At 71.3% G+C, this 115,343-nt stretch carries 99 protein-coding genes and 1 pseudogene (1 of these 100 running past the window's edge); 45 read left to right on the top strand and 55 right to left on the bottom strand.

Features of this window, described 5'->3' with window-relative positions:
• On the bottom strand, positions 1-188 hold the beginning of the coding sequence (locus AB0B85_RS17400) for an ATP-grasp domain-containing protein (RefSeq protein ID WP_357408338.1). 673 nt of this gene lie to the left of the window's left edge; the window shows 188 of its 861 coding nt (coding positions 1-188); it begins with the start codon at positions 186-188; its stop codon lies beyond the left edge, outside the window.
• 123 nt (positions 189-311) lie between these two features.
• A complete protein-coding gene (locus AB0B85_RS17395; protein ID WP_357408336.1) occupies positions 312-956 on the bottom strand; it encodes a methyltransferase domain-containing protein in 645 nt (214 codons plus the stop codon).
• A 150-nt stretch (positions 957-1,106) separates the two neighbouring features.
• On the opposite strand from AB0B85_RS17395, the gene AB0B85_RS17390 reads away from it, so the two are divergent.
• Positions 1,107-1,703 (top strand): XRE family transcriptional regulator, encoded by a 597-nt coding sequence (locus tag AB0B85_RS17390; RefSeq protein ID WP_357408335.1) that lies wholly within the window; start codon positions 1,107-1,109, stop codon positions 1,701-1,703.
• Here the strand turns inward: AB0B85_RS17390 and AB0B85_RS17385 are convergent.
• The 7 genes from AB0B85_RS17385 to AB0B85_RS17355 form a co-directional block, all read right to left on the bottom strand.
• On the bottom strand, positions 1,700-4,384 hold the full coding sequence (locus AB0B85_RS17385; RefSeq protein WP_357408333.1) for a bpX6 domain-containing protein: 2,685 nt from the start codon (positions 4,382-4,384) through the stop codon (positions 1,700-1,702). The two genes, AB0B85_RS17390 and AB0B85_RS17385, sit on opposite strands and share 4 nt — an antisense overlap.
• Positions 4,381-6,036: a hypothetical protein gene (locus AB0B85_RS17380; protein WP_357408331.1), complete on the bottom strand. Its 1,656-nt coding sequence runs from the start codon at positions 6,034-6,036 to the stop codon at positions 4,381-4,383. Before AB0B85_RS17380 ends, AB0B85_RS17385 begins: the two co-directional genes overlap by 4 nt.
• Entirely contained in the window at positions 6,033-6,443 is a 411-nt protein-coding gene (locus AB0B85_RS17375; RefSeq protein ID WP_357408329.1) for a hypothetical protein, read from the bottom strand. Before AB0B85_RS17375 ends, AB0B85_RS17380 begins: the two co-directional genes overlap by 4 nt.
• Complete coding sequence (locus tag AB0B85_RS17370) at positions 6,440-7,591, bottom strand: AAA family ATPase (RefSeq protein WP_357408327.1); 1,152 nt, start codon at positions 7,589-7,591, stop codon at positions 6,440-6,442. The genes AB0B85_RS17375 and AB0B85_RS17370 overlap by 4 nt, the downstream gene beginning before the upstream one ends.
• Positions 7,592-7,657: 66 nt before the next feature.
• Positions 7,658-8,299, bottom strand: coding sequence for a hypothetical protein (locus AB0B85_RS17365; protein WP_357408325.1), 642 nt, complete (start codon positions 8,297-8,299; stop codon positions 7,658-7,660).
• Positions 8,296-9,045 (bottom strand): hypothetical protein, encoded by a 750-nt coding sequence (locus AB0B85_RS17360; RefSeq protein WP_357408323.1) that lies wholly within the window; start codon positions 9,043-9,045, stop codon positions 8,296-8,298. The genes AB0B85_RS17365 and AB0B85_RS17360 overlap by 4 nt, the downstream gene beginning before the upstream one ends.
• A complete protein-coding gene (locus tag AB0B85_RS17355; RefSeq protein WP_357408321.1) occupies positions 9,042-9,755 on the bottom strand; it encodes an ATP-binding cassette domain-containing protein in 714 nt (237 codons plus the stop codon). Before AB0B85_RS17355 ends, AB0B85_RS17360 begins: the two co-directional genes overlap by 4 nt.
• 112 nt (positions 9,756-9,867) lie before the next feature.
• On the opposite strand from AB0B85_RS17355, the gene AB0B85_RS17350 reads away from it, so the two are divergent.
• The gene (locus AB0B85_RS17350) at positions 9,868-10,716 is read left to right on the top strand and encodes a histidine kinase (protein WP_357408319.1); all 849 of its coding nucleotides are present in this window, start codon (positions 9,868-9,870) and stop codon (positions 10,714-10,716) included.
• Complete coding sequence (locus tag AB0B85_RS17345; RefSeq protein ID WP_357408318.1) at positions 10,713-11,378, top strand: response regulator transcription factor; 666 nt, start codon at positions 10,713-10,715, stop codon at positions 11,376-11,378. Before AB0B85_RS17350 ends, AB0B85_RS17345 begins: the two co-directional genes overlap by 4 nt.
• 8 nt (positions 11,379-11,386) lie before the next feature.
• Here the strand turns inward: AB0B85_RS17345 and AB0B85_RS17340 are convergent, their stop codons facing one another.
• A complete protein-coding gene (locus AB0B85_RS17340; protein ID WP_357408316.1) occupies positions 11,387-13,567 on the bottom strand; it encodes a UvrD-helicase domain-containing protein in 2,181 nt (726 codons plus the stop codon).
• A 191-nt stretch (positions 13,568-13,758) separates the two neighbouring features.
• Between AB0B85_RS17340 and AB0B85_RS17335 the strand changes: the two are divergent.
• Positions 13,759-14,226, top strand: a pseudogene (locus AB0B85_RS17335) (NADAR family protein); the annotation flags it as partial.
• Here the strand turns inward: AB0B85_RS17335 and AB0B85_RS17330 are convergent.
• The 5 genes from AB0B85_RS17330 to AB0B85_RS17310 all read right to left on the bottom strand — a co-directional run bounded on the left by AB0B85_RS17330 (position 14,210) and on the right by AB0B85_RS17310 (position 18,899).
• Complete coding sequence (locus AB0B85_RS17330; protein WP_357408314.1) at positions 14,210-15,802, bottom strand: serine hydrolase domain-containing protein; 1,593 nt, start codon at positions 15,800-15,802, stop codon at positions 14,210-14,212. The pseudogene AB0B85_RS17335 and the gene AB0B85_RS17330 sit on opposite strands and share 17 nt — an antisense overlap.
• An 18-nt stretch (positions 15,803-15,820) precedes the next feature.
• Entirely contained in the window at positions 15,821-16,096 is a 276-nt protein-coding gene (locus AB0B85_RS17325; RefSeq protein ID WP_357408312.1) for a hypothetical protein, read from the bottom strand.
• A 3-nt stretch (positions 16,097-16,099) separates the two neighbouring features.
• Positions 16,100-16,438: a winged helix-turn-helix domain-containing protein gene (locus AB0B85_RS17320; RefSeq protein ID WP_357408310.1), complete on the bottom strand. Its 339-nt coding sequence runs from the start codon at positions 16,436-16,438 to the stop codon at positions 16,100-16,102.
• A gap of 664 nt (positions 16,439-17,102) precedes the next feature.
• Positions 17,103-17,249 (bottom strand): hypothetical protein, encoded by a 147-nt coding sequence (locus tag AB0B85_RS17315; protein WP_357408308.1) that lies wholly within the window; start codon positions 17,247-17,249, stop codon positions 17,103-17,105.
• Between the two features lie 585 nt (positions 17,250-17,834).
• Positions 17,835-18,899, bottom strand: a complete 1,065-nt coding sequence (locus tag AB0B85_RS17310; protein ID WP_357408306.1) for an SMP-30/gluconolactonase/LRE family protein — start codon at positions 18,897-18,899, stop codon at positions 17,835-17,837.
• 345 nt (positions 18,900-19,244) lie between these two features.
• On the opposite strand from AB0B85_RS17310, the gene AB0B85_RS17305 reads away from it, so the two are divergent.
• A complete protein-coding gene (locus AB0B85_RS17305; protein WP_357408365.1) occupies positions 19,245-19,628 on the top strand; it encodes a hypothetical protein in 384 nt (127 codons plus the stop codon).
• A gap of 66 nt (positions 19,629-19,694) precedes the next feature.
• Here AB0B85_RS17305 and AB0B85_RS17300 read toward each other — a convergent pair whose 3' ends face one another.
• The 4 genes from AB0B85_RS17300 to AB0B85_RS17285 form a co-directional block, all read right to left on the bottom strand.
• A complete protein-coding gene (locus AB0B85_RS17300; RefSeq protein WP_357408304.1) occupies positions 19,695-20,780 on the bottom strand; it encodes a glycosyltransferase family 2 protein in 1,086 nt (361 codons plus the stop codon).
• 54 nt (positions 20,781-20,834) lie between these two features.
• A complete protein-coding gene (locus AB0B85_RS17295; protein ID WP_357408302.1) occupies positions 20,835-22,631 on the bottom strand; it encodes a hypothetical protein in 1,797 nt (598 codons plus the stop codon).
• 172 nt (positions 22,632-22,803) lie between these two features.
• Positions 22,804-23,559, bottom strand: coding sequence for an enoyl-CoA hydratase/isomerase family protein (locus tag AB0B85_RS17290; RefSeq protein WP_357408300.1), 756 nt, complete (start codon positions 23,557-23,559; stop codon positions 22,804-22,806).
• Positions 23,560-23,611: 52 nt separating this feature from the next.
• On the bottom strand, positions 23,612-24,067 hold the full coding sequence (locus AB0B85_RS17285; RefSeq protein WP_357408298.1) for a MaoC family dehydratase: 456 nt from the start codon (positions 24,065-24,067) through the stop codon (positions 23,612-23,614).
• Positions 24,068-24,249: 182 nt separating this feature from the next.
• Between AB0B85_RS17285 and fabG the strand changes: the two genes are divergently transcribed.
• From fabG to AB0B85_RS17230, 11 genes are all read left to right on the top strand, one after another.
• On the top strand, positions 24,250-25,179 hold the full coding sequence (gene fabG, locus AB0B85_RS17280; RefSeq protein ID WP_357408363.1) for a 3-oxoacyl-ACP reductase FabG: 930 nt from the start codon (positions 24,250-24,252) through the stop codon (positions 25,177-25,179).
• Positions 25,180-25,232: 53 nt separating this feature from the next.
• A complete protein-coding gene (locus AB0B85_RS17275) occupies positions 25,233-25,493 on the top strand; it encodes an acyl carrier protein (RefSeq protein ID WP_357408296.1) in 261 nt (86 codons plus the stop codon).
• Positions 25,490-26,692 carry a beta-ketoacyl-[acyl-carrier-protein] synthase family protein gene (locus AB0B85_RS17270; RefSeq protein ID WP_357408294.1) on the top strand — a complete coding sequence of 401 codons (1,203 nt, stop codon included), beginning with the start codon at positions 25,490-25,492 and terminating at the stop codon, positions 26,690-26,692. The genes AB0B85_RS17275 and AB0B85_RS17270 overlap by 4 nt, the downstream gene beginning before the upstream one ends.
• Complete coding sequence (locus tag AB0B85_RS17265; RefSeq protein ID WP_357408292.1) at positions 26,693-27,718, top strand: AfsA-related hotdog domain-containing protein; 1,026 nt, start codon at positions 26,693-26,695, stop codon at positions 27,716-27,718.
• A complete protein-coding gene (locus AB0B85_RS17260; RefSeq protein WP_357408290.1) occupies positions 27,715-28,695 on the top strand; it encodes a beta-ketoacyl-ACP synthase 3 in 981 nt (326 codons plus the stop codon). Before AB0B85_RS17265 ends, AB0B85_RS17260 begins: the two co-directional genes overlap by 4 nt.
• A gap of 65 nt (positions 28,696-28,760) precedes the next feature.
• Complete coding sequence (locus tag AB0B85_RS17255; protein ID WP_357408288.1) at positions 28,761-30,254, top strand: radical SAM protein; 1,494 nt, start codon at positions 28,761-28,763, stop codon at positions 30,252-30,254.
• Positions 30,255-30,384: 130 nt separating this feature from the next.
• Positions 30,385-31,755 carry an FAD-dependent oxidoreductase gene (locus tag AB0B85_RS17250; protein WP_357408286.1) on the top strand — a complete coding sequence of 457 codons (1,371 nt, stop codon included), beginning with the start codon at positions 30,385-30,387 and terminating at the stop codon, positions 31,753-31,755.
• A gap of 75 nt (positions 31,756-31,830) precedes the next feature.
• Positions 31,831-32,940: a thiamine pyrophosphate-dependent dehydrogenase E1 component subunit alpha gene (locus AB0B85_RS17245; RefSeq protein ID WP_357408284.1), complete on the top strand. Its 1,110-nt coding sequence runs from the start codon at positions 31,831-31,833 to the stop codon at positions 32,938-32,940.
• A gap of 53 nt (positions 32,941-32,993) precedes the next feature.
• The gene (locus tag AB0B85_RS17240; RefSeq protein ID WP_357408361.1) at positions 32,994-33,962 is read left to right on the top strand and encodes an alpha-ketoacid dehydrogenase subunit beta; all 969 of its coding nucleotides are present in this window, start codon (positions 32,994-32,996) and stop codon (positions 33,960-33,962) included.
• Positions 33,959-34,585: a biotin/lipoyl-containing protein gene (locus AB0B85_RS17235; protein ID WP_357408282.1), complete on the top strand. Its 627-nt coding sequence runs from the start codon at positions 33,959-33,961 to the stop codon at positions 34,583-34,585. The genes AB0B85_RS17240 and AB0B85_RS17235 overlap by 4 nt, the downstream gene beginning before the upstream one ends.
• Complete coding sequence (locus AB0B85_RS17230; protein WP_357408280.1) at positions 34,578-36,149, top strand: succinic semialdehyde dehydrogenase; 1,572 nt, start codon at positions 34,578-34,580, stop codon at positions 36,147-36,149. The genes AB0B85_RS17235 and AB0B85_RS17230 overlap by 8 nt, the downstream gene beginning before the upstream one ends.
• A 66-nt stretch (positions 36,150-36,215) precedes the next feature.
• On the opposite strand, the gene AB0B85_RS17225 is transcribed toward AB0B85_RS17230, so the two are convergent.
• Genes AB0B85_RS17225 through AB0B85_RS17200 form a run of 6 tightly spaced genes read right to left on the bottom strand, consistent with a single transcriptional unit; the run spans position 36,216 to position 43,441 of the window.
• On the bottom strand, positions 36,216-38,534 hold the full coding sequence (locus tag AB0B85_RS17225) for an acyl-CoA dehydrogenase family protein (protein ID WP_357408278.1): 2,319 nt from the start codon (positions 38,532-38,534) through the stop codon (positions 36,216-36,218).
• Positions 38,531-38,839 (bottom strand): acyl carrier protein, encoded by a 309-nt coding sequence (locus AB0B85_RS17220; RefSeq protein ID WP_357408276.1) that lies wholly within the window; start codon positions 38,837-38,839, stop codon positions 38,531-38,533. Before AB0B85_RS17220 ends, AB0B85_RS17225 begins: the two co-directional genes overlap by 4 nt.
• Positions 38,840-38,849: 10 nt before the next feature.
• Positions 38,850-40,550, bottom strand: a complete 1,701-nt coding sequence (locus AB0B85_RS17215) for an acyl-CoA dehydrogenase (protein WP_357408274.1) — start codon at positions 40,548-40,550, stop codon at positions 38,850-38,852.
• The gene (locus tag AB0B85_RS17210) at positions 40,547-41,371 is read right to left on the bottom strand and encodes a hypothetical protein (RefSeq protein ID WP_357408272.1); all 825 of its coding nucleotides are present in this window, start codon (positions 41,369-41,371) and stop codon (positions 40,547-40,549) included. Before AB0B85_RS17210 ends, AB0B85_RS17215 begins: the two co-directional genes overlap by 4 nt.
• Before the next feature lie 5 nt (positions 41,372-41,376).
• Positions 41,377-41,643, bottom strand: coding sequence for a MoaD/ThiS family protein (locus tag AB0B85_RS17205; protein WP_357408270.1), 267 nt, complete (start codon positions 41,641-41,643; stop codon positions 41,377-41,379).
• 43 nt (positions 41,644-41,686) lie between these two features.
• Complete coding sequence (locus AB0B85_RS17200; protein WP_357408268.1) at positions 41,687-43,441, bottom strand: fatty acyl-AMP ligase; 1,755 nt, start codon at positions 43,439-43,441, stop codon at positions 41,687-41,689.
• A 235-nt stretch (positions 43,442-43,676) separates the two neighbouring features.
• Between AB0B85_RS17200 and moeZ the strand changes: the two genes are divergently transcribed.
• Positions 43,677-44,852: an adenylyltransferase/sulfurtransferase MoeZ gene (gene moeZ, locus AB0B85_RS17195; protein WP_357408266.1), complete on the top strand. Its 1,176-nt coding sequence runs from the start codon at positions 43,677-43,679 to the stop codon at positions 44,850-44,852.
• A gap of 63 nt (positions 44,853-44,915) precedes the next feature.
• Here the strand turns inward: moeZ and AB0B85_RS17190 are convergent, their stop codons facing one another.
• The 5 genes from AB0B85_RS17190 to AB0B85_RS17170 form a co-directional block, all read right to left on the bottom strand.
• Entirely contained in the window at positions 44,916-45,323 is a 408-nt protein-coding gene (locus AB0B85_RS17190) for a nuclear transport factor 2 family protein (RefSeq protein ID WP_357408264.1), read from the bottom strand.
• A gap of 40 nt (positions 45,324-45,363) precedes the next feature.
• Complete coding sequence (locus AB0B85_RS17185; RefSeq protein WP_357408262.1) at positions 45,364-46,140, bottom strand: AfsR/SARP family transcriptional regulator; 777 nt, start codon at positions 46,138-46,140, stop codon at positions 45,364-45,366.
• A gap of 400 nt (positions 46,141-46,540) precedes the next feature.
• Entirely contained in the window at positions 46,541-47,722 is a 1,182-nt protein-coding gene (locus AB0B85_RS17180) for an aminotransferase class V-fold PLP-dependent enzyme (RefSeq protein WP_357408260.1), read from the bottom strand.
• Positions 47,719-48,324, bottom strand: a complete 606-nt coding sequence (locus AB0B85_RS17175) for an SGNH/GDSL hydrolase family protein (RefSeq protein ID WP_357408258.1) — start codon at positions 48,322-48,324, stop codon at positions 47,719-47,721. Before AB0B85_RS17175 ends, AB0B85_RS17180 begins: the two co-directional genes overlap by 4 nt.
• A gap of 5 nt (positions 48,325-48,329) precedes the next feature.
• A complete protein-coding gene (locus AB0B85_RS17170) occupies positions 48,330-48,629 on the bottom strand; it encodes an acyl carrier protein (protein ID WP_357408256.1) in 300 nt (99 codons plus the stop codon).
• A gap of 415 nt (positions 48,630-49,044) precedes the next feature.
• Between AB0B85_RS17170 and AB0B85_RS17165 the strand changes: the two genes are divergently transcribed.
• Positions 49,045-50,781 (top strand): acyl-CoA dehydrogenase family protein, encoded by a 1,737-nt coding sequence (locus tag AB0B85_RS17165; RefSeq protein WP_357408254.1) that lies wholly within the window; start codon positions 49,045-49,047, stop codon positions 50,779-50,781.
• Positions 50,782-50,800: 19 nt separating this feature from the next.
• Entirely contained in the window at positions 50,801-51,460 is a 660-nt protein-coding gene (locus AB0B85_RS17160) for a lysophospholipid acyltransferase family protein (protein ID WP_357408252.1), read from the top strand.
• 45 nt (positions 51,461-51,505) lie between these two features.
• Here the strand turns inward: AB0B85_RS17160 and AB0B85_RS17155 are convergent, their stop codons facing one another.
• The 3 genes from AB0B85_RS17155 to AB0B85_RS17145 form a co-directional block, all read right to left on the bottom strand.
• Positions 51,506-52,900, bottom strand: coding sequence for an acyltransferase (locus AB0B85_RS17155; protein ID WP_357408250.1), 1,395 nt, complete (start codon positions 52,898-52,900; stop codon positions 51,506-51,508).
• A complete protein-coding gene (locus AB0B85_RS17150; RefSeq protein WP_357408248.1) occupies positions 52,897-54,057 on the bottom strand; it encodes an amidohydrolase family protein in 1,161 nt (386 codons plus the stop codon). Before AB0B85_RS17150 ends, AB0B85_RS17155 begins: the two co-directional genes overlap by 4 nt.
• 92 nt (positions 54,058-54,149) lie before the next feature.
• Positions 54,150-55,097: a diacylglycerol kinase family protein gene (locus AB0B85_RS17145; protein ID WP_357408246.1), complete on the bottom strand. Its 948-nt coding sequence runs from the start codon at positions 55,095-55,097 to the stop codon at positions 54,150-54,152.
• A 274-nt stretch (positions 55,098-55,371) separates the two neighbouring features.
• Between AB0B85_RS17145 and AB0B85_RS17140 the strand changes: the two genes are divergently transcribed.
• The 5 genes from AB0B85_RS17140 to AB0B85_RS17120 are packed head-to-tail and all read left to right on the top strand — an operon-like array spanning position 55,372 to position 60,452.
• Entirely contained in the window at positions 55,372-56,349 is a 978-nt protein-coding gene (locus tag AB0B85_RS17140; protein ID WP_357408244.1) for a ketoacyl-ACP synthase III, read from the top strand.
• 25 nt (positions 56,350-56,374) lie between these two features.
• The gene (locus tag AB0B85_RS17135; RefSeq protein ID WP_357408242.1) at positions 56,375-57,115 is read left to right on the top strand and encodes an SDR family oxidoreductase; all 741 of its coding nucleotides are present in this window, start codon (positions 56,375-56,377) and stop codon (positions 57,113-57,115) included.
• Positions 57,106-57,996: a TIGR03621 family F420-dependent LLM class oxidoreductase gene (locus tag AB0B85_RS17130; RefSeq protein ID WP_357408240.1), complete on the top strand. Its 891-nt coding sequence runs from the start codon at positions 57,106-57,108 to the stop codon at positions 57,994-57,996. The genes AB0B85_RS17135 and AB0B85_RS17130 overlap by 10 nt, the downstream gene beginning before the upstream one ends.
• A 38-nt stretch (positions 57,997-58,034) precedes the next feature.
• The gene (locus tag AB0B85_RS17125; RefSeq protein ID WP_357408238.1) at positions 58,035-59,645 is read left to right on the top strand and encodes a DHA2 family efflux MFS transporter permease subunit; all 1,611 of its coding nucleotides are present in this window, start codon (positions 58,035-58,037) and stop codon (positions 59,643-59,645) included.
• Positions 59,646-59,693: 48 nt separating this feature from the next.
• Positions 59,694-60,452, top strand: a complete 759-nt coding sequence (locus tag AB0B85_RS17120) for a lysophospholipid acyltransferase family protein (protein ID WP_357408236.1) — start codon at positions 59,694-59,696, stop codon at positions 60,450-60,452.
• Here AB0B85_RS17120 and AB0B85_RS17115 read toward each other — a convergent pair.
• From AB0B85_RS17115 to AB0B85_RS17090, 6 genes are all read right to left on the bottom strand, one after another.
• Entirely contained in the window at positions 60,445-61,143 is a 699-nt protein-coding gene (locus AB0B85_RS17115) for a haloacid dehalogenase-like hydrolase (RefSeq protein WP_357408234.1), read from the bottom strand. The genes AB0B85_RS17120 and AB0B85_RS17115 overlap by 8 nt on opposite strands.
• Positions 61,144-61,374: 231 nt before the next feature.
• Positions 61,375-61,923 carry a TetR family transcriptional regulator gene (locus AB0B85_RS17110; protein ID WP_357408232.1) on the bottom strand — a complete coding sequence of 183 codons (549 nt, stop codon included), beginning with the start codon at positions 61,921-61,923 and terminating at the stop codon, positions 61,375-61,377.
• 133 nt (positions 61,924-62,056) lie between these two features.
• The gene (locus AB0B85_RS17105) at positions 62,057-63,607 is read right to left on the bottom strand and encodes an MFS transporter (RefSeq protein ID WP_357408230.1); all 1,551 of its coding nucleotides are present in this window, start codon (positions 63,605-63,607) and stop codon (positions 62,057-62,059) included.
• Positions 63,608-63,793: 186 nt separating this feature from the next.
• Positions 63,794-64,942 (bottom strand): hypothetical protein, encoded by a 1,149-nt coding sequence (locus AB0B85_RS17100; RefSeq protein ID WP_357408228.1) that lies wholly within the window; start codon positions 64,940-64,942, stop codon positions 63,794-63,796.
• Positions 64,939-66,582, bottom strand: a complete 1,644-nt coding sequence (locus AB0B85_RS17095; protein ID WP_357408226.1) for a CHAT domain-containing protein — start codon at positions 66,580-66,582, stop codon at positions 64,939-64,941. The genes AB0B85_RS17100 and AB0B85_RS17095 overlap by 4 nt, the downstream gene beginning before the upstream one ends.
• A 23-nt stretch (positions 66,583-66,605) precedes the next feature.
• Positions 66,606-67,943, bottom strand: coding sequence for a CHAT domain-containing protein (locus tag AB0B85_RS17090; protein WP_357408224.1), 1,338 nt, complete (start codon positions 67,941-67,943; stop codon positions 66,606-66,608).
• Between AB0B85_RS17090 and AB0B85_RS17085 the strand changes: the two genes are divergently transcribed.
• A complete protein-coding gene (locus tag AB0B85_RS17085) occupies positions 67,914-70,028 on the top strand; it encodes an NACHT domain-containing protein (protein WP_357408222.1) in 2,115 nt (704 codons plus the stop codon). The two genes, AB0B85_RS17090 and AB0B85_RS17085, sit on opposite strands and share 30 nt — an antisense overlap.
• On the opposite strand, the gene AB0B85_RS17080 is transcribed toward AB0B85_RS17085, so the two are convergent.
• The 8 genes from AB0B85_RS17080 to AB0B85_RS17045 are packed head-to-tail and all read right to left on the bottom strand — an operon-like array spanning position 69,991 to position 81,495.
• Entirely contained in the window at positions 69,991-71,886 is a 1,896-nt protein-coding gene (locus AB0B85_RS17080) for a hypothetical protein (RefSeq protein WP_357408220.1), read from the bottom strand. The genes AB0B85_RS17085 and AB0B85_RS17080 overlap by 38 nt on opposite strands.
• 5 nt (positions 71,887-71,891) lie before the next feature.
• Positions 71,892-72,677, bottom strand: coding sequence for a PP2C family serine/threonine-protein phosphatase (locus AB0B85_RS17075; RefSeq protein ID WP_357408218.1), 786 nt, complete (start codon positions 72,675-72,677; stop codon positions 71,892-71,894).
• Positions 72,674-73,255, bottom strand: coding sequence for an FHA domain-containing protein (locus tag AB0B85_RS17070; RefSeq protein ID WP_357408216.1), 582 nt, complete (start codon positions 73,253-73,255; stop codon positions 72,674-72,676). The genes AB0B85_RS17075 and AB0B85_RS17070 overlap by 4 nt, the downstream gene beginning before the upstream one ends.
• Positions 73,243-73,887: a 4Fe-4S single cluster domain-containing protein gene (locus tag AB0B85_RS17065; protein ID WP_357408214.1), complete on the bottom strand. Its 645-nt coding sequence runs from the start codon at positions 73,885-73,887 to the stop codon at positions 73,243-73,245. The genes AB0B85_RS17070 and AB0B85_RS17065 overlap by 13 nt, the downstream gene beginning before the upstream one ends.
• Positions 73,884-75,746, bottom strand: coding sequence for an AAA family ATPase (locus AB0B85_RS17060; protein ID WP_357408212.1), 1,863 nt, complete (start codon positions 75,744-75,746; stop codon positions 73,884-73,886). The genes AB0B85_RS17065 and AB0B85_RS17060 overlap by 4 nt, the downstream gene beginning before the upstream one ends.
• Positions 75,743-76,996 (bottom strand): hypothetical protein, encoded by a 1,254-nt coding sequence (locus AB0B85_RS17055; RefSeq protein ID WP_357408210.1) that lies wholly within the window; start codon positions 76,994-76,996, stop codon positions 75,743-75,745. Before AB0B85_RS17055 ends, AB0B85_RS17060 begins: the two co-directional genes overlap by 4 nt.
• Positions 76,997-77,026: 30 nt before the next feature.
• Positions 77,027-79,606, bottom strand: coding sequence for a protein kinase (locus AB0B85_RS17050; RefSeq protein WP_357408208.1), 2,580 nt, complete (start codon positions 79,604-79,606; stop codon positions 77,027-77,029).
• Positions 79,603-81,495, bottom strand: a complete 1,893-nt coding sequence (locus AB0B85_RS17045) for a hypothetical protein (protein ID WP_357408206.1) — start codon at positions 81,493-81,495, stop codon at positions 79,603-79,605. The genes AB0B85_RS17050 and AB0B85_RS17045 overlap by 4 nt, the downstream gene beginning before the upstream one ends.
• Positions 81,496-81,739: 244 nt before the next feature.
• Between AB0B85_RS17045 and AB0B85_RS17040 the strand changes: the two genes are divergently transcribed.
• The 5 genes from AB0B85_RS17040 (at position 81,740) to trpA (ending at position 86,888) form a co-directional block, all read left to right on the top strand.
• Positions 81,740-82,915 carry an ATP-binding protein gene (locus tag AB0B85_RS17040; RefSeq protein WP_357408204.1) on the top strand — a complete coding sequence of 392 codons (1,176 nt, stop codon included), beginning with the start codon at positions 81,740-81,742 and terminating at the stop codon, positions 82,913-82,915.
• Positions 82,906-83,553, top strand: coding sequence for a response regulator transcription factor (locus AB0B85_RS17035; RefSeq protein ID WP_357408202.1), 648 nt, complete (start codon positions 82,906-82,908; stop codon positions 83,551-83,553). Before AB0B85_RS17040 ends, AB0B85_RS17035 begins: the two co-directional genes overlap by 10 nt.
• Positions 83,554-83,981: 428 nt before the next feature.
• A complete protein-coding gene (locus AB0B85_RS17030; RefSeq protein WP_357408200.1) occupies positions 83,982-84,755 on the top strand; it encodes a GntR family transcriptional regulator in 774 nt (257 codons plus the stop codon).
• A 133-nt stretch (positions 84,756-84,888) separates the two neighbouring features.
• A complete protein-coding gene (trpB, locus tag AB0B85_RS17025) occupies positions 84,889-86,091 on the top strand; it encodes a tryptophan synthase subunit beta (RefSeq protein ID WP_357408198.1) in 1,203 nt (400 codons plus the stop codon).
• Entirely contained in the window at positions 86,088-86,888 is an 801-nt protein-coding gene (gene trpA / locus AB0B85_RS17020; protein WP_357408196.1) for a tryptophan synthase subunit alpha, read from the top strand. Before trpB ends, trpA begins: the two co-directional genes overlap by 4 nt.
• 5 nt (positions 86,889-86,893) lie before the next feature.
• Here the strand turns inward: trpA and AB0B85_RS17015 are convergent, their stop codons facing one another.
• Positions 86,894-87,178, bottom strand: coding sequence for a hypothetical protein (locus AB0B85_RS17015; RefSeq protein ID WP_357408194.1), 285 nt, complete (start codon positions 87,176-87,178; stop codon positions 86,894-86,896).
• Positions 87,179-87,723: 545 nt separating this feature from the next.
• On the opposite strand from AB0B85_RS17015, the gene AB0B85_RS17010 reads away from it, so the two are divergent.
• Positions 87,724-90,723, top strand: coding sequence for a glycoside hydrolase family 95 protein (locus AB0B85_RS17010; protein ID WP_357408192.1), 3,000 nt, complete (start codon positions 87,724-87,726; stop codon positions 90,721-90,723).
• Positions 90,724-90,796: 73 nt separating this feature from the next.
• Here the strand turns inward: AB0B85_RS17010 and AB0B85_RS17005 are convergent, their stop codons facing one another.
• Both AB0B85_RS17005 and AB0B85_RS17000 read right to left on the bottom strand, forming a co-directional pair.
• On the bottom strand, positions 90,797-94,252 hold the full coding sequence (locus AB0B85_RS17005) for an alpha-glucuronidase family glycosyl hydrolase (RefSeq protein ID WP_357408190.1): 3,456 nt from the start codon (positions 94,250-94,252) through the stop codon (positions 90,797-90,799).
• Positions 94,253-94,400: 148 nt separating this feature from the next.
• Positions 94,401-95,483 carry a LacI family DNA-binding transcriptional regulator gene (locus AB0B85_RS17000; protein WP_357408188.1) on the bottom strand — a complete coding sequence of 361 codons (1,083 nt, stop codon included), beginning with the start codon at positions 95,481-95,483 and terminating at the stop codon, positions 94,401-94,403.
• A gap of 238 nt (positions 95,484-95,721) precedes the next feature.
• Between AB0B85_RS17000 and AB0B85_RS16995 the strand changes: the two genes are divergently transcribed.
• The 4 genes from AB0B85_RS16995 to AB0B85_RS16980 are packed head-to-tail and all read left to right on the top strand — an operon-like array spanning position 95,722 to position 99,834.
• Positions 95,722-96,942, top strand: a complete 1,221-nt coding sequence (locus AB0B85_RS16995; RefSeq protein ID WP_357408186.1) for an extracellular solute-binding protein — start codon at positions 95,722-95,724, stop codon at positions 96,940-96,942.
• Complete coding sequence (locus AB0B85_RS16990) at positions 96,939-98,051, top strand: ABC transporter ATP-binding protein (protein ID WP_357408184.1); 1,113 nt, start codon at positions 96,939-96,941, stop codon at positions 98,049-98,051. Before AB0B85_RS16995 ends, AB0B85_RS16990 begins: the two co-directional genes overlap by 4 nt.
• Positions 98,048-98,947, top strand: coding sequence for an ABC transporter permease (locus tag AB0B85_RS16985; protein ID WP_357408182.1), 900 nt, complete (start codon positions 98,048-98,050; stop codon positions 98,945-98,947). The genes AB0B85_RS16990 and AB0B85_RS16985 overlap by 4 nt, the downstream gene beginning before the upstream one ends.
• A complete protein-coding gene (locus AB0B85_RS16980) occupies positions 98,947-99,834 on the top strand; it encodes an ABC transporter permease (RefSeq protein ID WP_357408180.1) in 888 nt (295 codons plus the stop codon). The genes AB0B85_RS16985 and AB0B85_RS16980 overlap by 1 nt, the downstream gene beginning before the upstream one ends.
• Positions 99,835-99,867: 33 nt before the next feature.
• Here the strand turns inward: AB0B85_RS16980 and AB0B85_RS16975 are convergent, their stop codons facing one another.
• Positions 99,868-101,442: a gluconokinase gene (locus AB0B85_RS16975; protein ID WP_357408178.1), complete on the bottom strand. Its 1,575-nt coding sequence runs from the start codon at positions 101,440-101,442 to the stop codon at positions 99,868-99,870.
• Positions 101,443-101,562: 120 nt separating this feature from the next.
• On the opposite strand from AB0B85_RS16975, the gene AB0B85_RS16970 reads away from it, so the two are divergent.
• Both AB0B85_RS16970 and AB0B85_RS16965 read left to right on the top strand, forming a co-directional pair.
• Complete coding sequence (locus AB0B85_RS16970) at positions 101,563-102,294, top strand: hypothetical protein (RefSeq protein WP_357408176.1); 732 nt, start codon at positions 101,563-101,565, stop codon at positions 102,292-102,294.
• The gene (locus AB0B85_RS16965; protein ID WP_357408174.1) at positions 102,294-102,626 is read left to right on the top strand and encodes a transcriptional regulator; all 333 of its coding nucleotides are present in this window, start codon (positions 102,294-102,296) and stop codon (positions 102,624-102,626) included. Before AB0B85_RS16970 ends, AB0B85_RS16965 begins: the two co-directional genes overlap by 1 nt.
• 60 nt (positions 102,627-102,686) lie before the next feature.
• Here the strand turns inward: AB0B85_RS16965 and AB0B85_RS16960 are convergent, their stop codons facing one another.
• From AB0B85_RS16960 to AB0B85_RS16950, 3 genes are all read right to left on the bottom strand, one after another.
• A complete protein-coding gene (locus tag AB0B85_RS16960) occupies positions 102,687-103,400 on the bottom strand; it encodes a hypothetical protein (RefSeq protein WP_357408172.1) in 714 nt (237 codons plus the stop codon).
• Positions 103,401-103,501: 101 nt separating this feature from the next.
• Positions 103,502-104,164, bottom strand: coding sequence for a response regulator transcription factor (locus tag AB0B85_RS16955; RefSeq protein ID WP_357408170.1), 663 nt, complete (start codon positions 104,162-104,164; stop codon positions 103,502-103,504).
• Positions 104,161-105,369: a sensor histidine kinase gene (locus tag AB0B85_RS16950; RefSeq protein ID WP_357408168.1), complete on the bottom strand. Its 1,209-nt coding sequence runs from the start codon at positions 105,367-105,369 to the stop codon at positions 104,161-104,163. Before AB0B85_RS16950 ends, AB0B85_RS16955 begins: the two co-directional genes overlap by 4 nt.
• Before the next feature lie 142 nt (positions 105,370-105,511).
• Here AB0B85_RS16950 and AB0B85_RS16945 point away from each other — a divergent pair, with 142 nt between their 5' ends.
• The 6 genes from AB0B85_RS16945 (at position 105,512) to AB0B85_RS16920 (ending at position 112,274) form a co-directional block, all read left to right on the top strand.
• On the top strand, positions 105,512-106,501 hold the full coding sequence (locus AB0B85_RS16945; RefSeq protein ID WP_357408166.1) for a carboxymuconolactone decarboxylase family protein: 990 nt from the start codon (positions 105,512-105,514) through the stop codon (positions 106,499-106,501).
• Between the two features lie 9 nt (positions 106,502-106,510).
• Positions 106,511-106,957: a DUF6220 domain-containing protein gene (locus AB0B85_RS16940; RefSeq protein WP_357408164.1), complete on the top strand. Its 447-nt coding sequence runs from the start codon at positions 106,511-106,513 to the stop codon at positions 106,955-106,957.
• Positions 106,954-108,693 carry a multicopper oxidase family protein gene (locus tag AB0B85_RS16935; protein WP_357408162.1) on the top strand — a complete coding sequence of 580 codons (1,740 nt, stop codon included), beginning with the start codon at positions 106,954-106,956 and terminating at the stop codon, positions 108,691-108,693. Before AB0B85_RS16940 ends, AB0B85_RS16935 begins: the two co-directional genes overlap by 4 nt.
• 159 nt (positions 108,694-108,852) lie before the next feature.
• Positions 108,853-110,295, top strand: a complete 1,443-nt coding sequence (locus AB0B85_RS16930; RefSeq protein ID WP_357408160.1) for a non-reducing end alpha-L-arabinofuranosidase family hydrolase — start codon at positions 108,853-108,855, stop codon at positions 110,293-110,295.
• A gap of 251 nt (positions 110,296-110,546) precedes the next feature.
• Positions 110,547-111,161, top strand: a complete 615-nt coding sequence (locus tag AB0B85_RS16925) for a dihydrofolate reductase family protein (protein WP_357408158.1) — start codon at positions 110,547-110,549, stop codon at positions 111,159-111,161.
• A gap of 210 nt (positions 111,162-111,371) precedes the next feature.
• Positions 111,372-112,274 (top strand): SGNH/GDSL hydrolase family protein, encoded by a 903-nt coding sequence (locus tag AB0B85_RS16920; protein WP_357408156.1) that lies wholly within the window; start codon positions 111,372-111,374, stop codon positions 112,272-112,274.
• Between the two features lie 58 nt (positions 112,275-112,332).
• Here the strand turns inward: AB0B85_RS16920 and AB0B85_RS16915 are convergent, their stop codons facing one another.
• Positions 112,333-113,049, bottom strand: coding sequence for a TetR/AcrR family transcriptional regulator C-terminal domain-containing protein (locus AB0B85_RS16915; RefSeq protein WP_357408154.1), 717 nt, complete (start codon positions 113,047-113,049; stop codon positions 112,333-112,335).
• 115 nt (positions 113,050-113,164) lie between these two features.
• Between AB0B85_RS16915 and AB0B85_RS16910 the strand changes: the two genes are divergently transcribed.
• Positions 113,165-114,145, top strand: coding sequence for an NAD(P)-dependent alcohol dehydrogenase (locus AB0B85_RS16910; protein ID WP_357408152.1), 981 nt, complete (start codon positions 113,165-113,167; stop codon positions 114,143-114,145).
• 90 nt (positions 114,146-114,235) lie between these two features.
• A partial coding sequence (locus AB0B85_RS16905) for a serine/threonine-protein kinase (RefSeq protein WP_357408150.1) occupies positions 114,236-115,343 on the top strand: 1,108 nt, incomplete at its 3' end.

Here is a 115,343-nt window from a genome sequence, read left to right as displayed (position 1 = left end):
CCGCGGTAGACCGCGACGCCGCCGGCGGGCACGGCCCTGACCGCGGCCTGCGGATCGCCGCTGGCCAACGCATCGTGGTCGACCACCGCGACGTCGAGCCCGGCGGCGCGGGCCGCGTGCGCTTCGGGCGCGAAGTGGTCGTCGGGCCGGCGCGGCCGTAGCGGATTCGCGGGGACCAGCAGCATCATCCGAGCATCCTGCCGCAGCGACGTCAAAGATTTCCGCCCCGATAGTCGGATCTGCGGGGCGCAGTTCGTGTTCTTCCGTGCGGGTGAGTCCGTCGCCCAGGTACTGGGCGTCAGGTGGTCGGGTCAGCAACGGCGGCTGGCCCTGACGACCACGTCGTGCATCGAGACGGCTCGGCCACCGTGACCGGTCAGCGCCCGGTGTGACTCCCGAGCGGTAGTGACGTCCCAGCGGAGCGGGTCGAGGCGTGCGGTGATGTCGGCGGCCGTCACCGAGGCTGCGGCGGGCGGCACGGACTCGTCGTGCCCATGCCCGGTGGCGCGGGCGTGGTCCTGGTGGTGGAGGTGCCCGACGATGAGCAGGGTGCCGGCGGGGGCGACCCAGGTCGCGATGCGGTCGTAGAAGTCCAGCTGTGCCATCGCGGGGTGCGCGTAGTGGGTGGTGACCAGGTCGTACTGTGCGTCCGGCTGCCATGTTGACAGGTCCGCCTGGACCCAGCGCACCCGATCCGCGACGCCGCTGGCGGCGGCGCGTTCGGCCGCGTGGGCGAGCGCCGCGCTGGCGATGTCCGCCGCGGTGACCTGCCAGCCAGCGGTGGCGAGCCAGATGGCCTCGGCCCCGGCGCCGCAGCCCGCGTCGAGGGCCGTTCCGGGCGCCAGGTCGCTGACCTCCCGCACCAGGTGCGGGTTGGGCTGGCTGGTGGCCATGGCGGTGGCCCGATCGCCGTCCCAGATCTGGTCCCAGTAGTCCCTGTCGAACGAGTGCGTCATCGAGCGCCTCCCTTGTCGGCAGGGGCACGGCCACAGCCGCCCCCGGCCCGCCACTGCCGATCATGGCTACCCGGAGGGCAGCCGGCTGTTCAACAGTGACCAGCGGTGGACGCGACCGCAAAGTTCTTTGCCAAATGGCAAACTGGCACCATGGACGAGGCAACGGACCGCACCCTCGACGCCGTCGGGCCGCGGCTCAAGCAGTTGCGGCAGCGGCGCGACATCACCCTGACCGACCTCGCCGGGGAGACCGGCATCTCCACGAGCACCCTGTCCCGGCTTGAGTCCGGGCTCCGGCGTCCCACCCTCGAACAGCTGCTGCCGCTGGCCCGCGCGTACGGCGTCACCCTCGACGAACTCGTCGACGCGCCACCGACCGGCGACCCACGGATCAACCTGCGTCCGCTGCCCACCAGCGACGGTTCCACGATCCTGCCGTTGACCCGCCGGCCCGGCGGCATCCAGGCCTACAAGTTCGTCCTCCCCGCCGGCCGCGACGACGCCGAGCCCGACCTGCGCACCCACGAGGGCTACGACTGGGCCTTCGTCCTCAACGGCCGACTCCGCCTGGTGCTCGGCGAGCACGACCTCATCCTCGAACCGGGCGAGGTTGCCGAGTTCGACACCCGCACCCCGCACTGGTTCGGTGCCACCGGTTCGGGTCCTGTGGAGTTCCTCAGCCTCGTCGGCAAGCAGGGCGAACGCGCGCACGTCCGGGCCGCACCCCGGCGGCCCGAAGCCCGTTAGAGACGGGTCCGCAGCCGGGCGACGGCTTGACGGCGGGTGAGGTCGACCACGACCAGCCGGCCGTTCTCCTCCCACACGGTGAGGGTGTCGGCGTGATGGCGCATGCCGATCGCCCCGGCGGCGGCCGGAAACACGACGCGCAGGTGGCTGCCGCCGATCTCCACAGTGGTGTCGGTGGGCCGGTCGATACGCACCGCGGACATGGTCCCGCCGGTCAGCAGGGTCGGCTCCGCCGCCACCGTTCGGGCCGCCGCGTAGTTTTCTTTCACCCGGTACGTGTCGGTGGCCTCGTCTCGGCTGGTGGTGATCAGCGCCGAGGAGGCGAGCAGCACGACGCTGGCGAGGCCGTCGAGTTCGGCAGGTCGGCGCGTCCGCAGCATGAGTCCGGGCAGGTCCCAGCGCCACACCTCGGTGTGGTCCGCGTCGGAGCCCGGTTGACCGGTGATCCGGAGCAGTGCGGCGAGGCTGGTCGGGCTCCGGGCGATGTCGAGCACCGCGACGTCGGAGTCCAGTTCGCGCCACGCGACGCGGGGTACGTCGGCGCTCAGGTCGACGAACGCGATGCCGTCGTCGTCGACCACGGTGAGCAACGCGCCGTCGTAGCTGGGCAGCACACGGTGCGCCCTGATCGCGACGGTCGGCCGCAGCCGGCGGGTGCTCAGGTCCAGGCCGCGGACCGTGCAGGCGGAGCCGCGCCGCGCGACGAGCAGCACGTTCGCGCCGTGATCGGCGACGACAAGCTGGTGTGCGGGCACGTCCCAGCTGGCCCGGGTCTGGCCGTCCAGGCCGATCAGGCGTACCCCGAAATCGCCGTGCGCGGTCAGGATGGCGCGGCCCGAGAGCAGCACTGCGTCGTGGATCGGCAGTTGTCCGGGCTCGCCGGCCGCCGAGATGTCGACAGGGGTGTCCGGGCCGGCGATACCGCTCGCGGGCAGTGGTGGCAGGTCGGCGGCGGCCAGCCGGTCGGCCCGGTCCCGCAGCCGGCCGGCGAACCGCCAGCGCTCGCCGGCGTCCGGGCCGGGACCACCCGCCGGGTCGCGGACCAGGAGCCGCAGCGCGGCGGTGCACAGCCGCCGGTCCGTTGCCCGGTCGGTGCAGCGCAACCCGGCGAGCGCCGCCACGAAGCCGCGCTGGGCCGACGCCAACTCCTTGTCGCGACCGTCGAGCAGGGCTATCGCGGTGCTCACGCTCGTGCTGCTCGGGCGCCAGGTGACCAGGTGTGCGAGAAGGTGACCCGCGGTGGGGCCGCCGAGCGCCATACCGGCCTGGATGTTCGTCACCACAAGCGGACGCAGCGTGTCGTCGGGCCAGGCCGCCTCGACGGCACCGAGATGATCGTCGGCGGCCTGCCGGGCGCGTACCCACTCGGCACGCAACTGCCGGGCCGCCGCAGCGTCGACGCGGGCAAGGCGCTCGACGGCGGCGGCGAATGCCCCCCGGGTCCGCGCCACGAGCAGCGCGCGGTCCCGGTCGCCGGCCCGCCACCACAGCCGCACCGCCATGCCCGGATCGAGTTCCCGTCCCTCGGCGAGCGTCGCGGCGAGCTGGTACCTGCGGTGTCGCTCCAGCAGCGCGACCGCCTCGGCCGGCAGGTCCAGCAGATCCGCGAGGACGAACGCGGATTCCGCGACCCGGCCGGCCCGGTCGAGCTCGGTGGCCGCCCGCCGGTAGAGCGTCCGTAGGTGTTGCTGGGCCCCGACGTCGAACGGGACCCCGGCTGCCCCCGGCAGCTGCGGGTGCGGCACCAGATCACCGGTGCGCGGCCGGGGGAGCCGAAGGGTGGGACGCCCACCCGGTCCACCCACCGCGATCGCCGCCCGCAGGGCACGGTCCCAGTCCCGACGCTCGAACGCGGCGGTGAGTCGCCGGACGTAGCGGTGCTGCGCGTTGCGGGCCAGCCGGACGGCGCTGCTCGCCCGCACGAGCCGGGCGAGCAGCGCGTCCCACCAGCCCCCCGACGACCTCCCGCGACCGGACTGCCCGCCACCACCCGCCGCGCCTGCGGTGCTCCGGGCGAGCATCGAGTTGATGACCCAGAACAGGCCCGTACCGAGGGCGAGCACAAGCGTCGGGTGCGGTGCCGCGACGAGCGCGGCGAGGCCGTACCCGACGATGGCCGCGACGATCTTCGCGACGAGGGTGTCGGGGAGCCGGCGCCGCCGGCGCGATCGGGTGGCGGCGGACCGCAACCGACGGGTCCGCCGCGGCGGTGGCCCGACAGCGGCCACCGCCCGCAGGTCAGGTGCCGGTGGGGGTGGCTGCCAGGGTGCCGGCGTCGCCGCGGCGACGACCGCGCGGTCAAGTGCCGCGAGCGGCTCGATCCGCAGGTCGGTCAGGTCGAGCCACGAACTCCGGTCGACGCGGGGCAGCGCCGCCCGGCTGAGCCGGGTCGTCGTGCCCGCTGTGGGAACCAGCACGTCCCCGGGCTGGGCACCCTCCACCGAGGTGCCGTGCGGGTGCAGGACGCCACCGGTCTCGACGAGAACGAGACCGGCAGCCAGCTCCGCGCGTACCGCGACGGCCTGGTCGAACTCCAACAACCACGCCCCGGTGGGCAGGTCGAACAGCGCCGCACCCGACTGCCAGGTCTCGACCACCCGCCGGCGTGCCTCGACCTCCCCGACCAGGGGTACGTCGACAAGCAGGGCGCGGGCCGGTAACTGGCCGCGGAATGCGCTCATCCGCTGCTCCGAACCGTGCCCAGAACCTGGTTCGCGGCCAGGTCGGCGATCTCGATCAGCCCGCCCGGCCGTGGCACGGCCAGCCACGGCTGGTTCGGGTGCAGCGCCGCCGCGCCCACGCCGCCCGACCAACGGGTCAGTGTCTGGGTCCCGGCCGGCGAGACCAGGCGGACGATCAGCCCGCCGCCGGACAGGGTCACCAGGTGCGGGCCGTCGAGGTCGACCAGACCGATGACCGTCGTACCCCTGTCGATCGTCACATCGCCCACCAGCCCGGACGCCCCGTGGATGCGCCAGGTGGTGTCCCCGAGCGACCAGGCCGTCCTCGCCCCGACGCCGAGGACCACACGGGCGGTGGCGGGGATCCGCACCGCGTCGGGCAGACCGGTGCCCCAGATACGGGTATCTCCCCGCCGGGCCAGCCGCGGCTGGCCCGGTTGCCGGCCGGGGGCAACCGTCACGACGTCGGGCAGCGGGCAACCGGCGGACAGGTTCCACCAGCCGCCACCGAACTCGCACAGCAGGTTGCCGCCCTGAAAGTAGAGTGGCGACAGCGGTCCCGTCGTCGCCGCGTCGACAGCGGAGACCGACAGTCCGAGGGTGGCCAGCGGCACCGCGAAATGCTGCGTCTGGCCCAGCGGTTTACCGATCACGACCGACCGCAACGTCTCGTCGACACAGGTCACCATCACGAGTCGGCGACCGAACCGGGCGGCGGCCACGGCCGGGCCGGGCAGGTGATGTCGTCGCGGCCGGCCGGTCGGCACCCGCACCGAGACGACCTCGGCCGGTCCGTCGCCGCGGGCGATCAGGTACGGCGCACCGCTCGGGAACACCGGTGCCCGCAACGGCCCCGCGCCGGTGCTGGCCGGGGCCGCCCGCAACGCGGTGCCGCGCAGGATCCGCAGCGCGATGTCACCAGGCGGCAACGGGAGATCAAGGTGTCGGTCGCCGACGCGGGCCCGTACGACGCTGGCGCCGTCGACACCCCACTCCTGCTCGTGACTCACCAGCACCCGGTGCCGGTCGGGCAGTTCGCTCGCGAGGTGTGGGCCGGTCAGCACCCAGGCCTGATCGGCGGCGTCCAGCTGCTCGGTCCACTCCCGTACGGTCGACGGGTCCGGTTCGGTGGTCCGGCGGGCGACCAGCCAGCCGGCGAGCTGTCCACTCAGGTCGCCGTCGCGCCAGCTGCCCGGTCGTTCACCAAGCACGCCCATCACCAACGACCGCCCCTGGCCCGCGGCCCGGCGATGCAGCACGACGAGCGCGGCGAGCTGCACCAGCCGGGCGGCGCCCAACTGCCCCGGGCCGGTGTCCACGAGGACGACCACCCGGCCGCGGGCCGCCGGGGACCGGGTCGCCGGCGCCAGGTACAGCAGCTCCCCGTCGGCGGCGCGGCGGACGAACTCGTCAGGTAGCTCCTGCCACAGCTGCAACTGCGAGGGAAGTAGCCGCTCGATGGTGCCGCGCGGGGCCAGTCCGTCGTAGCCGTCGGGTTGGCCGTCGGCCGTGCCGCTGTCCTCCGCCCCGGCGAACAGTTCGTCGATCCGTCGTACCAGCGGACCGATGGCGAGCGCGACGTCACCCGTCAGCGCCGACAGTGCCGACGCCCACGGCACCAGCGACGTCGGGAGGGTCCGGTGGTCGCTCATGCGGGCGCCAACCATCGGGCATCGACCGGCTCCCGCGGCAGCGGGCCGGCCAGGACCAGCCCGGGCAACAGGGCGATCAGTCCGGCCCGCTCGTCGGTGAGGTGGCGCAGCGGCTCGCGCAACAGATCGGCGCACGGCCAGGGCTGGGCGAGGGTCGGAACGAGCACGCCGCCGTCCCAGCCGAGGTAGACAGCGCCATCGGCCCACGGCAGATCCGCCCGGTCACCGAGCACGATCAACCAGCGCTGCAGCCGGCCCGCGCAGGCGCGCAGGCGGGCCCCGGTGGCCACCCGCAGTAGCGTGTCCGCGCGTAACTCGGGCACCACCGCGTCGGCCGCGACGACGGCGGCGGCGGGCAGCGGGACGTCGCGCTGCCGCCACCGCAGGGACATCCGCGGTGCGCTCACCGCTTGATCGCGGCGACCAGGAGGCCGCGGATGTCCCGCACCGCTGGCGGGGCCTCGGCCAGCACGAACCCCGCGTCGATCTCTCGTAGCGTCGCCTCCAGGCGCAGCCGGTCCTCCTGCGCCAGCGGCGCGCTGCCCACCTCGTCGAGCAGTCGACGGCCGGCGTCGACAAGCCGCGCCGCCTGGGCCTGCCGGCCCCTGGCGAACTCCTCCGCCGCGTACACCAGACTGCCGTTCCGTCCCTGTGCCAGCAGGTCGGAGAGCACCTCCCGGGCCGACGCCTGGGCGTCCAGGGTCGGCGCGATCAGCGGAAGCACCCAGAGGTCATCGGCGCTCGCCGTGGTGCGTCCGTCCAGGGCCGCCGCGGCGGCCACCAGCCGCTGCGAGCGCACCACCCGGCGGTCACTGAGTGGTACGCCCGCCTGGCGCAGTTGGCGGATCGCGGTGGCCAGCGGGCCGCGTACTCCCTGGAGGTCACAGCCACCGGCCGCCCGGGACAGCCGGTCCACCGCCGCCAGCAACGATCCGGGCGGGTCGGCCGGCCGGGCACCCGTCTGCCAGCCCACCTCCAGCAGCTCGTCCAGTCGCGCGTCCGGGACCGGAGTGACGAAGACGCGGGCCAGGAACCGGTCCGCGAACGCGGCAAGCGCCGGATCATCGGGCAGACTGTTGGCGGCGCCCACGCAGACCCGCAGCGGGCACGGCAGGAGGGTCGAGCCCCGCCGGAACACCCGCTCGTTGAGGATTCCCAGCAGGGTGTTGAGCACCGCCGTCGAGCCGAGGAAGACCTCGTCGAGGAAGGCCACCTCCGCTTCGGGCAGCATGCCCGCCGTCTCGAACTCCACAGTCCCCTCGCGCAGCCGGCGCAGGTCGACCGGGCCGAAGATCTCGCTCGGCTCGGTGAACCGTCCGAGCAGGTACTCGAAGTACCGGCCGCCGAGTTGGTCGGCGGTGCGCCGTACCGCTTCCGACTTGGCCGTACCGGGTGCGCCGATGACGAGCACGTGCTCGCCGGCGACGGCGCTCAGCGCCACCACCTCGGCGACCACCTCCCGGTCGACAAGACCGGTTCGGGCCCGCGCGACGGCCTCCCGCACGACGGCCGCGTCCGTCGACAGGGGAGCCAGCTGCCTGGAGATCGTGTGCACCGGCGAAGTCTACGAAAACAGCACGTCCACCGCCCTCCCCATGTGATGCCGTTCGGGCCGCGGGACTCACGCGTCGCGGTAGCGGAACGTCAGTGCGGCAAGCGTCAGGGCGGCGAGCGTCCACGCGATCGTGGCGACGGCGCCGTGCGACGGGTCGAGGGCGGCGGTGTCCGGCAGGTACGCGGCGCTCGCGGTGGACCCGGCCCGCAGCAGCGGGCCGGCGACGAAGTACAGACCGAGCAGCAGGATCGCGGCGGGCACGGCGCTGCGGACGACGGTGGCGACCGCCGCCGCCAGCACTGTGGTCAGCGTCAGGTACGCGGTCGCGGCGGGCGTCCAGGTCGCCCCGTCGGCCGGCAGGGTGCTGGTCGCCGCCGTCGCGGCGGCCACCGGCAGCGTCAGGGCGGCCAGCGCGAGGGCCTTCGCCACCTGTAGGGGCAACCGACGGGGCATCGCGAGCACTGTGGTCCGGATCTGGTCGCCCTCCTGGTACTCGGACGTGGCCGCCAGCACGCCGAGCACCAGGAAACCGGCCTGGGTGTAGCCGAGCGGGGCCAGGGCGGCGTCGTCGCCGAGCGGCTCACCGTGGGACTCGGCGGACGCGTACGCGTACGTCAGCAGGACGGTGGCGGCCCAGGTCAGCAGCGCGGTCCGGCGCAACGACGGCAGGGTCAGCAGTTTGCGCAGTTCGGCGCGGGCGGTGTTCACGCGTCGCGCCGCTGGAACAGGACGGCGCCGACCGCGAGCAGCGCGACGATCCAGGCCGTCATCACCAGGCCGGCGGTCATCGGGGGGACCTCGACGGGGAAGTCGGTGCCACGGATGAACATCTGCGCGCCGACGATGTCCGGCAGGTAGGAGGCGAGGTCGGTGACCTTCGTCAGCAGGTACGACACGGACACCACGGAGCTGTTGATGATGAGCAGGGTCAGCGGCACGATGCCGTTGCGGGTGATCAGCGTGATCGCGTACGCGAGCAGTGCGGTGAGCGTCCAGTAGAGGATCGCGGCGGCGATCCGCGCCGGGGCGGGTAGGGGAGCGTGTGCGCCGTGCAGCAGTTGGGTGAGGGCCAGGGTGGCGGCGGTGGTGACAGCCGCCTGTGCCGCGACCACAAGCACCAGTGCGGTGGTCTTCGCCCCGAGTAGGCGCAGCCGGTGCGGGACCGCGATGAGCGTGGCGGTGAGCTGGCGGGCGCCGGGGGCGTCCCGGGCGGTAGACGTGTACTCGCTGCTCACCACGATGACGCCGAGGACCATCGGACCGATCAGTCCGATCCCCAGGTCACGCAGACCCAGGTCGGACAGGTCGGTGAGGGTGCCGTCGGCGATCGCGCGGCGGGTGTACGGCGCGTTGAGGAGGACGATCACCGGTGCGACAAGCGTGCCCAGCACCAGACCGACCCAGGCGGTGGGCAGGCTGAGCAGCTTGCGTAGTTCGGCGCGCACCAGGTTCACCACGGGCCACCCGCCTCGGTGGCGGTCAGTGCGAAGAAGGCGTCCTCCAGGGTGCGGTGGGCGCCGGTGACCTCGGCGAGTCCACCGTGGGTCACCACCCGGCCCTTGTGGATCACAACGACGTCGTCGGCGATCTCCGCCAGTTCGCCCATCAGATGGCTGGAGAGCAGCACCGTGCGGCCCTGCTCGGCACTGTCGCGCAGGAATCCGCGTATCCAGCGGATCCCGGCCGGGTCGAGCCCGTTCACCGGCTCGTCCAGGACCAGCACCGCCGGGTCTCCGAGCAGCGCGGTCGCGAGCCCGAGCCGGCGGCTCATGCCGAGGGAGAAGCGGCCGGCGCGCTTGCGAGCGTCGCCGGTCAGGCCCACGGCCTCGAGGACCTCGTCGGCGCGTGAATCCGGCAGGCCGTTGCTGGCGGCCACCCAGCGCAGGTGGGCGCGGGCGGTGCGGGCCCGGTGCGCCCCGCTGCCGTCGAGGAGGGCGCCGACTGTCGTCAGCGGGCGGTCCAGTTCCCGGTACGGGCGTCCGCAGATCAACGCGGTTCCGCTCTGCGGGCGGTCCAGGCCGAGCAGGATCCGTAGCGTCGAGGTCTTGCCGGCGCCGTTCGGCCCGAGGAAACCGGTGACCCGGCCGGGTCGGGCCTCGAACGTGACGTCGGACAGGATCCGCGTTCTGCTCCTGGTCTTGTTGACGCGATCGATGGTGATCATGGGTCGAGTCAACAGGTGCGCCGACCGGCACACATCGGACCGTTCTCGGATCCCGCCGGCCGGCTCGGCCCACGGACCGTCAGACCCTGGTCTGAGAACTACAGTCGGGCCGATGAACGCCCACCCGCGCCCCTGCGGGCGGTCCAGGACCGTGCCGGTGGCCGCCGTGGTGGTCAGCGTGCTGGTGATGTCCCTGTGCACGGTCGGCACGCAGGGCCCGCTCGCGCTCATCCTGCCGCCGCTTATCGTCGGCGGCGCTGTCGCGACAGCGGTGTGGGCGGTGCGGCGGTCCCGCGCCGACCGCATCGCCTACGAGTCGCGGCTGACCGCCTGGGCCGCCGCCGAGGCGGTGCTCGCCGAGCGGCTACGGATCGCCCGCGACCTGCACGACATCGTCTCGCACGGCCTGGGTCTGATCACGGTCCGCGCGGCGGCCACCCGGCACCTGCCCAAGTCGACCGAGGTGCAGGCGGCGCTCACCGACATCGAGGACGCCAGCCGGCACGCGACAGCCGAGTTGCGCCGCATGCTCACCGTCCTGCGTGAGCCGGCCGCCGACGGCCGCCGTGCGCCGGTGGACAACCTCGACGACCTGCCCGGCATCGTGCACGGGGCGTCGCTGGCCGGGATCCGGGCCCGGCTGACTGTCGAACCGCTCGGCGCGGTGTCGCAGGGCGTGCAGGTGGCCGTCTGCCAGACCGTGCGGGAGGCGCTCAGCAACGCCGCCCGGCACGCGGGACCGACCGACGTGCGGGTGCTTGTGTACCGGGACGGGAGCCACGTGGTGGTCACGGTGGCGGACACCGGCCCGTCGGCCGACGGGTGGCGGGCGTCACCGGGCGCCGGACACGGGCTGGCCGGGTTACGGGAGCGGGTCGGCAGTCTCGGGGGCACCCTGTCGGCGGAGCGCGTCGACGCGGGTTTCCGGCTCACCGCGCGGATCCGGGACGAGGCGGCGTGAGCGTCATCCGGGTGCTGTTGGTGGACGACCAGGCGCTGCTCCGACACAGCCTCGCCATGATCATCAACAACGAGCCGGACCTGGCCGTCGTCGGCGAGGCGGCCGACGGCGCGCGGGCCGTGGCGTGCGCCCGTACCGCCCGCCCCGACGTCGTGCTGATGGACGTCCGGATGCCGCACCTGGACGGCCTCACCGCCACCCGGCGCATCTGCGCCGACCCCGCCCTGTCCACCGCCCGCGTCCTGGTCCTGAGCATGTTCGAGCTGGACGAGTACGTCTACGAGGCGTTGCACGCGGGAGCGTCGGGGTTCCTGCTCAAGGACGCCCGCCCCGAAGAGTTGATCGAGGCGATCCGGCGGACCCACCGGGGCGAGTCGCTGTTCGCGCCGTCGATCCTCACCCGGCTCGTCGCGCACTACGTCACCGCGCCGCGACCGGACCGGCCGACGCCGGCACTGCGCCGGCTGACCGGACGTGAGGTGGAGGTGCTCACCCTGATCGGCGGTGGCCTGTCCAACGACGAGATCGCCACCGCGCTGGTGATCTCGGTGAAGACGGTGAAGACGCACATCACGCACCTGATGGCGAAGCTGGCCGTGCGGGACCGGGCGCAACTCGTGATCGCGGCGTTCGACGCCGGCCTGGTCCGGCCACGCCGCTGAAGCGTCGGCTAGCCCGTTGGCGTGAGGATCACCTGCCCGAGTTCCTGGGTGCAGCGGGTGAGCGCGACGTAGAGGCCGTTCCAGCCGCGCGGTTCGGCCGCGATGCCCTGCGGGTCGACGAGGAGCGTCGCGTCCCACTCCAGGCCCTTGGCCTGGGTGGCGGTGAGCACCGGAACGTCGCTCAGCACGGCCAGGAGCGCGCCGACGCGCTCGGCGGGGGCGATGACGCCGACCGTGCCGCCCCGCCACCGTTGCTGAAGCTGGTGCACCGCCTGGGCGGCGGTGCCGGCGAGCTCGGCGGCTGTGGTGCGGAGCTCCCAGGGGGTGATGCCGGCGGAGCGCACCGCCCGTGGTGGCGCGTTGTGGCTGCCGGCTCTCTTCAGGACCGGCTCGGTGAGGGCCATGACCTCGCGCGGGGTCCGGTAGCAGATGGTCAACTCCGCGGCGGTCCACCGGTCGCCGAAAACCGCCTGCACGGCCTCTGCCCAACTGCGGTGCCGGTGTGCCGCCTCGGCCTGGTCGATGTCGCCGACCGCCGTGATGGAGCGACTGGGACAGCGCCGTACGACCATCTGCCACTGCATCTCGGACAGCTCCTGCGCCTCGTCGATGACGACGTGTCCGTACACCCAGCCGCGCTGGCGGCGTGCACGGTCGGCGACGAACTCACCCTGTGGCTGCGGGGCTTCGTCAGTGCCCAGCAGGTCGGCGAGCGCGTCGAGCAGGGCGATGTCGCTCGACGCCCACGGCGTGGGCTCGGCCGCGACGGCGGTGATCTCCGCCGGGGACAGCAGCGGGGCGAACCGGGCCAGCCGGGCGTGGTCGGTCAGCAGGGTGCCCAGCAGGGTTTCCGCGTCGAGGGTGGGCCACCAGGACTCGACGAACCGGGCGATGCTGGCGCTCGCGGCGATCCGCCAACGAAGGTCCTCGACCTCCTCCTCGGAGAGCAGGCCGTCGACGTCACTGCCGGTGGGGGCCCTGCCGACGTGCTGCTCGCGCGTGAGGTCCCGGTCGACGCGGGCGAGGATGTCCTCGAAGCCCTCCTCCATCTCGGCCATCAGCGTCTCGCGCTGCTCGACCACGGCGTCGGCGAGGAGGTGGTGCAGGTGCTCGGCGAAGACCGCGCGGGCCCGGTGGTACGGCCGTCCCTGCACCGCCGAGGCGAGCGCCTGTGCCACCAGGGCGGCGGGGATGGCGTAGGACTCGCCCTCCCAGCGCAGCTTCAGCTCGCGGGGCCGGGGGAGCAGCGAGGTGACGTAGCTTTCCAACGCGGTCTGCCAGAGGGCCCGACCCTTGATTTCGGCGAGTTGCCGGCTCTCGTCGCGGCCCACCCGGACCCCCGGCAGCAGCGTGTCGCAGGTCGCCGAGACGACTGCCGTCTCACCGAGCGCCGGCAACACCTGGGCGATGTACCGGAGGAACCGTGGCGAGGGGCCGAGGACCAGGACCGCCTGGTCGGCCATCGTCCGGTGGGCGAACAGCAGGTACGCGACGCGGTGCAGCGCGACAACGGTCTTGCCGGTGCCCGGGCCGCCCTGCACGATCAGCGGGCCGGTCGCCTCGGCCCGGATGATGTCGTCCTGCTCGCGTTGCAGGGTGGCGATGGCCGTCGACATGTGGCCGGTGCGTCGCTTGTCGAGGGCGGCCAGCAGGGCGCCCTCACCGACGAGCTGCGCCGACAGGGTCCCGTCCAGCGGCTCGTCGTCGACGCCGACGACTGTCGGTCCGGTGGTGCGGATGTGCCGGCGCCGGGCCTGACCCTGTGGGTCGACAGCCGTCGCGGTGTAGAACGGCCGAGCCGCGGCGGCACGCCAGTCCACGAGCAGGGGCTCGCTGTCCACGTCGTCGTCGCGCAGACCGATGCGGCCGATGTGGCGCACCGTGCCGTCGCGGCCGTCGAGGCGGCCGAAGACCAACCCGTCAGTTGCTCGCCGCAGCTCCTCGTACTGCTGCCGGAGCATGCGCTGGCGGGCCTGCTCCACCGGGTCCAGGGCCACTGCCGAGAGCTCCGTTCGGAGGCTGTCGGCCACCCTGTCGCGGCGGGCCGTGGCCAGGTCGAGAAACGCCTGTTCCTCGGCGACCGCGGACTGGCGGGCGGCATCGTCCGCGATAACGGTCGGGCGCTCGCCGTCCGGTGCTCCTTCGCTGACGCCAGCAGTGCCGTCGTGCAGAGCAGAATCCTGTCGCATTCGCAATCCCCGTGCTTGTGGTCCCCCGGGGCCACGGCGGAGCCGCGGCCTATTCCCGGGCGAGCATAGAACCCATTCTTGTCATCGGCCACAAAACCTGTCGCCAGAGGTGGGAATCTCAATGCCTTGCGAATCCGGGCCACTCGTGACGACCACCGATCCCTATTGCTTATTGAAAACTGCGGTCCTTCCTGAGCCAGTGGTGGCCCGTGCCCTTCAGTGTGGACGGGCGGGAGTTCCGTACCGCCGAGCACTACATGATGTGGCGTAAGGCCGTCCTGTTCGGCGACGAGGCGACAGCGTCGAGATTCTGACGGTGACGCACCCCCATGCGGCGAAGACCCTCGGACGGCAGGTCGACGGTTTCGACGAGCAGGTGTGGCAGGAGCATCGCGACGACATCGTCCTCGCGGGCGCGGTGGCGAAGTTCGGCCAGCACCAGAAGGTACGCGAATACCTGTTCGGCACCGGGACCCGGGTGCTCGTTGAGGCGAGTCCGCTGGACCGGGTGTGGGGCATCGGGTTGGCTGCCGATCGCCCGCACGCCGTGGATCCCCACCAGGTGGCGCGGGTTGAATCTACTCGGCTTCGCACTCATGCGGGCCCGCACGATGCTCGGTGTCGAGGAACCGACGCCGCACGTCAGGTTGCCTGAATGACCGGCTGCCGACTGAGCGTCGGGTCAGCGGCCGGCGGGCGGGCGATGGCGACGCTGCGCAGGCCCATGGCCAGTCGGGTCAGGGCGAGTGCGGTTGCCAGGGTGACCACGGCGATGATGGCGTGGCCGATGTCCGGGGCCCACAACCGAAGTTTGGCAAGGTCGGCGCCCTGCCAGAAGGTTGGCAGGAGCCAGGCGGTGCCGGCTGCCACAGCGGCGGACCCGCCGGTCCAGGCGATGGTGGTGATGAGAGATCGGCCGCGCGAGTGGGTCGACATGCTGGTGCCCTGCCGGACACTGCGGATGAGGCGGATCCAGGATCGGGCCAGAACGACGATCAGCAGCACGGCGACGCCGAGCAGTCCGGCCAGGACCCAGACGTGAGCCGGGTCGGCGGCGGCGGTCGTGGGTGTGCCGCCGTGCAGGATGCGGGCGAGATTGAACGCTCCGGAGCTGAGCGGCGCGTCCATCGTCAGGCCGTAGATGTTGGTCATGATGATGACGGCGAGGTTCGAGTCGGGTACGAGCACGAGGTGGGCGAAGTAGTCCGGGGTCGCGCCGGCGTGCCAGACGATGCGGGCGCCGACGCCGTCGAGTGTGCTGTTCCGCCAGCCGAACCCGTAACTGCCGTGACCGGTGGACACGGTGCCGGTGTGCATCTGCTTCGTGCTGTCGGCACCGAGGACCCGGGTGTTTCCGTAGCGGCCACCGTTGAGTTGCGCTGTCGCGTAGTGGGTCAGGTCGTCGAGGCTTGCCGCGAGGAAGCCGTACGGCACTCCGGCGGTGTCGAACGGCGCCGCGAAACGCTGCGGTTGGCCGAGGTAGTAGCGGTGTCCGGCCGGAATCCCGACCGCACGAGCCTCGTCGACGGTGGCCGCCGCATGTGTCATCTGGAGTGGATCGAGCACGTGCCGGCGCAGGTAGGTGCCGAAGGTGTCGCCTGTGACGTTCTCGACGAGCGCGCCGAGAATCATGTAGTTGGCGTCGCTGTACTCGTGGCGCTGTCCCACGGCGGCGGTGGGTCGCAGGGTGGCCAGGTCACGCACGGATCGGGTCAGACCGCCAGGCCGATTGTCGTACCGGTCGGTCAGGCCGGTGCTCCAGACCTGCGGTAGGCCGCTCGTGTGAGTCAGCAGTTGGCGGACGGTGACCGTCCGGGCCGTGTGCGCGTCACCCAGGGTCAGCCATGGCAGGTATGTGGACGCCGGGGTGTCGAGGTCCACCCGGCCGGCCTCGACCAGTTGCGCCACCGCGAGCGCGGTGAACGACTTGCTCGTCGAGCCGAGCAGGAACGGGGTCTGTGTTGTCATCGGTCGACCGTCACCGTCGACGCCCCAGGCGCCGCTGCGCAGCACCTGGTCGCCGCGTACCACCGCGTACGCCAACCCGGGGGCGTTGATCTGGTCCAGGTAGGTGTGCAGGTATTCCTCACCGGCGGTCAACTCGTCGCCGGGCACGACGCGGTCGATCGCCGGGTCGGCGGCGACCGGTGCGGCCGTCGTGACCAGCGCGGTCAGGCAGCTGGCCAGCGCGGCCAGCCGACGCGCCCGCCATCGTGATCGGGTCCATCCACTCATGTCGTAGGTCCTTTCGCGTCAGCCGATTTGGCTCAGCAGCTTTTCCAGCGCGGCCAGCCGATGCGTGACCTCGCCGAGCTCGGCGCGTACGCGCTTGAGTTCGTCCGCCATGGCCTGGCCACCATCGGCGCTCCGCTCGGCCAGCAACCGGTAGCCCTCCTCCCGCGCCGCCTCGTGACGGGCGCGGTAGAGGCCGAATCCGACGAACCCGGCGACGACGATCACCGCCGTCACGATGACCGTCAAGGCGATGGTGGACGTCTGCGCCAGGTCCGACGCCAGCTGATGGGTCATTGCTCACTTCTCCTGTTCTCCGGCCGGCCCCGTGCCGGTCAGGGTCTGCGCGGCCAGCGCGACCGCCTCCAGGTCCAGGGCCACCGTGAACGGCGTGGCCTGGAAATACTTCACCGAGCTGCCGTCCGGCGCGGTGACCAGCTCGCCGGTCACCAGCTCGGCGGCCTCCAGCTTCTGCAGGTGCATGTAGAGCAGCGGCCGGTTCATCTGCAGCCGCCGGGCGAGTTCGCTGACGTAGGTGCGGCCGTCGCTGAGGGCGGCAAGGATCCGCAGGCGGTGCGGGCTGGCCAGCGCGGCCATCAGCGACACCAGCTCGTCACCGGTGCGCGGGGTGCCGCTCATCCAGGGAGCCTTCCTTGGCGCGGGCGTCAGAAATTCCTGACGGGGGGGTGTCAGGAAATTCTTACACCACCCTTCCATGGTGTCAACGCCGCCCCTGGCGACGCGTGAACTGTCCGCCCACACTCGTCACTCACTCGCGGTGTCGCGACGGACCGGTGGTGTCAGGAACAGGTGAGCCGCCCCGGCGGCAGCAGGTGACCGCGGATCGGACGGGCCCTGCGTTTGCGATACCCTCCAGAGGCCCACGCCGGCGTCGAGCAGTTCGCGTCCGTCGGTTGTCGATGGTCCACGGGGCGCCTGAGATCCAGGGAGATGCCGATGCCGGAGCCCGAGCCCGAGCCCGAGCCCGTTCACGACGATCACGAGCCGGCTGCCGACGCCACGGTCGAGGCCGAAGGCGACCAACCTACCGCTCCCACGAATCGGGCGGCCCGACGCGCGAAGGGCAGGGTCGCCTCACCCCAACCGCACGGCAAGGGTCAGCACTTCGGCGGCCGGGGCTCGGTCCAGAGCCCGCGCCAGTGGGGTAACCGGCGAAGCGGCTGACCGTCGGCGGAGCCTGGTCTGAGTGGACGGCTCTCCACCACACCCACCTCGTACCCGGAATCTATGTGGGGTGGTCGACCGCTGGCGGCGGTGCGGAGCCGGCGGCGAACCTCGCTGCCTAACCTGCTTCCTCGTCGCGGGCCCGCTGCTGGCTTTCTCGCAGTCGCAGGTAGTGGTCGGTCAGGTGATCGGGGTCGATGTGCGCGGCGGCGGTGACGGCGGCGTCCAGCACGCCGTCCATCCAGAGCCGGGACACGCCGTGCATCTGCCGCGCACCCTCATCCATGAGTTGCGGGGCGAGACCGGGTTCGGGGCCAGCGGGACGAGCCGGAAGTGCGCACGGACGAAGTGGCGTCAGAGTCCCGCCTCCTTTCAGTGGGGGTCGGTGGGCATGGCCTCCCGCAGCCGCACAGCGCCTGTCGTGCCTCGGCGAAGTGTCCCGCCCTGCGGTGCAGTCCGGTAAGCGTGAGCAGGGCGTGGGCCCTGTCGAAGCCCGGTTCGGCCAGGCTCGCCGCCTCAGTCTGGATGCCGACGGTGCCGTCGAGGAAGCCCAGTTGAGCCAGGTGGAACTGCGGTTCGTTGAGCGTCTGCCGGGTGCGGGGCTCGGTGGCGGCCCAGTCGAGCAGGAAGCGGCGCGATGCCTCCCGGTCACCCTGGCGCGCGGCGTGGTTGGCCCGAACCAACTGCACGCCCAGCGCGCCGCCCGTCCCCGACTGCTTCGGCTGACCATCTCCTCACTCGGAGCGTCGAGCGGCACGACAGGCACCGACAGCGGTCGGGGACATCCGGTCCCGCTTGGGCTCGATCAAATGATCGGGTCCGGGGCGGGACCGGACGCGTGCGACGGGTGTCAGTACGGGTATCCGGGAATGTTCAGATGCACGCTGTACAGGCCGGAGTCGTTGCGCTGGCCGGAGGTGATGTAGAGGGTCTGCCGGTCAGGCCCGCCGAAGGCCACGTTTGTGGTGCCGGAGTTGGCGGCCCGGATCGTGCCGAGCTGCGTGCCGGAGGGGGAGTAGACGTGGACCTGGCCGTCGAAACCCGACGTCCAGTACACGTTGCCGGCACAGTCGATCGTCCCGCCGTCCGGACCGCCGATGTAGTTCACGAAGACACTGCGGGCGCCGGTGCTGCCGTCGGGCGCGACCGCGTACTTGTAGATCTTGTTTTCGGAGTACGCGCCCACGTACAGCGCGGTCCCGTCGGGTGAGAGCGAGATGCCGTTCGGCTGGCGCAACCGGTCATCCACAAGGGACACCTGGCCGCCGGAGACGCGGAAGACGCTGGTGCGACCGTTCATCTGGTCGGCGCGGTTGCCGCGCTGGAAGTTGGGGTCGGTGAAGTAGACGACGCCGTCCGAGCGCACCGCGACGTCGTTTGGTGAGTTGAACGCCCGGCCCTGGTAGTTCGCCGCGACGGTGCTGCGGGACCTGTCGCTCAGCCGGTACGCGGACACGCTGCGCTGGTCGTGGGTGGCCGCGATGAGCTGCTGGGCGTCGGCGCTGAGCGCCACGCCATTGCTGCCCGCGTTGGCGATGAACGTGTCGAAGGTCGCCGGTCGGGTGAACCGGCGGATGGTGGACGGCTGGACGTTGTACGGCCCGGTGCCGGCGGCCATGTCGGACATCAGCAGGTAGCCGCCGTCGGCGACCCAGACCGGCCCTTCGAGGAACGAGAATCCGCCCTGGATCCGGGTGGCCGACAGGGAACTCGACGGCAGCGGCGAGCCGTATCCGACTCCGTCCGGACAGACCCCGGCTGGTGCGCCGGGCGGACCGGCGAGCGCGGCGTGAGCGTTAACATGGGCCGTGTCCGCTGCCGTCGAGGATGCGGCGGCGGCCCCGGCGGCGAATGGTGCGGAGCCGACCGCGAGGCACAGCCCGGCGAGTGCGGCAATGGTGGGACGCCAGGTCATCGAATGGCTCCAATCGGCGTCGGCCGTGGTGCGGACCGGCGGTAGGTGGGGTGCGAGGACGTGGGGGATACCGGCACGTCAGGGGATGCGGGACGGCGCTGTTCCACCCGGCAGCCTAGGTGACGAACGAGAGCGTCGCGACATTTTCCGGAAGGCCGACCTACTCGACATTACAAAGTCGCTGGTCAATGCGTAAAGGATGGGTTAAATCTTTGTCCGGTCGTCCCGGTGCCGCGGCGGTCGACGGCGTCGCGTCTGGCCGCGCACGGGATCGTTTCAACCGGCCGGGTCCGTGGGTACGCTCCCACCCGCTGATCCCCCGATCGACGGAGACCTATCGTGATCATGGCTTTGCTGCTCGACCTCGCCAACATCGTCGGCGGTTTCCTGCTGGCCGTCGCTGTGCTCCGGTTGCTGCCGCGGGTCGGCGACGACCTGGGCCGCCTCGCCGGTCGGGCGGCCCCGATCGCGTGGGTGGTTGGCGTCGTGGCGCTGGTGACCGGTGGCTACTACCTCATCGTCCACCTGGTGTCCGGCCCCCGGGTGTTCCACTTCGAGGTGGTGGGGATCGGGGTCGGGCTCGCCCTGCTCTGGGGGCGGCTGACCGGACGCCCGGCGCCACGTGACGAGCCGGCGGCCGGAGCGACAGGGGTACGCCTGTTGCTCGCGATCTTCGGTCTCATCGCGATCGTCGTCGGCATCCAGGGGCTGTTCACCCCGGACGGCTGAGGACGCCACCCACCTCCGTCCGGGTGGTGCCGGCCGGCACCGTGAGCCCGGTGGGCGTCGAACGGTTCAGCTGGCGTCGCCGGTGGCGGCCTCGCCGGCGGCCGGCGGCTGGTGGGGCCGGCGGAACCTGTCCTCCCGGGCCGGCGCCGCCGGTTGGCCCCGATCGGTCGACCGCGTCGCGGGCTGGTGCGGCACCCGGGACGCCTGGCCCGCCTCGGTGACCAGGCGCTCGGTCTCCTGGACCAGATAGTGCGGTCGGCGCTTCGTCTCGTAGTAGATCCGGCCGATGTACTCCCCGATCACGCCCAGGATGGTCATCTGGATGCCGCCGAGCCCGATGACGCTGACGATGATTGTGGTGTAGCCGGGAACGTCGATGCCCTTCTCGATGGCATCCGCTACCACCCAGGCCATGTAGGCGATCGCGATGAGGGTGAGGAACAGGCCGCCGTAGATCGCCAGGCGCAGCGGCCGGTTGTTGAACGACAGCAGGCCGTCGAACGCGTAGTTGAACAGTTTGCCGAGCGTCCACCTGCTCTGGCCGGTCTGCCGGGTCTCGTTGCGGTGGGCCACCACCACGGTGCGGAAGCCGATCCAGGAGAACAGTCCCTTGGAGAACCTGTTGTATTCCGGCATCGCGAGTATCGCGTCCACGGCCAGCCGGGACAGCAGCCGGAAGTCACCCGCCCCGTCCTGCAGGCGTACGTCGATCCACCAGTTGATCATCCGGTAGAAGGACCGCGAGGCGACCATGCGGATGAACCGGTCGCCCCGCCGGTCGCGGCGGGCGATCACCTGGTCGAAGCCCTGGCGGTACAGGGCCACCATCTCGGGCAGCAGCCGTGGCGGGTGTTGCAGGTCGGCGTCCATGATGACGACAGCGTCGCCGGTGGCCCGCTGTAGGCCGGCGAGCATTGCCGCCTCCTTGCCGAAGTTGCGGCTCAGCGACGTGTAACAGACCGCGGGGTCGGCGGCGGCGAGCCGGCGCAGCGCCTCGAGGGTGCCGTCCTCACTGCCGTCGTCGACGTACACCACCTCGACGTCCAGGTCCGACAACTCGGCGAGCGTGGCCGTGACGGTCTCGTGCAACCGCTCCACAGACGATTCCTCGTTGAAGCAGGGCACCACGATGGACAACCGCACTCTGCTCACCCGGCCCGGCCCGTACCCGGGCATCCGGCGCCGGTGCCCGCGGCGCTGCCCCGGTCAGAGGCGGTAGAGCAGCGCGCCATCGAGGTCCTCCCGAGTGATGCCGAGCCCGTCGACGGGCCGGGCCGCGATGCCCTCCCAGGGCGTCCCCGCCGTGCGGTCCGGCACGGCCAGCACCGACCGCACGCCGATGCCACGCAGGTACGCCACGCTACCGGCGTCGGGGAACGACGCCACCGCCATCCGGGTCTGCGCCTGACTGACCGGCTCGAATCCGGCCAGCCCGTTGGTCACCCGGGGGAACCCGTCGGTGGTCCACAGCATGTACGTCAGATCGCCCACCCCGCCCGCGGGCAGCACCAGGATCGGGTCCTGGGCGGCCCGCATCGCGGCCGGCGGCGGAGTGACCGTCGGGTGGGGTGTCCGGTTGACGCCCTCCAGGGTGACCAGGGCCAGCGGTATCAGTAGGACCAGGGGCATGAAGAGCCGCGACCACCGGCGGGCCGTGCTCTGCTCCGGGGCCTGCTCCGATGACTGGGCCAGCGCCGTCACCGCGCCGGCGGCCAGCAGCGCCAGCAACAGGCTGGTCCAGTGCATCATCCGGCCCGGTGTGCGCAGGGCGTCCCAGCCCGGCAGGTGGGTGGAGAGGGTCAGATAGCCCGGGTCCCCGTCACCACCGAGGGTCGAGCCCAGACCCAGCAGCACGGTGCCGAGCACGCCGAGACCCAGTGCGACCCGGTGCCGAGCCGGGTACATCGAGATGAACAGGCCCGCCGCGGCCAGCGCGATGAGCGTGATGCCCGGCAGCAGCGCCATCTCCGGCGGCCAGGACAGCTGTTCGCGGGCGGCGGCGTGCCGCTCACCCCACAACCAGGAGTCGCCCGGCGCGGTCACGAAGCCGATAAGTGGCGGGGAGAACATCTTCGTCCACTCCAGCCCGCGTTCGGCCTGCGGGTTGAGGTCGACGACGCGCAGGTAGACCAGGCCGAGCAGCACCGTCGTCAGGCCGAACACGGCGCCGCCGGCCAGATCCGCGAGCAGCAGGCGCCTACCGAACGGCGGGCGCTCCCGCTTGCGCCACCAGGACCAGCCGTAGCAGCCGGCGGCCACCAGCACGGCGGCCAGCAGGAAGTAGACAAGTGGCAGCCCGATGCCGAAACCGAGCGTGACCTGCCAGGCGGCGACGAGCCAGCCGGCCAACGCCCAGCCGGGCCGCCGGCGCTCCGGCCGGTAGCCGTCGCGGAACGACCAGCCGTGCCCACGGGCCAGCATCGCCAGGCACAGCGCGATGCCTCCGCTGGACAGGATGTTGAGGTGGCCGGCGTGCGCCAACCGCCAGGGCGCGAACGCCCAGGCGATTCCGGCGACCGCCCCGCCCCACCGGTTCGCGCCGAGCTGCCGCGCCAGCACGTACGCCCCGAAGGCCGCGAGCGCGTGCAGCAGCACGTAGAGCACGTTGTATCGGACCAGGGCGGCCTCGAAGCCGGAACCGAGCATCCCGATCGGGGCGTACCCGAGCAGGGTGTCGCTGTAGGCGTAGGTGTATTTCTCCGGGAAGAAGGTGTTCGAGTTCCAGAGGTCGGCCGGATTGCTCAGCAGGGCGTGACCCGACCAGGCGACCTGCCATGCCTGCAACGTCGGGTCGCCGAGGTCGTTGGGGATCGTGCTCGCCGGGTGCCGCAGCGTCGGCCAGGTAAGCACCGCCGCCAGCAGCAGGCTGCCCAGTGCCGCCAGGGTCCACTCGGGGCGGGCCCAGCGCCACCGCTCCCACCGGCTCGGCGTCCGGTCGTCGGACGTCTCTTCGGGGCTCGTGTTCTCGGCGGTAGCTGCGGCGCCGGTGGACCGGGTATTCACGGGATAGATCCTCTCCGATGGTGCCGACCTTGTCCATCAGCAGTCCGAAGCGTGGGTCCGCGTGGCGCCGGGTGTGGGCTGGTCCGAACGGGCCGGCGCGCCGGTGTGGGTGGGCCGTCGGTGGCCGACAACGGTGCCGTCGGCATCGCCCAGGTCCGCGCCCTCCGGGGGTTCAGTCGCCTTCGAACACCGGCACGTCACCCTGTCGGTGGGCGGCCAGGCCCCGCCGCATGTCCCGGGTCCGCAGCCCGTCGGCGAACAGGTCGTGCTCCACCGCCAGGTGCTCGGTCAGCGTGTTGCGGTGGCTGGCGTCGACGAGCCGCTTCGCGGCGGCTACCGCGTGCGGTGCGCTCGCCGCCAGGTGCCCGGCGGTGCGCACTGCCCGATCCAGCAGGTCGGTTGCCGGCACGACCTCGTTGACCAGGCCCTCCCGGAGAGCCCGGGGTGCTCGCATGATCGGTTGTTCGAGCAGGAGGGCGAGCGCCCGCGCGGGCCCGACGACACGGGGCAGGAACCAACTCATCCCCCCGTCCGTCGACGCGCCGAGCGCTCCGTAGGCGAAGTGCAACACGGCCCGCTCCGCGGCGATGCGCATGTCACAGGCCAACGCCAGGGCGAACCCGGCACCCGCCGCCTGCCCGTTGACCGCCGCGATCACGCAGGCCCGCATCTCGCGCACTGTGCGGACCACAGTGCCCAGCGCGTCGGTCAGGGGGCGGCTGTACGCGGCCGGGTCGCCCACCTGGCCGGACAGCGCCCGCTCGAAGTCCGCCAGGTCACCGCCGAGCGAGAAGGCCCTGCCCGAGCCGGTCAGGACGACCGCGCGCACCGTCGGGTCGCCTGCCAGCGCGGTGAGGTGCCGGAGCAGGTCGCCGAGCATCTCGGCGTCGAGCACGTTGCCGGTGTCCGGGCGGTCCATCGTGAGCACGACCACCGGTCCGTGATCCGTGCGGGAGACGCACGGTGTGGTGACGCGGTGGTCACTCATTGAACACGAGGACCCAGTCGCCGACGCAGGCCGGTTTGGTCTCGCCCTCGATCTCCACCCGCATCTGCACCACGACCCGGCACGCGCCAGCCATCCGGCGGGCCTCCAGGAGGGTCGCGACGCCGCGCACCCGGGCACCGACCGGGACCGGGGCGCGCATGCGCACCTTGTTCAGGCCGGCGTTGATGACCAGGCGGACGCCGTCGACCTCGATCAACTCGGCCAGGAAGGTGGCGCAGAGCGAGAGCGTGAGCATGCCGTGCGCGATCGTCGTCCCGAACGGACTCTCCGCCGCCGCCCGCTTCTCGTCGACGTGGATCCATTGTTGATCACCGGTCGCGTCGGCGAACGCGTTGATCCGGGCCTGGTCGATGAGGTGCCATCCGGTGGTGCCGAGCTGCTGGCCGGTGTGCTCGAGCAGGGCGTCGATGGTGTCGTATCGGCTCACCGCGTCCACCTTTCCGGCATCGATGGCAGGTCCGCAACCCCACCGGCCGATAACGGCGGCGTGTCTGTTGCGGCTGAATGATCTTGCGGCGCTGGTCCCAGCCGTCGAGCGAAACAGATGTTACCGAAGAATAAATAGGTGCGACAGTTTCAGGACCCTTGATTGAATCGTTGACATTCTATATGTTGACGAGGTCCGTGTGGCCGCCTCGACCATCTCCTTCAGGCCGGGATGGAGGTCGTCCGTGCGGTCTGTACGCCATGGATGCCACGGGGGGTTCGCGGGTGAGTGTTGCGCTTACCAACATCGAAATTGATCAAAGCCATCAGTCCGCCGCACGCGGTCTCGAATTCGCATTGCCGACCACCGGGTGTGCCCTGGTCACCGGAGCTTCGCGAGGGATCGGGCTGGCGGTCGCACAGGCACTGGCGCGGGGTGGCCTGCCGGTGGGGATCAACTTCCGGTCCGACGAGACGGCGGCGCGGGCCGCCGCGCAAGCGATCACAAATGCCGGCGGTCGCGCGGTCGTGGTGGGCGCCGACGTGTCCGACGCAGAATCGGTGGACGGCCTTTTCAATGCACTCGAAGACGAGTTCGGTGCGGTAAGCGTGCTCGTCAACAACGCCGGCGTCCGCGCTGACGGTTTACTGGCGAACCTCGACGACGAGCAGTGGCGAACGGTGCTCTCCACCAACCTCACCGGCTCCTTTCATACAATGCGGCGCGCTCTGCCGAGCATGATCAGGGCCAGATTCGGGCGGATCGTCAACGTCGCCTCGGTGCTCGGCGCCCACTCGATTCCCGGCGTGGGCAACTACGCCGCGGCGAAGGCGGGTCTGGGCGCGCTGACCAGGTCGGTCGCGGTAGAGGTGGCGAGAAAGGGCGTGACCGTCAACGCGGTCGCGCCGGGGTTGGCGCGTACCGACATGACCCACGACGTGGCACACCTCGACCAGTCGGTGCGCCGCCACGTGCCGATACGGCGAGCCGCCAGCCCGGACGAGGTGGCCGCCTGCGTGTGCTTTCTCGCGTCGACGGCGGCCGGATACGTCACCGGCGCGACGCTTGCCGTGGACGGGGGGCTCTCGGCCGCCGCGTTCCAGCTCTCCTGATCCTCGCCCCGGTCATGCGGGGCCCGTGTAGACCGACATTCCTGGAGGGCGATATGTCCCAGAACTCTCAGCACAGCCAGGTGGAGATCGAGGAGTTCGTACGCGAGCAGGTGGAGGCCATGGGCGCGGACGCGGCCGGCATCAGTGCCGGCGCCACGCTCGAAGAGATGGGGCTCGACTCGCTTGACGTTGTCGAGTTGAGCCAGGGCGTCCGCAAGGAACTCGGCATCCAGGTTCGGCCCAACGACTTCGCCGAGGTGAAGTCACTTGCCGACGCGCTCCAGGTGATCTATGAGCGGGCGGGCTGCGCATGACCAGACGGGTCGTGGTGACCGGCATGGGAGTGGTCAGCGCCCTGGGGGTGGGAGCCCAGGCGCTCCACGAGCGGGCCGTCGCGGGAGACTCCGGCCTGGACGGCGGCGTCGGCAGGTGCGACTCGTTCGACTGGCGCGGGGTGCTCACCCGACGGGAGGCGCACCGCACCGACCGGTTCTGCCAGTTCGCCATCGCCGCCGCCGACGAGGCGCTCGACCAGGCCGGGTGGGGTGATCAGCCGCCGTACCCGGCGGAGCGGGTGGGCTGCGTGATCGGCTCGGCGATCGGGGGCATCGCGACGATCGAGTCGCAGGTGGAGGCGTTACGCCGCGACGGCCCGGACTACGTGTCGCCGTTGTCCGTACCGATGCTGATGGCCAACGCGGCCGCGGCCCAGTTGGCGATCCGCTACCAGTTTCGCGGTGAGGCGTCGTCCATCGTCGCGGCCTGCTCCGGAGGCGCACAAGCGATCGGAGCCGGGCTGCGCGCGATCCGGGCCGGCGAAGCCGACGCGGTGGTGGTCGGCGGGGCCGAAGCCGCCCTGACGCCGTTCACGGAGGCCATCTTCCGCTCGGCCGGCGCGCTCTCGCCGACCGGCCGTTCGGTGCCGTTCGACCAGAAGCGCGACGGCTTCCTGCTTGGCGAGGGAGCGGCCGTCCTGGTGCTGGAGAGTGCCGACGCGGCCGAGCGTCGGGGCGCGGTGCTCCTCGGCGAGGTGCTCGGGTACGGCGCCACGACCGACGCCTACCACCTGACCGCTCCCGAACCGACAGCGTCGCTCGCCGCGAAGGCGGTCACCCTCGCTTTGGCCGACGCCCAACTCCCGGCGGCCGACGTCGACTACATCAACGCGCACGGCACCGGGACGGTGCTCAACGACCTGGCCGAGACCAGGGCCCTGCGCACCGCGTTGGGCGCGGCGCTGACCAGCATCCCGATCTCGTCCAGCAAGTCCTACCTGGGGCACCTGTTGGGTGCCGCGGGGGCGGTCGAGGCCGTCGCCACGTTGCAGGCGCTGCGGCACCGGACGGTCCCGCCGACCCACGGGCTGACCGAGCCCGACGAGCGCCTCGGGCCACTCACCCACGCCGCACGGGCCGTGTCGCTGGCGGTCCGCGAGAGCGGGTCGGTGGGCCTCTCCACATCCTTCGGGTTCGGCGGCCACAACGTGGCCCTACTGTTGCGGGCGGCGAACTGAATGGCCACGAACATCGACGCGACGGCGCGGCCGGCGGCCGCGGTGCAGCCGCCGGTGCCCAGCTCGCTCGGGCTCACCACCGACTCCACCGTTCCACGACGGTTCGCGCACCGACGCAGCACCGAAGGGGTCTTCGTCACCGGCGTCGCCCGGGACGGGGAACGGCTGGTAGCCGTGGGCCACCTGCCGAGGTTGCACCGGCTGTACAACGACACCGCCGGCCGCCACCACGACATCCTCCTGATCGCCGAGGTCCTGCGGCAGGGCGTCGAGGTGATCGCGCACGCGCTCCTCGAGGTGCCGTTGGACAGCCAGTTCGTCCTGCGTTCGGTGGACGTCCGGGTGGTGTCGACCCAGGCGACCATCGTGGGGGAGGACACCGCCGAGATCGTGATCGCCGTACCGGTCGACCGGGTCCGCCGCAACCGGCGCGGCGCGGTGTACGCGATCGACGGGCCGGTACGCGCCTGGATCGACGGGCGGCCCGCCGCGACGATGACGGGTTCGGTGGCCTTCCTCGCCCACGACGGGTACGCGGAACTGCGCGCCGACAGTGCCGGGCGGGTCCTCAACGTCCGACCTGGGTTGCTCGCGATGGCGGCTCCCGGTGCCGTCGTCGGCCGGTACTTTCCCGGCAACGTGCTGATCACCACCCCGTCCGGACCACCGCGTGACGCGTCCGCCGAGGTGTTGCCGCTGCGGCACCCGGCCTTCTTCGACCGTCGGCTCGACCACTATCCGGGCATGCTGATCGCCGAGGCGTCGCGCCAGCTCGCGGTCGCCGCAATGGTGGTGCACGCCGACGTCGACGCCGGCTCGCTGCGCACGGATGCGGCGGCGATGGACTTCGTGTCGTTCGCGGAGCTGGACGTCGCGCTGTCCTGTCGGGTCGCCGGCTGGGACACCGACACCGACGGCGGCGGCCAGGCCGTGACGATCTGGGCCGAACAGAACGGGCAGGTCGTCACCCGCTCGCGATTCGTGCTCAGTCCGGCGGATACCCGCGGACCGGAGTTGGCCTCGTGACCGCCGTCGTCGCCGGAGCGGGTGCCGCCCTGCCGGCCACAGTGGTCGGCAACGACCGCTTCGCCCACCTCGGGGTCAGCAGCGAGTGGATCACCAGTCGGACCGGGGTCGGCCAGCGATACCGGCTCGGCGACGGCGAACGGCTCGGCGCCCTGGCCGCACAGGCGGGTGCCGCGGCGCTCGTGGACGCCGGGGCCACACCGGCCGAGGTCGACTTCGTGGTCGCCGCGACCTCGACCGCCGACCGCGTCTCCCCGGGGCTCGCCCCGGGGGTGGCGCACCTGCTGGGGACCGGCGCACCGGGCGCGGTGGACCTCAACGGAGCATGCACCGGTTTCCTCTACGCCCTCGACTACGCCATCGGCCGGATCGAGACCGACCGGGCCGACTGCGTGCTCGTGATCGGAGCCGACGCGATGTCCCGCCTCACCAACCAGCAGGACCGGTCGACAGCCGTGCTGTTCGGCGACGCCGCGGCGGCGGTCGTGGTGCGGGCGGCCCGGGGGACCCGGCGGGCCCGGTGCCCGCAGTACCTCTCCTTCGGGTCCGCCGGCGAGCACGGGGATCTCCTGTACGTCGACCGGGACGACCAGGTGGTGCGCATGCAGGGCGGCGAGGTCTACGAGTTCGCAGTGGAAGCGATGGTCAACGAGGTCAAGGCCAGCTGCTACGCCTGTGAACTCGCCGTCAGCGACCTCGACGTGCTGGTCAGTCACCAGGCGAACGCCCGGATCGTCGGCGCCGTGGCCCGGCGGCTCGGCTACCCGGCGGATCGGGTCGCGATGTACCTCGACCGCTTCGGCAACACCTCGGCGGCCTCTATCCCACTGGCTCTCACCGAGGCCCAGCGGGAGGGGCTGTTGACGGCCGGGGCCCGGGTCGGGCTGGCCGCCTTCGGCGCGGGTCTGACCTGGGGCGCCGGAGTCATCAACTGGAAGGGCTGCGCACACCTGGTGCGGGGCACGGACTGTCCGTGACCGGTGCCGGCCGGCTGGTCGGCCGGGAGGTGCGCGGTACGACACGCACGACCGAGGGAGCAGAGATGGAAGTCAAGTCAGCCGCACCCCGCCTCTACGTCGGCGAGCACGCCACCCGGCCGATGCCTTTTCCCGGGATCGTGACGGCCTCGCACTATGTCATGCCGAACTTCGCCACAATGGACTGGCACCAGGTCGAGCCCGCGCAGGTCGAGGCCAACATCGCCAGCCTCGGCGATCCCGGTGGCAACCTCAACGACGAGCTCATGTTGTACATCCACGTGCCGTACTGCAAGTCCTTCTGCCACTACTGCAACTTCAACCGCTACCACTACCCCAAGCAGGACGAGGATCGTCTGGAGCGGTACACCGACTACCTGATCAAGGAAATCGACTGGTACATGCGCCAGCCGTACGTCCAGGCCCGCAGGTTCAGCGCGATCTACGTCGGTGGTGGCAGCCCGTCCACGCTGCCGCTGGGCGCGGTGGACCGGCTCTCGGCCCACCTGCGCAAGGTCGTGCCGGGCTACGACACCATCGAGAAGTCGTTCACCGGAGAGCCCCGGACCCTACGCCGGCCCGGGATGATGCAGCTCCTGCAGGGCCACGGCTGGAACCGGATCACCTTCGGGATCGAGACGCTCAACCCGACGATCCACCGCAAGATCGGTCGCCTGGACACCCGCGAGGACGTCGATTCGGTCTTCGACCAGATGCGGACGCTCAACTTCGACGCCGAGTCGTGTGTGGACATCATGTACGACCTGCCCGGCCAGACACTCGACGGCTTCGTCGACGAGTTGGCGGAGCTGGTGTCGACGTACTCCCCGTCGGAGATCGACGCGTTCTCCACCATCTACCTGCCCTACCGGCCGCTCCACAAGCTGATCATGGACGGGCGGGTCGAGCAGCCGGGCACCGCCTGGCAGTTGATGGCGATGCGGGAGCACCTGTACGACTACCTGCTCTCGCAGGGTTACCACAACACGCTCGCCGAGACCTACTCCAGGAGCCCGGTACGCAGCCAGTACCAGACCGCGCACTGCGCGCGGCAGGACATCATCGCTGTCGGTTGCGCCGCCCGGGGCAACGTCAAGGACATGGTGTCGATCAACCCGGACAAGGTCGACGACTGGCAACGCAACATCGACGAGCGGGGCGTGTCGACCGAGACCATGCAGTCCATCGGGCGCGGCGGCGTCCTCGACCGGATCATGGTGATGTTCCCGCGGTACAAGGAGCTCACGAAGGACCTGCTGCACCGCTTCGCCGACCTGCCGGACCACGAGCGGGTGCTCGGCGTGCTGCGTGAGCACATCGAGGCGGGTGTGGTCGAGGAGGAGACGGACCGCTACCTGGTCAACAAACTGGGCGTGCTGTGGCACGGCAACCTCCAGACCGACTACCTGCGGCACACCCTGAACACCAACGGGGAGCAGATCATGGCCCACCTCACCGAGGTGTCCGACAACTTCGACAACGAGAACAGGTTCGCCGTCACGCCGCAGACGGTCTACATCAAGGAGCACGACGCCGAGTTCCCCCGGCTGATGAAGTAGGTGCCGCGGGTCACCGTCGTCGGATGCGTCTCCCCGACCGGCCCACCGGACGCTCGACCACTTCCGCTCGGCGAAACGCCCGGGTGCCGCCCCCTGCCCTGCCCCTCCGACACCACCGATGGGATGGATCGTGACTGCTGAGACGAGCCGGCGGGACACCCCCGCCGGACTGCCGCCGCGCCCCGCGACCGCGATCGTGGTGGGCGGTGGGTGGTCGGGCATCGCCGCCGCCTGGTACCTGCGTCGGTGCGGCGTGCGGGTGACCCTGCTGGACGACCAGCACCGCCTGGGTGGACGCTCGTCCGGAGAGAAGTTGGGCGAGCGGGACGTGACCCTCGGCGGTAAGAACATCGGCACCCGGTACACCGAGTTCCGGTCCTTCGTGCAGGAGTTGGGCGGCGGGCCCTTCGAGCACTTCGGGATCAACACGTCCCGGGTGGAGGATGGGCGGCTGCGTACCGTGGACGGGCAGTCCCGGGCCGCCGGCATCGCCGGCTTCCTCCGGCGCACCCCGCCCCGGGACGTCGTCCGCTTCTGGCGGATGACCCGATGGGTACGCGGAGACGACCGGGACCGGTTCCTGGGCAGCCCCCGGTTCCGGGACCTCAGCCGGGCGCACGACGACCCGAGCATGGACGGCTACTTCGGCCGGTACCTGCAGAACGCGCTGGTCCGCCCGATGACCGTGCGGATGAACGGTGCCGAACCCGATGAGCTGCACCTGGCCGACTTCGGCGCGAACCTGGGCATGCTGCTCGACCGGTTCGAGCAGCTGACCGACGGGTTCGAGCCGGTGTTCGGCGAGTTCGCCGCAACCGTGTCGGTCCAGCTGGGGACGCGGGTCGAGGAGCTGCTCGGGGACGGCTCCCGCACCACCGGCGTACGGGTGCGGACGCGCTCGGGCGACTCCGAGACGCACCTGGCCGACCTGACCGTCCTGGCCGTGCCGGCCAGCGCGGGTGCCGCGCTGCTGCGGCCGGGCCACCCCGAGGTCGCCGCCGAACTGGACCAGATCCGCTACTTCCCGGCCGCCGTGGTGATCGCCGAGTACGACCGGCCGGTGTTCGACGTGGCCGCCCGGGCGATCTTCTTTCCGCCGGGCAGCGAGGTCAGCAACGCCGGCGCCTACGGCCGCGACGACCGGCACATCGTCCGCTACACCTTCAGCGGCCGGCCGGCTCGGCGGAACCTGCTCTCGGCCTCCCTGGAGGAGCTGCGGGTCCGGGCCGAAAGCCAGCTCGCACCGCACTTCCCCGCCATCGCGCAGGCTCGGCTGCGCCACCAGGTGAGCCGCCGGTGGCAGCAGGCGTTCTGCGCCTACAGCCGACGGCATCCCGACCGGCTGGAGCGCATCGACAAGCTCCTCGGCGGGTCGGACGGTCTGCTGGTGACCGGCGACTTCCGCCGGGGCACGTCGATCGAGGCGTGTTTCCGGGCCGCTCGGGAGCAGATCGGGTCCGTCGTCGACAACCCGGCGGACCGAAGCCCCGCGGTGACCTGACCGGCGCCCACCGGGCCCGTCGGCGGCGCCGGCGCCACGAGGACAACGAGCACCTACGCACGAGGGAGGTGGCGCATGGCCACCACGGACCAGAGCGGTCAGGTTCGGTCGAACCACGACATACGGGCACCGGGGTCAGATTTCGACCCGCCCGGCCGGCCCGCCGGCACGTCGGAGACCGTGGACCTGGCCACGGCGCTGGCGGCGTACCGCGCCATGGTCATCGGGCGTCGCTTCGACGTCCAGGCGACCGTCCTTGCCAAACAGGGCTCCCTGTCGGTGTACCCGTCCTCGTACGGGCAGGAGGCGTGCCAGGTCGGTGTGGTCCTGGCGCTGCGGCCGACCGACTGGGTCTTCCCCACCTACCGCGACTCGGTGGCCGTGGTGACCAGGGGAGTGGATCCGGTCGAGACGCTCACCCTGCTCACCGGGGACTGGCACTGCGGGTACGACCCGATGGCCAGCCGCACCGCGCCGCACTGCACACCGTTGGCGACGCAGGCGCCGCACGCGGTGGGCCTCGCGCTGGCGGCGCGTTGCACCGGCGACGACACCGTCGCGCTGGCGCTCTGCGGCGACGGGGCCACCAGCGAGGGCGACTTCCACGAGGCGCTCAACCTCGCCGCGGTGCGCTCCGCCCCGGTGGTGTTCGTGGTGCAGAACAACGGCTACGCCATCTCGGTGCCGTTCGCCAAGCAGACCCGGGCCACCTCGCTGGCGTATCGGGCGGTCGGCTACCGGATGCCCGGCGTCCGGGTGGACGGCAACGACCTGCTCGCGGTCCATTCGGCGGTGACCGCCGCGGTGGACCGGGCCCGCCGGGGGAGCGGGCCAACCCTGATCGAGGCGGTGACGTACCGGATCGCCCCGCACACCAACTCCGACGATCCGTCGCGTTACCGCGACGCGGCCGAGGTCGAGTGGTGGCGTGGCCACGACCCGATCCGGCGGCTCGCCGCGCACCTGCGCCGGCACGGCGTTCTCGACGACGACGTGCAACTGCGGATCGACGCCGACGCCGAGGCGTTCGCCGACCGCACCCGCCGGGGTGTGCGCGGCCGCCCCGCCCCGGACCCCGCCGACCTCTTCGCCCACGTGTACGCGACCCCCACCCCGCAACTGGCCAGACAGGCCCGGCAGTTGGCCGCCGAGATCGCCGGCAACGCCGAGCCCGAGGAGACGTGATGACCGCCCCGGCCCAGCCCGACCCGACCGGCACCATCGGCATCGCCCCAGGCATGACGTTGGCGAAGGCGTTGAACCGGGCGCTGCACGACGAGATGTCCCACGACGAACGCGTGGTGGTCTTCGGAGAGGACGTTGGCAGGCTCGGCGGTGTCTTCCGGGTGACCGACGGTCTGGCCGCCCGCTTCGGCGACCAGCGGTGCTTCGACACCCCGGTCGCCGAGTCGGCGATCCTGGGCATGGCCATCGGCATGGCCCTCTACGGACTACGTCCGGTGGTGGAGATGCAGTTCGACGCCTTCGCCTATCCGGCGTTCGAGCAACTGGCCAGTCACCTGGCGAAGATGCGCAACCGGACCCGGGGAGCGGTGTCGCTGCCGGTGGTGGTCCGGGTGCCGTACGGCGGAGGTGTCGGCGGCGTGGAGCACCACAGCGACTCCTCCGAGGCGTACGCCGCGCACACGCCCGGTCTGCACGTGCTCACGCCGGGGACCGTCGAGGACGCGTACGGCATGCTGCGCGCGGCTGTCCGTGGCGCCGACCCGGTGGTGTTCTTCGAGCCCAAGCGGTTGTACTGGAGCGTGGCGGATCGGGCACTGCCGGCCGAGGTGGCGCCGGTGGGCCGGGCGGTGATCCGCCGCGCCGGCACCCACGCGACGCTCGTGGCGTACGGCCCGACGGTCCCGATCGCGCTGGCGGCGGCCGAACTCGGCACGGCCGAAGGGTACGACCTGGAGGTCATCGACCTGAGGTCGCTCGTGCCGTTCGACGAGCAGACCGTCCACGAGTCGGTACGACGGACCGGCCGCGCGATAGTCGTGCACGAGGCGTCCGGCTTCGCGGGGTTCGGCGCGGAGGTGGTCGCCCGCATCTGCGAGGAATGCTTCCACCACCTGGAAGCGCCGGTGCGGCGGGTGACCGGGTTCGACATTCCGTATCCGCCGCCCCGACTGGAACGGTTCCACCTGCCGTCGGTCGATCGGGTGCTGGACGCCGTGTCGTCGCTCTGGCGGGACCAGTGACCGGCCGGGCCGGGACGACCGGCGGGGTTCGGCGCACCTTCCACCTGCCCGATCTGGGGGAGGGACTGGTCGCTGGCGAGATCATCGCGTGGCGTCTCGCGGTGGGCGACCGGGTCGACGTCGACCAGGCGGTGGTCGAGGTCGAGACGGAGAAGACAGTCGTCGAGCTGCCCTGCCCGTACCGGGGGGTGATCGTCGAGCTGCACGCCGCAGCCGGTGCGGTGATCCCGGTCGGCGCGCCACTGGTCACCGTGCTGGTGTCGGAGGAGTCCGATATGGACGGTCCGACCGAGCCGGACCGGCCGGTGCCACCGCCCGCGGCGGGGCAGGCGACGACCGGCGGCGTGCTCGTGGGTGCCGGACCGGACCCGCACGCGTCGATGCTCACCCGGCGTGCGGCCGGGCGGGAGCGGGAGACCGGTGCGGCCCGCCCGCCGGTGCCGCCGCCGACGGCGCGGGCGGCGGCCGCTCCGGCGGTCCGCCGGATGGCCCGGGAACTCGGGGTGGAGCTGCACCGCGTAGCCGGCACCGGACCGGGTGGGCTCGTCACCCGCGATGACGTCCTGCGGGCGCACGCCGCGGACGGGACCGCGCAGCTCGAACCCGGCGACGACGATGACTGACACGACGACCTGGTGCACCGCCCGGGTGGCGGCAACCGTCGACGAGCTGGGCCGGCTCGCCGCCGACGGTCCCCGTCTCGGTACCCGGCTCGTCGTGTCGGCCCCGTTCACCGGTGAACCGGTTGCGGAGATCGGGTTGGCCGACGAGGGCGACGTCCGGTCCGCCTTCGCCGCCGCGCGTACGGCTCAGCAGGCATGGGCACGACTGGACCACCGCACCCGAGCCCGCCCGTTCATCGCCCTGCACGACGCGTTGTTCCGGCGGCAACGGGAGATCCTGGACCTGATCCAGGTGGAGACCGGAAAGGCCCGCGCGCACGCCTTCGAGGAGCTGCTCGACGCCGCCGCCATCACCCTGTATTACGCCCGCCGCGCCGGTCGGTTCCTCGCACCCCGGCGGCGCTTAGGCGCGATCCCGTTCTTCACCCGCGCCCGGGAGGTGCGACTGCCCCGGGGCACCGTAGCGGTCATCACCCCCTGGAACTACCCGCTGGCCCTGGGCCTCGCCGACGTGGTGCCGGCGTTGCTGGCCGGCAACGCGGTGGTCCACAAGCCGGACACCCAGACGACGCTCAGCACCCGATGGGCGTGGCGGGTCCTGGTCCAGGCCGGGCTGCCGGCCGACGTGTGGCAGGTGCTGCCCGGCGACCCGGCCGAGATGGGTGAGGCACTGATCGCCCACGCCGACTCGGTGTGCTTCACCGGATCGACGACCGCCGGACGGGCGGTGGGGCGGATCGCCGCCGACCAGCCGGTGCCCTGCACCCTCGAACTCGGCGGGAAGAACGCCATGGTGGTGCTGCCCGACGCGGATGTCCCCGCCGCGGTCCGGGGCCTGCTGCGGGCGGCCTTCACGTCCGCCGGGCAGCTGTGCATGGCCACCGAGCGGGTCCTCGTGGCCGCACCACTCATGGACCGCTTCCTGCCGGAACTGGTGTCGCAGGTGCGGCAGCTGCGCGTCGGCGCCGGGTTCGACTTCGACGTGGACATGGGCTCGCTGACCACACCACGACAACTGGCCCGCGTGATCGACCATGTCGAGGACGCCCGGTCGCGGGGCGCGACGGTCCTGACCGGTGGCCGGGCCAGACCGGATCTGGGGCCGCTGTTCTACGAGCCGACGGTGCTGACCGGGGTGGTGAGCGGCATGAAACTCCACCGGGAGGAGACCTTCGGCCCGGTGCTGTCGGTGCGGTCCTTCCGCACCGAGCAGGAGGCGATCGACCTGGTAAACGACACCGACTACGGGCTCACGACGAGCATCTGGAGCCGCGACGTCCGCAGTGCCCGGCGGCTCGCCGGGGAACTGCGCACCGGCCTGGTCAACATCAACGAGGGCTACGCCGCGGCGTACGGCTCGCACGACGCGCCAGCGGGCGGGATCAAGGGCTCCGGAGTCGGTGTCCGCCACGGGCGAGACGGCCTGCTCGCCTTCACCCGCCCCCAGACGGTCGCCAGCCAGCACGTCATGACGTTCGACCGGCCGGCCCGACTCACCGCCGAGCACCACGCGCGGCTGCTGACGGCGGTGTTCCGGACGTTGAAGGCGACCCGCGTGCGGTGACCACAGCAGGGGGCACGGCGGGGCCGGCCGGTCCGTGCCCGGCCCGCCCCGAGCGCCCCGGCCCGGCTACCGCTCCCGGCGGGACGCGACGAGCTGGACGCCGAGGTTCGCATCCTGCCAGAGCCACCTGATGTGGCCCAGCCCCGTCCCGCGCAACAGATCCTCGACAATGCCCCGGGCGACCGGCTGGGCACCCGCCAACGCCAACTCCAGGCCAAGGACCGCCGCGCCGAGTTTGCGCTTCGGCGGCAACGGCAGGACCACCACCAGCCAACCCCCCGGCACCAGCGCGCGGGCCGCGGCCTCGACGCGCCGTTCGAGGTGCGTGTGCGAACATCCGACGGCCGGGACCCAGGCCAGGCACAGCCGGTCGTCGGGTGCGAAGGAGTCGAGGTCGCCGACCCGTACCTCCGGAGCCCGGCCCAGCGGGTGCCGGGTCTGCCCGGCCTCGTCGACCGGAACGCCATCGGGCTCGATGGCCAGCACCGGAGCGATCGGGAACTCCCGAGCCAGCGCGTCCATCGACCGCCCGCCGTCTCCGGCCGCGCAGCCGATCCGCAGCTCCGGCCGGTCGAGCAGGTCCTCCAGGCCCTCCAACCGGCCGAGCAGTTCGTTGGCGAACACGTCGGCCAGCAGCGGCGCGTCGTCGCCGCGGCCGGCGTCGCGTACGTCGGGTCCGCCCACGCTCCCCGCGCGCAGGCCGGTGCCGCCGTCGACCGCGCGCCGCAGGCGGGCCGCGAAGGCTGCCGTCCGGGGACCGCCCACGAGCAGCCGTTCCAGACCGGGGTTGACGACGTAGCTGTCCTCGGGCAGCGGCTGCACCAGCTGGGTTTCGCCAAGCGCGCTCAGCAGCTCACGCGCGCTCTGCGTGGCCAGGCCGGCCTGGTCGGCCGCCGCCGCGACGGTGGGCGACCGTAGCAGCGCCGCCAACAGGCCCGTCCGTACCGCCGTCGCGCACGCCTCGAAGGCCCTCGCCTGCCTGGTCAGCTCCGTAAGCCGGTCGTCCGTCCCCTCCGGCGAGCCCACCAGGCCGGCCGCGAGCAGCACGTCGTCGATGGCCGCGGACACCTCGGGACGCTGCGCCCCCGCGCCCTCCCTGGCCGCCAGCGCGGACACCGCCCACCAGGAGTCGGCGAGCCGGGTCACGGTGCGCTCGGCCACGTCCTGCTTGAGCCGGCGGCCTTCCAGCCCGACGATCGACCGCTGCCCGAGCTGGATGAGCAACATCTCCTGCGAGCCCTGGCCACCGATCAGCCCCAGGATGTCGCGCATGTACTGCTCCCAGGGGAAGGCGCTGATGTAGCTCTCGCCGCCCTGAAGGGTCATCACCAGCTGGCCCACCCGGATCGCGGCCTCCGAGACCTGATGCTTGGCGGTCGTTGCCAACGCGTCGAAGTACGGGTCGCGCTGGTCAGCCCTGGTCCCGTCGAGAGCCCGGTAGAGGGTGGACCTCGCGGACTCCAGCAGCATGCGCATCTCGCCGATCGACCGCTCGACGTTGGGATAGTCGAGCACCCGGCGCCCACCGCGTCGTCGGGCCGAGAGCGACTCGACGCAGGCTTCGACGATCCCCTCGATCGCGCCGAGGACACCACAGCCGCTCATCGTGCGCCGGTTGCGGGCGTAGGTGTTGAGCTCGCTGAGCGCGTCGGAGCGCCAGACGAGCCGCCACTCGGGCAGCCGGACGTCGTGCAGCACGAGCTGGCCCATGCCCATGGTGCGCATGCCCATCGTCTCCAGGCGCACCGGTGTGACGCCGGGATCGTCGCGCTCGACGGCGAACGCGAGCATGTCGTTCGACGCCTCGTCGCGTACGTAGCAGATGAAGAGGTCCGCGAACACGGCACCGGCGATGAACCGCTTCGCGCCGTTGAGCACCCAGTGCCCGTCCTCGAACCGTGCAGTGGTCTGGTAGTCGTACGGGTCGCGGCTCTCGTAGGCACCCTGCACCGCGAAGCGGCGCCCGGCCACGAGGTCCGGCACGTAGCTGTCGATCAGCTCCGGGCGGCCGCTCGACAGGATCATCTCGGTGTTCTCGACGGTGATGTCGAGCAGCACCGGGAAGCCCGGGTCCCGGGAGATGCGGGCCAGCTCCGTGATCACCACGCCCCACTCGAACTTGTCCCGTCCAGCGCCACCGATCTCCTTCGGCAGGCCGAACCGCAGCAGGCCTATCTCGCTGGCCTCCTCGAACAGGCGACGATCCAGGGGCTGGCAGGCGCGGTTGCGAAAGCGCGCCCCGGGGTTCGCCCGATCCAGCAGGAACCCCTCGAAGCGGGAGACCGCCTCGCGGCGCAGCGCCTCCGCCTCGGCGTCGATTGTCAGTCGGTAGGCACCCCCGGCCGGGCGGTCCATGATGTCCGCGGCCCGCAGGCGGCTCGTCACGGGACGTTCACCCCCTCCTCGTCGGTCCGCGCCTTGGTCAACGCGGCCAGCTCAGCCGCGACATCGGCGAGCGTGTGGTCGCCGAGGAAGCGGTCCAGCGGCGCGGTCGCGCCGGTGCTCTCCTCGATCTCATAGGAGAACTGCGCGGCGGTGAGCGAGTCGATCCCCAGCTCGCTCAGCGGCTGATCGGTGGCAACCTCGTCGACCGGCACGCCGAGCAGGTCGGCGAGCAGCGACCGTAACCACCGGAGGGTCGACTCCGCGTCGCTCGGAGTGTCCAGGGTGTCGATGAGGTCCTCCTTCATCCGGCGGGGCCTACCTGCGGTACTGCGCTGCGAGCCGCAGCGGCACCAGGGAGAACGCCCGATCGTCGTCGTCCAGCTCCTGCAGTCGTGTGACCAGTCGGTCCTCGGCGTCGCGGTCGGGTTCGACAGGCAGGCCGAGCCGCTGGGCGATCCGCCGCAACGCGACGGCGAGCCACGCCGGGTCGGCCGCCACACCGCCGAGCACCAGGCGACGTTCGTGCCACAGGTGCAGACAGCAGGCCGCGGCGTGGACCAACGCGTGCCGGCGGGCGTGGTCGTAACCGCTGTGGGTGCGGTGCGCCGCGTGCCGGCCGAGGGCCGCGCGGGTCTCGTCGCGAACCGCGATCAGTTTCCGGCCGAGTGCGGCGAGCTCGTCGTCGGCGAGCCGCTCGACCGCGACGTCCAGCAGATCCACCACCTCGTCGGCCTGGCCGTAGACGATCGGGGGCCGAACCGCCCGTGGAGCCCAGGCGGTAACCGGCTCGCCGAACCCGAAGAGCAGGTCCAACGGGAGCTCGGCCGGCCCTCGTCGCCGGGCGCCGCTGGCGAGCTGGGCGCGGATGGTCTCCAACTGGACCAGTTTCGTGCCCTCGAACACCGGCGTGATGGCGGCGTCCCGGGCGATCTTCTGGAACGCGCCGTCGGCCACGTTCTCCCGCAGGTACGCCCGGGCGCTGAGCACCTCGCCGCAGGCATCGACCGCGTCGACGCAGAAGTCGGGCACCACGTACTTGGCCACCGCCGACCACAGCGGCATGCGGTGCGGTGCCACGTCGAGGGCGCGTGCGGCGGCCAGCTGGGTGGCCTCGGCGGCCAGCAGGTCGGCGAAGGCGGTGGCGAGCAACGCCCGCACCGGGGGCAGGGCCAGCGCGGACCGGCCGTACAGGATGCGGCCACGGGCGTGTCGCAGGGCGATCCGCAGCGCGGTGTCGGCGGCACCGAGGGTCATGCCACCGACCATGGTCCGGGTGAACTGCAACATGCCGGACACCATCTCGATGCCGCGCCCCGGGTTGCCCAGTGTCGCGTTCGCGTCGAGCTGACAGTCCTGGAACTCGAAGCCGCTGAGGTCGTGAGCGCGCAGGCCGACCGAGCGCACCTTCGGCAGCCGACGCACCCCCTGCTCGCCGAGGGCGGCGAAATCCACAAGGAACAGGCCGAAGGAGGGCTCGGAGGCGGCCAGCACGGTGGCGAACGATGAGCGCCGGCCGTTACCCACAAGCCATTTGCGGCCGTTGAGCACGAACCCGTCGGAGACCGGGGCCGCCGTCGTGGCGGTCGCCAGCAGGTCGCTGCCCGCGGCCTCCTCGCTGATCCCCGCCGTCCCGAAGGCGCGGGCCAGGATCAGCTCGGCGACCCGGCGGCGCTGCTGCGGCCGGCCCCACACCCACACCGGCACCGCGGCCAGGAAGGTCGAGCCGAGGCCCACCGAGATCGCCAGGTCACGGCGGGACATGGCGCGCAACACGCCCAGCAGAGACTCGAACGAGGCCAACCGGCCGCCCTCGTCGACGGGTACCAGGTACTCGTGGCAACCGGCGGACCACACCGCCTCGAACGCGGCGGTCGGCTCCGTCTCCAGCTCGTCGGCCCGGACGCCGGCGGCCAGTGAGATGCCCGCATCCGGGTCGAACGGGCAGCCGAGCCGCTGCTCCAACTCGGCCGCGGCGTCATACCCGGCCAGCGACGACACCTGGGTCGACGAGGTCATACCCGCTCCACCACGTACGCGTACGGCAGGCCGTCGTCGGCCAGTCGCAGCTCGCTGACGAAGGCGATCTCGTCGCCCAGCTGGTAGCCGGTGGTGTGGACGTCGAACTGGTCCCAGAGCTGCCCGGCCCGCAGCCAGGTGACGTCGACGCGACGAATCCCCTCGGTGAGCGCCCGCCGTAGCTGCGGTGCCCGCGAGCCGTGCCGCAACAGCAGCTCCTCACGGGCGGCGCCGGCGAAACCCAACGACTCCGCCCAGTACCACTGATCGGCGACCTCGCAGTGGTGCCGGTGCACGCGGGTCGGCAGCGTCACCGAGGCGAGTCGTTGACCGTCGCGCTCCAGCATCGCCCGCAGTGCCGGAACACGGCTGCGGAAGGGGGAGCGCTCGCGCTCGTCCGCCCCGAACCGGTCGACGATCCGGTCGGGAAGTGGGGCGGGTGTGCCCGACAGCGCCTGGTCACCGCTGAGCTGGAGCGGCACCGACGCGGCCCGGGTACGCACCGCCACCCCGTCGGGGCCGGAGAGGGTCATCTCGACCTCGAGTTGGGACGAGCGCGGCCCACGGACCCGGGCGCACACCTCGACGAGTGCGTCGTCCGCGTCCTCGAAGCGCAGCGGCTGCTCGTACTCGAGCTGCCACGCCCACAACACCAGCCCGACGCGGTGCTGCGAGACAAGCGTGCGGTGGCTGCACACGTGATCACGCAGCCAGCGGGTCCCGGCCTGGAAGCCCAGCCGACCCACCGCCACGGTCTGGAGCTGGTGTGGTGTGAAGTAGCTGGCATCGAGCACGACCTCGAAGGCTGAGCTGCGCGGCATACGAGCTAGCCTCCCGAGACGGCCGTGACGATGTCGACGCGGTCGTCCTCGACGGCCTCCCGGTCCAACTCGTCGAGGGAGAGCTGCTCCCCGTTGAGCGCGATGAAGTGCGTGGCGCGTACCGCGCCCTCGCGGTCGGACAGCACGTCGCGCAGGTTGGGGTAGCGCGCGGCAAGCTGGTCCAGGCCCTCGCGCACGGTCTTGCCCTCGACCTCGATCTCGTTCTCGTAGTTGGTGAACCGGAGCAGAATGCCCCGAACCTTGATGATCATTGGATGCGTCCCTTCGGGATGACGGCTGCCGATCGTGGCCCACTCACGCCGCTGCGCCGAGCCTCTGCCAACGGGTCACCTCCGCCAGCTCGCCGGACAGGTACTGGCGGCGGGCGAGCCAGCGCTGGACCTTGCCGCTGGAGGTCTTCGGCATGGTGCGCGCCTTGATGAGCACGATGGCGGACGGTGCCACGCTCGACTCCCGCGAGACGCAGCGGCGAATGCCGTCGATGATGTCCAGGTGTTGGTCCTCGGTCATGCCGGGGTCGACCTCGTAGACCACCACCAACCGCTCGACGGCCCCGTGGTCGTCCTCCACTGCGAACGCGGCACCACAGTCGCGGCGGATCCCCGCCACGTCGGTCTCGCAGATCTGCTCGATGTCGACGGGGTGGTAGTTGCGGCCGTTCAGGACGATGAGATCCTTCGCGCGTCCGGCCACGAACAGCTCGCCGTCCGCGACGAAGCCCAGGTCGCCAGTGCGCAGGTAGGGTCCCTCGCCGGAGGCTGTCAGCGCACCGAAGGTCTCGGCTGTCTCGCTCGGCCGACGCCAGTAGCCGGCGGCGACGCTCGGTGAGTCGAGCCAGATCTCACCGACCTGCCCGGGCGGGACCGGCTCGCCGGTGGTGGGGTCGACGATCTCGATCCGGGTGCCCGGCCCGGGTGCGCCACAGCCGACGATCCGTCGGGAGGGCTCTCCGGCCGTCGCCGGCCGAGCCACCCGGGCCAGCTCAAGAGCCTCGCGGGCGACCGAGACCGAACGCCATCCGCCCAGGCGGGTGCCGCCGCTCACCAACAACGTCGCCTCGGCCAGGCCGTAGCAGGGATAGATCGCCTCAGGTCGCAGCCCGTACGGCTCGAAGATCTTGAGGAATCGTTCGATCGTGTCGGGCCGGACCGGCTCCGCGCCGGTGAAGCTCAGCTCGACCGAGGAGAGGTCGAGGTCGACCAGGTCGGACTCCTTCACCCGCTTGACACAGAGGTCGTAGGCGAAGTTCGGCCCGCCGGTGTGGGTGGCGCGGTAGCGGGACACCACTCTCATCCAGGACAGCGGTCGACGCAGGAAGGTGACCGGGGACATGAACGTCGCCGGGATCCCGCTGGCCACCGGGGTCAGTAGACCACCGATCAGGCCCATGTCGTGGTAGGGCGGCAGCCAGAAGACGGCCGACGCCCCGGCGTGCAGCCCGAAGCTGCGGGTGATGTCCGCGGTGTTCGAGATCAGGTGGTCGTGGTTCAACATCACGCCGCGGGGCAGCGAGGTGGACCCGGAGGTGTACTGCAGGACCGCGAGCGTGTCACCGGACGACCTGGGCGCGAGATCGTGCGCGTCGGGGTCGGCCAGGTCGGTCGAGACGACCCGTGGCACCGGCTGCACTGACGAGTCGGCCAGCCAGTCGGTGATCATGGGCGCGGCGGGGGAGGTGGTCAGCACGAGGCTGGCGCCCGCGTCCTCGATGATGGCCATCAGCCGTGACATGGTGCGTGGTTGGCGCGTCGCGCCGGGTGGGAACGCCGGTATGGCAACCGTGCCGGCGTAGAAGCAGGCGAACAGCGCGGTGAGGTAGTCCAACCCCGGCGGGTAGAGCAGCAGGGCCCGCTCGGGCCGGCCGTCGGTGACGTCAAGGATGTTGATCGCGACCGCGCGGGCGCGGCGGTCCAACTCGCCGTAGGTGATCTCCTCGGCGTGCCCGTCGTCGAGCACGAATCGGAAGGCCAGGGACGCTGCCGACTCGCGGGCTCGGGTGCGCAGAACGTGCGCGAAGCCCGCTGACGGGCAGCGTGGCAGCTCCGCCAATTTTCCCCCCGTGATTCAGATGTGGTCTGCGAGCAGCGATAAGCGGCGTCCCGGCCGGCGAGCCGGGAGTCCGCGACCACAACGTACCATCGGCGGCAGTGACTTAGTCCAGTCCATTGCGGAGCCTCGACGATCAGGTGCGGCACATGTTGGTGGACGGTGTTTGGGTGGCCTGCTAGCCTCCCGCCCAAGGTGCTTCACCTGGAGCGTCGGCCAGGTCTAACGGGGGATTTTGATGGACTCGATGCCGCCACTTGTCATGCCCAATGTGGAGCTCACCAAAGAGGACGTGACCCGGTACAGTCGACATTTGATCATTCCTGAAGTGGGTGTTTCCGGGCAGCGCCGGCTGGCCAGTGCCAAGGTGCTGGTGATCGGTGCCGGTGGCCTGGGCTCGCCCGCTCTGCTCTACCTCGCGGCCGCCGGGGTCGGCACGCTGGGGATCGTCGAGTTCGACACGGTGGAGGGCTCCAACCTGCAACGCCAGATCATCCACGGCGAGTCGGATGTCGGCCGGCCGAAGGCGACGAGCGCCGAAGAATCGATACGCAGGATCAACAGTGGCGTTCGCGTGCGACTGCACCAATTGCGGCTCGATTCGGACAATGCGGTCGATCTTTTCCGCCAGTACGACCTGATCGTGGACGGCACCGACAACTTCGCCACCCGGTACCTGGTCAATGACGCCGCCGCATTGGCGGGAAAGCCCTATGTCTACGGCTCGGTCTACCGATTCGAAGGTCAGGTTTCGGTTTTCTGGGAGGCCGCGCCGAATGGTCGCGGCATCACCTACCGCGACGTCTACCCGGAAGCGCCGCCGCCCGGCCTGGCTCCCTCCTGCGCCGAGGGCGGCGTGCTGGGAATGCTCTGCGCCACCGTCGGATCCATCATGGTGACCGAGGCGGTAAAACTGATCACCGGCGTCGGTGAGCCACTGCTCGGCCGTTTGATGATCTACGATGCGCTGCGGGTGGAGTTCACCACGATGACGCTTCGCCGCCCGGCGACGCGTCCGCCGATCGACAAGCTCATCGACTACGAGGAATTCTGCGGTGTGGTGTCCGGTGCGGCCCGCGAGGCGGTGACCGAAGCCACCGTCACCCCCCGCGAACTGTACGACCTGCTGAACGCCGGCGAGGACATCGAAGTCATCGACGTCCGGGAGCCGGCCGAGTGGGACATCGTGCACATCGCCGGCGCGACGCTCATCCCGAAGGACCTCATCCTCTCCGGCGAGGCGCTGTCCCGACTGCCCGAGGACAAGCGGATCGTGCTGCACTGCAAGACCGGGGCGCGCTCCGCCGAAGTGCTCGCGGCCCTCAAGCGGGCGGGGTTCACCAACGCCTCCCACCTGCAGGGCGGCGTCATCGCCTGGGCGAAGCAGGTCGAGCCGAGTCTCCCGGTGTATTGATCCGCAGCCGCCCCGACCGCCCGGTGCGGTCAGGCCGCTGTCGGCCGCCGACCGCCCGTGGGGTCAGGCCGCTGTCAGCCGCCGACCGACCAGGCGGGCGAGCGAGTGCGCGGCGGTCACCGGTCGCACCAGCACGGTGATCTCGCTGATCAACCCGTCGTCCCCGGTGGCGAGGACGTCCATGCCGGTGATCGACTTGCCGTCCACGGTGGCGGTGAACTCGAGCGCGTGCCGGGGCGAGCCGGCGGCGGAGCGGGCTGAGTCGATGCTGCGGCCGTCGAACTCCGCCGTGTAGGCGAAATCCTCGAACACCTCCGCCAGGGCGGTGAGCAGCGGTGCCACAGCCGCCCTGCTCCGGTAGGGCTTGGGCATGACCGGGCTGTGGAAGGTGATGTCGGGCGAGAGCGTCGCAAGGATCCCCGGAACGTCCTTCTCCAGCACCCTACGCCGGAAATCGTCAACCACTCCCACTATTTCTCCTCACGGTAAGGAACTGGTATCGAGAAACAACTCAGCTTGCCAGATACGGCGTTGCCGGGTCCAGATTCGGATCGCGTGACAACACCATCTGGTGCAACCGCTTGAGTCGTGGGCCGGGCTCCATGCCGAGCTCCTCGACCAGTCGGCGGTGCAATTGTCGATAGACCCGCAGAGCTTCCGCTATCCGGCCGGATCGATAGAGCGCCAGCATCAGGTGCTCGTGCAGATTCTCCCAGGTCGGATATTCGGCGACCACGCCGTATAGTTCACCGACGAGGTTGCGCCGATAGCCCAGTCGGAGATCGAGGTCAATCCGACGTTCGTACGCGATGATCCGACTCTCGTCGTACTGCCGCGCCACGTTCTCGAGCAGACCCGATCCACGCACGTCGGCCAGGACCGGACCGCGGTAGATCTCGAGTGCCCTGGACAACTCGGTGGCCTCCACCGCAGGCAGGCCGGCCGCCTCGGCGCGATCGGCGGCGGCGAGATGCTGCTGGAAGATCGTGAGGTCGCAGCTGTGCTCGGCCAGCGAGAGCTGGTATCCCGAGGGATGACTCACCACGATCCGGGGGTTGACCCCGTCGCCGAGATGCCGGCGAAGCTTCGAGATGTAGACCTGGAGTCCGGTGTTCGCCGTCCTGGGTGGCGCGCCACCCCACAACTCCTCAATCAGGCGCTGCGTCGAGACAATCTGATCGCCCTGCGTTATGAGAAGTGCGAGAAGTGACCGCAGTTTCAATGCTCGCGGTGTCCGATTTTCACCGTCGTCGGTGACGATGACCGGACCAAGGATACCGAATCTCACCTAGCATTCCTCTCGACCAACCGAGGGATTCGGCCATTGGGTAGCATTAATCCGCCGCCCACCACAGGTGGGCGGCAATGAATGCGTAACCTGACCGTAACCCCCCATTCCCCCATTGGCTCCGTGAGCGTCCCCCAGACACCATACACGAGACTTAAGGTGACCCAAATCGATCGAGTGCAAACGATGCAAAGGGTGATTTATGCGGGCATCCCAATAGCCGGGGCGCAGCCAGCATTCATCCGACGCCGACGGCCGGCGGGACTCATCAGTCGTGGTTGCGGCCGGCCGCGTTGGGCGACGTCAAGAATGCAGAGGTTCGCCGCGGTTGGGCCCGAATTGGGTAACTCATCTCGTCCGCCGTCGATGGGTCGACCGAGCGGCGGCGTCCGGTCTCGGCTCAATACACCCCGGCCTCGAGACGGCTGGCGTCGCGCCCCACGGCGGACGGCGCGAGCGCGGCCAAGGTCTCGTCGAGCACCAGGAAGAAGCGGTCGATGTCCTCGGTGGTCAACTGCCCCATCGTCGCGACGATCGCCGCCTCCCGAGCCACCGACGATGCCGGGTAGATGACCACCCCGGCCGCCGACATCGCGTCGCAGAGCGTGGCCGCGGTCAACGGCGGGGGGACCTCGAACGCCGTGACCGAACTCGAGCGATCGGGCGCGGGCACCAGCAGCCGCAGGCCACGCCGGGCCACCCCGACCCGCACCCGCTCGGAGTGGGCCGCGTACCGCGCCGAACGCGGGAGGACGCCCTCGTCGAGCGCGAGCGCCAAGGCCTCGTCCAGGGCGAGGAGCAGCTGCACGGCCGGGGTGAACAGCGGCGCGTCGTTGCGCTGCTGAGCCAGGTAGTGCTGGTGCAGGTCCAGGTAGAAACTGCGCGGGCCGATCGCGGCGAGGGACTCGAAGCGCTCCGGCCGGGCACAGACGAAGCTCAGCCCGGCCAACGCCTCGATGCACTTGTTCGCCGAACCGACAAGCCAGTCCACCGGGTCGTGCGCCAGGTCGAGCTGCTCCGCTCCGATGCTGCTGACCCCGTCCACGATGAACTCACGCCCAGCGGCTCGGACGATCCGGGCTATCGTCGGCACCGGATTGAGGACACCCAGGCTGGTCTCGTGATGCACCATGGCGACGTGGGTGATGGTCGGGCGCGCGTCGAGCGCCTGCCGCACCGCCGCCGGCTCGACCGACCGGCCGACCGGTAGCCGCAGTGTGGTGTGGCGCAGCCGGTGGACAGCGGCAATCTGCTCCAACCGGTCTCCGAAGCGGCCGTTCGACACGATGAGCAGGTCGGCGTCCGGCGGAGGAACGGAACAGAGCACCGCCTCCAGCGCGGCCGTCCCCGACCCGGTGAGCAGCACCGACGTGTGCTGGTCCGCGCCGCCGCACAGCGCGGCGAGTTTGCGGCGTACCTCGGCCAGGCAGCGTCGGGTCACCCACTCCCGGTGACCCAGGTCGGTCCGGGAGACCGCCTGGCGCACCGACGGCGCCACCGCTACCGGCCCCGGTGTCAGCAGCAACCGGCCGCCGGCCGGGCTCCGCGCCGGCGTACCCACGGCTTTCGGCGCGTCGGTCATGACGCGCGGTCCGCGACGGACGCGGCCACGGCCGGTGACAGCCGGCGGGCGGTGTCCGCGAGCACGGTGGCGACTCGCACGTGCCCGGCGGTGTTGAGGTGGATGCCGTCGTCGCACCACAGGTGCTCGGCCTCCGGGGGTGCCACCTCCACCCGGACGACAGCGCCCCGGGCCGCGTCCGCGCGGAGCAGTTCGTCGAACTCGGCGATCCACCGCTCCATCCGCCGCCGCCGGAACGCGGAGACCGGGAGCTTCGCCGAGGGCGTCGGCAGCGCCGGCATCAGCACGAGCGCGCCGGCCCGCGTACCCCAGTCGAACAGCTCCGTCAGAGCGGCCCGCACCGTACTCATCGGGCTGCCCTGTACGGCGTCGTTCATCCCGCAGTTGATCACCACGAGATCAGGCCGCAGCTGTCGTACCGCGGCCAGTTGGTCGGCCGCCACCCGCGCCGCGGTGGCACCCTCGGCGCCGGTGTTCACCACGTCCCCGGCACTGATGCCGAGGAGGTCGGCCAGCCGGCGGGACCAGCCGATCCAACCGCCGACCGGATCCGGATCCCCGCGCCCCAGAGTGAGGCTGTCTCCCATCGAAACGAGCTGCACCGTCGTCACGCTCCGGCGGAAGCCACGGGGTCCGCTGTCTCGTCACGACCGGCGGTAAGCGTCATCAGGTAGCCCACAAGCGCGTCGATGGTCGGGTACAGCCGGGCGGCGCCGAGGTCGACCTCCTGCTGGATGCGGTCCTCGATGTCGCTCACCACGCTGAGGGCGTACACCGAGTCGACGCCGTATTCGGCCAGGTCCACATCGGTCCGGATGGTCTCCGGGCCCCGGTCGAGGTAGAAGGCCACCCGTTCGGTGAGCCAAGTCCTCAGCTCCGCCGCGTCCTCGTGCACAAAGTCAATCACTGCCACTCCCATCAATCAGCACCGACAGAGCCGACCCCGGCCCGCGCGGACCCGCCCGAGCGGGCCGGCGGCGACCGGGCGAACGCCGGCGTACCGCGTCGTCACCTCGCGGGCGGTGCGACGCTCGCGCACCAGCGAGCGACGCGCGTTGCCACTGGTCGTGGCGGTGGGGATGACGGCTGGCGGGCGGCGTACCGCCTCGGCCACGGCGCGACCGATCGCATCGTCGCGGAACCCTCCCCCCGGCCCCGGACGGCCGCCCGATCGGACGGCGTCCCCAACGTAACGGAGCCGGCTAATACGCGGCTTAGCGAGAAGCTGCGCGGCCCTATCCCGCCGTTGACTCGTCGTCGCGCAGCCCCGCCCGCACGGCTAGCCTGATCGCCTTGGTCACTGATCAATGCGGGGGTCCGTCGTGGCACACCGATACGCCGCTGTCGACATCGCAGCCGAGCTTGACCTGCTGCTCGGTGACCCGATGGCGGAGGGCACGCCATTCTCGTTCGAACGGATCGTCGAGGCGGAGGAGCGCGACGCCCTGCCGGACGGCGCCGTCGACGTCCTGCGCGACTGGGGCTTCGCCGAGTTCCTGGTCCCCACCGCCCTCGGCGGCCGGCTGCGCTCGCTCGACGAGTTGCTCTTCGTGGCTCGGGCCGTCTCCCGGCGTTCGCTGGCCTTCACTGTCAGGTACGGTTCCGCGCTGCTCGGCGCGAACCCGGTGTGGTTGTGGGGCGACGACGAACAGCGCGGACGACTGGCCAAGGAGATCGTCGGCGGTGCCCTGAGCGCGTTCGCCGTCTCCGAGGCCGACCACGGCAGCGACCTGCTCGCCTCCGCCGTGGCCGCCGCGCCCGTCGCGGGGGGCTTCGTGCTGAGCGGGCAGAAGTGGCCGGTCGGCAATGCCACCCGGGCCCGGTTCCTGACGACCTGCGCCCGGACCGGCCCGCGCAGCTTCTCCCTGCTGCTTGTCGACAAGCAGGAGCTGAGCCGGGACAGCTTCCAGGAGCTGCCCTTCGTCCGGACCGTCGGGCTGCGCGGGCACGACCTGAGCGGCATCAGCTTCGACGGGGCGTTCGTCCCGGCCACCGCCGCGATCGGCAACCAGGGCATCGCTGTGGTCCAGGTGTTGAAGGCACTCCAGATCACCCGCGCCGCGATCCCGGCGATGTCGCTCGGCACGATGGACTCGGCGCTGCGACTAGCCCTGGGCTACGGCCACGAGCGGCGTCTCTACGGTGCGCCCATCGCGGACCTGCCGGTCATCCACGACCACCTGGTCCGCGGACACGTCGATCTCCTGATCGCCGAGTGCGTCTCGGTCGGCGCGGCCCGCGCCCTGACCCTGGCGCCGGAACGGCTCAGCCTCTGGTCGTCGGTGGCCAAGTACCTGGTGCCTGTCATCGGCGACGAAACGGTGCTCAGCATGGGCACGGTTCTCGGCGCCCGCAGCTACCTGCGCGAGGGCGTCGCCCACGGCGTCTTCCAGAAGCTCCAGCGCGACCACGCGATCGCGGCGATCTTCGAGGGGACCACCCACGTCAACCTGCACGGCATCGCCGGGCAGTTGCCCTTCATCGCCGCGCGCCGCCACGAGCAGGGTGACCCCGGGCAGCTCGACGAGCTGTTCGACAGCCTCTTCTCCTGGCACTCCGACGCGCCCACCTGGGAGCCGGCCGGCGCCGAGCTGCGCCTGACGAACGAAGGGCGCGACGAGCTGACCCAGGGCTGGCCCCGGCTGGTCCAGCGTGTCGAGGCGGCCTGCGCCGGCCCGGACCGGCCCCCGGTCGCCGACGAGCTGCTGGGGGCCATGGCCCACGTGTCGCGGATCCACGAGGAGACCTACTCCCGCGTCACCCAGTGGGACGCCCGGTCACTTGTGGCCATGCGCGCGGCGCAGACGCACTGTCTGCTGCACGCGGCGTCGGCCTGCGTGGCGACCTGGTTGGCCAACCGCGAGACGTTCGGCGGGGCCTTCGCCGACGGCGGCTGGTTGCTGCTGTCCCTGCAGCGTCTGCTCGCGCGGCTCGGCGAGCGGGTCGACCTCGCCGAGCAGCCGGGCCGGGAGCTGCTCGCGACCGCCGTCCGCGCCGCGCAGGAGTGGCCCACGTACTTCTCCATCCGCTGCCTCGGCAGTGCTCCAGCCGCTGACTGATCACGACGGAGGACATCCCTTGCTCAACGAGGCACTGCGGCCAATCGTCTCGCCGATTGCCCGCGCCCTGTACCGACCGCTGATCGAGGGTGCCGAGAACGTCCCGCGGCGGGGGCCGGTCATTCTCGCCGCCAACCATCTCTCCTTCGCCGAGAACTGGCTCATCCCGGTGGCGACCCCGAGGTCGGTCCGCTACCTCGTCAAGATCGAATATTTGCGGACGCCGTCGCTCGGCGGCCGGATGGCGGGTTGGTTCTTCAACGAACTCGGGTTCGTCGGCGTCCAGCGCGGCGGACCGCGCGACGCCACGTCGTCGTCGCTGGCGGCGGCGATGGGCGTGCTCCGGGCCGGCCAGGCCTTCGCCATCTACCCCGAGGGCACCCGCTCGCTCGACGGCCGGTTGTACCGGGGCAAGACCGGGGTGGCCCGACTGACGCTGGCCACCGGCGCCCCGGTCGTACCGATCGGTGTCATCGGCACCGACGTGATGCAACCGGTCGGGGTCCGCGTGCCCCGACGGCGTCCGGTGACGGTCCGCTTCGGCACCCCGATGACCTTCGAGGAGTACCGCGACTCGCCGGACCCCGCCGACTGGCGCACGGTGACCGACAAGATCATGCTGGCCATCTCGGAGCTGTCCGGCCAGGAGTACGTGGACGAGTACCAGCAGAAGCGCTGAGTGGGGGAGGGCGGCGGCGGGCTCGGCCCACCGCCGCCCTCCCGGTCAGCGCCCGGTGCCCGACGGCTGGGCCGGCACCACGTCCGCGACGGGCTGCCCGTCGACCGTCGACCCCCGCTCGACCGCCGACTTCGGGCCGGTGGTCGAACCCGCGCCGACAAGCGGCTCGGCCAACACCTCGGGATCATTGTGTCGCTCCGGGCCGGGCTTGCCGACCGCCTCGCGCACCGACGCCGGTTTCGGACGCAGGAGCCGGGCCGCGGGCAGCTCGACGAAGCGGTAGAGCAGCCACGCGACAGTGGTGCAGAGCGCGAAGAGGCAGACGATGGTCGCCAACTCCACAGGCAGCGGTGGCTGCTCCGCCGAGGAACCGATCACTCCGGCCGCCACCAGCAGATCCGTCACCACCGGGCCGAGCGGCAGGAACACCAGCAGGTGGGTGAGGTAGAAGCTGTACGAGATCTCCCCGAACCAGACAATCGGCCTCGCGTGCAGGACCGACCGGCCGCCCTTGGCGTCGGCGGTGGCCAGGGCGGCGAGCAGGATGGCGACCGGGATCAGCAGAGCGCCCACCCGCTGCACGCGTTCGGGCAGCAGCAGCGTCACCGCGAAGGCCGCCACCAGGATCGCGAGACAGCCCGGCACGCCGGGGCCGCGCCATGTGCCGCGGCGCAGCAGCAGACCCACCGCCACGCCGACAGTGAAGTCCAACGCCCGGTGCAGCGGGAGAACCATGGTGAACCAGTACGCGAAGTCGCCGCCGCTCGGCGCGGTGTCGAAGAACGGCGGTCCGGCGTCCTTGACCAGGAACATGTCGCCCACCAGAAACGGCAGCGTGCAGGCGAGCAGGGTGGCCACCACGATGACCCGACGCAGCGCCCGGTCCCCGAGCGGCACCAGCGCGGCGAAGAGCACCGGGAAGATGAGGTAGAAGAACGCCTCAGCGCTCAACGACCACGACACCGGGTTGAGCCCGTAGATGACGCTCTGCTGCGGCACCCAGCCCTGGACCATGAACATGTTCGACAGCACGTTCTTCCAACCGGGCGGCATGCCCAGCACCACGAGCACGACAGCCGCCACGGCAGTAGTGGTGGCGTAGATCGGGTAGATCCGCGACACCCGGCGCCGCCAGAAGACCCGCGCGGTGTCGCCGTCGCGGACCACCCAGGTGAGCACGATGCCACTCATCAGGAAGAAGGCGTTCATGCCGCCGAACGAGACAACGGCGACCCACTCCGGGATGGCGTGGGCCACGAACTCGATCCCGCCGCCCTCGACGGCGACGAGTTGCAGCGCCGTGTAGTGGACCATGAACGCCATCGCGGCGAGGACGCCACGCAACGCGGTGAGCGAGTCGAGCCGCACCACCTTCGTACCCCGGGCGGCCGTGGCCATCCCCGCCGCCGCGTGCGGCGCGTCGGTGACCGCGCTGCTCACCGACGGACCTTCGCCAACCGCGAACCCATCAGCTCGGCGAAGTTGCCGGCGAAGAAGCGGTCCTTGACCGTCTCGTCGAAGCCGGCGAGGAACTTCTCCGCCGCGCCGAGCGGGTCGGTGCCGCCCTCGGTGTGCGGGAAGTCCGTGCCGAACATGAACAGGTCCGGGCCGGCCTGCTCGATGAGCCAGTCCAGGGGCTCGACGAAGAAGGCGGTGAACTTCACCTGCCGCCGGACGAAGTCGGACGGGCGCATCGACAACGCCTGCAGGTCCGGCTCGGTGCGCCCGAACGCCAGCTGCGCGATGTCCAACTGCTTCATCCAGGGCGCCACCCAGAGGCCGCCCTGCTCGATGCACCCGCAGCGTAGCGTCGGGAAGCGGTCGAAGACCCCGTCGAGCACGAGCATCGTCAGGAACGTCTGCGGCGGGAGGTGCATCCCCAGGTAGTCCTTGGACCGGATGTTCTCGCCACCGCCGAGGAAGTCGGCCGGCGGGGTGCGCCCGTTGTTGCGGTACGCGTCCGGCACCAACGCGCCGCCCGTGCAGACATGCAGGAAGAACGGCATGTCGGCGTCCTGGAGGGTGGCCCAGAAGCGGTCGTACGCGGGATGCGCCGGGGAGAACTCCGGCGGCGCGACGGAGGGCACGATGACCCCGTCGCAGCCCAGCTCGATCGCCGCCTCCAACTCGGCGACGCTGCGGTCCGGGTCGGCGAGGGGCACGAACCCGACGGGCAGCAGCCGCCGGTCCACCGAACACCAGTCGACGATGGCACGGTTCAGGGCGCGACTGCCCCCGTACATCAGCTCGGGCTGGTCGTAGTACCAGAACTGCTCGCTGGCGACGGTGCTGAAGACCAGCTGCGCCGAGAACCCGAGCAGATCCAGGGCGCGGCTGCGCTCACCCGGGTCGGTGCCGCCGAAGCTCTCCCAGCCCTTCCTGGTCATCAGGGTCTGCTCGGCGGACGCACGGCGGTCCTGGTCCTGGTAGCGCTGCCGGATGTCGGTCTCGGCGGTGCGGGCCCGCTGCACCTTGTCCGCACCGAAGGAGCGCAGCAGTTCGCGTACCGATGGCTCGGCGTACTCGGTGAGCCAGCCTTCCCGCTCCATCACATGGCTGTCGGCGTCGTGGTAGACCCGACCTTCTGCGTACGGCATCCGGCACTCTCCTTCAACTCGAACTCGCGGTGGACGTTAGATCGGATCGCCACCCTTCGGCGTGTGTGCGCAACGCAGCGACTGCGACCGTGTTAGCGACCGGTTAGCAGTGGCACCGGCAGGGCGGCCGGTACGGACCGGAACGTCGCCTCCGTCCGCATCCCCAGGAAGTCACCGTCGACCTGTACGGCGATCGGCCGGGTCGACAGCATCGTCAGTCGCTGCTGGTCCTCGGCGGTCACCACGTCCGGCCCGGACAGCGGCGCGTGCGCTGTCATCATCTGCCGCACCACCCGCATCGTCGCGAGCGTGCCGAGCGACGTCAGGCCGAGTACGTCGAGCCCTCTGTCGAACGAGGCGGTCGGGGCCGGCGCCACGGCCCGTTTGCCGAGGTACGTCCACGGTGCCGAGTTGCAGACGAAGGCCATGAAGATGGCCTCCCCGTGCGCACCGCCGGCGCCGTCGAAGGTCAGCGCGGGATGCCGGCGGTCGGAACGCAGGTGCTGCCGCACCAGCAGGGTGAGGTAGGCCGCGGCGGGCATCCGTGGCGGGCGGACGCCGACGCCGAAACGCAGCTGCTCGGCTTCCCGCACGATCTCCGCGTCGAGCCCGAGTGAGCACACGAAGGCGAACCAGCGGTCCCCGACGAGGCCGAGGCCGAGCCGCCGAACCCCACCCGCGGTCACCGCGTCCCGCACCAGCCGGGCCGCCGCGCCGAGCTGGTTGGGGAGGCCGATCGACCGGGCCAGGACGTTCGTGCCCCCGGCGGGCAGTGGGGCGAAGACCGGCACGTCGTCGGCCACACCGTCGGCGAGCAGCCCGTTCACCGTCTCGTTCGCCGATCCGTCGCCGGCGGCGGTGAGCACCACGTCGTACCCCTCGTGGCGGGCCGTACGGGCCAGTTCGGTCGCGTGCCCCCGCCGCGCGGTGTCCACCACGTCGAGCCGCAGTCCGCCGAGGATGTCGGTGAGTTCGTCGCGGGCACCGGGACTCATCCGGGTGGCCCGCGGATTGACGATCAGCAGGCACCGGGGCGGCATGATCGGGCGACCTCCTTCTGCGCCGGCGGGGCGGTTGCTGGCGAGGCGCCACTGTAGGACCCCCGGTGCGTGTTCGGCAGGGTGGTGAAGTGAGCCGTTAGCGGGCCGTTGTGACCGCGTCAGCGGCGGGTTTGCCGATGAACGCCCCGCCGCGGGGAGGCCGCTAAAATCCTGCTAAACCCAGGCCTTCTGGCGGGTGTCCGCAGCCCGGTCGAGCGGTCCGACCCGTGCAATCATCGGCACCTCTGCCGCCGCGAGACGAAGGACGGGTCGCATGGCGATTGGCATCATCGATATGGGGTCCCACGTCCCTGACCGCGTCGTGACGAACGACGACATCTGTGCCTGGAGCGGCGCCACCCACGACTGGATCACCAATCTGACCGGCATCGAGGAGCGCCGGTACGCGGAACCTGAGCAGACCACCTCGGACCTCGCGGTCCTCGCCGCGGCGCCCCTGGTCGCCGACCCCGGCGTACAGGAGCGGTTGGCCTGGCTGTTCCTCAGCACCAACTCGCCGGACCAGCCGTCCCCGGCGACGGCCGCGGTGGTGCAGGCGAAGCTTGGTCTGCCCGCGTTGCCGGCGTTCGACGTCGGTGTGGCCTGCGCCGGGGTGATCTTCCACATGGCCCTCGCCAACGCGCTGATGCGCGACGACGCCGGGCAGGTCGCGCTGGCGATCGGCGCCGACAAGGTGTCCTCCATCGTGGACCGCACCGATCGTCGCACCGTCGCGCTCTTCGGAGACGGCGCCGCGGCGCTGCTGCTCGGCTCGGTGCCCGACGGTTACGGCATCCGCAGCACCAGCCTGCTCACCGACGGCGCCCGCTGGGAGAACATCGGCATCTACGCGGGCGGCACCCGGTTGCCGCTGACACCCGACCGGTACGCCGAGGGTGGCCAGTTCACCCGGATGGACGGGCGGGCGGTCGCGGCGTTCGTGCTGCAGACGCTGCCGAAGGTGATCGATTCGGCATTGGAGAAGGCCGGGCTGGGCCTGCACGACATCGACCGGTTCATCTTCCACCAGGCGAACGGGCGCCTGCTGGCCGGGCTCGGCAAGAAACTGGGCATCGACCCGGAGCGGGTGCCGACCACTGTGGGCAGATTCGGCAACTCCGGTGTCGCCTCCCTGCCTGTCACGCTGGTGCAGGCCCACCGGGACCGACCCTTCCAGCGTGGCGAGAAGCTGCTGCTCGCCGCGGTGGGCGCGGGGATGACCGCCGGCGCCGCCGTCGTCACCTGGTACTGACCGTTCGAGAGGCTGCGGAGATCGGATGCGTCTGAAGGGTAAGAACGCCGTCATCACCGGCGGCAACCGCGGGCTGGGCCGGGCCATCGCCCGGCACTTCCTGGCCGAGGGCGCGACAGTGACCTGCGCCTCCCGCACCGGCACGGGTTGGGAGGAGTTGCACCGCGACGCCCCCGACCGGTCGTTCCACCTGCCGGTCGAGGTAGGCGATCCGGCGTCGGTCGAGCAACTCGTCAGCACCGCCGCGGAGCTGATGGGCAGCATCGACATCCTGGTCGCCAACGCCGCCGTCCGGCACGACGGTCGGATCGAGCGGCTGGCGCCGGAGGCCTGGACGGAGACGCTCACTGTCAGTCTCACCGGGGTGTTCCTCTGCACCCGCGCCGTCGTTCCGGTGATGGCCGCCAACGGCGGCGGCTGCATCATCAACATCTCCTCCGGCCTGGCCACCCGGGTGGCCGTCGGCACGGCGGCGTACAGCGCGGCCAAGGCCGGTGTCGAGTCGTTCACCCGGACCAGCGCCATCGAACTGGGCCCGAAGGGCATCAAGGTCAACTGCATCTCGCCGGGGCTTATCGACAGCGGGATGAGTGAGGCCCTGCGCCCGAACGTCGCGCTCTGGGAGATGTACACCAAACGCATCGCCATGGGCCGCGCCGGCCACGAGGACGAGGTCGCCGCCGCGGCGGTCTTCCTCGCCTCGGACGAGAGCTCGTACGTGAACGGACATGTGCTCGAAGTGAATGGAGGACTGCTATGGGCGTGAAGCCCTTCCGGTTCGGGGTGAGCCTGCACCACAACTGCGGCGCCGAGGAGTGGGCGAAGAAGTGTCGCCGGGCCGAGGAGTTGGGCTACGACGTCATCCTCATCCCCGACCACCTGCACATGCCAGCGCCGTTCCCGTCCATCGTCGCGGCGGCTGCGGCGACCGAGCGGGTGATGTTCGGTACGTTCGTGCTGAACGCCGCCTTCTGGAACCCGCGCCTGTTGGAGCGGGAGGTCGCCACAACGCACCGGCTCACCGGTGGCCGGCTGGAGGTCGGCGTCGGCACCGGCTACGCGAAGGCCGAGTTCGACGAGGCGGAGATCCCCTTCGAGTCACCCGGTCGGCGGGTGCGCCAACTCGACACAGTGGTCCAGCGGCTGACGGCGTCGTTCGCCGACGCGGCACAGTGGTCGGACTGCACCTCGGCCCCACGGCTGATGATCGGTGGCAGCGGCGACAAGGTGCTCGGCATCGCCGCCCGGCACGCCGACATCGTCGGCCTCAGCCCGGTGGTCCGGGTCGACACCCCGGAGAAGTGGCGGGCACTGCCCGCCGAGACGGTCGAGGAGCGCGCCGGGTATCTGCGGGCGCAGGCCGGTGACCGCTACGACGACATCGAGGTCAACCTCATGATCCCCGCGGTGGTGCTGGCCGACGACCGGCAGGCGGCCGCCGCCTTCGCCCAGCAGACCCGCACGCCGTACCTCACCCTGGAGCAGGTCCTGGACGCGCCGGCGGGGCTGATCGGTACGCCGGAGGAGATCGCCGACCAGCTGGTCCAGCGCCGGGAGCGTTACGGCGTCTCGTACATCACGGTCCACGAGGAGTTCATGGAGCCGCTCGCCGCGGCCATGGCCGTCCTGGAGGGCCGAGCCAGTTGACAGCGCTTCGCGGGAATCCCCGCTACATCCTCCTGGCGGTGTCGCTCGCGTCGTTCATGACCTCGCTCGACATGACGATCATCAACATCGCCATGCCGAGCGTGGTCCGCGACCTCGACGCCTCGTTGACCACCGTGGCGTGGGTGGCCAACGCGTACCTCATCGTGGTGGCCGTGCTGGTCATCGTGACGGGCCGGTTGGGTGACCTGTACGGACCCCGCCGGCTGTTCGTCCTGGGTTCGGTGCTGTTCACCCTCGCCTCGGCGGCGTGCGGGCTCGCGCAGAGCGAGGGTCAGCTCATCGCCGCCCGGGCGTTGCAGGGCCTCGGGGCCGCCCTGATGTACCCGCAGTCGATGTCGATCATCGTGGCCACGTTCCCGCCGCAGCGACGCGGCGGAGCGCTGGGCCTGTGGACGGCGGTCTCGGCGCTTGCCTCGATTCTCGGGCCGGTCATCGGAGGCGCCCTCACCAGCGCTCTGAGTTGGCGATACGTCTTCTTCCTCAACCTCCCGGTGGGGTTGATCATGATCGTGCTGTGTCTGGCGGCCGTGCCACCACTGGAACGCGGCCGGCGGCAACCACTGCACCTGCTGGCTGTCGTCTTCAGCACGGCCGCGCTGGTCTGCCTCACCTTCGGTCTGGTGGAGGGCGACCGGTTCGGGTGGGGGGTGATCTGGGGGCCGCTGAGCATTCCCCTGTTGCTGGTGCTGAGCGTCGTCCTGGCGGCGGCGTTCGTGGTGCTGCAGAAGAGGCGACAGGACCGTACCCCGTTGGTGCCGTTCGAGCTGTTCGAGCTGACCAACTTCCGGCTCATGATCATCGTGACCACGATCCTGTCGATCGGCATCGTCGGGACCTCCGTGCCACTGTCGCTGTACGTGCAGGCCGCCCTGGGCTACAGCCCGATGAAGGTCGGGCTTGTCATGACTCCGATGTTCCTCAGCATGGCGTTCGTCGCGCCCTTCGCCGGCAAGCTCAGTGACCGGCTCAGCGCCCGGTACGTGCTGATGACCGGGCTGAGCCTCTACGCCGTCGGAATGGCGCTCGTGGTCTGGGTCTCGAACGACGCGACGCCCTGGCCGCACTTCGTGCCCGGCCTCGTGGTGGCCGGTGTCGGCGCCGGCTGCACGTTCGCCCCGATGAACTCCATCGCGATGCACGACGTGCAGCCACCGCAGGCCGGGGCCGCGGCCGCGCTGATGATGACCGCCCGCCAGCTCGCCTCGGTCTTCGCCGCCGCCGTGCCCATCGCACTGCTGCAGGGCCAGCTCGTCCGGCGGATGCCGGCGGAGGCCAGCGCGCTGGCACCGACCCTGCCGGCCGGTGTCGGCGACCCGTTCGTGGCGGCGTTCCGCCAGGTGTCGGCCGCCGGCCCGGATGAGACGGTGGGCGAGGTGTTGGACGCGGTTCGGCGCAGCGGAGCGGCACCGGAGGCCGTCGACGCCGCTGGCCGGGCGGCGCACACCGTGTACACCCACAGTTTCGTCACGGCGCTCCGGCCCACGTTGCTGGTGCCGATCGCGTTGCTGCTCGTCGGCGTGGTGTTCGCGTTCCGGGTGCTGCCCACCGGGCGAAGGGTGCCGGCCGCCGCGGACGCCATCGATCGCCCGGGCCCCGCCGAGGAGGCCGACGCGCTGCCCCACCGGTAAGCTGATCAATGTTTCGGGTCGTCGCGGCGGGTGTGATCGGAGACGTCAATGATCTACTGGGCACTCAAGTACACGGTCGGCGCGGCGGCGAAACTGGTCTACCGGCCGGAGATCGTGGGCCGTGAGCACCTGCCCGAGACCGGTGCCGCCCTGGTGGTCGGAAACCACCCCTCCTTCTCGGACTCGGTGTTCCTCTCGGCGGTCATGCGCCGCAAGGTCGTCTACATCGCCAAGTTGGAATACTTCACCGGCAGAGGGCTCAAGGGTCGACTGCGGCGCGTGGTGGTCAGCGGAATGGGCAACATCCCGGTCGACCGCGCCGGCGGGCGCAAGGCCGCCTCGTCGCTCGGGACCGCCCAGGAGGTGCTGGAGCAGGGCGGCCTGGTCTGCATGTACCCGGAGGGGACGCGACCACCGGACAACCGGCTCTACCGGGGCAAGACCGGTGCGGCCCGCCTCGCGCTCGCCACCGGCGTGCCGGTCATTCCGGTCGCCATGCTCAACACCTACGAGATCCAGCCTCCGGGAAAGCTGATCCCGAAGGTCATGAAGGCCAGGATGGCCGTCGGCGCACCCATCGACCTGACGCCGTACCGGGACCTCCCGACAAGCGTCGCCGCACGGACCCTGACCGACGAGATCATGCGACGGCTCCAGGCCCTGTCCGGTCAGGACTACGTGCACATGTACGCGCAGGCGGCCAAGCAGGAGTTCGACCGCGGGGTGCGCCCGCCGTCCTGCCCGCAGGGCCCGCCGGGTCCGGGGGTCGCCGTCACGACGCCGACGGGCGACGCGGCGGTCAACTGACCGGGCCGGACGTCGTGTCCTCCCGGGAGAGGTGACCACCCGTCCAGGTCACGGTGGTCAACCGCGACCCGAGCAGTCGCCGCGCCCGGGCCACCTGACGCGCGTTCGCGTTGACAAGCACCGCCCGCTCCGCGCCGGCCAGGACGGGCAGGTCCGACAGCGAGTCGCTGTACGCCACCCGCCAGGGCGGCGTCACCCCCTGGGCGGCCAGCTCCGCGACCTTTGTCGCACCGTAGTTGTGCACGATCAGCTTCGGTCCGCGAATGTGCGAGGCGACGAGTTCGACGTCGGCGAGACCGATCGCGTCGAGCACCGCACGTGCCAGGGTGTGCTCGCAGCCGGTGACCACGACGACCCGGTCGCCCGCGTCGAGGTGGGCACGGATCATCCGCAGACCGGGCGCGATGATCCGCTCGGGCTCGTCACCGAGGTCCGCGCCGAAACGGCCAAGTTCGGCGCGCAACTGCTCGGCGCTGCGGCCCAACAATCCGATTCGGCTCATCCACCACGCCGCCCGTGGACGGTACGCGGGAAGGGCGACCATGGGCGCGAGGAGAACAGCGAGGACGACGGCCAGGGGCAGTCGAGCACCCGCGAAGACAATGCGTCTCATGAAAAGCCCGAATGCGTCGCCGCGCAGCAGTACGCCGTCGAAATCGAAGATAACGGTGTCGGCGGAAGGCGCCCTCATCGGTCTATCGGCTCCCGGGCCACAGGCGGTTCGACATGCGCCGAGTGTACTGGAGCGCGTTTACGACAAACGGCTGGATCGCTTTCCGCCCGCTGAAGCGACGGTTTCCTCGTCCTGGTCGGTTGGCGGTCTCGACGTGGCGGTCTCGGCGTGGCGCAGGACGACGACGGCCGCCGTGGTCGGGATCCCGCGACGGGGTGGCCGGGCGGGCGCGGGGTCCTGCCGTCCGGCTCAGTCCGAGGGACCGCCGGCCGCTGGGGGCCGGGTCAACTCCGTCCGCAACACGTCGAAGGCGTCGTTCACCAGTTGACGCAGGTCGCCGTCACCGTCACGATCCGCCCAGTACCGGATGGCCTCGGTCGTGGCCGCCAGTGCCGCCGCCACCAGGACCCGTAGGCGGAACTCGTCGCCGGGATCGCTCGCGGTGGGCAGCAGTGCCTGGATGAGCAGCTGCTGGTCGGCGTCGCGGCGCTGGCCGGTGCCGGCCCGCAGCGCGGGTGTACGGTGCACCAACCTCAGACGGGACAGCAGCGCTTCGCGGTCACTGTCGTACAGGTGGTTGAGCCCGTTCGTCAGAGCGTGTCGAATCTTGTCGAGCGCGGGTTCGTCGGCCGGCCGCTCGGCGATGAGGTCGACGATCATCGGGTCGTAGTCGTCGTGAAGTGCCGCGTCCTCCTTCGTGGGGAAATAGCGAAAGAACGTCATGTGGGAAACGCCGGCGGCAGCGGCGATTTCCTCGACCGTCGTGGCGTCGAAACCCTTCTCCAAAAACAGCCGCATGGCATTCGTCTGAAGAAGTGCGCGGGTGCGTTCTTTTTTCTCCCGACGCCAGTCGGAGCCCGGGGGCCGGGAGAGGTCGGCTCTGCTCACAGTGGGCTCAATCTGCGCGGATGCATCTGACTACTGTGGCAGCCTAGCCCCTGCTCGGCGCGGCGGTGGTCAGCCCGGCGTCGTCCGCGGCCGGCGCCGCCGGCGAACCGTTTCTCGGTAGGAACGCCAGGCACAGCACGGCGCCGGCCACGGCGAGGCCGAAGCAGCACCACATGACAACGCCCATCCCGTCCACGTACGCCTGGTGGGCGGACCCCAGCAGCGCGGGACCGGACGGTCCCAGCGTCTCGGCGACGGCGGCCGCGCCGAACACCGACTCCCGCACCGTGTCGGCGGCGGCGGCTGGCAGCCCGCCGAGCAGCGGATCGAGTTCTCGGCGGTAGACGCCGGAGAGCACACTGCCCAGCGCGGCCACCGCCACGGCGCTGCCGACCTGGCGCAGCGTGTTGACCACCGCGGAGCCGCTGCCCGCGTCGTCGTCGCCCACCGTGCCCACCGCCGCCGCCAACGAGGTGGCCATCACCGCGCCGACGCCGAACCCGCAGCCGGACAGTCCGACCGCCAGCCAGGCGTACGGGGTGCTCTGGTCGACCCGGGTGAGCAGGAGCAGTCCGCCGCCCAGCACCACCAGGCCGGTGAGCACGATGCCCCGCCCGCCGATCGTGCGGTCCAGGCTGGTGGCCAGAGCGCCGGCTACCAGCAGGCCGATCATCATCGGGATGATCCGGAGGCCTGTGCCGAGCGAGTCGAAGCCCTGCACGGCCTGGAGGTAGAGCGGAACGACGAAGATCACTCCGGCGAGTGCGAACGCGACGATCATGATGGCGACGGTGTTCCAGGTGAACCGCGGCTCGGCGAAGAGCGAGAGCTTCATCAGCGGGTGCGCGACACGGCGCTCCCAGGCCACGAAGAGCGCGCCCGCGACCACCGCGCCGATCAGCAGGGTGACGGTCAGGCCGTCCGACCAGCCTGACTCGGGGCCCCGGATGACGCCGTAGACAAGCGCAACCGTGGCGACGGCGGCGAGGACGCCGCCCCCGATGTCCAACGGGCGCCGCGGGTCGCCGGGTGACTCGTCGATCAGCAGCAGACCAGCCACGAAGGCGATCGCCAGGATCGGCACATTGATCCAGAAGACCGACGACCACGAGTAGTGCCGGAGCAGGGCGCCGCCGACGAGCGGCCCGAACGGCATCCCCGCGCCGACCGCGGCGGTGAAGACCGCCATCGCCCGGGTCCGCTCGCGGCCGGAGAAGGTCGTGATGACCAGCGCCGGGGTCAGCGGCAGGATGATCGCGGACCCGACACCCAGCACGGCGCGGGCCGCGATCAGTTGGCCCGCCGTCTCCGACAGTGCGGCCGCCACCGAGGCGAGGAAGAACAGGCCGAGCCCGACCAGCATGATCTTTTTGCGGCCGACGCGGTCGGCGAGGGCGCCGAAGGGCAGCATCGCCCCGGCGATCGCCAGCGAATAGGCGTCCACGATCCACTGCAGATCCGCCGTGCCCGCGTGCAGCGCACTCGAGATGCTCGGGAGCGCCACGTTCAGGACTGTGAAGTCGAGGCTCAGCACCAGCACGGCCAGGCAGACCGCGCCAAGCATCCAGAAACGACGATCGACGTGTACGCGCATCTCACGACCCTTCACGTTAGCCACTAACATGTTAGTGGCTAACGTGAAGGGTCGGCCATGACAACAGGCGGGTGTCTTCCCGGGCGAGCGGGCGGCCGCGCCGAGGTCAGGTAGTCGGTAGCAACGGCATCGAGGTCCGCTCCGACGCGGTCGGGGTCACCAACCTCACGCGTGGCACGGTGCTGCTCAGTCGGCAGGTGTGAAGGTCGAGTGCAGGGCCGCGACCAGGCTCGGGCTGCTCCAGTAGGACGAGTGGGTGTAGAAGTCGTCGGAGAGGAGATGGTCCACCCGCTGGTCCACCGGCCCGGCGCGGTCGGCCCAGCCGAACAGCCGACTGGCGACGAAGCCGAGCGGGTCGAGCGGGTGCCACAGATTCGTCCACCGCAGCAGCGAGTCCGGCGGCAACAGCACCGGGCCGGTGCCGTCGTACGGAGCCAGTTGTCCACCGCGGGGGTCGAAGACGTGGAACAGCGGCCACTGGCATCCGAAGGTCACCAGGCCGGCGGTGTGCACCGGCTCCTCGGCGGTGGCCAGGTCGAGCGCGATGACCGCGCCGAGACTGTGACCGATCAGGTGCACCGGACTGCCCGCGTCGCCGCCGCCTCCGGACATCGTCCTGATCTGCTCACGGATGTGCTCCCGGATCGCCTCGCCGTGCCGCTGGTAGACCAGCACGTCGCCCAGCGTCAGGCTGAGGTAGTGGGCCTTGGCGTTGCGGACCCAGGTGTAGAGGCGCTCGCCGGCGTTGCCGATCGCCGCGCCGGCGATCCGGTCCAGCTGCGGAAGGTGCCGGCGGATCACCCGCCGGACCGGCCCGGGGTCGCGCACCTCGTGCCCCGACGCGTCGTCGGCGACCGCCGCGAGCGCGGCGTCGGCAAGTGCCTCACCCACCGCGGCGAGCAGCGCCGCATCGTCGGTACGCCCCAACCACCGGGTCCCCGGCCAGGCCTCGGCGATAGCGTCCAACGCCGCAGCGGTCACCTCCGGCGTCGGGGAGGGCATCCCGGTGTCGGGCCGGGCCAGCCGCGAACCCGCCCGGCTGCGGACGAGTTCCAGCCGGGTCGGCGGGTCCAGCGGCACCGGACCGGCGAGGCCCAACTCCGCACCGTCGGGCTCGGGCGGGAATTCGCCGCGGGTCTGCCACGGCTGCCCGGGTTCGGGCGGCATCGCCAGCTTCGCGCCGAGCGCCGCCGCACCGAGGTCACCCCAGTAGACCGGATGCAGGCTCCAGCGGTGCAGCGCGGCGCTGCTCAACTGCGCCACCCGATCCTCGATGATCGACCGCTCCCGGTTGGCGATGCCATGGATGACGAAGACGGGCAGGTCGTCGGTCATGCGTCGGGTCCTTCCGGGACTGTCGCCTGCGGGTCGCCGTAAACCGCGTAGGCCAGGTGGGTGGGATCGGTGTTGTCCTGCCCCACCGCGCGCCTCGCGGCCAGCGACGCCATCGCCAGCGACGCTCCCGTGCGCAGTTCGGTGTAGAGGTACGCGGCGTACTCACTCGCCGGCTCGGAGCGGACGGCCCAGGTCGAGCCGACGAAGGCCCCCGCCCCGGCGCTGAGAAACTCGTTCGCCCAGCCACCCATCAGGGTGTCGTACGAGCCGCCGTCGGCGCTGTGGCAGGCGTTGAAGAACACAAGTGGGCAGCGTGCCGCCAGGCTGCGCCGTGCCGCCGCCGGAGGCAGCGCGATGGGCCGGAACGTGCCGTCGTCCATCCGTACCCCGCCGCCCCCGTCACCGTCGGGATGCTCCTGGTGGCAGGCGAGGTGCAGCAGACCGAAGTCGCCCTGTTCGATTCGCCGGACCAACTGTGCCGCCGAGGCGATCACGGTCGGCGTCGAACCGTCGAGCAGGGCGGCGATCCGACCGATCTCCGCCCGGGCGTGGTTCGGCGGGTGGGCGCCGAGGACGAACACGGGATCGCGCAGCGGCAACGATCTGGTGAGCGGGTACCGGCCGGGCTGACGGAGCACGGGCAGCCGCTCGGCGACGAACGTCTCCCATCCGGGTGGCCGCAGCAGCTCCCACGGCAGGTCGGCCAGCTCGGTGCAGATGACCAGACCGGTCGCCGACTCCAGAAGGGACGCGACGGCCGCCCCGATCTCCGGTGGCAGCGCCCGCCAGAGGGCCGTACCGAAGCCGTTGAGGATGCCACGATCCACAGCCGGGTGGTTCCGGCTGGTTCCGGCGGCCATGGTGTTCGCCGAGCGGAGCAGGTCGGCGAGCATCCGGCGCGGCACCGCGTCCGCAGTGGCCGTGATCCCGTCCCGCCCGACCAGCCGGAACAGGTAGCCGCTTCGAGTCCTGTCGACTTGCAGGGCGATCGTCCCCGGGCTCGCGTCGAGGTGTTCGACGCGCGTCGACGCGCGCCGCGGCGGCGCGTAGGACGCGTCGGCCACGACCAGCACCGTCCGGGTCGTCGCGGCCAGTTGACCACCCCCACCCGCCAGGAACATCTGGACCTTGATCTCGTGCGGCCCTTCCCGGTCGGCTTCGAAGGTGAAGGCGACGGTGCTCGAATCCGAGTCCGGGTGGACCCGGAGGTAGTGCACGCCGTGGCCGTGCAGCGTCAGGGTGGACGACTGGACAGCGACCTCCACGACCACGCCCTCGTCCGGGATGGCGAACGGCCGGACGGGCACGCTGCCCCCGCCACCGTCGCGGGTGATCGTCGCCCAGAGCGAGATCCGACTGCCCAGCCGCACCTTCCGGGGCAGCTCGGTGGTCAGGTACCGGGCCGGTGGGGCCATCCCGGGCGTACTGCGGAACCGGCTCTCGGCCGCCCGCACGGTCTCCATGGCCCACCGCTCGAGCGCGGGGTCGGCCCGCAGCGCGTGCGCGATCCGCAGATCGGTGAGCGGCCCGGGGTCCCGGGCGAGCGCCTCCGCGAGCATCCGCTCGATCTGCTCGGCAAGCGTCGTGTCGTGAACGAACTCGCCGACCCGGCCGCGGGCCTGATCCGCGACCCACCGCATCGCCCAACCGTTCTCTCCCACGATCACGCCCCGGTGAACGCGAAGGCCGCCCACACCGCCGGCGACGACCACGGTCGTGAGTCACCACTGCCGCTGCGGAACAGTTGCGGCAGCAGAGCTTCGGCGGCCTCCTCCGGAAGCCACGCCTCCTGCGCGTCCAACGCCCGCACCCACTGCTGCTCGACCTCGGCAACCGTCGCGTCGCGCAGCCACCGCTGCGCGCCGGCCAGCGCGGTGGCCGGCGACTGCGCACACTCGGTGCGCCAGCGCCGGTAGAACTCCGTCATCAGCAGTGCGGTGGTGTGGTCGTCGACCGGCCACATCGGTGCCAGCACGCCCGCCGCGCCGGCCTGGACCAGCCCGGTCGGCAGCGAGATCACCTCGTCCGGCAGGTCCCGCCCGGGTACGAAGGCCGAGCAGGCGGACAACACCGCCAATCGCAGGGTCAACCGCATCGGCATGATGTCGGACAGGTGGAGACGGCCGTCGCCGGCGAGCCGCAGCGCGCTACGCAGTGGATCGGTCGGTTCGGCGGTGCCGTGACAGCCGAAGTGGGCCAGCCAGGCGGTGGGCAGCTCCGTGCGTACCCGCTCGACTGTCGCGTCAGGACCGCGCAGCTGCGTCACCGGACCCGGGAACGTCGCGGCGGCCACCTGGGCCTCCCAGCGGGCGTACGGGAGCCGGTCCGCCGGCGCCGGGGTCTGTGGGTCGGCCACCGTCAGCAGCCCGCCGCTGGGCGTCGACGTGGCCCGTCGACGGCTGGCCGCCAGCGCGCGGGCGTTCGGCACGTACCCGATGCTGAGCTCGTCGAGCAGGTAGCGAAATCCGGTGGGCCGGGTGCTGTCCCGGCATCCGGCGAGGTGCACCGGGAGCAGACCGACGAGGCCGCAGGGTACCAGCGAGGCATGCGGCACGCCTGACAACTCGGCGAGCAGGGGCTCGGCCACCGCCTCCCACAGGCGTTCGCGCAGGTCCGCCAGGTGCCGTTCCCACCCGCCGCGTTGCATCGCCCCCCGGGCGCCGGCGGAGGGGAAGTGTGTGCGGTGCCGCTCGGCCCACTCGTGCAGCGTCGCCGTGCGCAGCGCGGGCAGCGGTACGGGATCGACCCGGCCGTCCCGGACCACCAGGGCGATGCCCGCGTCGTCGCTTGCCGTGACGTAGACAAGCGGGTGATCGGCTGCCGCGGTGATCTCGTCCAGCTCGACCGGAGCGAGGAAACGCTCATAGCCCGGGATCCGCTGGATCTGCTCCACCGCCTCGTGCAGCTCGGCTCGGGCGGCCCGCAGTTCGTCGAAGAGCGACGCTGGACCCGTTGCCCCATCATGGAGCCCGTGCGGACTGCTCTCCTGAGGTTGCGTCATCAGTCCCTCGTTCCCGGTGCCGTCGCGGCGACTGTCGGCACTGTCGGTTTGATCATTTGGTGGCCCGATCTGGAGACCGCCGATCGGGTGGCGAGCATCGGCAGCTTCGCCGTGGCGGCGCTGACCATGCTCGTTGCTGTTTTCGGCCGGCGCGGCACCCGGGAGCCCCGATCCCTTGCCGAGCGGCAGGCGGCGTTGCGGGCCGCCGTCCGCCAGCAGTGGCGCGTCGAGGAGGCGCTGCGCCGGGTGCAGGACCCGGCACCCATCCCGGTGCGCTGGGCGCCGGTCGGGGCGGCACTGGGGGTCCAGGACCACTGGGTCAATGTGCGGGTGGCGGGGCCGGTCAGCGGCGACTCGGGGCACCCGGACCGGGGCGGCCACGAACCGGTCGCCGTCGCCGGCCGGATCGTCGAGGCCGCCGAGGTGTTCCGGCGGATCCCGTCGCGGCGGTTGGTCGTGCTGGGCGCCGCGGGCGGGGGAAAGTCGGTGCTGCTGATCCGTCTGGTGTCGGACCTGATCGACGACGGTCGACCGGACGACCCCGTGCCGGTGCTGCTGTCCCTGACCACCTGGGACGCCCGCCGGCACGGCTTCGTCGACTGGCTGACCGCCCGCCTGATCGCCGAGTACCCGGCGTTGGCGGCCCCGGACGGCGACTTCGACAGCACCGCCGCCGCGCTTGTCGCCGACCGGCGGATCCTGCCGGCCCTGGACGGTTTCGACGAACTGCCGGTACTGGTACGCCGGGCCGCGTTGCTCGCCCTGAACGCCGCCGCGCCCCGGCTGCCGGGCTTCGTGCTGACCAGCCGGGTCGACCAGTACGTCGACGCGGTACGCGACAGCGACGTGCTGACCGGGGCCGCGGTGGTGCGGCTGCTGCCGCTGCGCTGGGCCGACCTCGCGGCCTACCTGCCCCGTACGACCCGTCCGACCGGCCCGGACCTGGCCGGTAAGTGGGATCCGGTCCTCGCCCGGCTCCGCGCCGTGACCGACGAGGAGATGCCCGACCCGCCCGAGCCCGGCGACCCGATCGGCGGCCGTGACCAGCGGCAGGCTCGGATCCTCGCGGCGGTGCTCGCCACCCCGTTGCTCACCTCGTTGGCCCGCGCCGAGTACAGCGACACCGGCGCGGACCCGACCGAGCTGTTGGACCCGCACCGGTTCGGCACCGTCCGTGACCTCGTCGACCATCTGCTCGACCGCGCCGTTCCGGTCGCCTACGCCGGGCACCGGGGCGCACCGGTCGGTGCGGACGTGGCCCGGGTGACATCCTGGCTGGCCTGGCTTGCCAGGCACGGCGGCCCGGACATCGCCTGGTGGCGGTTGTCCACAGTGCCGCCCAGAGCTGTCTCCGCGACGGTGGGCGCACTCGCCGGTGGCATCGGCCTGGGCCTGGTGGCCGGTTCGGCGGCCGGCCTCCCGGTCGCCGGCCTCGGCGCCGCCATCGGCGCACTGGCCGCCGCCTTCGTCATGGTGCGGCTGCCACTCACCCCCACCGGGCTGCGCGGCGGACCGCATTCGGGCCGGCGTCGTCCCGCCACCCGCCCGGTGCGCCCCCGATTCCGTCCGACCTACGGATCCCTCGGCTGGCTGACCGGGGGAGTGGCGCTGGTCGCGGCCGGCTGGCTGGCGGCGGGTGGCCGTGCGGCGGTGGTGGGCGCGACCGCCCTGCTGCTGGCCTGGGCCCTGGACGCCTGGCTGGATGTGCCGACGGACGTGACCGCCGCCGCCGGCCCGCTCGCGGTGCTGCGCGCCGACCGGCGCGCCGCGCTGCTGCGGGCCTCCGCCCGGGGTGGCATCATCGGCTGTCCGGTCGCGGTGCTTGTCGACATCCGGACCGGCCTCGCCGTCACTGCCGCGGTCGCCCTCGCCAGCGTGCTCTTCACCGCCTGGGGTCGGTTCGCGGTCGCCCGGGCCTGGTTCGCCCTGCGTGGCGAGCTGCCGATTCGTCTGATCGGGTTCCTCGACGACGCTCACCACCGTGGCGTGCTGCGCCAGATCGGCGGCGTCTACCAATTCCGCCACGCGCGCCTCCGGGAACGCCTGCTCACCAGCTCCCCCGACGCGACGGGCGGTCCCCGGTGAAACCCGCGGCGAGGAACGGATACTTGATCTCGTACGCCGGGCCGACGCGGCGCAGCACACCCCGGCGTCGTGCGTCCTCCAGGAAGGTCAGCAGGCGCAGCGGCAGTCGGCGGGCGGCGGCGAGGATCGCCAGGGCCGCGAGGTACCACCCGCAGGCGGATCGGATGACGCACCACGTGAAGCCGGCCAGCACCGCCACCGCCTGGAACACCGCCGGTGTCGAGTAGCCCAGGGCATCGGCCCCCGCGCTGACGACCACGACCATGGTGGCGATGGCCGCGGCCCGCACCGCCGTGGCGAGCAGGTCGTGCCGCAGCAGCGTACGGGCGCAGGACTCCAGGTCCGGGTCCGCGATTCGGCCCGCCATCACCAGTGCACCGGCCGCACCGAGGGTGCTGGCACCGAGCAGGTACGGCCGGATCGACGAGGCATCGGCGAGGTAGGCGGCCAGGCCACCGCAGCCCGAGAGGACCACTGGCACCGACAGTCGTCGCGCGCGCAGGTGACGAGGCGGTACGGGCAGCGCGAGAACGCTGCCGGCGGCGCCGGCGAACAACGTGATGAACCCGGACGCCGGCTCGCCCCGAGCGGCCCAGCAGAGCGCGGCGGCGGTCAGTGCCACAAGGACCCCGAAGACCAACCGTGGTATCCACTCCGGGAGCAGGTGATGCAGCCGCCACCAGGAGATGCCGCCGAGGCGTTCCTCGGCGAACCGAGCGATCGTCAGCAGGTACGTCCGACGGCGGTCGGACGACGGTGCCGCGCCCGGACCTGCGCCGTACGCCCTGTCGAGCGCCTCCTCGGCCAGACTCACGTCGATGCGGGCTGGGCGGTCGCTGGCCGGTCCCCAGGCGCCGACCCCGATCCGTCCCAGGCGCCGACGCGCGAGGTCGTACTCCAGTGGCGTGCGCAGCACGGAGCTCAGGTGCGTGATCTGCGCAAGGGCCAGCGGATCGGACTGCCCGCCCAGGCGGAGGTAGTCGGCACCGCAACGTGCCGTGATGCTCTGCACGACGACAACGTCCGGCCACAGTCGCCGTGCGGGATGGTGCTGGTTCAGCCACACCTCGTCGTGACTGACGAGCACCGCACGCGAGCAGAGAGCCACCACCGCGGTGAGCGCGATCGTCCTGAGCTTGGGTGGCATCTCGTCGAAGTCGTCGACGATCGGCAGGATCGCGTCCTGCTGCAGCAACCGGCGAACGTCGGCAGGTCGGATGCCCGGGCCGGGGTAGCGGCGCAGGATCTCCTGGGTCAGCCAGTCGAGCACACTCTGCCGCTCGGGATGCCAACCCAGCACCGAGACGGCGACCGGCAGGTGGGGACTGCCCGGCTCAGCAAGCAGGCCCTGGGCGAGCCGGGCCGCCAGCACGCTCTTGCCCGCTCCCTTCGGCCCGGCGATCACCAACCGACCGCCCGAATGCTGGAAGAGCAGCACCAGCGCGTCGATCCCACCGAACGACCTGGCCCGGTCCCGGGGGGACTGGACGGCGATGAACTGCGTGGTGTCGGTGTCCGCCGAGATCCACAAGAGCGGCAACGGCGGGCCGCCACCCTCGGCTACCTCGTCGATCAGGCGCTGGTGCTCCTTGCTGACCTGCCGGCTGAGGGACTGCTTGGGGGTCTCGCCGTCGAGCGCGGGCTCCGGGACCTGCCGCTGCAGGCCCAGCAGCAGCGCAGCCGCAAGCGAGAGTGCACCGAAGATCACCCCGCTGATGCTCGCCACCTGATCCAGTTGCGACAACAGTGCGTTGTGGCTGCCCAGCAGGGTGTACAGGCCTCCGAAGAGCGCGATGGTGCCCACGGGCAGCAGGACGAGGACCCAGCCGGCTGGCGTCCGCCACTGGAACTGACGCAACGGGTTCACCCCATCGGGGCTTCGGCCGGCGGGTTCGGGTGGGTGTGCAGGTCGACGACGACGGCGGCCAGGTTGTCGGTGGCGCCCGCGGCGTACACCTCGTCGCGGAGCCGCTCGACCACGTCGCGGGCATCGGGTTCGCGGCAGAGGCGGCGTAGGTGCTGCTCGTCGAGTTGACCGTGGACGCCGTCGGTGCACAACAGGAAACGGCCACCGGCCGGGTCCAACGGCGTGAGCGAGACGTGCGGCACCAGTGGATCCTCGGGTGGATCGCCGAGAGCCTGTGTCACTGTGGTGCTGGACGCCGCGTCGTCGATGCTGAGTTGTTCCAGGTAGCCGTCGGTGAGGCGGTAGACCCGGCTGTCGCCGACGTTGAACGCGTAGCTGCCGTGCGCGGTGAGCAGGATGCCGGCGATCGTGGTGCGCATTCCCACGGTCCCGGGGGCGCGGGTGGCCGCCTCGTGCAGCACCCGACCGATGGTGACCAGCCCGTCGTGGATGGCCTGCGGGCAGTCCCAGGCTATGTACCGGGCGGCGAGGTCGGCGAGGACGAGCCGGCTGGCCAGCTCACCTGCCGGATGCCCACCGAGGCCGTCCGCGACGGCGCAGACCAGCGGTGGCGTCCAGTCGGCGACCAACTCGGTGATCCGTGCCCGGGGGGACTGGCTGATCCAGTCGAAGAGCAGGACGGCGTCCTCGTTGATCGGACGGACCGCGCCGCGGGCGGTGACGGCGCAGGCGTGCACCGTCGCGTACGCGTGGGGGTGCGGTGGGGGTGCTGTCGTCGTCATCGCTGTCCTCCGGTCCTGCGTACCCGCACCCGGACGGTGCTCGCCAGACGCAGTTCGTCTCCGTCGGACAGGCGCTGCCTGGTGCGTGGGTCGAGTTGGCGGTCGTTGACGTAGGTGCCGTTCGTCGAGTTGAGGTCGCGCACGTACAGCTCGCCGTCCTCCACCCAGAGCAGGGCGTGTTGTCTGGAGACGTTGCCGTGATCGCGGAGCCGGGCGGCGATGTCGCCGAGGTCGTCGGCTCGGCCGATGCGCAGCTCGCCGTGCCCGATCGGGACCGGTCCGAACGGGAACTCCAGGTGGAAGGCGGTGCCACCCGGTGCGGCCTCCCGGGTGGTCGCCGGCACCGCGCCCGTCGGCACCTGCTGATGCTCGGCGTAGCTCGCCACCTCGGTGGCCATCGTGCCGAGGTCGTGCAACGGGCAGCCACCGGCGGCGTCCACCGGGTTGTCGCACCCGGGGACCGGGCAGACCGGTTCGGTGGCGAGGGCCGTCTCCGGCACCAGCACCTCCATGCACTCCGGACAGAACGTGCCACCGGCCGGTTGGGGGCCGTGGTTGGGGCAGCTCAGGGCCGCCATGAAACCTCCTCCAGTCGGATGCCCTGCCGCCGCAGGTCGCGGTGGATGCGGGCGAGATCCCCCCGGCCCGGGATGCCGATCAGCCAGATCTGCTCGTCGTCGACCTGCACCTGCACCTGGGGTCGTTGTCGGCGCGCCCCGATCAGGTGGCCGTAGCGTTGCCGGCCCAACGGCGTACCCGGGACGAGTTGTTGGTTGGCCGAGCCCCGCCAGAGCAGGTCGGTCGGCTCGGCCGCCCGGAACGGCCCGGTGATCATCGCGTCGATGAGCGGGTACGCGGCGGGGCAACGCTCCCGGAACGCGGTCAGCTCGACCCCGGTGTAGCAGAGGATGTCCCAGTCGCGCCCCGCGCCGAGTCGGTGGAGACCGGTGACGAGTTCGGCGAGGGCGTCCGGCTGCTCCGACGGCTCGCCGCCGGTGATGGTGACGCCGTCGATCAGTGCCGGGTCCCGGGCCTCGATCCAGCCCAGCACGTCGTCGACGTCGGTATCGTGGCGTGCCTCGGCCACCCAGGTGTCCCGGGAGGCGCATCCGGGGCAACCGATGTCGCAGCCCTGCAACCAGATGCCGATCCGTCGCCCCGGACCGAGCGCGGTCACCGGATGGTGCAGGCGGGCCAGTCGCAGCTTCACGTCATCACCAGCGCCCGGTTCTGCCCGTCCTGTACGACGGCCTCGACGTGCAGGGTCTGGCCGACGGCGGGTGGGTTCGCGAACAGTTCCCGGGCGAGTGGGTTCACCAGGATGCTCTCGATGGTGGTCACGATGCCCCGCCCGCCGTTCGACAGGTCGTAGGTCGCCTCCTTGTGCAACTCCTCGCGGGCCTCGGCGGCGAACTCCAGATGGGCCCCGAAGACCCGGTTCACCGTCTCGGCGACGTGGTCGATCGCCCGGTCCGCGATCTCGACCGCCACCTCCGGGCGGAGGAAGTCGAAGACCACGATGCTCTGCTGAACCCGGTTGAAGAGTTCGGGGCGGCGCAGCAAATGCCGGAAGAAGATCTCGATGTAGTGCCGCACGCCCTGCTCGATCTCGGGCAGCTCCTGCGCCGAGGTGACGTTCTCCTTCGGTTTGCCGTCCTCGTCCTGGATGACGATGCCGAGGTTCGTGGTGAAGACGATGAGCGCCTCGGTGAAGTAGACAGTGCCACCCCGACCGTCGGTGAGCCGGCCGTCGTCGAGGATCTGCAGGAACTTGTCAAGCAGCCGGGGATGCGCCTTCTCGATCTCGTCGAACAGCACGACCCGGAACGGCTGCTGCCGGATCCCGTTGGTCAGCTCCCCACCCGCGTCGTGGCCGATGAAGCCCGGTGGCGCACCGATCAACCGGGCCTCGGTGTGTTCGGCGGCGAACTCGCTCATGTCGAAGCGCAGGTAGGCGTGCTCGTCGCCGAACAACAGCTCGGCGAGCGCCTTGGCCAGCTCCGTCTTGCCGACCCCGGTCGGGCCGGCGAAGAAGAGGACCCCGCGCGGCTTGGCGTGGCCGCCGGTGTGCGCGCCGGCCAGACCGGTCACCGAGCGGGCCAGGATGTCAAGCACCCGGCGTACGGCGTCGGGCTGGCCCAGCACGCGGCTGCCCAACGTGTCAGGTGCGGTCCGCAGCCGCTCCCGCAGGGCGGCACTCTGCCACGGGTTGTCCGGCACGCCGACCCGGAACGCGCGAACCGCGTCGTCCACCCGGGGGCCGGGAATGCCGGCGGCCGTCGCCAGCCGTACCACGTCCCGCATGCTGCGAAGCCGCATGCCGTGGCTGACCTCGGCGAACCGTCTGCTGACGGCGGCGCGCTCCGTCGGGTCCTGCGGCATGCCGGGTAGGCCCGCCACCAGGTCGTTGGCGGTCCTGAGCCGCACCTCCAGGTCGGGTTCGGGAATCGCTGTGACGCGCAGGGTGTGGTTGCCGGTGGCGAACCACGACGGCAGGTCGTGTTCGCGGTCGAGCACCCAGAAGATGGTGTTGTAGCCCTTGCCGACGGGCGTGGCCCGGTAGGCCAACCGGTCGGCGGTGGCGAGGAGCAGTCGCTCCTCGGGGGCGAGCAGTTCGCCGGTGAACAGCCGCGCCGCGTCCACCAGGACGAGGGCCACCGGCGGACCGGCGGCCCGTCTACGGCGTACGTCGACAACCGCGCTGATGAGGTCACGCACCTGCGCCAGGTGCAGTGGCCGGTTGAGCTCGACGTCCGCCTCGCGCAGGACGGCCTGCACGGCGGCGGCGCCCTGCTCCGGAACCTGGGCGGCGACCTCCACCCCGACTCCGCTGGAGTAGGTCAACAACGCGCCGTAGCCACGGCCCTGCGCGGCGGTCCACAGCGCGTCGACCAACATCATGAACCGGACCCGGCCGGCATGTTCCGGCTCCGGCAACCGGTACAGGTCGCGGACGTTGCCGGTGAGCAGGATCTGCGGGTGTGCGCAGAGCGCCAGGTCAACCTCGCGCAACCACGCCGGCCGCTCGGCCGGCCCCTCGGCCGGTCGTTGCACCGCGTCCGTACTCATCGCTGCTGTTCCCTTCGTTGCTCGTTGGGGCGGCGGTTCGCCGCCGGAATCGCCGTCTCGGCGACCACCTGCACCGGACGTTCGCCCGGCTCCCGTCGCCCGATCTCCTCGATGGGGACGCCGTTGCGGCGGGCCCGGCGTCGCACGACCTGGTAGTCGTCGCAGAACTGCTGCTCCGCCGCCCGGTCCTGCGCGGCCGAGGCCCGCCTGCCGTCGGCCCGCACCACCTGGGTACGCACGACCGGATCGTCCCGGTCGAGCAGCACCTTCACGCCGTAGCCGCTGTCGCCGTTCATGGCGGCGTAGGCCACTCCGGTGCCCGCCAGGCGGGTCTCGAAGCCCTCGTCCACCTGGTAGCCCAGATCGGTCAGCCCGAGCCGCAGGACGTCCGCCACCGCCTTGCGTCGCCGTGCCCGGTCGGCCTGCTCGACGATCGCGGCGGCTTCGGCGCGCAGCCCGTCCGGCACGTGCTCCACGCGTTCCGCGACAAGTCCTTCGATGCGCTGCCGGAACTCCTCCGCCACCGCTCCCGGCACGGTCTCCACGGGTGCGGCGATGGCCAGCAGGTCCCGCCGGACCTGTCCGATCCGCTCCTCGGCGCGCGCCTGCACACGTACCCGCCGCTCCAGGTCACGCAGGAGCAGGTGGGCCCGGCTCGCGGTGGGGCCGGCGGAGATCTCGGCCACGGCCGCGGCGCAGGACCTGCGGACCTCGTCGGGCGTCGAGGCCGGCAGCCGGGCGAACAGTTCGGCGGCCCGGTCCACGCGGGCCGCCTGATGCCGAGCCGCCTCGGCGTCCGGTGCCGAACCGGTGTCGGCCGCTGGCGTCGCCGTCGGCACTGTCGCACCGGGTCGGGCCGTGGCCTGCGTCAGCGAGTCGTCCCACTGCCGGCGGCGGGTCGCGAGGTTCGTCGCGGCTGTCGGCGGCGCACCGAGCAGGCCGCCCACGTCGCCGCGTGCGGCGGCGAGCACGGCGTCGCGGAGCTTGTCCCGCTCACGGCGAACCAGCAGGGCGACGTCGGCGGTGGCGGTGGCGATGCGACCGGGGGACTGGTCGGGTCGGGCCTTCGCCCCGCCGGGAATCTTCGCGATGCGGCTGCCGTAGACGCGGCGGTAGGCGTCGGCCTCGGCCCGCAGCGCCGCCAGCTCCCCCCGGGCCTGGACGAACTGCTGCCACTGCGCCCGCTGCTCCTGCGCGAGCCGCTCGGCGGCCGTCTCGACCAGGTAGCGGCCACCGGTCATTCCGCTCATCGCGTCGTCCCCCTCACCATGGCCTCCTTCTCACCACACGAACCAGACCTGGGTGGGATCCGGCAGGAACGGCACCGTCACCTGTTTCCAGACGTAGAGCGGCTGGAGGAGATACAAACCCAGGACGACGAGGACCACGCCGCCGCGGACCCGCCGGGCGACCGGCCCGGTCAGGGTGCCCCTCTCGGTCCGCCACGCCCGGTTGACCAGGCGACGACCCAGCCAGATCGCCACCAGCAGGCCGCCCGCCGCCGCGTACGGCAGCGATGCACCCCAGAACGTGTCGAGCCAGGTCAGGCCCGGCAGCACACCCGTCTCCACGATGATCGGGAAGCGCAGGAACCGGGCCTGCCCGGTGACGATCAGCAGGAAGACCGCGACCGCCCACCACCAGCACAGCGCCCGCGCCAGGCGCAGTGCGGTGTCGGGCGTGCTCGGGCGGACCAGCAGACCCGCCAGCAGCACCAGCAGGGGCAGGGCGAACATCGTCTGGACCCGGGCGATGGCGGCCAGCGTCACCGGCGGGTACACGTCCGACAGGGCGATCGACGCGCGCGGCGCGGTCGCCGCCGCCGCGTCGAACCAGCGGTACGCGACCGCTGCCGTCACCGCGGCCAGCGTCGTGAGGAAGGCCAGCACTCCGGTGAGCAGGACGTTCACCGTGTCCCGTCGGACGATCCGCGCCGTGGCCCGCCAGTTGCCGCCGGCCACCGCCCTGGCTTCGCCTGTCGACGTGCTCGTCTGGCGGGCCTTCTCGGCGGCTGCGGTGGCCTTCTCCTCGGCGACGAGGCGGGTGGCGAGCCCGGTCAGGGCCACCGCGACCGCCCCGGCCGCCAGCTGCCGGTCGTCGTCGAGCGACCCGGCGGCCGCTCGCAGCTCCCTCCACCAGGCACAGTTGCGGGCCGGCTGCCGCCGGGCCAACTGCGCCACCAGCGCCGAGCGGTGACCGGGGTCGACAAGCACCCGGGTCGCGATCGCCCGGGCGACCGGCGCCGCCTGCGCGACGTCGGGGAGCCCGCCGTGGGTCGGCCAGCCAGTGGCGCCGGCAGCGCCGGACCGGACCGTCGCGCCGACCGAGGCGATCCGCTCCTCGACGAGGCCGCGGACACCGTCCAGGCGGTCGGCGGCGGTCCCGAGCACGGCGCAGCCGTCCGTGCAGTCGGCATGCGAGCGGCAGCGGTGGCGGGCGAGGGCACGGAGCAGCCCGACGTCGATCCGGCCGACGACGTCCACGGCCGCCGGGTCGCCGCTTGCCGCCCGTTGAGCCAGGACGGCGAGCCCCGGGGCGTCGGCCGGCTCGTTCTCGAAGACCGGGGGTTGCTCGGGGGCCACCCACGAGATGAAACGGGCCACCTTGACGGCCGCGCCGGCGCGCTCGGTCACCGCCTTGCGGACCAGGTCGACGGGGAGCCCGGTGTCGGGGAAGTTGTCGCGTAGCCAGTCGGAGAGGTCCAGGTGCGACTCGCGGCGCAGGAAGAGGTCCACGCCGGCCTGCCAGTTCTCGCTCATCGCGACGCCCACGTCGGCGGGGGTTCGGCAGAGCCGGCCAGCCAGTTCGAACGGCGGCACGACCGGCGTGGCCGGTGCTACCGGTGTCGCGGTCGGCGACAGCTCGGGCGCGTACACCGGCGGGGTCTCGCCGGCCAGCCAGGCGCGGACCTGCTGGGCGCCCCACCGCCGGTCGGGGGCGTGGGTCAGCAGGCCCCGGCACAGCGGCAGCCAGTCCTCCGGGACACCGCCCAGGTCCACCCCGTGGGTGACGATGTGCTCGAAGATGACCCGTTCGTTCGCGGTGGCGCCGCCGATGCCGCTGTTCGGGTTGCGCCCGGTCAGCAACTCCACCACGAGAATGCCGAGCGACCACCAGTCCTGCGCCGGGTCCTGGCTCTTCTGCCACCACGTCTCGGGTGCCTGGTACGCGGCGGTGCCGGCCCGGCCGGTGGTGCGGCGGGTCGCCCGGATCTCGGCCACCAGCCCGAAGTCGCACAGCACCACGTCGATCGGCGTGAGTCGCCGGACCAGCACGTTCGCCGGTTTGATGTCGCGGTGCGCGATGCCGGTCGCCTCGCCGTGGCGCAGTTCGCCGTGCAGGTAGGCGAGTGCCGCGGTCACCTGCTTGACGATCCGACGGATCTCGGCCTGCCCCAGCCGGCCGCCGCGCTTGGCGGCCAGCTCCGCGAGCGAACCGTGCTCGACGTACTCCATCACCTCCCAGCTGCGCGCGGTGCCGTACGGACTGGTCTCCTCACCCCAGTCGATCATGCGGACGACGTGTCGCCGGTCCGCTCGGCGCAACGCGTCGAGCAGCCGGGGGTCCGGGCGTACCGAGGTGGGATAGACCTTCACGACGCGCCGCTCGCCGGACGAGCGGTCGATCACCCGCAGCACCAGGTGCGCCTCGCCGCCGGTGGTGAGGTCGTGGTCCGGTCGATAGCGAGCGAAGACCGCCTTCGGCAGGCCGCCGCTGTCCTCTTCGGAGCCGGCCGCCATCGAGGCCCGCCCGCCGCCGCCGGTTTCCCTGGTCGTGGCGGGCGCACCACGGGCCGGCTCGGCGGTCGTGGGCGCGACCGGCAGGCCCGCGCCCTCCCGCTGGGTGGGGACGTCACTCATGCCCGCTCCTCGTCCTCGGGGTCCAGGTTGGCGTGCAGTGCCCGCTCCTCCAGCTCGTGCAGCCGCTGCACCGCCCGCCGGTAGCGGTCCCGCACTGGCGCGTGCCGTGGGCCGGAGAGACCGACCAGATCTCGTTCCAGCGCGGTGGAGAGCAGCACCGCGCGACCGGACTCCAGCGCGACCACGGCCTCCGTGAGCCGGTCGCGTCGGGCCAGCGCGTAGCCGGCCCTGCCCACCAGGCTCTGGCTGCGCCGACGCAGGATCAGCTCACTGTGGGCGCGGCTGAGCTGGGCCCGGGCCAGCCGGTTGAGGGCCCGCAGGGCGAGCAGGCAGGCGTCGCCGGCGTCGTCCATCCGGCGCCGCCGCCAGGACCAGTCCGCCCAGGCCAACGCGGTGTCGAAGGCCCAGATGAGGCTGTGCTCGGCGGTCCACGTGGCGGCCTTGCGGGACGCGTCAGCGGCGCGCAGCTGATCCTCGGTGGTCCCGGTCGCCTCGGCCCGCACGTGCAGCATCGCCGCGACCCGGGAGCTGGCGATCGCGTGGTGCAGCGACCCTGGCCGGAACCGGTCCCGATGCGTCGTCACCAGATCGACCGCCTCGTCGATCTGGTCCAGGTCGCCGTCGCGCCAGCCGCGCGCGGCCAGCGCCTCGGCGAGTTGAGCGCGCGCCACCCGACGCAGCTCGGGGCTGAGGGTGCCGCCGCTGGTGGCCCGCCGCAACAGCGTGACGGCGTCGTCGAGCAGGTGCTGGTTCGGTCCGTCCGGGCGGTAGTCGTCGAGCTTGCAGCCGGCCAGGACCATCCGGGCCACGTCACCGCTGCCGCCGGCGAGGGCGAGCGCCTCCTCGGCCAGGTCGGTCGCCCGGATCCGGTCCGGCCCGGCGGACGGATCGTCCGACAGCGCCTTGGTCCGGGAGCGCAGCTGGTAGAGCATCGCGAGGCCGGCCACTGTGGAGGGCGGATCGCTGTCGTGCTGGTCCGGGTCGGCCCGCTGCGTCTCCATCGCGTGGATCTGGGCGTCCAGCGCGTGCAGGTCGCCCTGCACGCCGTAGCGCACGCTGTCCTGGAGCAGCTCACCCAGGCTCGTCAGGTGCCCCACCGCGCCGGGGTGCGGTACGTCCTGCGCGAAGGATACGGACCGCGCGACCGTCAGCGGGTCGGCCCCCTCGCCGCGCACCAACCCCTGCTGCAGAACGCGGACCCGCTCGATCGAATCGGCGGCGAAGGCGGCCTCCGGCGACAGCCGGTCGACGGTGGCGAGCAACGCCCGGATGCGCTCCGCGTCGTGTTCGTCGGCATCGGGGGAGCCCTCGCGGGCGGTGAGCGCGGCGACGAGCTGGGACCGTGTCATCGCGGCCGCCTGGGCTGTCACCGCGGCCAACTGCGGGCTCGACCGGTCGTTGGCGACCTCGCGGTCGAGCACCTCGAGGGCGCGTTCCAGCCGTCCGATGGCGCCGGCCAGGTCGTCCGCGTGACGGAACCGCAGGTACTGCGGAATCAGCAGCGCGCCGTACACCATGTCCAGGGTCGCGTGCTCCACACTCGCGGACCGGACGCGACGCTGGACGGCCTCGATCGTCGTCATCGCCTCCACCACGTCCTCCGGCCGGTTGCGGCTGCCCAGCAGCATCGCCAGCCAGGTCGCCATCGTCCGGGCCTCGGGCCGGGCGGCGGGGACCAGCTCTCGGGCGGTGCGGACCGCCGTGACGGCCCGGTCGAGGTCGGCCGACGAATGCGTGCACGTGAAGCGGCTCAGCAGTGCGAACGAGAGCGACCACAGTGCGGCAACCCGGTCCATGGCGGAGCGGCCGTCGGATGCGGACAACCGGTCCTCGGCGTCCTGGACCGCGGCATCAACCTGATGGCAAGGAATGGTGAGCGTCAGCGGCATGGGGTAATCATCCGAGCAGTGGGGTGAACCATCCGAATGGCTAAGGACGAATGGTTGCGGTGGCAAAGGGTACGACGTGCCCGCCGACGTACGACGCGACGCGACGGCCGTGCCAGCCTGGCAGTCCGATATTGCATTAGTCAATGCTCTGGGCGGCCCGATTGTCCATACCGGAGTCGATTCCCAGCCGTGTCCCCCGAATTGCCGACTGGGCAGGTGGCGGGCGGTATGGCAGGGTCGATCCGTGGCAGAAACGGATGCGCCGTTCTATGGGCCGGCCATCGAACGGGTGGACCTTCTATTGATCAAGGCCGCCGCCTGCCTGCGTGCCGTCCAGCTCGTGGTCCGGATCCCGGTCCCGTTCATCGGCGGCCTCCAGACGTACCGCTATCCCGGTCTGGTCATCGCGGGCTACCTGCTGACGGTGGCGTGGACGGTGGTGTTCTTCGGCCGGGCGCTGCGGGCGCGGCGGATGGATCCGACGTGGGTCTACGCCGACGTGGCGGTGGCGATGCTCGGTCTGCTGCTGATCCCGGCAGCCTGCGTCAACTCCTGCGCCACCGGGTGGCAGCACTGGGTCCTGCCCCCGGCCATGGGCGCGGCGATCGTCGTCGCCGGATTCACCCGGGCGTGGGTGGCGGCGACGGGAGTCGCCCTGCTGGTCGTCGCCTACCTGGTTGGATCGGTCCGGCAGCTGGCCGCCGGCCCGGAGGCGCTCGGCCCGGTGCTCGTCACGGTGCTGTCCATGGTGGCCTTTGCGGTGTTGGCCGCGGTGGTCGCCGGGCACCTGCGCGCCGACGGCAGACACCTGGACGCCGCTACCGAAGCCGCGCTCGCCGCCGGTGCGCGCGAAGCGGCGGCGCAGGCCCGGTTCGACGAGCGGACCCGGCAGTACGACGTGCTGCACCGGACCGTGCTGACGACCCTGAGCACCATCGCCCGGGGCCGGCTCGACCACCGCGCGGCCGAGGTCCGGGCGCTCGCCCAACGCGACGCGGACTACCTGCGTGGCCTGATCACCGCCGCCAACGGAGGCCCGGTCACCAGCCTGGCGAGCGCCCTGGCCGGCGTGGTCCGGGACAAACAGGCGCTCGGGCTGCAGGTGCACTCGCAGTTCCACGAGTTGGCTGATCTTCCCGCCGACGTGGAGGAGTCTCTGACCAACGCGGCCCGGGAGGCGCTGACGAACGTCGCCAAGCACGCCGGCACGGGTGAGGCGTGGTTGACGGCGGTCGGCGACGACGGCGGCGTGGTGCTCACTGTCGTCGACCGGGGTCGTGGGTTCGATCCGGACGCGGTGCCGCCGGGTCGGGGGATGCTGCGCGAGCTGCGGCACTGCGTGATCGAGGTGGGCGGGCGGGTGTCCATCGACTCCGCACCCGATCAGGGCACGATGGTGGAGGTCTCCTGGTGTCGGTGATCGAAGTTGGTGCCATCGACAACGACCAGATGCTGCTGGAGGGCATGTCGGCCTGGATCAGCCGGCTGCCTGACATCGACCTGACCACGCTGGCGGCCTCGGTGCAGGAGTATCTCGCGGGCGCGGCACCGCCGCGGATCGTGATTCTCGACCTCAACCTGGAGAACTTCACCGACCCGGCGGCCAACGTCCGTCAGCTCGTCGACGCCGGACATGCCGTCATCGTGGTGTCGGTCATCCCCGACCCGGTGTACATCGCCGGCACCACCGAGGCCGGTGCCGTCGCGTACGTGCCGAAGGCCAACAACCTGAGCGTGCTGGCCGGCGTGATCAGGAGCGTCGCCGCCGGGGAGACCCCGATGACCATCGAGCAGGCGTTCTGGCTGGGGCGCGACGCCCGGCCGGAACGGCCGCAACTCTCCGTCCGCGAGCGCGAGGTGCTTATCGCGTACGGCAGCGGACGAACTGTCGAGGCGGTTGGCCGCGGGTTGGGCATAGCTCCCGGCACGGTGCGGACCTACCTGGACCGGATCAAGGAAAAATACGCGCGCGCCGGTCGCCCGATCGAGCACCGGGTGCAGTTTCTCGAACGGGTACGCGAAGACGGCTTCGGCCGCGAACGCCTTCCGCCGCCATAGCACGCCAGCGGCCCCCGAAGAAAGCGCAGAACCAGTTGTGCCGGACGTCTCGGGCGCGTCTCAACCGACCAAATACCGAGGGTGCCGTGCTACTGGGAAAAGGACCCCGGTAAAGCGTGTCGCGTATGTGACAGTCCGACTGTTCGGGGGTGCGCAATCGGCGGGCGGCAGAATCGGTTGACCGATTGGTGGGCAACGTCGGCGGCTGGGGGAGTGGGCGCGGACCGGGGCGGTGAGCGGGATCCTGCCGGTGGGGCGCGACGCCGCGCTGCCTCGCCGCCCCGCCCCGCTGCCTCGCCGCACGGCGAGACCCGTGCGTAGATCGACCCCGGTTTCGGCCATACGCTGGCACCCGGAAGACGGACGTGGCGCACCGCAGTCGTCAGGCGGCGCGGCCCGCTCCGTTGCGACTCAGGGCTGGGTAGTGCATGCGCGTCATTCCGGGTAGGACTCCGAAGTACATGGTCATCCGCGACGATCTGATCAAGCGGATCAGCAGGGGGGAGTTCGCCCCCGGGGACGCGCTGCCCGGCCAGCGCCACCTGAGCGAGGAGTACGGGGTCAGCCTCATGACCCTGCGCCAGGCCCTTGACGAACTCTGCGACCGCGGCGTGGTGGAGCAGTTCCCCGGCAAGGGCACCTACGTCCGGGCCACGCCGGTCCCGTACTCGATGGGTAATCTGCGCAGCCTCGCCGACGATCTGCGCGCGCACGGCATCGAGGTGCTGACCCGGGTGCTGGGTCGCGAGTTCGTCGCGGTGCCCGACGACATCGCCGCGCGGTTGGGGATCCCCGCGGGCGACGAGGTGTTCACACTGGAGCGGATTCGGGTGGTCCGGGGCGCTCCGTTGATCCATCAGCTGTCCTACCTTCCGCAACCCCTCGGTGGCCGGCTCAAGGGCGTCGACTTCGAGAGCAACGAGCTCTACGCCGTACTCGCCGAGCGGGCGGGCGCGGTGGCGGTCCAGGCCGAGGAGACGATCTCGCCGGTGCTCATGCCCGAGCGCATCGGCGGTCTGCTCGGCCTGCCCGCCGGCGAACCGGCGATGCGCAGTGAGCGGATCACTCGCGACGCCGACCGGCGTCCGCTTGTTGTCGACGTCGCCATCCTCGCCGGCAGCAGCGTCGTGATCAGGAACATTCGCGAGGTGAGCGGCCAACAGTTCAGCTACGCGGTCGGCGGCAGCCCACCGCAGAGCTGACGCGAGGGGCGGCGGCCCACCACCCGTGCCGCATCGCAACTGTTCTAGAACTTTCTGAGTGACAGGTCTAGAACACTAGTCGAGCGTGCTGCTATAAAGACTTCATCGTTCTAGAACAGTGAGGGGATGTGTCGTGGATCAGCTCCTACGCTCCGCCCGCCCGGTCACCCGGGTCGACCCCCGTCGACCCTCGGCGCTCGGCAGGTTCGGCGACTACGGCGGACGCTTCGTGCCGGAGTCGCTCGTTCCGGCCTGTGTCGAGGTCGAGCGGGCCTTCACCGGGGCCTGGACGGACCCGCTGTTCCGCGGCGAACTGGACCGCCTGCTCGCCGTCTACGTCGGCCGGCCGACGCCGCTGACGCCCGCGGCGCGACTCTCCGCGGAGTTGGGTATCAACCTGTTGCTCAAGCGGGAGGACCTCACCCACACCGGCTCCCACAAGATCAACAATGTGTTGGGCCAGGCCCTGCTGGCGCAGCGGATGGGCAAGCGGCGACTGCTTGCGGAGACCGGCGCCGGCCAGCACGGCGTGGCCACCGCCACCGCCGGTGCGCTGCTCGGCATGCCGACCACAGTCGTGATGGGCGCGACGGACATCGAACGGCAGCAGCTGAACGTCTTCCGGATGAAGATGCTCGGTGCCGAGGTGGTGCCGGTGACCTCCGGCACCCGCACCCTCAAGGACGCCTGCAGCGAGGCGCTGCGGCACTGGGTCACCACCGTCGACGACACCTACTACTGCCTCGGCTCGGCGATGGGTCCGCACCCGTACCCCTGGATGGTCCGCCAGTTCCAGCGGGTGATCGGTGACGAGGCCCGCGCCCAGTGTGCCGCCGATCTGGTCGCCGGCACGCCCGACTACGTCGTGGCCTGCGTCGGTGGCGGGTCCAACGCGGCCGGCACCTTCGCCGGCTTCGTCGACACGCCGGCCCGCCTGGTCGGCGTCGAGGCGGCCGGTGGAGCCGCGATCAGCGCCGGCAGTCCCGGTGTGCTGCACGGCTTCCGCTCCATGGTGCTCCAGGACCAGCACGGGCAGATCGGCGAGGCACACTCGATCGCCCCGGGCCTGGACTACCCGGGCGTCGGACCGGAGCACGCGCACCTGGCCGAGTCGGGCCGGGCCAGCTACGTGAGCGTGGACGACGCCGAGGTGCTCGCCGCCACCCACCGGCTGGCCCGCGCCGAGGGCATCCTCTGCGCGTTGGAATCCGCCCACGCGGTCGCCTGGGTGATCCGGGCCGCCGGCGACGGCACGATCCCGTCGGGTTCGACGGTGCTGCTCACGCTCTCCGGGCGGGGCGACAAGGACATGGCGACCCTGATGGAGCTGTCGTGAACCAACTGGAGACCCGACTCCGCGCGACCACGGCGGCCGGTCGCAAGCTGCTCGTCCCGTACCTGACCGGAGGCGTCACCGCGGACTGGACCGACCTGTTACGGGCAGCGGTGGACGCGGGCGCCGACGCCATCGAGATTGGCCTCCCGTTCTCCGACCCCACCCTGGACGGACCGGTCGTGCAGGAGTCGTCGCACCGGGCGCTGCTGCGGGGCGTCACCACCCGACAGATCCTCGACGAGGTCAGCAGGCTCGCACTACCCGTGCCGTTGGTCGCGTTCACCTACGCCAATCTGGCCCTGCACGGCGGAGCCGACCGGTTCTGCGGCGCGCTCGCCGATGCCGGTGTGGCCGGCCTGATCGTGCCGGACCTGCCGGTCGACGAGTCGGAGCCGGTCGCCACCGCGGCGGCGGGCAGCAGGCTCGACCTCGTGCTGCTCGCGTCCCCGGCGACCGCGCCGCCGCGCCTTGCCGAGATCGCCACCCGCAGCCGGGGCTTCGTCTACGCGGTGAGTGCCATGGCGACCACCGGCGAGCAGTCGAGGTTGGATGCGGCCGGCGCGCAGGTGGTGACGGCACTGCGGCAGGCCACGGATCTGCCGGTGGTGCTCGGCTTCGGGATCTCCGGCCCGGAGCAGGCGGCCGAGGCTGCCGCGTACGCCGACGGGGTCGCGGTCGGCTCGGCGCTCATGCGCCGCGTGCTCGACGGGGCGACAGCGGCGCAGCTCGGTGACTTCCTGACCCACCTGCGGACGGCGCTGGACGCGCCGACCCCGGGGCCGCTGACGTCGGGGTGACCCGCTCAGGCGCTCTGCTCGGCGACAAGTCGCCCGTCGACGTAGGCCCTGACCCGCTGTGGCCGGAAGCCGGCGAACAGGAGCTTGCGCTCCTTCTCGATGCGCACCGCGTGCCGTTCGTGCTGGCCGACCGGGAAGTCGTACCGCTTGACCAGGTCGACCGACATCACCCGCAGCTCCTGGTGCACCGGATGACCGTCCACGAGGATCGCCAGCCGGCCGAAGAACTTGTCGAACGAGAACGACACCTCGTGTCGTTCCTGGACGCCTACGTCGAAGGTGAGCTTCACCGGCCCGATTCTGTCGTACCGCCGCCCGCGCCGGTGCCCGGTGCTGCGCTCAAGGGGGCCGCCGCTGGGCTCCCGGGGGACGGGGTCAGCTCGCCGAGCACTGTGGGCCGCCCGCCCCGACCGGTGCCGCCGGAAACCCGTACGCCGACACGCCCTCCGCCGAGCCGGGTGACCGGCGAGCCGACCCCGGGCGGGTGTCGGACGGCAGCCGTTCGCCGCGGTACATCCGATGTATGTGTCGCTGAGGTGGCGTCCGCCGGCCGCTGGCCTGACGCTCGGCCGCGCCGGACCGTGCCACCCGTCACCGGCATCCCGGTGATGATCCTTGACGGCAGGGCCTGGTGGTGCGGATTGTACCCGTCGATCGATCGTTGCCTATTGCGCGGCTCCGGAGTAACCTTCGCGAAACACATCAGATGTCTGGCTGACTCGGGCCCGGCACGTGCCTGCTCCACAAGGTCCTGGTGCCCGGGAGGCGGACCCATCTCGGTTACCACAGTTGTCACGCATCGGGGTGACCGGATTGGTCACCGTTTGGAGGATCGATGTCAGACCTGACCCGGCGCCAAGCCCTCAAGATCGGTGCGGCCGGTGCGGGCGGTGCCCTCCTGCCGCTGCCCTGGACGGCCGTAGCAAACGCGGAATCGGTGGCGCCGCCCCAGGTGCTGGCCGCCGGTGACCTCGCGCTCTGGTACGACGAGTCCGCCGGCACCGACTGGCTGCGGGCGTTGCCGATCGGCAACGGCCGGCTCGGCGCCATGGTCTTCGGCAACGTCGACACGGAACGACTCCAGCTCAATGAGGACACCGTCTGGGCCGGCGGCCCCCACGACCCCAGCAACACCCGAGGCGCGGCGGCGCTTGCGGAGATCCGGCGGCTGGTCAACGCGAACCAGTGGACCCAGGCCCAGGATCTGATCAACCAGACCATGATGGGCAACCCCGGCGGCCAGCTGGCCTACCAGACCGTCGGCAACCTCCGGCTCGCCTTCGGCTCCGCCAGCGGAGCCTCCCAGTACAACCGGACGCTTGACCTCACCACCGCCACCGCCACGACGACGTACGTGCTCAACGGCATCCGATACCAGCGGGAGGTGTTCGCCAGCGCACCCGACCAGGTCATCGCGATCCGGCTGACCGCGGACCGGACCGGCTCGATCAGCTTCACCGCCACCTTCGACAGCCCGCAACGCACCACAGTGTCCAGCCCGGACGGCAGCACGATCGGCCTCGACGGCATCTCCGGCAACCAGGAGGGCGTCAACGGCCAGGTCCGCTTCCTCGCGCTCGCCAACGCGACAGTCACCGGCGGCAGCGTGTCCAGCTCCGGCGGCACCCTGCGGGTGAGCGGCGCCACGAGCGTCACCCTGCTGGTTTCCATCGGTTCCAGCTACGTCAACTACCGCAACGTCGGCGGCGACTACCAGGGCATCGCCCGGCAGCGCCTCACCGCCGCGCGGGCCAGCAGCTACGACCAGCTGCGCAGCCGGCACGTGGCCGACTACCAGGCGCTGTTCGGCCGGGTCACCCTGGACCTGGGCCGCACCTCCGCGGCCGACCAGACGACGGATGTCCGCATCGCCCAGCACAACAGCGTCAACGACCCGCAGTTCTCGGCACTGCTGTTCCAGTTCGGTCGGTACCTGCTGATCTCGTCGTCGCGGCCCGGCACCCAGCCGGCCAACCTCCAGGGCATCTGGAACGACTCGCTGACCCCGTCCTGGGACTCGAAATACACGATCAACGCCAACCTGCCGATGAACTACTGGCCGGCCAACACCACAAACCTGGCCGAGTGCCACAACCCGGTCTTCGACCTGGTCCGCGATCTCTCCGTCGCCGGAGCGCGGACCGCCCAGGTGCAGTACGGCTCCTCCAGTGGCTGGGTCACCCACCACAACACCGACGCGTGGCGGGCCACCGCCGTGGTGGACGGCGCGTTCTGGGGCATGTGGCAGACCGGCGGTGCCTGGCTGTCCACGTTGATCTGGGACCACTACCTGTTCAACGGCGACATCGAGTTCCTGCGGACGAACTACCCGGCAATGAAGGGCGCGGCCCAGTTCTTCCTCAACACCCTGGTCACCGAGCCGACCCTCGGTTACCTGGTGACCAACCCGTCGAACTCGCCGGAGCTCAGCCACCACGCGAACGCCAGCGTCTGCGCCGGCCCCACGATGGACAACCAGATCCTGCGGGACCTGTTCGACGCGTGCGCCCGCGCCAGCGAGATCCTCGACGTGGACAGCACCTTCCGGGCGCAGGTTCGGGCCACCCGGGACCGGCTGCCTCCGATGAAGATCGGCTCGCGCGGCAACATCATGGAGTGGCTCTACGACTGGGTGGAGACCGAGCCCAACCACCGGCACATCTCCCACCTGTACGGGCTGGCCCCCAGCAACCAGATCACCAAGCGCGGCACCCCGCAGCTGTTCGAGGCCGCCCGGCGGACCCTGGCGCTGCGCGGCGACGACGGCACCGGCTGGTCGCTGGCCTGGAAAATCAACTTCTGGGCGCGGATGGAGGAGGGCAAGCGCGCCCACGACCTGATCCGCTACCTCGCCACCACCGCCCGGCTCGCGCCGAACATGTTCGACCTGCACCCGCCGTTCCAGATCGACGGCAACTTCGGCGCCACCGCCGGCATCGCCGAGATGCTGTTGCAGAGCCACGTCGGCGAGCTGCACATCCTGCCCGCGCTGCCGCCTGCCTGGCCCAGTGGTCGGGTCACCGGTCTGCGGGGTCGGGGCGGGCACACGGTCGGCATCACCTGGAGCAGTGGGCAGGCCACCGAGATCCTCGTCCGACCGGACCGCGCCGGCGCCGTACGCCTGCGGGCCCGGATCCTCACCGGCACCGTCACCGTCGTCGACACCGCCGACGGCACGGCGGCCCGGGTCACCCGGATCGAGTCCGACCTGATCGAGGTCGCCGTGCAGGCCGGGCGCACCTACCGGGTCACCAGCACGGGCGTCGCCCTACCGACGCTTGAGCAGAGCTTCAGCAACGTCGGCATCACCAGCGACAGCAACACCAACGTCGGAAACTTCGACGGCGGCGGGGCGTCGCTCTCAGCGCAGGCGTTGGCGCAGGCCGGTGCCACCCCGGGCGGCACGGTGAGCCGCAACGGGGTCACCTTCCGCTGGCCGAACGTCAGCTCGGGGGCCGCCGACAACGCCATCGCCTCGGGGCAGTCGATAAGCGTGACCGGCACGGGCAGCACCCTCGGCTTCCTCCTGACCGGCACCTACGGCGCCCCGTCGGGGACCGGCACCGTGGTCTACGCCGACGGCACCCGGCAGACGTTCACGCTGAGCACACCCGACTGGTACGGCGGGCCGAGTTCCGCGGGGACCGCCGCCATCGTGTCGGCGTACCAGAACCGGCCGAACAACCAGCGGCAGAACACCGCCGCCTGCATCTACTACGTGGGTGTCGGGTTGCAGAACAAGGCGGTGGCGTCGGTCGTGTTGCCGAACATCAGCGCCCGGCCGGCGACAAACGTGGTGACGATGCACATCTTCGCCATCGCCATCGGGGGCTGACCGCTTCGGTTCCCGCACCGGTGAACGTGTCCGGGCCCGTCCCTTCAGGGACGGGCCCGGACGTCGTCGGGCGTCAGCGGAGGCGCTCACCCCGGCTCTCGACCCGGAAGTGGTCGAACGAGACATCGAGGTCGGTGGAGGTGCCGGCCCGGTTGAAGGCCAGCAGTCCGGCCTTCGTCGGCTCGACGTTCAATGTCGTGGCGCCGATGAAGCGGTAGACCTTCCCGTCGCGTGAATAGTAGGCGCGGTAGGTGTCTCCGATCTTGGCCAGTCGGAGCCAGATCGCGCCGTCGGCCCCGACGATCCGCTGGGCGTCCGCGCCGGTGATCTCCACCGTCGACGTCGCGCCGTTCTGCTCGCGGAGCAGGACCAGCCGAACCTTGTTGACTGCCGCCGTCGCGCTGCCCATCTCCCAGGCGAGCTTCACGTAGTTGTTGTCGTCGGCGTACCCGATGACGCCGCCCTGTTCGTTGTTGTTGGCCAGCGGCCGGGAGAAGACGACCCGGGAGTCCGCGGTCCAGTCACCGTCGACGTCCTGCAGGGCCAGGTTCTTCGCGGTGTTGGTGGTGCCCTGCAGGTCACCCTGCTGCGCGGTGATGACAAGCGAGCCGCCGGCAAGCCGCCACCGGCTGTCGTCCGGTCGTACCCACTGCCACTGGGCACCGAGTGCGCTCGAGTCGAACTCGTCGCTGCCCGTGCTCGTGGTGTTCAGGTCCACCGTGTAGACCGACGTCGCCGCGCCGTTGGTGACGGTGACCCGCGCCTGCCCGGTGGCGCTGCCCGCCTGCTCGACAGCGACGGTGGCGGCGGGATCGGCGGCCTCGGCGGTGACCGTCGGCACGGTGGTGCCGGCCGGCCTGAGGGCGTTGTAGTGCAGCACCGCCGGTGCGAAGGAGGTGAGCGGCTGGCCGTCGACGCGCAGGCTCGTCAGCGTCGTGTCGGGCACCAGGTTGAAGACGTAGTTCTTCACCAGCGGGCCGAAGAAGCTCTCCGTGGTGACCTTGACGATCGCCTGCCCGGGGACGCTCCCCGCCTGGGACACGATCTGGTAGCGCGCCCTGCGGTCGGTCGTGCGCACCTTCGTGATGGTGGGGGAGCCGCCGGCCGGCACCGGGATGGTGTACGACGGGTCGGACAGGTTGAAGCCGCCGAACTCCGTACCGTTGACAACGATCTTCGCCGACAGGGGCGCGTCGTCGACCGGGATGTCCCGTCCGCTGAACTCCTTCCAGTACTTCACCGACGTGTCCCGCCAGTCGGCGGCGTCCGTCTCGTGCACGGCCAGCTTGGCGCGTACCTCCGCGAACCGCCGCGCGTCGATGTCGGTTCCGAGCGTCTCCCAGGTCTCCCGCATCCAGGTCACGTACTGGACGCCCATCTGGTAGCGGTAGACCAGCTCGTCCCAGAACGTCCGGCCGCTGTCCATCCGATGGCCCCAGGGCACATGGTGGAACCACATCAGCAGGTTCTCCGGAACCGAGTCGATGTCCCCGTACCGCCGCTGGAGTTGGGGGAAGTACTGGGCGGCCAGGTCACTGCCGGTGGGGGAGCGGTCGAAGCCCAGGCCGACGCTGTCGGCCTGGTTGTAGTAGACCGGGCTCCAGTCGTCGCGGCCGGCCCAGTCGGCCGGGTCGGGGCGGTAGTGCGCGCCCTCGGCGAACTGGTGGCCGATGCCCAGCGGCGTCTGGTAACTCACCAGCGCCTCCCACGACCCCATCATCATCTTCCGGATGGTGTCGACGACACGACGGTCGTTGCCCCAGGTCATGCGGACCCAGTCCGTCGCGATGTCCGCCGAGTCGAGCGTCCAGTCCCACGCCTGCCGGCCGAAGGCGAAGAGGTTCGCCTGGGAGAAGTGGTGACCGGTCAGGTTGTCGGCGTTGCCGAGATTGGCGACACCGACGATCGCGGTGTCCCGGTGGTGCTGGGCGCTCCCGTCGACGATGTTGCCGACCAGCCGCTCGCGCAGGAGCTTGCCGTGCTCGTCGGTCGCGTACGTGTCGGTCTTGAGGATCTCCTCGTACATCGGGCCGAGGTAGGTGAGCATCCAGTTCTGACCCGTGTACTCCTGCGTGACCTGCAGCTCCAGGGCCTGGTTGGTGTTCTCCATCCGGCCGAACATCGGGTGGATGGGCTCCCGGGCCTGGAAGTCGAGCGGCCCGTTCTTGGTCTGCAGGAACACGTTGTCGGCGAAGCGTCCTCTGGTGCCGTCCGGTTGGACCTCGTCGTCGATCGGCCCGAACTCCAGGTAGGCCCGCTTGAGCCGGTCGTTGTCGACCTCGGCGTTGTAGACGAACGTGCGCCAGTGCACTGTCATGCCGAGTGGTGCGACAGCCGCGCCGATGGCGTTGGCGCCGTCGCCGTGGTCGTACCCGAAGTCCTGTGGCCCGGGCTGGCCCTCCGAGTTGGCCTTCACCGTGAAGCCCATGAAGTCCGGGATGGCGGCCTGGATCTGCTGCGCCCGGCGCTGCCACCAACCCCGGAAGTCGGCGCCGTACGGATCGAGTTGGCTGTTGGTGAGCGTGTCCGGCGCGAAGCGGCTGTCCGTGGGGGCGGTGTAGCGGATCGACAGGCCCAGCTTGATGCCGTACGGGCGCAGGGCGTCGGCGAGGGCCGCCTCCTGTGCGATGCGGGCGCTTGTCAGGTACGCGTTGTCGGCGTTGACGTTGTTGATGGTGATGCCGTTGATGCCGAGAGACGCCAGCGCGCGTGCCACCACGACGTAGCGGTCGAGGATGACGGGCAGGTTGGCGCCGGCGCTCGCCCCGGTCGCCGCGAAGTTGAAGATCGCCCCGCTCTCCCCGTTCAACCCGCCCAGCCCGGAGGCGTTGTTGCCGGCGTAGAGGCGCTCGGTCTCCCAGTTGTTGAGCAGTCGATGCTTGATCTTCGGTGACTCCGCGACCCGGAGGTGGTCGAGGGGCTTCTGCGTCTGCGCCAGCCGCAGGAAGGCGTACGTCCCGTAGAGCGCGCCGAGGTCGGTGTTGCCGGCGATGACGGTGAACCGATCCCTGCCGCGCGACAACGAGCGGACCACATAGCCTTCGTCGCCGACCCCGGCCAGGTCGCGGGTCGGAATGAGGCGGCGCACCAGCGGGGAGCTTGCCGGCGTGCCCACCACGACCGCGCCGTCGGGGATCCGGTCGCCGCTGACTGTCGTCACGGGTGTCGTGCGGTCGAGGAGCCCTCCCAGGCCACGCACCAACTCGTCCCGGGCCGCGCCGAGCGTGGTCTCGGCGAGCTTCTCGGTGGAGCCGGGCGCCATGGCGAGGTCGGTCGTGTGCCGGTGGACCGGACTGGCGTCGGCGTTCTCGACCACGATCGTCGTGACAGTGCGGCGATAGTCGCGCAGCAGCTTCGCGTCGCTGACCGGCACGTATCGCAACCACAGGTCGGAGCCGCTGTAGTCGTCCGGCGACTGGGCCGCGGTGGCGGGCGTGGTGGCGACGGCGAGGGTGGCCGCGACAGTGGCGAGCACCGTGCCGAGCACGGTGAGGACTCGCCGCAGCCTGGGCACCGAACCTCGGTTCATTGCCTTCTCCTCTGTTGTCCGTTCGAGACGTCGATGGACCCGTCTCCCGAACGCGGTGACGTGGCTGGATGGGCGGTGTGCCGATGGTGTCCGGAGTGCCCCGGACCGGGCAACGAGTTGTCGTTTCTTGTCGCGGCGCCGCGCGCCCTCACCACAGGCGCGTCGCCGGGTGGGGCGTCGGCCGCCGGCGCACCCACGGCGGTCGGGCCCGACCCGGGCTCGGGTTGCGGGCGGCCGTCGAGTGGCGGACCACGAGGCGTACCGGAAGGACCATCGGTCGACCGGTGTGCCCGGGTGCCCCCTCGATCATCGTGAGCAGGTGTCGGGTCGCTGCCGAACCCTCCGCGTAGAGGGGTGCCGCCACAGTGGTCAGCCCGGGAGTGACGATGTCGGCCGCGACGATGTTGTCGAAACCCACGATGCTGACGTCGCCCGGAATGTCGACGCCCCGCTGGCCGAGGCCGCGGATGAGGCCGATCGCCATCTGGTCGTTGAAGGCGAGGACGGCGGTCGCGGGCCGGGCGCACAACTCCTCGGCGGCCCGTTCGCCGCCCGCGATGGTGGGGCTGAAGGGGCCGATCTGGCGTACCTTGATCTCCAGCTCCATGCCGGCCTCGAGCAGCGAGCGCCAGCGGATGCCGTTCGGCCAGGAGGCCTCCGGCCCGGCGACGTACGTGATGTGGTCGTGCCCCAGCTCACCGAGGTGTTCGACGGCCCGCCGGACGCCCCGGGGGTTGTCCGTCACCACGCAGGGCACGTCGGCGATGGCGCGGTTGAGGACCACCACCGGCCGCTGCTTGGCGAACATCCGGATGGCCGAGTCGGACATCCGGCTGCTGGCCAGCACGATGCCGTCGACCGTCGACATGGTCCGTTCGACAGCCTCCCGTTCCCGTCGGTCGGACTCTTGGGCGTCGATCAGCACCGTCGTGTACGCGCCGTCGGACGCCGCCTCCTGCGCGCCGCGCACGATCTCGGCGTACACCGGATTGGTGATGTCGGCGATGACGAGCGCGATCATGTGCGTGCGTGCCGTGCTGAGGGTGCGGGCCAACGGGCTGGTCCGGTAGCCCAGCCGCTCCGCGACCTGCCGGACCCGCTCGGCGGTCTCGGAGTTGACGCGGCTCGGCCTGGAGAAGGCGCGCGACACAGTGGACGGTGAGACGTCGGCTTCGACAGCGACGTCGTAGATCGTGACCCTCTTGTCGGGCGGCCTGGTGTGGTCGGGCATCTGCATGCTCCTCCCGGCTACGCGCCGTGATCATGGTATGACGGCGGTGAGCCCTCGGCAATGCCCCCGCAACAAACCAGTGCCGCGAGCGCATCCACGCGAGGCAATACATGGCAACCCGTTGCCGACGCGCCCCGCCGGCTGCCTGAATGCCTCAGGGATGGTGCGTGTCGGCGACCCACCTGAGCACGACGTGGACCTACCTGGCCGGCCGGGTAGTCGATGAAGGGAACAGCTCATGGGTATGACGCGGCGCGGCGCTCTCCTGGTCACGGCATCCTCGCTCATCGCGGGCGCTGTCGGGTGCGGAGCACCCGAGGGGCCCGGCAAGGCCACCGGCGACAGCACCGGCGAGGTGCCGCAGCGGCCCGGTCGGGCGGTGCCGCTCAACGTCCTCGACGTCGCCGGCAACCTGCAACTCACCCAGGGGATGATCGACGACTTCGTCGCCAAGAATCCCGACGTGATCTCCCGGGTGACCTATTCGAAGGCGCCGGCACCGGAGCTGGCCGGCAAGATCAAGGCTCAGCAGGGGGCGGACCGGGTGGACATTGGTCTCGTGTTGACCGGCGTCGACGGGCTGGCGGCGGGGATCGAACAGGGGCTCTGGCTCGACCTGTTGCCGACGTTCCAGGACCGCCTCGGCGGCATGCGCGACTACCTGGAACCGGCCGCGGCGATGCAGCAGCTCGCCGGCAACGCCGGCGTCACCGTCACCTACTACCCGTCCGGCCCGCTGCTGGAATACCTGCCGGCCCGCCTGGCCGCGCCACCGAGCACCGCGGCGGCCCTGCTCGCCTGGGCCAAGGCCAATCCCAAGCGCTTCCAGTACGCCCGGCCGGCCAACTCCGGCCCTGGTCGAACGTTCCTGATGGGGCTGCCCTACATCCTGGGTGACGCCAACCCCAAGGACCCCACCGCGGGGTGGGACAAGACCTGGGCCTTCCTCAAGGAGCTGGGTCAGTACGTGGACTACTACCCGTCCGGCACCACCGAGACGATGAAGAACCTCGCCAACGGCACGGCTCACCTGATCGTCAGCACGACCGGTTGGGACATCAACCCCCGGGTGCTGGGCACGGTGCCGAAGGAGGCCAGGATCGCCACGATCGACGGCTTCCACTGGGTCACCGACGCGCACTACGCCGTGCTGCCCAAGGGCGTCTCGACCGACACCCAGGCGGCGGTGCTGGCCCTGCTGGCGTTCATGCTCACCCCCGAGCAACAGGCCAAGGCGTACGACGAGGGCTACTTCTACCCGGGGCCGGCGGTGCGGGACGTCGGGCTCGCCTCGGCACCGCAGAAGAGTCAGGACGCGATCCGGGAGTTCGGCCGCCCCGAGTACGAGGCGTTGATCGCCGGCAACCCGACCGAGGTGCCGCTCGACGCGAAGAGCCTGGTGGCGGCGTTCAACAGGTGGGACCGCGAGATCGGCGGCGGGAAGGTCAAGCAGGGATGAGTGCCTTCTCCCACCTGCTGTTGGACGGGGTGTCCCGTCGGTTCGGCGGTCAGGACGCGCTCACCGACCTGGACCTCACCATCGGGACGGGTGAGTTCATCGCCCTGCTCGGCCCGTCCGGCTGTGGCAAGTCGACAGCCCTGAACTGCCTGGCCGGGCTGCTGCCGTTGACCCGGGGGAGCATCTGGCAGGACGAGCGGCGGATCGACACCCTGCCACCGGAGCGCCGGGGCTTCGGCATGGTGTTCCAGAGCTACGCCCTCTTCCCGCACCTGACGGTGCGGGCGAACATCGCCTTCGGGCTGCGCATGCGGCGGCTGCCGAAGGAGGAGATCCGCCGGCGTACGGCGGAGGCGGTGCGGCTGGTACGGCTCGAGGACCACGTCGACAAGCTGCCCGGTCAGCTGTCCGGTGGTCAGCAGCAACGCGTCGCCATCGCCCGCGCCGTCGTGTTCGAGCCGTCGCTGGTGCTGATGGACGAGCCGTTGAGCAACCTCGACGCCAAACTGCGGCTGGAGATGCGTACCGAGATCCGCCGGCTGCACCAGTCGCTGGGGCTCACCACCGTCTACGTCACGCACGACCAGGAGGAGGCGCTCTCCCTGGCCGACCGCCTGGTCGTGCTGCGGGAGGGGCGGGTGCAGCAGATCGGGTCACCACGCGAGTTGCACACCCGGCCGGCGAACTGGCACGTCGCCGACTTCATGGGCTACCGGAACCTGTGGCGGGGCCGGGTGCAGCGGCGCGACGGCAGCAGGGCCACTGTCGAGTCGTCAGGTCAACGCCTGCACGGCGAGGCCGTCGGCGACCCCGCCGACGGCGCGGACGTGGTGGTCGCGGTGCGTCCCGAGGACATCCGCGTCGACGGGGCCGGGGGGACCACCAACGCCCTGTCGGCGACCATCGAGGTGGTGGAGTATCAGGGCCGCGAGTTGGCGGCCGAGGCTCGTACCGACACGGGCCAGTCGCTGCACCTGCGTACCGAGCAGCGGATCGCGCCCGGCGACCAGGTCAAGCTCGCCATCGACCCGCGGCGGCTGCTCGTCTATCCCGCCGGCGGCACCGCGGACATCGACCGCCGCGCGGACGCCTCGGCGGCGACCCGGTGAGCGCCGCCGGACCCGGTCGACCGTTGGCGCACTGGCGACACCGTCTCGCCGAACGGGGCGTCGACCGTCAGCTCTTCCTGTTGGTCCCGGCGCTGGTCTTCGTCATCGCCCTGTTCCTCTACCCGTTCTTCTACGGGTTGACGCTCTCGTTCCAGCCGACCGACGGCGGGCCGCTCAGCGACTACGCCCGGTTCTTCTCCGACGCCTACGAGCGGGGCACGATCTGGATCACGCTGCGGATCGCGCTGCCCGCCGCGCTGCTGAACGTCCTCGCCGCCGTGCCGATCGCCTACCGGATGCGCGGCCGGTTCCGGGGCAAGCGACTGGTCACCACGCTGCTTGTCGTGCCGATCACGCTCGGCACCGTCCTCACCGCCCAGGGGCTGCTGAACTTCCTCGGCCCGACCGGTTGGTTCAACCGGATCCTGCTCGCCACGAACCTCGTCGACGAGCCGGTACGCCTGACGCACAACTACTGGGGGGTGTTCCTCTCGCTGGTGATCACCGGGTTTCCGTTCGCGTTCCTGCTGGTGCTCTCGTACCTCTCCGGTATCGACCCCACCCTGGAGCGGGCGGCAGCGACGTTGGGGGCGGACTGGCGTCGCCGGTTCACCCGGATCACCCTCCCGCTGCTGATGCCGGGTCTGGCCACCACCTTCTGCCTGACGTTCGTGCTGGCGTTCAGCGTGTTCCCGTCGGCCGTCCTGGTCGGCAACCCGGCCGGTGAGACCCGGGTCATCTCCCTCGCCGCCTACCAGGCGGCGTACGAGCAGTACGACTACCCGTACGCGTCGGCGATCGCAACGATCATGGGGTTCGTCGAGTTGGTAGTCATCGCGGTGGTGCTTGCCGCGCGCAGTCGTTTCTACACCGGCGCCACCGGAGGCAAGGGCTGATGGCTTCGATCACCCAGGCGTCACCGGCGCGACCCCCCGCCACCGACGACCGGCGTCGGCGCGTCACCGCCCGGCCGGCCGCCTGGCTCGTGTGGGGCGTCGTCATCTTCTTCTTCCTCAACCTGCTGGGCGTCGTGGCGTCCGTGCTGGTCAGCTCGTTCGGCAGGCGCTGGTTCGACACCTGGCTCCCGGACGGCTACACCACCAGCTGGTACGGCCGGGCCTGGGACGAGTTCGCGCTGCTCCAGGTGATCGTCGTGACACTCGAGGTCTCCGTACTCGTCGTGGGCCTCTCGCTGCTGATCGGTGTGCCGGCGGCCTACGTCCTCGCCCGACGGTCCTTCCCCGGCAAGCGGCTGACCTTCCTCGTGTTCCTGCTGCCCATCCTCATGCCCCCGATCACGTACGGCATCCCGCTGGCCACCGTGCTCTACAAGTTCGGGCTGGCCGGGCACCTGTCGGGTGTCGTGCTCGCCAACCTCGTACCATCGGTGCCCTTCGTCATCCTGACCATGACCCCGTTCATCGAGCAGATCGACCCGCGGATCGAGAGCGCCGCGCGGATGTGCGGCGCGGGTCTGCGCACGGTGTTCCTCCGCGTCCTCACGCCGTTGCTCGTGCCGGGCATCCTCGCCTCCGCGATCCTCGTCCTCGTCCGGACCGTCGGCATGTTCGAACTCACCTTCCTGACCGCGGGCCCCGACTCGCAGACCCTCGTCGTGGCGCTCTACTACTCGATGTCCGCGTCCGGCATCAGGGCGCAACAGTCGGTCGACGCCATGGCGGTCATCTACACCTCGATGATGCTGGTGCTGCTCGTCGTCGCACTGCGCTACGTCAACCCGACCCAGCTCGTGGCCCAGGTCAAGGAGGACCCCGAGCACTGACGCCGCCCCGCCTCAGCCGGCCGGGTCGGCCGCTCACGACGCCCCCGGGACCGCCTCGACCCACCTGTCGACGTCCGGGTCGGCGGCCACCTCGTCAAGGATCTCGCCCACGCGGCCCACCACCGTGCGGAGTACGGGCAGCTTCGCGCGCAGGCCGCGATAGGTCGTGGTGAGACATGGGTCGACCGCGACCGGTTCGCCGTGGACGATCTCCGGGTCGAGCAGGGCGACCGCCTCCGTGAGGTCGGCGGCGAGGCCGATCGCGAAGAGCCCGAGCGCCGCCGCGCCGAGGGCGGCATCGTCGTCCTCGCCCGCGACGTCGGTCGGACAGTCAAGCACCGCGGCCATCACCGCACGCCACAGTGGATGCCGGAAGGCGCCGCCGGTCAGCCGAACCCTGCTGATCGGGGTCAGCTCGGCCAGGCGGTCCCGGACGTCGCCGAGGTGCAGGCACACACCCTCCAGCGCGGCCCGCACCAGGTGATCTCGGGAGTGCTCGCTGCGCAGCCCCAGGTACGCGCCCGGCGGGCCGGATTCCCCCTGCGGGGTGCGGTCGGCACGTAGCTGGGGCAACATCACCAGTCCGTCGCTCCCCGGGGTGATCCGTTCTGCGAGAGCCAGGAGTCCGGGCGCGCTGAACTGGTCGTCGGACGCCGGGCAAACGTCGGGTTCGAGGGCCCTACCGGCCCACCGCACGACGTTGCCGCCGTTGTTGACCGTCGTGCCGACCACCCACGCGTCCTCGGTCAGCGCAGCGCAGGAGAAGGTCTCCGACGGGTCGACGAGCGGAGCCGCGACGACGGTCCGCAGGGCCCCGGTGGCCGCGAGGGTCAGACCGGCGACGGTGCTGTCGATCGCCGCCATGCCCAGGCTGCGCGACGGACCGTCAGCCGCGCCCACCACGACAGGTGTGCCGGACGGCAGGCCGACCCCCTGCCCTGCCGCCGAGGAGAGCCGCAACACGCCCGTCGTGGGCAGGACCGGGGGCAGTTGGCTGCCGGACACCCCGACGAGATCGAGTACGCCCGCGCTCCACACCCGTCGATGGACGTCGAACATGCCGGTGCCGGACGCCGACGACAGTTCGGTCACCAACGTCCCGGTCAGCCGATGGACCAGGTAGTCCTTCAGGCCGATCCACCATCGCGTCGCGGTGCAGAGGTACGGCTCGTGACGGGCGAACCAGATGAGCTTGCAGAGCGGGCTTCCCGGGTGCACGGGCGTGCCGGTGACCCGGTGCAACTCCCGGCTCTGGCCGGAGACCCGCAGGTCGCGGGCCACCTCCGCGGACCGCGTGTCAGCCCCGGTCAACAGCGGCGTCACCGGCGTGAGTGTCGCGTCCAACCCGATCACGCAGTGCCTGGGGGAGCTGACCGCGAGGGCGACGACCTCCGCCCCGGCGGTGTCGGCGACACACGCGGACACCGCCGCGAGGGTAGCCGCCACCAGCACGTCGGGGTCCTGGACCTGCCAGCCGGGCAGCGGTTGGAGGAGCGGGTACGTCCGCGTCCGGACGTGTCGAGCGGAGCCGTCCAGTGCGAACGCGCCCGCCCGCACGGTGGTGGTGCCCACGTCGACCCCGAGGATGACACGACGCTCTGGCCCCATGAGCAGATGGTCGAGCGGTGTGCGGCGGGTGGGCAAGCTGTTGCGCGCAGTTGTCGTGTCGGCCACGAAAGCATCGTGCGTTCTCTTGCGCAGTCAGGTCTGTAATGCAAAGCTAACTTCATGACAGACGATCCTGTTCCTCAGACGGACAGCCCTCACGAGCTGCTGGCGGCCGTGCGTGACCTGACCCGCCGGGTCCGTGTCGCCCAGCGCGGCACCTGGTTCCCGCTGTCGGTCTTCGCGACGATCACCCTGCTCGCGATCCCCGTCTACCGGTACGCCCCCTACCTCGACGTCTTCGGCACCTGCCGATCCCGCCCCCAGCACACGGTCTGCATGACGCCCAACCCGGTGGAGCTCGGATACTGGACAGTCGCGCTGGTGCTCTCCTACGCGGCGATCGCAGGCTTCTACGTACGACAGTCCCGACGGCGCGGCGTGGGCACCCCCATCCGCCCCTACGTCGTCGTCGGCGTCGCGTTGGCCGTCCTGATGACAGCCGTGTCGATCTGGTTGACGTTCCACCCGCTCCTTCCCCAGCCCGCCGACCCCTTCTCCACCGACCCGGTGCGGATCGAGGTCGGGCCGGCCGCGTGGCTCGTCAACGGGCTGGCCAGTCCGCTGGCGGCGATCGGGCTGGCGCTGCTGGTGCTCGCGTGGGTCGAACGCCACTGGGCACTGCTGGCGTACACCCTTGTCTACCTGGCGATCGGGATGGTTCAGGGCAACCAGGTCATTCACTCGTCGTCGCGGTGGTTCTTCCTGCCGCAGCTGCTCGTCCCAGCGGGGGTGCTGCTCCTGGGAGCCGCCGCCTTCGCCCTGTTCCGGCCGACCCCCGCGGTTCGCGCGTGATGACCGATCACCCCGCCAACGGCCTCGACGACGTCGTCCACCAGCGCGTCCGGCTCGGCATCATGGCCATCGCGCACCAGGGCCGCCAGGTCGAGTTCGGTTTTCTCCGCACCACCCTGCAGCTGACCGCCGGTAACCTCGGGCAGCATTTGACCGTCCTGGAGAAGGCCGAGCTGATCCACATCGAGAAGGGCTACGAGGGCAAGCGCCCGCGCACCTGGGTCACCCTCACCGCCGCCGGTCAAGCCGCCCTGCGCGACGAGATCGCCCACCTCAAGCAACTCATCCAGCAGGTCGAACAAGCGCAAACACCGCCGACCGCCGACCGGTGACCGGCGGGCAGCCGACGCGCGTTCCCGACCGACGCTCCGATCAGGAGCGCCCGAGGGTGCTCAGACCAGGAAGTTCTCCCGCATCCTCGCGCCCAGGTTGATCCCGCCCACCACCCGCGGGCCGGCCGGGTCGTGCACGTCGAAGGTGTTGTTGCGGCGCATCAGCTCCCGCACCGACGGTGGCAACCGGGGCGGGTCGTCCATCGCGGCGAGGACCTGCCCGGCGGTCGTGATCAGCCGATCGGCGAGCGCGGCGGCGTCGGTGTCCACCCGCACCCGGCCGTACTCCCAGCCTGCGGTGGTGAGGTCGAGCACCTCGAACACACGGGTCAGCAACGGATTCGGGTCGGTCACCCGGTCGAGCCGGGGAGCCCGGTTGCCGACCACCGCGACGGCGGCGGCCACCTGCGCGTACGGGTAGAAGCCGGACGGTAACGCGAACAGCGGCCACCGCAGAGCCGGACCGGCCTCCCGCCACAGCGGCCGGTAGTTGCGGCGGTGCACAAGCAGCCGGCGGCCGGTCCGCCGGTGGATCTCCTGGGCCTGGGACTGCAGGTCCACGTGCGCCTCGTCGGCGACCTGACCGACGATCTGGGCCGCCACCACCAGGCCGTCGTCGCTGTCCAGGGTGGTGGTGAGCGCCTCGACCTGCTCGGTGAACCGGATCTGCGCGTGAACGCCGTAGCGGTGCTGCACGTCGCGGAGCAACGCCTGCTGTCGTCCCGGATCAAGCTGGACCCGCCTACCGCCCAGCAACCGCCGGAGCCAACGCATGTCGCCTCGTTTCAGCAGAGCCGTCGTCGGACGGCGGCAATGCTAGTGCGTCGGCCCGAACCCGTGTGCCGACGGGTGCCCCCTTCGGGCCGCGTCGACGGTCACCTCCGACGCGGGGTGATCAAGCCCGACTCGTACGCCCACACCACCAACTGGGCGCGGTCGCGGCAGTGCAGCTTGGTCATCGCCCGATTGACGTGCGTCTTGGCGGTCAACGGACTGATCACCATTCGCCGGGCGATCTCGTCGTTGCTCAGCCCGTTGCCGACCAGCTCGACGATCTCCTGCTCGCGGGCGGTGAGCACCTCACGTCCGGCTGCCGGTTCGGCCGGCGGCGGACCGGAGACGAACTCACTGATGAGTGTCCGCGTGACGGCCGGCGCGAGCAGTGCGTCGCCGCGAGCCACCACGGCGACTGCCTGCAACAGGTCGGCCGGGTCCGCGTCCTTCAGCAGGAAACCACTGGCCCCCGCACGCAGGGCGGCGAACACGTAGGAGTCGAGCCCGTAGTTGGTGACAATGAGGACGTGGACCGCGCCGAGGTCCGGATCGGCGGCGATGCGGCGGGTCGCCTCGATGCCGTCGAGCCCCGGCATCTGCACGTCCATCAGCACCACGTCCGGGCGCAGACGTCGCGACAGGTGGACGGCAGCGGCACCGTCGCCGGCCTCGCCAACGACCTCCAGGTCGTCCTCCGCGTCGAGCAGGGCCCGGAAACCGGCACGCATCAACGCCTGATCGTCGGCGAGCAGAACCCGGATCATGCCGGCTCCTCCCTCCGGTCGGCACCGTCACGATCCGTCGCGGACTGAGCTGGTTGGACCTCGCGCGGGCGCTGGGTCGGGGCGGGAGTGTGCAGCGGGAACGTGGCCCGTACCGTGAATCCGTTGTCATCGGCGGCGGCATGCAGGGTGCCGCCCAGTCCGGTCACCCGTTCGCGCATGCCGCGTAGGCCCACGCCCGGTGTCATCGGCTGAGCCGGTGACCCGCGACCGTCGTCGGTGACCGAGACGGCGAGCTGCGCCGGAGCGTACTCGACATGGACGTGCGCGGTGGCGGGGCCGGCGTGCCGAGCCACATTCGTCAGTGCTTCCTGGACGACGCGGTACCCGGCCTGGTCGACCTCCGCGGGCAGGTCCCCGACCGCACCGGTGACCGTGACCTGCACCGGGACGCCGACGGCCCGGGTCCGCGCGGCGAGTTCGTCCACCCGGGCCAGCCCGAGGCGGTCCTCGTCGGCGGGTGAGCGCAGGACGTCGAGCGTGACCCGCAACTCCCGCATCGCGGCGCTGCTGGCCTCCTGGATCGCCAGCAGCGTGGCCGACGGCTCCTCGCCGCGCTTGCGGGCGAGGTGCACGGCGATCCCGGCCTGTACCTTGATCACCGAGATGCTGTGGGTCAGGGAGTCGTGCAGGTCGCGGGCGATGCGCAGGCGCTCCTCGCCGGCCCGACGCAGCGCCACCTCCTCGCGGGTGCGTTCGGCCTCGATCGCCCGCTGCTCGACCTGTTCCAGGTACGCCCGGCGCTGCCGTGCCACGAGACCCGCGACGTTCGCCGCTACGAACCAGCCCAGTAGGAGTGCGGTTCGCTCGACGATCAGCTGACCGGGCCGGCCGGTCGGGGTCACCGCGACGTCCCGGGCCAGGAACCCGCCGAGGAAGACGAGACTGGCGACCACTGCGGCGGCCCGCTGCCCCCGCCAGGCGGCGACGTAGACCGCGGCGAGCGCCGGGAACGCCGCGGACACCCCCGGATGCACCCGGACGTGCAGGGCCAGCATGGCGACGGTCACCACGCCCAACGCCACAGCCGGATACCGCCGGCACACCGCCAGGGCGACAGCCATGGCCAGGACCAGGGCGACGTCGAGCGCCCCGATCGCCGCCGCGTCCGGCGCGAGCGCGGCGTTTGCGAGCAGGAGGCCGCCGAGGGCGAGGCCGCTGAGGGCGTACGGCAGGTCGCGACGCATCGTCGAAGCGTAGAACGGTCCGGACGCACCGGCGTCCACCGCTCGCGGTAGGAGGACGTACCGCGGACGCGGTAGCCGCAGCCGGCCGAGTGCCTGCGACGGCACGACGTTTTCCCGGCTCGTCGAGGCGAGCATCGGACCCATGACATACCGCTTCTCCACCCCAGTGCGAGCCTCGGCCGCGACCGGCCTGACCGCGACGGTCTACCGGCAGTTGTCCGAGGACTTCCTCGGTCCACTGCCCACCTTCCAGGTGCTCGCGGCAGTGCCGGAGGTGCTCGCCGCGACCTGGGCACTGATGCGTGAGGCACTGCTCGCCGGGGACCTGTCCCGGGTCGACCGGGAACTCGTCGCGGCGGCGGTGTCGCGGGCCAACCGCTGCCAGTTCTGCATCGACGCCCACGCGATGCTGCTGCACGCCCTCGGCGAATCGAAGCTCGCCGAGGTCGTCATCCGGGACGAGACCCCAACCGAAGCGCGGCGTGCCGAACTCGTCGCCTGGGCGAAGGCGAGCCGCAACCCCGGGACCGCCGGCTGGACCAGCCCGTACCAGCCTGAGATCACCGGCACCGTGCTCGCCTTCCACTTCATCAACCGGGTGGTGTCCGCCCTGCTCGGTCCCGACCTGCTTCCCGGCGGCCTGCAACGGTCCCCGCTGACGCGGTCGGTAGGGGGCTGGTTCTCCGCCCGGGCGGCCCGGGGACCGAAGGAACCCGGCCGGAGTCTCGCGCTCCTACCCGCCGGCACGCCGGCGGCACCCGACTGGGCGGGGGACAGCCCGGTCGGCGTCGCCTACGCGGCCCTGACGCAAGCCGCCGCGCGGGGCGGGGACCTGCTGGGCGACGTTGCCCGCCAGACCGTCACGGGCACCGTGCGCTGGGAGGACGGGCGGTTTCCGGCCCGACCGGCGGACTGGGCCGTCGACCTGGTCCGGGACGTGCCGGGCCGGGATCGCGTCGGAACGCGGATCGCCCTGCTGGCCGCGTTCGCACCGAGCGCGATAAGCGTTGGCGACGTCGCTCTGTGGCGGCTCTCCCATCCCGCCGACGCCGACCTCGTCCGCCTTGTCGCGTACGGGGCGATCACGGCCACCGACCACGTCGCCCGGGCACTGGCCGCGGCGCACCACTAGGAGACCACAATGCGTAAGGCATTCGTCATCATCAGCGCCCTGTTGCTCGTCTCGTTCGCCCTGCAGTTCGTCTTCGCCGCCGTCGGCGCGTTCACGAAACCCGCGGCCGACGACTCGTACGCCCTGCACAGCGTCAACGGGATGGCGGTCATCCCGGTGCTCACCCTGCTCACCGCGCTGTTCGCGGCGCTGGCGAAGGCACCGGGTCGGCTCGTCGCACTGGCGCTCCTGCCGCTCGGCCTCGTCGTCGTGCAGGCGCTCATCGCCATGCTCGCCCGCGCTGCCACTGACGCCGCGGGCGTCAGCACCCCGCTCGGTCTGATCATCGGTGGGCTGCACGCCGTCAACGGGATCATCGCGGTGCACGTCGTGGTCGGCGTCCACCAGGCGGCGCGAAGGCTGACGGCGCCGGTCGCCACCGCTGACCTGCCGGTCCGCCCGGGGGCGCCGGTATGACCACCGGCTCGCTGCTCGCCGTCGATCTCGTGATCGCCGTCCTCACGGCCGCCGGTTGGCTCGGCGCCGGCTCGGCGGCGGTCGCGAGGCGTCGTCCGCTCGCCCTGGCGCTGGCGGCCCTCGCCCTGCTCGCCACGCTGGCCCGCGCGATCACGATCATCGGGCTCGCTCGCGCCGGCTGGTGGTTCGCGGGGGAGAAGGTGCTTGTCACAGGTCCACTGTCGCTCGCGGCGGTGGCCGTGGCCGGGCCGCGGTTGCTGCCGGTCCCGGGCGACATCAGGTCCGTCGCGGTCCCGCTGCTCTTCGCCGGGTACGCCACAAGCAGCGCCCTGTTCGTGACGGTTCTGCACGGCTATCCCGCGTCGGCGGGCGCGGGTCTGCTCGCCGTCGCCGGGACCGTCACGGCGACGGCGGTATCGTGGCGGGCCGTCGGTGCGCGCCCGTCGCGGGCGATGTCCCGGGTGGCTCTCGTGGTGGCGGTCGGCGCGTTGGTGACCGGGACCGGGCTGACTGTCGTTCCGGCTGCCGCGCCCGCCGTACCCCATGATCATGGGTACCGGGATGCGCGGACCGCCGACGAGCCGACCCGGCGGTTCACTCTGACGGCCGGGACCGCCACGGTGCGCGCGGACGGCCGAGACGTCGCGGCGTGGGCGTTCAACGCGCAGGTACCCGGGCCGGAGCTGACCGCCACGGTCGGCGATGTCATGCAGGTGACGCTGCGCAACCGGGACATCGGGCGTGGGGTCACGCTGCACTGGCACGGGTACGACGTGCCGAACAGTCAGGACGGGGTGCCGGGCGTGACGCAGGCCGCGGTGCTGCCGGGGCAGGAGTTCGTCTACCGGTTCCGCGCCGATCAGGCCGGAACGTACTGGTACCACACGCATTCGGTCTCCGATGTCGGCGTCCGGATGGGGCTCTACGGAGTCCTGGTGGTCCGCCCGGGGCCGACGGCCGGCCTCGACGTCACGGTGCCGGTGCACACCCTGGTGGGCCGGCCGTTGCCCGCACCGAGAACGGAGCGCGTCGAGGCGGGTCAGCCGGCACGGCTGCGGCTGATCAACACCGACAGTACGACGCACCGCTACGCCCTGGCCGGGACCGCCTTCCGGGTCGCCGCGATCGACGGCGTCGACCTGGAAGGCCCGACGTCGCTCGTGGACACCGCTGTGCTGATCCCCGCCGGGGGTCGCTACGACCTGGTGTTCACCGCACCAGCCACGCCTGTGGCGTTGTTCGTCGACGGGCGGGTGGTCTATTCCACCGGGGCGGTGTCCACGTCGACGGGCGACTGGCCGGTGTTGGATCCGCTCGACTACGGCGCTGCCGTCGCGGTGCCCTGGTCGCGGTTCGACCGGAGCCTCACACTGGTGCTCGATCGCGGACTCGATCTGCACGGCCTGCTCCCGCGCTACGCGCACACCGTCAACGGCGCGGCCGCCCCGGACATCCCACCGCAGGTCGTACGCCTCGGCGACGTCGTCAGGTTCACCATCGTCAACCGGTCCCAGGTCGTGCACCCGTGGCATCTGCACGGCCACCACGTCCTGGTGCTGTCGCGCGACGGAGAGCCGGCGGCCGGGAGTCCGTTGTGGCTGGACTCGTTCGACGTCCGGCCGGGCGAGGTGTGGGAGGTGGCGTTCCGCGCCGACAACCCGGGGGTGTGGGCCAACCACTGCCACAATCTGGCGCACGCCGACGCCGGCATGACGCTGCACCTGATGTATTCGTGAGCCTCCGACCGACGAGAAATCGAAACTCGTGAGTTCGAGGTTGAGGGTATGGGAGCGCTCCCGTAACATACCTGTCGCGGCCTGTTAACGCTCACAAACGCGACCACGCCAGCGATCACCACCAATGCATGGCCGCCGCCCCCCTCAGGAAGGTGCTCTATGACCAGATCCAGATACACAAATGTCGGTCTGGCGTCGGCCGGCGTCGCCCTACTCGTCTCGACGACTGTCGTCGCGGCGCTGCCGGCCGGTGCCGCGGCGGCGGGCTGTTCGGTCGACTACGCCGTGCCGTCGCAGTGGCAGGGTGGATTCAGCGCCAACGTGTCGATCACCAACCTGGGTGACCCACTGAACGGCTGGACGTTGACGTGGTCCTATGCCGCCGGGCAGACGGTCACCCAGGCGTGGAGCACCGCGTTGACGCAGAGCGGCTCCGCGGTCACCGCGGCGAACGTGAGCTACAACGGCTCGGTCCCGACCAACGGCACTGTGTCGTTCGGGTTCAACGGTTCCTGGACGGGCAGCAACCCCGCGCCGACGAGCTTCGCGCTCAACGGTGTGGCGTGCACCGGCAACCCGGTGACGCCGCCCCCGACGACGACGCCCCCGCCGACCAGCCCACCGCCGACCACCCCGCCCCCGACGACGCCCCCACCGACCACCCCGCCTCCGACGACACCGCCGCCGAACGGCTGCGACCTGCCCTCGTCGTACCGGTGGTCGTCGACCGGATCGCTGGCGAACCCGAAGTCCGGGTGGGTGTCGCTCAAGGACTTCACCGTGGCGCCGTACAACGGTCAGCAGTTGGTCTACGCGACCACGCACGACTTCGGGACCAGGTGGGGTTCGATGAACTTCGGTCTGTTCACGAACTACTCGCAGATGGCGTCGGCGAGTCAGAACGGGATGAACTCGGGGACTGTGGCGCCGTCGTTGTTCTACTTCGCGCCGAAGAACATCTGGGTGCTCGCCTATCAGTGGGGTGGGCCGGCGTTCTCGTACCGGACTTCGAGTGACCCGACGAATCCGAATGGTTGGTCGGCGGCGCAGACGTTGTTCACCGGGAGCATCACGGGTTCGGGGACGGGTCCGATCGATCAGGCGCTGATCGGTGACGGGACGAACATGTACCTGTTCTTCGCCGGTGACAACGGCAAGATCTACCGGGTCAGCATGCCGATCGGGAACTTCCCGGGTAACTTCGGTAGCAGCTACACGACGATCATGAGTGACACGACGAACAACCTGTTCGAGGCGCCGCAGGTGTACAAGCTGCAGGGTCTGAACAAGTACCTGATGATCGTCGAGGCGATCGGTTCGCAGGGTCGGTACTTCCGCTCGTTCACGGCGACCAGCCTGAACGGTTCGTGGACGCCGCAGGCCGCGTCTCAGAGCAACCCGTTCGCGGGTAAGGCCAACAGTGGTGCGACCTGGACCAACGACATCAGCCACGGTGAGTTGCTGCGGACCAGCGCCGACCAGACGATGACTGTCAACGCCTGCAACCTGCAACTGCTCTACCAGGGTCGCTCGCCCAGCTCCAACGGCGTCGACTACGGCCTCCTGCCGTACCGGCCGGGTCTGCTGACCCTGCAACGTTAACCTGCCTGACCGCGAGACGGGCGGGCTCGGTGAACGCCGGGCCCGCCCACTCGTGCGCCGCCTTGGCACCGGCTCGGAGGCGGTGGGCGGTGTAGCGCCCACTACCGCATCCGCCCCCGCGGAGGTGGCCGCCGGCCGCTCGCCACGAGAGCGAAACGCCGAAGTCCTCGTCGGGGCGGACGCTGGCGGGAGAGTTTGGGATGATGCGCCGGTCTACCTGCGACATCACCTGAGCTGAAGGGATTCCCGCGATGGCAAAGGTCATCTCCACCCTGTTCATCTCTGCCGACGGGGTGGCCGAGATCGACCCCGACTGGCACTTCCCGTACTTCGACGAGAACATGGGCCGCGCCGTCACCGAGGACTATGAGACCGGCGACGTGCTGCTCATCGGCCGTGAGACCTACGACAGCTTCGCCGGCGCGTGGCCCGACCGGGAGGCCGCCGGCGGGGAGGACGCGCCGTTCGCCAAGCAACTCGGGGACATCCGCAAGGTCGTCGTCTCCCGCCAACCGCTGACGTTCTCCTGGCGAAACTCCGAGCTGATCGCCGGTGATCTCGTCGATGCCGTCGCGTCGCTCAAGGCCGACGAAGGAGTGCGCGGCATCCTCATCCCCGGGTCCATCTCTGTCGTGCAGCAGTTGCTGGCCGCGGGGCTGGTCGACGAGCTGCGCCTGCTGGTGCATCCGGTGGCGGCGCGTAAGGGCCGCAAGCTCTTCGACGAGGGCGACCAGGCGTACCACCTGCGGGTGCTGGCGACCGAGGCGTTTCCGACGGGCGTGCTGCGCGTGATCTACGCGCCGGCCGCCGCACCCGGAAAGGTCGGCTACGACGACGTCAAGGACCAGGTGCCGGCCGGGCAGTAGCCAGGCACCCGGCTGCGGCCCGATCGGATCCCGAGGCGGGTCGTTAGTGGCGAGACCGGCGCGGCCGGCGCAGCGCGCCGGGGCTGAGCACCACCGTGCCGTCCCACACCTCGGAACACAATTTAGTGAGGCTCATCGATATTGACGTGCGGCGTCGGCGGCGACAGGATCGCGGCACCACCACCCCCGTGATCCCCTCTGGGAGGCGTCATGATCCGTCCCCGCCTGCCCCTCCTACCCCGCCTGCGGGCAGCCAGCCGGTTGGCCACACTCGCCGTGGCCACCGTCGGCGTGCTGCTCACCGTCGCCACACCCGCCAGCGCCGCCGTACCCGCCGGCAGGTACGTCGCGCTCGGCGACTCGTACACCGCCGGTCCGCTGGTCCCCACCCAGGTCGACCTGAACTGCCTGCGCTCCAACCGCAACTACCCCTCGCTGGTGGCCGCCGCCGCGGGCTCGTCGTCGTTCGCCGACGTGAGCTGCTCCGGCGCCACCACCGACGACATCCTCTACGGGGGCAGCGGCCAGTTGGGTGTCACGCTGCCACCGCAGCTCAACGCGGTCACGTCCACCACGGCGCTGGTGACGGTGCAGATCGGCGGCAACGACATCGGCTTCGCCGGCATCATCGGCGACTGTGCCGAGGCGAGCCTCAGCAGCCCGCTCGGGTCGCCGTGCAAGAACCGGTACACCGCCGGAGGTGTCGACCAGTTGCAGGCGCGGATCGTCGCCGCCACGCCGAAGGTGACCGCCGTGTTGCGGGCGGTCCGCCAGGCCGCGCCGGGCGCGCGGGTCGTGGTCCTCGGTTACCCGGCGATCCTGCCGGACACCGGTTACGGCTGCTGGCCGGTGGTCCCGATCGCCTACCAGGACGTGCCGTACCTGCGCGGCGTCGAGAAGTCGCTGAACGCGATGCTGGCCAGCGCCGCGAGTGCCAACGGCGCCAGCTACGCCGACGTCTACACCCCGTCGATCGGCCGTGACGCGTGCAAGGGCAGCGGCACCCGGTGGGTCGAGGGGTTGGTGCCCCAGAACTCGGCAGCACCGTTCCACCCGAACGCCCGGGGTGAGCAGGGCATGGCCACCGCCCTGCTCGCTCGGCTGAACAGCTGACCTGACCCGCGATCGGTCGAGCCGGCCCCGTCGGACGTGGCGGGGCCGGTGCGGGACGTCAGTGCGGCCGGCGCGGCGACGCCCAGCCGCGCTCGTGCAGTCGTTCGATGCCGTCCAGCAGCAGGTCCAGCGCGAACTCGAACTCGAACTGGTCGTCGCAGCCCTGCCCCAGCACCGACGCGTCGTCGTGGGACGCCGCCATGGCGATCTCCGCGACGTGCGGGAACATGGCCGCGACCTCGGGTGGCAGGGCCGCCGGCGGGGCCGGCTCGGTCCGGCCGGACCGACCGGCGCGCCGGTCGGCGTCGAACAGCTCCTGGCTGAAGCCCAGGACCCGGCTGCCCATCGCGTGCATCACGTGGTGGGCCAGATCGACGGAGAATCCGCCGGCCCGCAACGTCCCGATCACGGCGTCGAGGTAGGCCAGCACGGCCGGCGTCGCCATGTTGCGCGACTCGATCGCCAGCGGTGCCCAGGGGTGGCGCTGCAGCACCTCGCGCGCCGAGAGGATGCGCTGGCGGACCGCGGGCTTCCAGTCGGCACCGACCTCGGGCGCGCCGATCTCGCCGACGACCACGTCGATCATGCCGTCGAGCAGTTCGTCCTTGTTGGCCACGTGCTTGTAGAGCGCCATCGGCACGACGCCCAGGTCCTGGGCCAGGTTACGCATGCTGAGGGACTCGATCCCGGCCTCGTCGGCGAGCGCGACGGCGGCGCGGAGGACCCGGTCCCTGCTCAGTGGCGTGCGGCGCAGCGTCTCCGCCTGCTCGGCCATCTCGCTCCTCGTCGTCCGGTGGACAACCGAACCCTAATCCCCTTGACAGGTGTACGGCGTACACCTAGCCTTTTCCGCATCAGGTGTACGCCGTACACCTAGGGAGGGTGCACTCATGAAGGCGATCGTCCAGGACCGGTACGGCCCACCCGACACACTCACCCTCGCCGACGTGGACACGCCGGTGCCCGCCCCCGACGAGGTGCTCGTGCGGGTGGAGGCGGCGGCACTCAACGCGTACGACTGGCATGCCATGCGCGGCGATCCACGGCTGGCGCGGCTGGCGCTGGGCCGCTCCCGGCCCCGGGCCCGCATCCGGGGCCGGGACTTCGCCGGCCGGGTCGAGGCCGTCGGCGCCCACGTTCGGGAGTTCCAGCCGGGTGACGCCGTCTTCGGCGACCTCGGTGACGCCAACGGCGCCTTCGCGCAGTACGTGTGTGTGCCCGAGAGCCTGGTCGCGGCGAAGCCGGCGAACCTGACGGCGCAGCAGGCCGCCGCCCTGCCACTGGCCGGCGTCACCGCACTCATGGGCCTGGCCGCCGGGCCGGTCGAGCCCGGCCACCGCGTGCTCGTCAACGGCGCCTCCGGCGGGGTCGGCACGCTGGCGGTCCAGTTGGCCACCGCGCTCGGCGCGACAGTGACCGCCGTGTGCAGCACCCGCAACGTCGAACTCGTCAGTTCCCTCGGCGCCGACCACGTCGTCGACTACACCCGCGACGACTTCGCGCTCGACACCCGCCGCTACGACGTGGTGTTCGACCTGGTCGGCAACCGCTCACTGCGGGCGCTGCGACGGGTGCTGACCCCGACCGGGACGCTTGTGCTCTCCGGCGGCGGTGTGTACCGCGGCGGCAGCCTCGTCGGGCCGATCGGGCTGATCGCGCGCGGCCGGCTGCTGGCCCCTTTCGTCCGACACCGCATCGTCGTCCTCACCACCGTGCCCGCCCGGCAGCACCTCGACACGCTGCGCGCCCACGCCGAAGCCGGCCGCCTCACCCCGGTCATCGACCGCAGCTATCCCCTGCACGAGGTGCCCCGGGCCATCCGGTACCTCGAAGGCGAGCACGCGCGGGCCAAGGTCGTCATCACCGTCTGACCCGGCCGGAACCCCGCCCCACCAGCGGTCCGGGAGCCGACCCGGCGTCCCCGTGCTTGAGATCGAGGAGTCCGGGGTACCGAGGGTGTCATGCCGATTGTGGGGCAAGTCGTCGGAGACCGTTACCGTCTGGTCGAGAGCATCGCCAGCGGTGGGATGGGTGACGTCTGGCGGGCGGTCGACGAGACCCTGGACCGCTGCGTCGCGGTCAAGATGCTGCAACCTCGACTGGTCGCCGACGCCGGCTTCGGCGAGCGGTTCCGGCGCGAGGCCCGGGCGATGGCGGCCCTGCGTCATCCCGGCATCGCCCAGGTCTACGACTACGGTGAGGTGTCCGGGCCCGACGCGCTCGCGTACATCGTGATGGAGTGCGTGCAGGGTCAGCCCCTGTCGGAGCGGATCGCCGAGGTCGGCCGGCTGGACGCGGCCGAGACGATGTCGATCGCCGCGCAGACCGCCCGTGCGCTGCAGGCCGCCCACGACGCCGGCGTGGTGCACCGTGACGTCAAGCCCAGCAACCTGATCATCGAGCCGGACGGGCACGTCGTGCTCGTCGACTTCGGCGTCGCGGTGACCCAGGAGGCGGCGAGCCTGACCGGCACGAACCAGGTCGTCGGTACCGCCCTCTACATGGCACCCGAGCAGGTAGTGCGGAACGAGACCAGGCCGGCGATCGACATCTACGCGCTGGGGGCCGTCGTCTACCACTGCCTCGCCGGCAGGCCCCCGCACGAGGGTGAGAACGCGGTGGCGGTGGCGCTGCGGCATCTCGACGAGGAGCCACAGCCGCTGCCCGAGGACGTGCCGGCGGCGGTCCAGCGGCTGGTCGCCACCGCGATGGCCAAGGAGCCCGCGCGGCGCTTCCCGACGGCGGCGGCGATGGCCGCGGCGGCGCAGGCGCTCGCGGGTCCGTCCGACGAGCTGCTGCGGACCGCCGTCGCGCCACTGGTCGGAGCGCCGGCCGAGCGTACCCAGGTCCAGCGGCCGGTCGTCGGCAGCGCAGCGACGCGGCCGGGCGGTGGCCCGGGCCCGAAGGTGCTCGCGATGCTGCTCGGATCGATGGCCGCCGCGGCCGCCGTGCTGGTGTTCGCCGATCCCATCGATGCGCCGCCGATAGTGAGGTCACTGGTGGCCGAGGCTTTCATGGCGCGTACCGAGGCGGGGTCGAAGCTCGTTTCGAGCCGGGTCTTGGCGGTCG

The sequence above is a fragment of the Micromonospora sp. NPDC049044 genome (assembly GCF_040649215.1).
Classification (GTDB): domain Bacteria; phylum Actinomycetota; class Actinomycetes; order Mycobacteriales; family Micromonosporaceae; genus Micromonospora.
Note: the sequence above shows the minus strand (reverse complement) of the source record. Positions and strands in the feature narration are given on the sequence as shown.

Bases quoted from the DNA above. Each gene is read 5' to 3' on its own strand.
- AB0B85_RS16950 (WP_357408168.1), bottom strand. From the start codon at position 105,369: ATGCGTCGCGACCTGCCGTACGCCCTCAGCGGCCTCGCCCTCGGCGGC.
- AB0B85_RS17180 (WP_357408260.1), bottom strand. From the start codon at position 47,722: ATGACCGACGCGCCGAAAGCCGTGGGTACGCCGGCGCGGAGCCCGGCC.
- AB0B85_RS17305 (WP_357408365.1), top strand. From the start codon at position 19,245: ATGGCTTTGCTGCTCGACCTCGCCAACATCGTCGGCGGTTTCCTGCTG.
- AB0B85_RS16990 (WP_357408184.1), top strand. From the start codon at position 96,939: ATGAGTGCCTTCTCCCACCTGCTGTTGGACGGGGTGTCCCGTCGGTTC.
- AB0B85_RS17340 (WP_357408316.1), bottom strand. From the start codon at position 13,567: ATGCGACAGGATTCTGCTCTGCACGACGGCACTGCTGGCGTCAGCGAA.
- AB0B85_RS17150 (WP_357408248.1), bottom strand. From the start codon at position 54,057: ATGCCGTACGCAGAAGGTCGGGTCTACCACGACGCCGACAGCCATGTG.
- AB0B85_RS17110 (WP_357408232.1), bottom strand. From the start codon at position 61,923: ATGCGGCTGTTTTTGGAGAAGGGTTTCGACGCCACGACGGTCGAGGAA.
- AB0B85_RS17320 (WP_357408310.1), bottom strand. From the start codon at position 16,438: ATGAGCGGCACCCCGCGCACCGGTGACGAGCTGGTGTCGCTGATGGCC.
- AB0B85_RS17140 (WP_357408244.1), top strand. From the start codon at position 55,372: ATGGCGATTGGCATCATCGATATGGGGTCCCACGTCCCTGACCGCGTC.
- AB0B85_RS17275 (WP_357408296.1), top strand. From the start codon at position 25,233: ATGTCCCAGAACTCTCAGCACAGCCAGGTGGAGATCGAGGAGTTCGTA.
- AB0B85_RS17310 (WP_357408306.1), bottom strand. From the start codon at position 18,899: ATGACCTGGCGTCCCACCATTGCCGCACTCGCCGGGCTGTGCCTCGCG.
- AB0B85_RS17255 (WP_357408288.1), top strand. From the start codon at position 28,761: ATGGAAGTCAAGTCAGCCGCACCCCGCCTCTACGTCGGCGAGCACGCC.
- AB0B85_RS17120 (WP_357408236.1), top strand. From the start codon at position 59,694: ATGATCTACTGGGCACTCAAGTACACGGTCGGCGCGGCGGCGAAACTG.
- fabG (WP_357408363.1), top strand. From the start codon at position 24,250: ATGTTGACGAGGTCCGTGTGGCCGCCTCGACCATCTCCTTCAGGCCGG.
- AB0B85_RS17105 (WP_357408230.1), bottom strand. From the start codon at position 63,607: ATGCGCGTACACGTCGATCGTCGTTTCTGGATGCTTGGCGCGGTCTGC.
- AB0B85_RS17145 (WP_357408246.1), bottom strand. From the start codon at position 55,097: ATGCCGCCCCGGTGCCTGCTGATCGTCAATCCGCGGGCCACCCGGATG.
- AB0B85_RS17270 (WP_357408294.1), top strand. From the start codon at position 25,490: ATGACCAGACGGGTCGTGGTGACCGGCATGGGAGTGGTCAGCGCCCTG.
- AB0B85_RS16910 (WP_357408152.1), top strand. From the start codon at position 113,165: ATGAAGGCGATCGTCCAGGACCGGTACGGCCCACCCGACACACTCACC.
- AB0B85_RS16980 (WP_357408180.1), top strand. From the start codon at position 98,947: ATGGCTTCGATCACCCAGGCGTCACCGGCGCGACCCCCCGCCACCGAC.
- AB0B85_RS17055 (WP_357408210.1), bottom strand. From the start codon at position 76,996: ATGAGCGGAATGACCGGTGGCCGCTACCTGGTCGAGACGGCCGCCGAG.
- AB0B85_RS17240 (WP_357408361.1), top strand. From the start codon at position 32,994: ATGACGTTGGCGAAGGCGTTGAACCGGGCGCTGCACGACGAGATGTCC.
- AB0B85_RS17090 (WP_357408224.1), bottom strand. From the start codon at position 67,943: ATGACGCAACCTCAGGAGAGCAGTCCGCACGGGCTCCATGATGGGGCA.
- AB0B85_RS16975 (WP_357408178.1), bottom strand. From the start codon at position 101,442: ATGGGGCCAGAGCGTCGTGTCATCCTCGGGGTCGACGTGGGCACCACC.
- AB0B85_RS17130 (WP_357408240.1), top strand. From the start codon at position 57,106: ATGGGCGTGAAGCCCTTCCGGTTCGGGGTGAGCCTGCACCACAACTGC.
- AB0B85_RS17355 (WP_357408321.1), bottom strand. From the start codon at position 9,755: ATGATCACCATCGATCGCGTCAACAAGACCAGGAGCAGAACGCGGATC.
- AB0B85_RS16915 (WP_357408154.1), bottom strand. From the start codon at position 113,049: ATGGCCGAGCAGGCGGAGACGCTGCGCCGCACGCCACTGAGCAGGGAC.
- moeZ (WP_357408266.1), top strand. From the start codon at position 43,677: ATGGACTCGATGCCGCCACTTGTCATGCCCAATGTGGAGCTCACCAAA.
- AB0B85_RS16995 (WP_357408186.1), top strand. From the start codon at position 95,722: ATGGGTATGACGCGGCGCGGCGCTCTCCTGGTCACGGCATCCTCGCTC.
- AB0B85_RS17000 (WP_357408188.1), bottom strand. From the start codon at position 95,483: ATGCCCGACCACACCAGGCCGCCCGACAAGAGGGTCACGATCTACGAC.
- AB0B85_RS17350 (WP_357408319.1), top strand. From the start codon at position 9,868: ATGAACGCCCACCCGCGCCCCTGCGGGCGGTCCAGGACCGTGCCGGTG.
- AB0B85_RS16925 (WP_357408158.1), top strand. From the start codon at position 110,547: ATGGCAAAGGTCATCTCCACCCTGTTCATCTCTGCCGACGGGGTGGCC.
- AB0B85_RS17245 (WP_357408284.1), top strand. From the start codon at position 31,831: ATGGCCACCACGGACCAGAGCGGTCAGGTTCGGTCGAACCACGACATA.
- AB0B85_RS16930 (WP_357408160.1), top strand. From the start codon at position 108,853: ATGACCAGATCCAGATACACAAATGTCGGTCTGGCGTCGGCCGGCGTC.
- AB0B85_RS17095 (WP_357408226.1), bottom strand. From the start codon at position 66,582: ATGCGGTGGGTCGCGGATCAGGCCCGCGGCCGGGTCGGCGAGTTCGTT.
- AB0B85_RS17380 (WP_357408331.1), bottom strand. From the start codon at position 6,036: ATGAGCGACCACCGGACCCTCCCGACGTCGCTGGTGCCGTGGGCGTCG.
- AB0B85_RS17050 (WP_357408208.1), bottom strand. From the start codon at position 79,606: ATGAGTGACGTCCCCACCCAGCGGGAGGGCGCGGGCCTGCCGGTCGCG.
- AB0B85_RS17315 (WP_357408308.1), bottom strand. From the start codon at position 17,249: ATGCACGGCGTGTCCCGGCTCTGGATGGACGGCGTGCTGGACGCCGCC.
- AB0B85_RS17330 (WP_357408314.1), bottom strand. From the start codon at position 15,802: ATGAGTGGATGGACCCGATCACGATGGCGGGCGCGTCGGCTGGCCGCG.
- AB0B85_RS16970 (WP_357408176.1), top strand. From the start codon at position 101,563: ATGACAGACGATCCTGTTCCTCAGACGGACAGCCCTCACGAGCTGCTG.
- AB0B85_RS17395 (WP_357408336.1), bottom strand. From the start codon at position 956: ATGACGCACTCGTTCGACAGGGACTACTGGGACCAGATCTGGGACGGC.
- AB0B85_RS17230 (WP_357408280.1), top strand. From the start codon at position 34,578: ATGACTGACACGACGACCTGGTGCACCGCCCGGGTGGCGGCAACCGTC.
- AB0B85_RS17390 (WP_357408335.1), top strand. From the start codon at position 1,107: ATGGACGAGGCAACGGACCGCACCCTCGACGCCGTCGGGCCGCGGCTC.
- AB0B85_RS16955 (WP_357408170.1), bottom strand. From the start codon at position 104,164: ATGATCCGGGTTCTGCTCGCCGACGATCAGGCGTTGATGCGTGCCGGT.
- AB0B85_RS17060 (WP_357408212.1), bottom strand. From the start codon at position 75,746: ATGAGTACGGACGCGGTGCAACGACCGGCCGAGGGGCCGGCCGAGCGG.
- AB0B85_RS17030 (WP_357408200.1), top strand. From the start codon at position 83,982: ATGCGCGTCATTCCGGGTAGGACTCCGAAGTACATGGTCATCCGCGAC.
- AB0B85_RS17070 (WP_357408216.1), bottom strand. From the start codon at position 73,255: ATGGCGGCCCTGAGCTGCCCCAACCACGGCCCCCAACCGGCCGGTGGC.
- AB0B85_RS16960 (WP_357408172.1), bottom strand. From the start codon at position 103,400: ATGCGTTGGCTCCGGCGGTTGCTGGGCGGTAGGCGGGTCCAGCTTGAT.
- AB0B85_RS17010 (WP_357408192.1), top strand. From the start codon at position 87,724: ATGTCAGACCTGACCCGGCGCCAAGCCCTCAAGATCGGTGCGGCCGGT.
- AB0B85_RS16940 (WP_357408164.1), top strand. From the start codon at position 106,511: ATGCGTAAGGCATTCGTCATCATCAGCGCCCTGTTGCTCGTCTCGTTC.
- AB0B85_RS17265 (WP_357408292.1), top strand. From the start codon at position 26,693: ATGGCCACGAACATCGACGCGACGGCGCGGCCGGCGGCCGCGGTGCAG.
- AB0B85_RS17045 (WP_357408206.1), bottom strand. From the start codon at position 81,495: ATGCCGCTGACGCTCACCATTCCTTGCCATCAGGTTGATGCCGCGGTC.
- AB0B85_RS17005 (WP_357408190.1), bottom strand. From the start codon at position 94,252: ATGAACCGAGGTTCGGTGCCCAGGCTGCGGCGAGTCCTCACCGTGCTC.
- AB0B85_RS17100 (WP_357408228.1), bottom strand. From the start codon at position 64,942: ATGACCGACGACCTGCCCGTCTTCGTCATCCATGGCATCGCCAACCGG.
- AB0B85_RS16920 (WP_357408156.1), top strand. From the start codon at position 111,372: ATGATCCGTCCCCGCCTGCCCCTCCTACCCCGCCTGCGGGCAGCCAGC.
- AB0B85_RS17205 (WP_357408270.1), bottom strand. From the start codon at position 41,643: ATGATCATCAAGGTTCGGGGCATTCTGCTCCGGTTCACCAACTACGAG.
- AB0B85_RS16935 (WP_357408162.1), top strand. From the start codon at position 106,954: ATGACCACCGGCTCGCTGCTCGCCGTCGATCTCGTGATCGCCGTCCTC.
- AB0B85_RS16965 (WP_357408174.1), top strand. From the start codon at position 102,294: ATGACCGATCACCCCGCCAACGGCCTCGACGACGTCGTCCACCAGCGC.
- AB0B85_RS17215 (WP_357408274.1), bottom strand. From the start codon at position 40,550: ATGACCTCGTCGACCCAGGTGTCGTCGCTGGCCGGGTATGACGCCGCG.
- AB0B85_RS16945 (WP_357408166.1), top strand. From the start codon at position 105,512: ATGACATACCGCTTCTCCACCCCAGTGCGAGCCTCGGCCGCGACCGGC.
- AB0B85_RS17210 (WP_357408272.1), bottom strand. From the start codon at position 41,371: ATGCCGCGCAGCTCAGCCTTCGAGGTCGTGCTCGATGCCAGCTACTTC.
- AB0B85_RS17135 (WP_357408242.1), top strand. From the start codon at position 56,375: ATGCGTCTGAAGGGTAAGAACGCCGTCATCACCGGCGGCAACCGCGGG.
- AB0B85_RS17075 (WP_357408218.1), bottom strand. From the start codon at position 72,677: ATGACGACGACAGCACCCCCACCGCACCCCCACGCGTACGCGACGGTG.
- AB0B85_RS17115 (WP_357408234.1), bottom strand. From the start codon at position 61,143: ATGAGGGCGCCTTCCGCCGACACCGTTATCTTCGATTTCGACGGCGTA.
- AB0B85_RS17220 (WP_357408276.1), bottom strand. From the start codon at position 38,839: ATGAAGGAGGACCTCATCGACACCCTGGACACTCCGAGCGACGCGGAG.
- AB0B85_RS17325 (WP_357408312.1), bottom strand. From the start codon at position 16,096: ATGACCCATCAGCTGGCGTCGGACCTGGCGCAGACGTCCACCATCGCC.
- AB0B85_RS17385 (WP_357408333.1), bottom strand. From the start codon at position 4,384: ATGAGCGCATTCCGCGGCCAGTTACCGGCCCGCGCCCTGCTTGTCGAC.